This is a genomic window from Erwinia sp. AnSW2-5, from assembly GCF_045107195.1.
In the GTDB taxonomy this organism is placed as follows: Bacteria; Pseudomonadota; Gammaproteobacteria; order Enterobacterales; family Enterobacteriaceae; genus Erwinia.
This window is the reverse complement of the sequence record NZ_JBJGXA010000016.1, coordinates 1-114,174: the sequence shown is the minus strand read 5'-3', so window position 1 is coordinate 114,174 and position 114,174 is coordinate 1. Positions and strand designations below refer to the sequence as shown.

The window sequence follows — 114,174 nt, the reverse complement described above, 5'->3', positions numbered from 1 at the left end:
TTGGCGGAAGATCTCAGCGACTGTGCCGCTGACAAATTACCCTGCAACTTCAGCTGGAGATTACCGTTACCTTGTAATGGCACCTGTGACCAGCCCCAGTCATGCAGCACATCCACGGGTACCTGGCGGCCACTCAGTGTCAGCGACAGCGCACGTTGCGGTTGCTGGCTGACCGTCGCCAGGCCTTCCAGCATGCCTTCATGGCTGAAAGCACTCATCTCCGTCACGTTAATGTTGTTATCCCCGGCATTAAGGGCCAGCGAGGGATGACGCAGGTCGACACGGTTAAATGTGGCTTCGGCGGCATTAACGCTCAAATCGCCTGACCAGATGCCCCACTGATGTTGACGCGCCATCAGCAGATGGTTACCCGTACCGTCCAGTGACGTCATCTGGAACGGGAAGTCCGGATTAATATCGATAATCAGGTTGCGGTTAGCGCTGAATTTGGTCACCTCAACGCTCGCAAGCCAGGAGGGTAGAGGTTGCATCCAGTGATCACGCCAGTTAAGTGGCAGGGTATATTCCAGTCCGGCGATCACCAGTTCATCCAGCGTCAGTTTCTTGTCACTGCGTGTCCAGTTTCCCTGTGCCCGCACCAGTCCGTTGACCCAGCGCGAGCTGAACTGCGTCAGCGCCACGCCCTGTGCGGTGAAGTCCATATTGGCAATCGGATCGTTCAACTGCATGCTGCCATTTACAAAACTGCTGGCATTCATCGACAGTGAGCCGTTATCACTTTCCCAGTCGCCATTGCTGACATTCAGGTCTTTTAAGGTCAGATCGAGATCGGTGACAGCCCAGTCTTGTCCTTCAAGGCGAGCATCGGTCACGTCAACACGGTCAAAGTGCATCGCCGGAAGTGCGCGCAGCGGCTGCATGAAATCGCTGAGGTTTTTATCACTCTGAAGACGGATGCTGTTCAGGCGTAGATTGGATACCTGCCAGATGCCTTTCATATCGCGCTGTGCGCTAGCGGTGACGGATCCCAGCGCCACATCGGCGCCAAGATTACTGAATATCAGCTGCTGTCCTTTCAGACTGCCCTGAATCAACACGTTGGAGGCAGGAATACCTTGCAGCGTCAGCGAACCCGCGCTCATCTGGAAGCTGGCTTCTTTGCCAAGTAGCTTTCCGGCTTCCGGTTTCCACGGCATCACACCGCCGTCAACCCGTTGCGCCTGTAACGGCCATTCACCCTGATTGCGGTTTAACGCCATCTGGCTGAGTTGCAGACGGTCGGCTTGTAATGAAAGAGGCGCGCTCTTATCGCTGAGGTTGAGCGTTCCCTGCTCAAGACGAATGCTGGAGAAATGGAGTGGATTACTGAACTGGATCAGCCCAAGCCCGAGATTGACGCGTTTAGCCACCAGCGTGGCGGGCTGGCCTTTACGGCCGAAGGAGACAGTGTTTAACAGCAGATGGCTGGGATCGGAAAAGTCATGCTCCATCTTACTGAGCGACAGTTGATAGTCGCTGTCGGCACTGACCTGACGGCCAATCCAGCCTGCGCCCCATTGGGTTTGCAGCAACACATAAAGGGCAACTATCACCAGCAGCAGCAGGAGCAGCAGGGTGAGTAACACTTTGCCGAAGAACTTCATCACATCCATCCCTATGAATTCTGGTAATGGATTGTTATGCCTGATTTATCGCCGTATCTCAACCTGTCCCGGCTTCGGGCGGAATTAAACCGCCCGGACCCAGGACAGGGAATGGTTTATTTTTCCTGTGGGAAAACCAGATTCAGAATGATGGCCGTGATACCACCTGCGGCAATGCCGGAGGAGAGCAGCGTTTTCAGCCAGTCAGGGGCAAATTGTAAAATCAGCGGTTGCTGCGATACGCCCAGACCGACAGCTAACGACAGCGCGATAATCATAATCGCACGACGATTCAGCGGCTCGCGCGACACAATGCGCACGCCGGAAGCGGCGATAGTACCGAACATCACGATGGTGGCACCGCCGAGGACGGGCTCAGGAATATGCTGCACAAAGCCACTGACCGCCGGGAACAGGCCGAGCACGATCAGCATCAGTGACACGACAAAACCGACATAGCGGCTGGCCACGCCCGTTAACTGGATCACGCCGTTATTCTGCCCGAAGCACGAGTTGGGGAAGGTATTAAACAACGCCGAAACAAACGAGTTAAGGCCATTGGCTAACACACCGCCTTTCAGACGCTTCATATACAGCGGGCCGCTGACAGGCTGTTCGGACACATCAGAGGTGGCAGTGATATCACCAATGGTTTCCAGCGAGGTCACCATAAACACCAGCATCAATGGGATCAGCAGGTTCCAGTCGATCCCCAGCCCATAATAAAACGGGGTCGGAATGGTGATCAGCGCAGTATTTGCCGGGGTGGTATTCTCCGGCAGCATGCCCATCGCCCAGGCCAGCAGGTAACCTACCGCCATTGCAATCACCAGCGATGCAACGCGCAGATAGGCGTTACGCTGGCGATTCAGCAGAATAATCACTGCCAGCACAGCACCCGCCAGCAGCAGATTTTTCGGCGCACCAAAGGTGTGATCGTTCATCGCGGCAAAACCACCGCCGATGGAGGTCAGACCGACCTGGATAAGCGACAGGCCGATAATCATCACGACAATACCGGAAACCAGCGGGGTGATAACGCGGCGCGCCAGATGCAGTACGCGTGACAGTGCCATCTCCGTGCAGGAGGCCAGCATCAGCGTGCCGAAGAGGGCTGCCATCATCGTCGGAACGTCAGCACCGCCGTTTTTCAGCGCCAGGCCACCCATAATCAGTGGCGTAACAAAGTTGAAGCTGGTGCCCTGAATCGACAACAGACCTGAACCCACCGGTCCCCAGGTTTTGATCTGCAGAATGGATGCCACGCCGGAAGCAAAGAGGGACATGCTGATAATATGCTGCGTATCCTGCGCAGGCAGGCCAAGCGCCTGGCAAATCAGCAGTGCCGGGGTAATCACGGCAACAAACATCGCCAGCAGGTGCTGACAGGCCGCAAACAGGGTTTGTGGTAACGGCGGACGATCTTCAAGACGGTAAATCAGTTCGCTCTTGCCGGTAGCAACAGGGCTACGATCAGCGGCAGCATCTTGGGTTTCAACGGACATTTTCAGGCTTTCCGGGGGCAATAAAGGTGGCGATTTTAATCTTCTTTAGCGTAAAAGCAATCGTTTGCCAACGCAGCTAACAGGAATCTGGGGCATTTATGATCAAGCGTTGGTATAGCGTTCGGTTTCCGGCAGCCAGCGCTCAATCAGTGCGACCGCCTGCTCAGGATAGTGCTGGTGGATATGGCGTGCTACGCGCTGAACTTCGGGGATCATCGCCTGGTCGCGCAGAAGGTCGGCCACTTTAAATTCAGCGTTACCGGTCTGGCGCGTCCCAAGTAGCTCACCGGGGCCACGAATTTCGAGATCGCACTGGGCAATGACGAAGCCATCGTTGCTGTCGCGTAACACCTGTAAACGCTTCTGAGCGGTTTTGCTCAATGGCGCTTTGTACAGCAGCACACAATGAGAGGCGACGGCACCACGTCCCACGCGTCCGCGTAACTGGTGAAGCTGCGCGAGGCCCAGGCGTTCAGGATTTTCAATAATCATCAGGCTGGCATTCGGGACGTCAACCCCGACCTCAATCACGGTGGTGGCGATCAGCAGGTGGATCTCACCCTGTTTAAACGCCAGCATCACCGCTTGTTTGTCCTGTGACTTCATGCGGCCATGCACCAGTCCGATGTTCAGCTCAGGCAAAGCCAGTTTCAATTCTTCCCAGGTGGCCTCGGCCGCCTGGGCTTCCAGCAATTCGGACTCTTCAATCAGGGTACAGACCCAGTAAGCCTGGCGGCCTTCGCTGCCGCAGGCACCTTTCACGCGGGCAATAATATCGGCGCGGCGTGTGTCCGGAATGGCGACTGTCGTCACCGGCGTACGGCCTGGCGGCAGTTCGTCGATGGTGGACGTATCCAGATCGGCATAGGCGGTCATCGCCAGCGTTCGTGGGATGGGCGTGGCGGTCATGATCAACTGATGTGGATGGAAGCCCTGCTCCTCACCTTTTTCCCACAGAGCCAGACGCTGGTGAACGCCAAAGCGGTGTTGTTCATCGATAATCACCAGCGCAAGGCCGTTAAACTGCACCTGCTCCTGGAAAATAGCGTGGGTGCCGACAATCATCGAGACCTGACCGCTGGCAATCGCTTCCTGCTGCGCGATGCGCGCTTTGCCTTTCTGCTTACCCGCCAGCCAGCCCACTTCCAGCCCCAGCGGAGCGAACCACTGGCGGAAATTATTCGCATGCTGCTCTGCCAGCAGTTCGGTTGGCGCCATCAGCGCCACCTGCTTGCCGTAAGCAATGACATTCAGTGCAGCCAGCGCGGCAACCAGCGTTTTACCGGAACCCACGTCACCCTGTACCAGACGCATCATCGGATAGTCGTGGGCAAGATCGGTTTCAATTTCGCGTACCACCCGTGCCTGCGCATTGGTGGGTTTGAAGGGCAGCGCTGCCAGCAGTTTTTCACTCAGGCTGTGGCGGGCCTCCATCGGCAGCGCATGATAGCGCTGTGCCCCGGCACGTACCGCCAGCATGCTGAGGTTATGCGCCAGCAGTTCTTCCATAATCAGACGTCGCTGCGCCGGATGGGTACCGCTGTCGAGATCGGCCAGCGCCATATCTGGCGGCGGACGGTGCAGGGTACGTAGCGCGTTGGGCAGGCTGATCAATCCCTGGCTCAGTTCCGGCGGCAGCAGTTCAGCGATAGCGCAGGTATCCAGCAGGGTTAATGCCTGATCGGTCAGGTTGCGTAGCGTTGCCTGGCGTATCCCTTCGGTGGTGGAGTAAACCGGTGTCAGCGTTTCCTGAAGCTCAGTAACGCTGTGATCGCCCTGCACCTTATATTCGGGATGGATGATTTCTGCGCCGCGCTGACCACGCTTTATCTCACCGTAAGCGGTGACGCGGCGCCCGGTGGCGAGGCTGTTTTTCATGCCTGCATTGAAGTTAAAGAAGCGCAGGGTCAGCACACCGCTACCATCACTGATCTGACAGGTCAGCATTCGACGGCGGCCAAACGAGATATCGCTATGCAGCACTTCACCTTCAACCGTGGCATAAATCCCCGGCAGCAGGTCGTTAATCGCATACAGTTGGGTACGATCTTCATAGCGCATGGGCAGGTGCAACAGTAAATCCTGCACGGTCAGCAGGCCCAGCTTGGCCAGTTTCGCCGTCTGGCTGGCACCCACGCCCGATAGCGTGTTAAGCGGCACTGCATCCAGCAGGCGGCCCTGCATTATTTACGCGCCCGGGACTGCATTGTGGCCCACCATTCCGGGTCAGCAACCACTTCACCCCGATTGTTGATTTCCGGGTAGGGCAGTCCTTTATGCTTTGCCACGCGGGCCAGCACCGGGTAGCCACCTTCAAACAGCAGGCGCTGCTGCTCACTGTATTCCAGCGTGCTCTCTTCGCGCAGATACATTCCGGCATTTTGTCGCTGGCGCTGGGCTTCATAGAGGATCAAGGCAGAGGCGACGGATACATTCAGTGACTGCACCATACCAATCATCGGAATGATAATGTCCTGATCGGCGAGGTCGAGTGCTTCCTGAGTGATGCCTGTTTTTTCCTGTCCCATCAGAATGCAGGTGGGGCGGGTGTAGTCGATTTCGCGGAAATCGACGGCTTTATCGGAAAGGTTGGTCGCCAGAATCTGCATGTTCTGGTCTTTCAGGTGTGTAACGGCGTCGGCAATCGTGCGGTGGGTTTTAACCTGCACCCAGCTGTTGCTGCCCGCAGCGGAAGAGACCATGGTGCGCATACGGCTGCCCGGCCACACCGCGTGGACTTCGTGTACGCCGACGGCATCAGCGGTACGGATCACCGCCGAAACGTTATGAGGTTTATGCACCTGCTCCATACACACCGTCAGATCGTGCTGACGGGCGGCAAGCATTGCGCGGATGCGGGCATAACGTTGAGCATTCATGCGAAGCAGACTCCCTAAAAATAAGTCATTCCGTCAGACCGGCGATCGGGGAGCAGGAAAAGACGGAGACCCGCTCCGTCAATCCCTTAATTGCGGTTGCGGTGCACTTTGATTACATCCGGCATCACGCGGATTTTACGCATGATATTCGCCAGATGCACACGATCGCGCGCCGTCAGACGGATAAAGGCGCTGTACACACGACCATCTTTCTCTTCGGTGTTCAGGCTCTGAATGTTGGAACCCGCGGTATTGATCGCCGCAGTCAGGTTGGCCAGTGCGCCCTGGTGGTTAAACATATCCACCTTAATCTCGGCGACAAACTCCTGCTCGGTCACTTTATCCCACTCTACCGCCATGTATTTTTCTGGCTCTTTCTGGTAGCCACGGATATTACGGCAGGATTCGTGATGCACAACCAGACCTTTGCCGGGACTGACGTGTGCGACAATCGGGTCACCAGGGATCGGTCGGCAGCATTTGGCAAAGGTGATCAACACGCCATCAGCCCCTTTGATCGGCAGCTTGCTGCGCGAACCGCTGGTTGCTGGCGCATTCTGGTCGTTCTGTTGCAGGTTTTTCGCCACAACGACACTCATCGCGTTACCCAGGCCGATTTCAGCCAGCAGATCGTCAAGTGACGCCAGCTTCATGCGCTCCAGCTCATGCTGGACGTTGGCTTCAGGGATCTCTGCCAGTTTACGGCTGCCACCCAGGGCATGATTAAGCAGACGACGACCGAGGCTGACGGAGTCATCACGCTTAAGGTTTTTCAGCAACTGGCGGATTTTGGCGCGTGCTTTGGAGCTGACGACAAAGTTCAGCCAGGCGGCATTCGGGCGAGCACCCGGTGCAGTAATGATTTCCACGGTCTGGCCGCTGGTCAGCGACTGCGACAGGGGATAAGGCTGGCGGTCAACGCGAGCACCGACGCAGGCATGGCCGATGTCGGTGTGAACCGCGTAGGCAAAGTCCACCGGTGTGGCACCCGCGGGTAATTCGACAATACGCCCTTCCGGGGTGAAAACGTAAATTTCATCCGGGAACAGATCGGATTTCACGCTCTCAATAAATTCAAAGGAGCTACCGGCACTCTGTTGCAGTTCCAGCAGGCTCTGCAACCAACGCTGTGCGCGGATTTGTGCTGTGGTGCTGCTTTCGCCCTGTTCTTTATAAGCCCAGTGCGCCGCCACCCCCATCTCTGCCATCTGATCCATATCTTCAGTACGGATCTGCACTTCAACCGGGACGCCGTGAGGGCCAATCATGGAGGTGTGCAGGGATTGATAGCCGTTGGCTTTAGGAATGGCAATGTAGTCTTTAACCCGGCCAGGACGCGGTTTATATAAACTGTGCATCTGGCCCAGCACGCGATAGCAGGTATCCACATCACGTACGATCACCCGGAAAGCGTAGATATCCATAATCGAATGGAACCGTTGCTCTTTCAGGTGCATTTTGCAGTAGATGGAGTAGAGATGCTTCTCGCGACCGCTGACGCGGCGGGTAATTCCCGCTTCTTCAAGGCGACCGTCAATTTCAGAAAGGATTTTCTGAATCATCTCTTTACGGTTGCCACGTGCGGCTTTCACCACCTCTTTAATCACGCGATAGCGGTTAGGATACAGGGCTTCGAAGCCCAGTTCTTCCAGCTCGGTTTTCAGGTGGTGTATACCCAGGCGGTGTGCCAGTGGGCTATAAATCTCGAGAGTTTCTTGTGCAATACGGCGTTTTTTGTCCGGACGCAGCGCACCCAGGGTGCGCATATTATGCGTGCGGTCGGCCAGCTTGATCAAAATGACGCGGATATCTTGCACCATCGCCATGATCATCTTGCGAAAGTTTTCAGCCTGCGCTTCTTTTTTGTCGCGGAATTTCAGTTTATCGAGCTTAGAAACCCCTTCTACCAGTTCAGCAACCGTCCGACCGAACAGCTGTTCCATATCCTGGTAAGTGGCGGGGGTGTCTTCGATAACATCGTGCAGAAGCGCGGCCATCAGTGTTTCATGGTCGAGCTTCATTTCAGCGAGGATGCAGGTTACGGCGACCGGATGGGTGATATAAGGCTCACCGCTGGAGCGTGTCTGTCCCTCGTGAGCATCACGTGCGACAAGATAAGCTTGCTTGAGGCGCTTAATTTGCTCCTCAGGCAAGTATTTTTCAATCAGCTGATTGAGGCTTTCAAACAGATACAAGGCGGGCCTTCAAAGCGAATTAACGACGACCTTCAGCGATAGCGGTAACAGCCTGCAATTCAGCGGCTTCCTGCTCTTGCTGCTCCTGGCGATCGCGTACGTCGAGGATCTGATTCGTGATCAGGCCTTCCTCGATTTCGCGCAGCGCGATAACAGTAGATTTGTCGTTCTCTTCAGGAACCAGTGGGTCTTTACCACCGGTCTGCATCTGACGTGCGCGACGTGCTGCTACCAGAACCAGGTCAAAACGGTTACCAATTTTTTCTACTGCGTCCTGTACGGTTACGCGTGCCATAAGTGTGATACTCCACGGGTGGTGACGAAATGACTGGGCATCATACTGAGTTGTCCTCAGTCTGCCAATAGTTTGCTGATTAAAGCATCATGACGGGCTTTTTGACGAGCCATGCGCAGACGCTCTGCACGAATAATGTTTTTCAGATCGGACAATGCCAGATCGAAATCATCATTCACGATCAGGTAATCATACTCTGCGTAATGGCTCATTTCGGCAACAGCCTGCGCCATACGTTTGGTAATCACTTCTTCGCTGTCCTGGCCACGGCCACGAAGGCGGCGATCCAGCTCGTCTTTCGACGGTGGCAGCACAAAAATGCTGCGGGCTGCCGGCATTTTCTCGCGAATCTGTTTTGCACCCTGCCAGTCAATATCAAGAAACACATCAACGCCAGTCGACAACACTTGTTCAATCGCTTTACGCGATGTTCCATAGTAGTTGCCGAACACTTCAGCATGTTCGAGGAACGCATCTTCGCCGATCATGGTGCGGAATTCGTCGTGATTGACGAAGTAATAGTGTTCACCGTGATTTTCACCCGGCCGTACCCCACGAGTGGTGTGGGAAATAGATACCTGAGTATCATACAGCGGTTGCGTTTTTAACAGCGCCTGAATCAAACTGGATTTACCCGCGCCGCTGGGGGCGGAAACAATAAAAAGTGTGCCTTGAGCCATGATTATTCTTGATATGCCAATAAAGCGGAGTCTACTTCCTGCACAGTATACACAGGTGCAGCGCGTGATGCAGCGTTTAGGCCCTGTAATACGGCTTTTTCTGTATAAATGGACAATGTTTCGCAAGTTTTTGTTGGGTGATGTGCTCTGCCGCAGATACCCCTGAAGCCAGCGCTCATCATCCCGCTTTCCCCCTCGCCAGTTTCCCTGTGCTGCGTTCTACTAACGGATATTCATTGAATGCGCAGGAGAAGCAGGGATGCACTATCTCATTTTACTGGTCTGGCTTTTCAGCCACGGGGTTTCGGCAACGTGTCCGGTGTGGGCGCCCACACGCGCTGAGGAGGAAATCGTGGCTCTTGAAGCCCAACTTATGCAGTGGGATGACCTCTACCATCGTCAGGGGAAAAGCGTGGTGGCCGATGAGCACTATGATGCTCTGCACAACAAGTTACAGCAGTGGCAACGTTGTTTTCATCCCACCCTTGAACCCCACCAGCCAGTGCTGAAGACCGATGGTAAAGTGTCACATCCTGTCGCCCATGTCGGAGTTCGAAAGTTGTCCCGTAAAGATGATGTCTCGCACTGGATGATGAACAAGCGAGAGCTCTGGGTACAACCAAAGATAGATGGTGTGGCTGTTACGCTGATTTACCGTCAGGGAAAGCTGGTAAAAATGATCAGTCGTGGTAACGGCCTTACAGGCGAAGACTGGACGGAAAAAGCGGCCTTGATTAGCGATATTCCCCCGTCGATTCCGTTGTTGTCCAGGCAGCAGGTTTTTCAGGGCGAGTTGCACCTCAAGATGACCGATCATCGCCAGGCTACTGATGGTGGCAAAAATGCCCGCTCAATTGTGGCGGGAGCGTTAATGGCGAAAACACCAGCCGAGGTGCTGCAGCATATTGGTCTGTTTGTCTGGGCATGGCCAGACGGGCCGGAAAGTTTAACTCAGCGTCTGTTGGCTCTGCGTCAGGCGGGTTTTCCCGATGTCAGTAACTGGACGCATAGAGTTACCGACGTTGACGAGGTCGAAAGCTGGCGTGAACGCTGGTTCCATCAGCCGTTGCCCTTTGTTACCGATGGTGTTGTTGTACACAGCCTGCCATCGGAACAGGGATTGAACTGGATGCCAGGCCATGGGAACTGGGCGGTGGCCTGGAAATATCCCCCGCCGCAAGCGACCAGCGAAGTCCGTTCCGTGGAGTTTTCTGTTGGCCGTACGGGAAAAACGAATGTGGTGCTTATTTTGCAGCCAGTACCGTTGGACGATAAACGCATCAGTCGGGTGAATGTAGGTTCAGTGCCACGTTGGCGGCAATGGAATGTGATCGCGGGAGACCACGTCAGTATTGATCTGGCGGGCCAGGGCATCCCGCGTCTGAATGCGGTGCTGTGGCGGGTGGTGCAGCGAGATTACCCTCAGTCTCCCGATTCGACATATTTCAGTCACCTCAGTTGCTTTCACCTGACACCTGAGTGCCGGCAACAGTTTCTGGCAAGGCTGGAATGGTTGAGCAGTAAGTCTGTGCTTAACCTGACGGGTATTGGCCGTCAAAACTGGCAGCAGTTGCTTCAGTCGGGCCATCTGACACACCTGTTTTCATGGCTGGCACTGTCGCAAGAACAGTTAAAGGCTGTTCCTGGAATCGGGGAGGCGAGATCTCATCTTTTCTGGCAGCAATTTCGCTTAAGCCGGCAGCGGCCTTTTAAGCGCTGGGTCAGGGCATTAGGCGTTCCCATCCCTGAGAAGGCAATGAATGCGCTGGTGGATGATAGCTGGTCGCAGCTGTTGTCACGAACGGTAGAGGAGTGGCAGGCATTACCGGGAATTGGAAACAGGCTGGCGAAAAAAATTATTTATTTTCTGCAAAATCAGGAGGTGCGGCAGCTTATCCAGTTGCTGGATGAGCCTGCCACCCTGACGGTATCATCAGACTAATGGTCATCGTGCGGATAATTGAATACAGGCAAGCCCAGTTTGAAACGAAGTGCCAACAAACGTGCGATGAATCCGGCTAGCAGCGTAATGATAATGACCGTTTCCACGGGTAGCGCTGTTTTTAGCAACAGAATATAGACCCAGCCGGAAGCGAAGGCGATGCCAGCATAAAGCTCTTTCTGGAAAACCAGGGGTATCTGGTTGCAGAACATATCGCGGAGAACGCCCCCAAAGACACCCGTCACGACGGCGCTGATGGCCGCAATAATTCCGGCATGACCCATATCCAGCGCTACCTGTGCACCAATGATTGAAAAGACCACCAGGCCTAATGCATCAAGGACAAGAAAAACCTTACGAAGGTGGGGCATAAGGGGAGCTGCCAGCGTAGTGATGACAGCGGCAGCGGCAACAATCATGATGTATTCAGGATGTTTCACCCAACCGAGTGGGTAATGTCCTAGCAACATATCGCGAACAGAGCCTCCACCGATCGCGGTGACAGACGCGATAATGATTACACCGAACATATCCATCTTGCGACGGCCAGCCGCCAGTGCGCCTGTCATGGCTTCCGCTGTAATACCGATGATGTAAAGGACCGTGAGTAACATTGCCATCTCCTTAAAACCAGGCGGCAATCCTAAGGGGTTAGCACCAAAACGGCGACTGAAATTTTCTCAGGGAGAGTTCTGTCGGATGAGACGACACGAAGGGAAGTCACTAACGGTTAGTCTCGTAGCAAAAAAATAAATCAGAGGTGGGGAAATACGACCAGGTGTAAATGAGTGTTTTCAGGCTGTATTCTGCCATGCTTTATTGATTATTATTGTTTGATAAATAAGGATCTCTGAGTTTGTTCTTTCAGTTGGCTGTTATGTTTTTGTTCTAAAGTGTTCAGGTTTTATTTATAAATGTCCGATTATTTATAATTGATATCATTCGTGTTTGTTTTTTTTCATTACAGTTAAGTCAATGGTTTGATTTTATTTAACGCAAATTGCTTGCCATTCCGTACTGAGCGCACTTAAGATGTTTTGTGCAATTGTCAATGAATCGTATGTTTATTCAGGGCTGTGATGATAATCTACATGGAGGGAGTATGTCTAACAGACACACAATAGCAATCTCTGATGACCACCCACATATCATGTATTCGCTAAAGATGCTTTTTGAAAATAGTGATTCGTTCATTGTTTCAAACGAAACAATATGTGGAAAAAACTTATTGTCGGTTCTGGCTTCTAAACCAACGGACATTGTTATTACTGATTTTTCATTGAGTTCAGGCCGTTCGTCGATCGACGGATTTGCCAAGCTTCGTGCCCTAAAAGGGCGTTTTCCAGACGTGAAAGTTATCCTGCTTACCTCACAAAGTAATACAGCTATTCTGAGAAGTGCATGCGATTATGGCGTTAAGTCAATTGTTAGCAAATCTGACCCTGTAGATGAAACTGTACTGGCCTGTCAACATGTCATGACGCAGAAAGGATATTACTTCTCTTCTTCATGCGGCCATATCAGGAACTACCTAATAAAAGGGAAGGAAAAGGGAAGCCCGCTTACTCCTAAAGAGTTAGAGGTGGTTAGGCTCTTCTCTTCTGGGTATACGCTGTCAGAAATTGCAGTGCGTCAAAACAGAACTATTAGCACTATTTCCACCCAAAAGTATAACGCAATGCGTAGGCTGGGTGTTTCCTCTAACATTGAGCTGATACGCTATGCATATGCGAAAGGTTTAATCTAGTTTTGAGGTGTTACAGATGAACATACTATTTTATTGGAAAGAGGCGTTCATCTGAATCGTATGGTTTCAACGCAAATCCAGTTTATTAGGGTTTAATGAAACGTTTATTTTTATTCTTTTTTCTCCTAGCCTTCATGCCACCAGTGTGTGTGGCTGGGGGGGGCTCGTAGTTATGACGCCGAGTTCAGTGCGGTATATCAGGAAAAAAGCTGGAAATTAGGCGTTTGATCAATGGGTGGCTGGTCTGCTACCCATTATAAGTCTTGATGGAAGTGACACTAAACAGGATCAATTTCATACCAGTTATGCGGCGGCAGTAAAGCGTCATAACTACGGCATTAATCTGAGCCAGCCTCTGCTCGATATATCCAAAATCGCCGCGTTTCACCGTAGTAATGTCACCTCAGATCTGGCAGATATAGAGTTTATTGGTGCCCAACAAAAATTAATTCGTGATGTCATTGATGCTTTCTTGTGGTTATTTACCAATGAGACGTCACAGAAATGGCTATCTCCGCAACAAAAGTATTCAAAAAACAGTACTCTCAGGCTATTGCCGTCTTCAAACCTGGTCGACGGTAATCGTACTGAAGTTGATGAAGCGCAAGCGAATTATAATGAGGCAGCAGCCGGAGAGATTACTGCCCGCAACGATTTGGACGTCTCAAATGCAGCGTGGAACCGTCTGACGGGCTTGGATGCTGACGCGATTACGCCCATTTCGACGCAATGTTACCCGCCATCTCAATTGGGTGAACTCAAAAACGTTATCCTGCTAGCGCAAAGTCATATTACAAAAATGAAAAAAGCCACTCAGCAACGGGATTTAACAAAAGGTGGGGGCCGCTTTCAACTACGTGCAAAGCGATAGAACGCCGTATCCTGATCGAGTTTGGCTGTAAGTGCCAGGCCTGATCAGGCCTGGAATTGTCTAATCATCTCATGGATCTGAGAACAATATGAATGAACCCCTGTTTCGACCTGAAGTAGCCGATGCGAATAAGTCTACGATGATCGGTACAGTCGCGATTTACTCGCCCCCATGGCGTTGGCTGATGATGTCAGTTGTAGCGGTTACCGCGGTGTCTATTGCGGTTTTTTTATTTTTGGTAGCGACACCAAACGTGAGAATGCGCAAGGTGAGTTACTGTCATCGCGAGGGATCACCACGCTTATTCCGCAGGCAGCAGGAACGGTTTCCGATGTGAAAGTCATTGAAGGGGAAACCGTTAAAAAAGGGATGGTGTTGATGGATATATCTTCTGAATTATCAACCTCTCAAGGAGGAACCTGGGATGCTGTCATTGAGCAGATCCAGGTGCAGCGTTCCCGTTTGAAAAAGGAACTACAGGAAACGAAAGCACTAAACGAGGAAACAAAGCAGTAGCTGCTGCGCCCCAGCATGGCCGTTGAGGCTGACTTCCTCATTGAGAATCGACGTCTGATTGAATGGGTCCTTGAGCCGCTCTTTGCATTGTCCAAATGTTCTATTGATGGATAGAAAACAACCCAGGGATGCCGGTTGCAGGAATATTTAAGGATAAATAACGATGAGTTTTTCAGATTTACTAATTTTTGGCTGGAGACGCCGTTTACCCATGCTGCAGCAGGCGCAGGCGGCAGAGTGTGGGCTCGCCTGCATCGGGATGATTGCCAGTTACTATGGACACACTTTCGACCTTGTCACACTTCGCCATCGTTTTTCCACCTCGCTAAAAGGTGCCACGCTCGCTGATATCATGCTCATTGCTCATCGTTTAGGTTTGGCAGGACGGGCTTTACGTCTGGATATCGATGAGCTAACCCAGTTGCGTACACCCTGTATTCTCCACTGGGATCTGAACCACTTTGTGGTGTTGAAAAAAGTCCATCGTAACAAAATTACTATCCATGACCCGGCGCGCGGTATCCGCGATGTATCGATGGAAGAAGTGTCAACGTCATTCACGGGTGTGGCGCTGGAACTGTTACCTTCCGCTTCTTTTCAGAAGAAAGAGGAAAAGCAGTCAGTTTCCATGCGAAAACTGGTTGGTGGGGTTATAGGCTTGCGTCCGGTTTTAGCACAGATCCTGATCCTCTCGATGTCGCTTGAGTTGTTTGGCTTACTGACACCGTTCTTTATGCAGTGGGTGATGGATCTGGTGTTGGTCTCCTCTGACAGGGATTTACTTAGCCTGATGGGGACTGGATTTCTCATTATTGTGGTGATGCAAAATGTGATCTCAGCGCTGCGCTCTTGGGTGACAACCTGGTTTTCCAGCGTACTGAGTGTGCAGTGGACGACCAACGTTTTCTCATGGTTGATGGGCTTACCGATGTCGTTCTTTGAGCAACGTCATGTGGGGGATATTGTCTCGCGTTTCGGGTCTATTTCCACTATCCAGAGCACGCTGACCACCCGGTTTATCAGTACGCTACTGGATGGCGTAATGGCGTTTATCACGCTGGGTATGCTTTTTGCCTACAACGGGATGCTGGCTCTGTTGGTGATAGGGTTGTTTGTTGCCTACTCATCGATCCGTTTTCTCTCTTATCGCCCTTTTCGTCAGGCGAACGAGGATCAGATCATTGCCACCGCACGTGCGCAAACTACGCTACTGGAGACCATTCGCGGTATGCAGGCCGTTAAGCTGAATAATAAGCAGGTGGTTCGTCTTGCGACATACGCCAATGCGTTGGTGGAGGCCACCAACAAAGGGATAGCTATTCAGCGAATGAGTATCGGTTTCAATACATTGCAGGGAATGATCTCGGGTGTGGGCCGGATTGTGTTGATTTGGCTGGCGGCGTTGCAGGTGCTGGAAGGAAACTTCTCTGCGGGGATGCTGGTGGCCTTTGTGAGCTTCTCGGACCAGTTTATTGGCCGTGCTTCCGGGTTAATTGATGCCATTATCGATTTCCGTATGCTGCGTCTGCATGGTGAGCGTCTGGCTGATATCGTGCTGACGGATAAAGAAGACGATCTGGAGCCGAAGGTCGCGTTGCCTCCAAAAAATGCGGTGGTCACAGGGCCTGCTGTCAGTGTGGCTGAACTGAGTTTTCGTTATTCGGAAACGGAGCCTTGGATACTGGAAAATTGTTCCTTTGAGATTGCGCCTGGTGAAAGCGTGGCGATTGTCGGAGGTTCTGGTCAGGGGAAAACCACACTGGCCAAGCTGTTGCTGGGTTTGTTAAAACCAAACCTGGGAAAAATTGAAGTGGATGGGATTGAGATCCGTAAGCAGGGCATGCTGGCACACCGTGAAAGAATAGGCTGTGTGATGCAGGATGATATTCTGTTTGCTGGCTCAGTGGCCGAAAACATCAGCTTCTTTGATACCACGTCTGACCAGCAGCGTGTGGAGCTTGCCGCATCACAGGCTCAGATTCATCAGGATATTATCGGTATGCCAATGGGATATCAGACGTTAGTGGGCGATATGGGCTCATCACTCTCGGGTGGGCAGATACAGCGTGTGTTGCTGGCTCGCGCACTGTACCGCCAGCCCGACATCCTGGTGCTGGATGAAGCATCCAGTCATCTGGATATTGAACGAGAGAAATTGATTAACCATACCATCAAGCAAATGGATGTCACCCGCATCATCATTGCGCACCGGCCCGAAACGATCCGCAGTGCTGACCGGGTGATCGTGATAGAACAGGGTAAAGCCTGGTCTCTCGATGCGGAAAGCTTTATTTCCCGTCAGGGACCTGTAAGGCTCGAAGCCTGACGAGTTAAAGTTTTTCCCAGGCTTTTTTCAGGCCGGTCTCTTCATCGGGGTCTGCACCCTGCGCTGGTATTGTTTCTTCTTCTGCCAGTGATTCGCTGTCGAATGATGGCATTGTTTCCTCAATCATCTGTTCATCGAATGCCGGGTTCAGTGCCGGAGAAAGCGGAGAACTCATCAAGCTGTCCGGCATCGCAATATGCGGAACGGGAGCATCCTCAACAAATTGTGCTTCGTCTTCTTTCACTGTTCTGCTCAGGCCGACAATCATCAGGCCACACAGCGCAAAGAAGGCATAAAGCGTATTGCCTCCCAGAGGTTCCATTAGCAGGCCGACGGCCAGTGGACCAATACTGGCGCCGACACCAAAGGCCATCAGCAGGCACGCTGCCAGCGAGACGCGTCTTTCCGGTTCAACCAGGTCATTGGCCAGTGCGACGGCCAGCGGATACAGCGAAAACTGCAGCATACTGACAATAAAACCCAGTACCAGTAGGAATGAAAAGCTAATGTGGGGCAGTATCGCCAGTGGCAGAGCGGCAACAATCAGCACGATGGCATTCAAGCGCATTAGCAGCGTGCGGTTATAGCGATCGGACAACCAGCTGAGAGGAAACTGTGCGACCAGTCCGGCAAAAATAGCGATGGCCATAAACAGGCCGGTCTGGCCTGTCGTCAGGTCTTGCTGACTGGCGTAAACCGGTGCCAGACCGTAAAAAGAGCCGACCAGCATACCAATGGCCAGAGTGGTCGCCAGTACTTTAGGGATCGCACCGATAAAATACCGCAGCTCCATCGGGGCAGGGGAAAGCTGGCGGGCGTGGGTCCGCGTGGTTAACGCAATCGGCACCAGACAGAGTGAGAAACAGAGTGCGATTAACAGCAGCGTACTGAGGCCCAGATCGGTTTGCAGCATCAGCACCACCTGCCCGAGCGACATGCCGAGGTAGGTCGCCACCATATAGCAGCCAAAGACTTTGCCGCGCTGCTCCGATTCCGACTGATCGTTAAGCCAGCTTTCCAGCACCATATATTGGCACATCATGCACAGGCCGATGATCAACCGAAGCCCGACCCAGGCCGGGATAAATTCAGTCAGTCCGTGGCACAGCACGGCAGCGGTAATAATACCGGCGCAGGAAACATAGGTACGAATATGGCCGACGCGGGCGATGAGAAAATGCCCCACTTTGCCGCCGATCACCAGACCAATGTAGTTTGCCGCAATAATCGCCCCGATCAGACCGCCGGAGACATGTGTCGATGTCAGACGCAGGGAAACATAGGTCGTCAGCAACCCGGAACCGAGCAGCATTAAAAGCGTAGTGGTATAAAGCGGGAAAAACACGCCTAACGTTTTGTTCACTTTTCCTCCTGGTGAATTTTGAACGGGTCCGTTGAGCGCCGCACGCCCTTAACACCGAAATCGGGTGCCTTGTGATACTAGCAGTTTCAATCCTGAGGGCAAATCGGGGGGTGAGGAGAGGAAACCAGTAGCACTGAGGCTACTGGCTGGGATCAGTTCTTTTTCACAAACTCAGACTTCAATTTCATCGGGCCAAAGCCATCGATTTTGCAGTCAATGTTGTGGTCGCCTTCTACCAGACGAATGCTTTTCACTTTGGTGCCAATTTTCAGCGGTGTTGAACTGCCTTTGACCTTAAGGTCTTTAATCACCGTGACGCTGTCGCCATCTGCCAGCAGATTACCGTTGGCGTCTTTAACAATCAGTGTGTCATCAGCAGCGGCATCTGCGCCATCAGCCCATACGTGGCCACATTCCGGGCAGTTGAGCATCGCGCCATCTTGCCAGCTATATTCTGAGTGACATTTTGGGCAAGGAGGTAAAGTTTCCATGGTAATCCTCAAGTAAATCCATAATAAGGTAAGGGGATAGTTTACCTTGTCAGAGACGTTCTTCCTATTGCTGTTCTGGCTATCACGCTATACCCATCCCGTCTATTACGATAAATGTGCAGAATATTTCTCCCATCACGACGCGTGATAGTTGTTATTTCACGTCCTGCGCAGGTGACCCGGTGTCAGCAGCGGTTGCCTGGCGACGGCAAAAATAGAGAACGATCAGTAACAATGTGAATGGGATACCAAACAGCAGGGTCATTCTGAAAAAATCGGTAAACAGTGTGGTGATCATCAAGGCGGCCATTAATATTGCGCCCGCCAGGGTTAAATAGGGGTAGCCCCACATGCGGAACTTCAGCGCTGTTCCGGCATGGTGACGGCGGAAGAAAAAGTGCGTAATAAAAATCATCAGCCAGGTAAAGCAGGCGCCGTAAACTGAGATGGACATCATGACCGCAAAAGAGGTGTGCGGAGAGGTGATACTCAATACGATGGAAACAATGATGCCAAGGCAGGATATTGCCAGCGCGTTGGCCGGAATGCCGCGTTTGCTGATCTTCCCCAATCGTGCAGAAGCCTGCCCGGCACGGGACAGCGAAAACATAATGCGTGTTGTGATATACAGCTGACTGTTCATGGCCGACAGGGCGGCGATCAGCACGATAAAATTGAAGATGCCTGCAGCTGCGGGCAGGTGTATCAGGTTCATTGCCAGCAGGAATGGACTTTCTTCCGTGGAAGACAGCCTCCACGGAACCAGGGCCAGCATCAGGGAAATGGATAACATATAGAATATGAAAAGCCGCAGGATAGTACCTTTAAATGCCGTTCTCACGGCCTTCACCGGATCTTTAGCTTCCCCTGCCGCGACTGCAATCATCTCAATACTTAAATAGCTGAACATGGAGACGATGACTGCAAACCACATCCCCTTGATGCCGAACGGGAGAAAACCACCCTCTCCGGTAAAGTTATGCAGGCCAAAGTTCGGATTAGAAGAGAAGGTTAAAATACCGACAGCAATGACAATAAACGCCACGATGGCCACGACTTTGGTGACCGACAGGGCATACTCCACCTGACCAAATGACTTCACCCCAATCAGGTTGATGATGATCACGGCGGCAGAAAACAGCACGACCCAGGGCCATATTGGCGTAGCGGGAAACCAAAACTGCATGTACATCCCCATCGCCGTCACTTCTGTGCCCACCGCCAGCACCAGACAGGACCAGTAGGAATAACGCACCAGAAAACCACACAGGGGGCTGAGATAAAATTCGGCATAATCGCCAAACGATCCCGGTGTAGGATGCTCAGAGGTCATCTCTGCCAGGCAGCCCATTAATAACAGGGCGATCACACCGCCAATAAAATAACTCAGCAGTACGCCGGGTCCCGCCATCTGGATGGCATAAGAGCTGCCCAGAAACAGGCCTGTACCGATAGCGCCACCGATGGCCAGCATCGACATTTGTCCGGCGGTGAGTTGCTTTTTCAGCCCGCCCTGACGCTCAATAATCTCGTCAAAATGCTTTGCTTTTTTCATCGTCATTTACCTTTTTGACGTGGTACGCGTGACGTCTACAATGGCGGCAGTGACATAGTCAATGTTGTGCGCGTTGAGGCCCGGTAAACACATTCTGCCCGGTGCGACCAGATAAATGGCGTGCTGGTGGCGTAACTGGCCGATCTGGCTTTCATTCAAACCGGTGTAGCTGAACATGCCTTTTTGATTTCGGATGCGTGCGTAGTCTAACGAGGCTCCCTGCAGCTCCAGGGCTGCAGACAGGCTGATGCGCATCTGCCTGATGCGCTGACGCATAGCCGCCAGCTCACCCACCCAGTTCTGATACAGCGCCGGGTCAGCAAATACCGTTTCAACAATCTGGCTTCCGTGAATGGGTGGACAGGAATAGCTGCGGCGGATCAGCGTTTTCAACATGCCTTTCACATTGCTGGCGACAGACGGGCTGGCGCAGCAGATTGATAAGCTGCCTAATCTCTCACCGTAGAGCGCCAGATTTTTCGAGAAAGAGTGACTCACCAAAAAATCGAGATCGGTTTTCAGCGTTTCACGCAGCGCGAAGCTGTCTTCTTCTAAACCCTCACCAAAGCCCTGGTAGGCAATGTCAAAGAAAGGCAGCAGGCGGCGCTGATGCATAAGGTCGATCACCGACCGCCATTGTGAAGGGGTGAGGTCGCTTCCCGTTGGGTTGTGGCAACAGGGATGCAGTAGCACCACCGCCCCTGTTGGCAGGCAGGACAATGCTCCCATCATCGCGTCGAAACTCACCAGACCTGTATTATCATCAAAGTAGGGGTAGGTTTTTACCTGCAACCCTGCGCCCTCAAATATGGCCCAGTGATTAGACCAGGTGGGGTCGGAGACCCAGATTTCACGGCGTGATAAAGCATGATAAAGAAAATCGGCCGCCAGCTTTAGCGCGCCAGATCCACCCACAGACTGCACGGTAGCGACGCGCGCCATCGGTTGTCCCAGTAATAGCGTCTGGACCTGGTTGGCATACAGTGGCGCTCCCTCAATCGGGGGGTAAGTGTGCGGACGCTGTTGTTCCACCAGGCGTTGCTCTGCGATTTTCACGGCTTGCATCACAGGAATATTTCCCTGATGGTCGTAATACAGTCCTATCCCCAGATTGACTTTATCGGCGTGCGGATCCTGAGTATAGGCCTCCATTAATGACATAATCGGATCGGGTAAAGAGGGTTCAATTTTATTCAGCATAAAATGTCCTTAATTTATTACGCATGATTTTTTTTAAATTTTATGGATCTCATTACGTGACGATGCAATTGCACTCACAGTAATTTCAATTTTCATTCCGGGTACGACCAGTTTTTCAATAATAACCGTGGATCGATTGGGGTAAGGTGCATTGAAATAGCGTTTATAAATTACATCCAGTAATAAAATATCTCTTTCATCGGTAAGATACACAATCACCTGTAACACATTATCACTGTTAATTTTTGCCGCTTTTAGCGTCATGGCAAGATTATCAAACGTCAGTGTGATCTGTTTCTCGCTGGATCCAATCTCTACGGAACCATCCGGATTGACTGGCCCATGAGCGGTGAAGAGCATCCCTCCGCCCTGTGTCGCCCAGGAAAAAGGCTGGCCGATATCAGGCAATCCAGTATCAATAATGGTGCGCATCAGGCGATTCTCCCTTAGCCGGTAGATTTATATAAGAGTGTCATGGAATTAAAATGAGGATGCCTCCTTAAAGTTTCATATATTAAACATTGTTCTGCATGAAAAATGTATCATCACTAATAACGTTGCGTGAAATACTTGTCAAGAAAATGGCCGCATTAATGCGTGGCGGGTGGGTTAAAATGACTTTTTCCCCTAAGGGGTTTTACTGGTTAAACTCAACGGGGATTATTATGGGGTTCTAATCCATAAAAAAACCCGTCGTTAAACGGGTTTGGTGATGTCACTCATATTTTTACGAATATAATAATCCGGAAAATTACTCAATATTCTGGATCTGCTCTCGCATCTGCTCAATCAGCACTTTCAGCTCAATAGCAGAAGCAGTAATTTCAGCGTTGATGGATTTTGACCCCAGAGTGTTCGACTCGCGGTTGAACTCCTGCATCATAAAGTCGAGGCGACGACCGACCGCTTCCTTTTTCTTCAGGATGTTATAGGTTTCTTTCACGTGAGCTTCCAGACGGTCCAGCTCTTCCGCAACGTCCACACGCTGCGCCAGCATCACCAGTTCCTGCTCCAGGCGATTGTTTTCCAGCTGTACCTGCGCCTCTTCCAGACGGGTAACCAGTCGATCTCGCTGCCATTTCAGGACTTCTGGCATATGCGTACGGACTTTGATCACTTCCGCACTCACCCCTTCCAGACGCTGTTCAATCAGCGTTTTCAGAGCTGCGCCTTCGCTTTCACGGGCGATGATAAATTCGTCAATGGCAGCATCCAGTGCAACCAGCAACTGGGCAGAGATGGTATCCAGATCTTGCTCTTCCGCTGACATCACGCCAGGCCAGCGCAGAATATCGACCGGATTGATTTCACCCTCATCGCTCTGCATTTTGACCCAGTTGGCAGCCTGAACCAGTTGGATGGCCAGTTTTTCATTCAACACCAGCGAACTCTGGGCACGCAGGTCGGCGTCGAAACGCAGGTTAACTTCGATTTTCCCACGGGTCAGACGATTACGGATGCGTTCACGGATCACCGGTTCCAGGCCACGAAACTGCTCTGGCAGACGGATATAGGTTTCAAGATAGCGCTGGTTGACGGAACGCAGCTCCCAGGCTGCGCTGCCCCATTCGCCTTTAGTTTCGCGTCGGGCATAAGCTGTCATACTGCGGATCATTTTGCGTACCGTTATTAGGAAAAGATGCAGCGATTATAGCGATGCTGACGATGCCTTAACAGGTATTCGGTCAAATGGTGGTGTTTTGGCTGACGTTTTGTTGCCAGAAGCTTAAGATGCCGAAAGCAGAAACATCACTCACTTCAGGAGCCATTATGGTGTCGCGTGTATTCACTTTCTCTCTTCTGGTGCTGGCGCTGTCTGGCTGCACGGCACCACGTCCGGGCAATCAGGTTGCCGCCCCGGTCTGCGCAGTGGGCGATGCCATGACGCAAACCACGCTCTACTTCGGTCTAAATCGTCCGCAGGGTGCCGCTATCACCGAGGCAGAATGGCAGGCGTTTGTTGATGCCGATGTGACGCCTCGCTTCAAAGACGGGTTGACCGTTTTTGCGGCAAAAGGACAGTGGCTGGGGAATGACGGCAAACTGGCGCGGGAAAACAGCAGGGCGCTGCTCCTGATCCATGCGACGGATAAGGCGAGTGAACAGGGGATTGAGGCACTGCGAACCCTTTACAAACAGCGCTTTACACAGGATTCAGTGATGCGAGTGGATGCGCCGGCCTGCGTAGCATTCTGACCTCACTCAATGAAGAAAACCCGGCGCTGATGCGCCGGATTCAGGCGTTACAGCACCAGCCCGGCAAAGGCTGCGGAGAGCAGACTGACCAGCGTGGATCCGTAAATCAGTTTCAGGCCGTAGCGTGACACCACATTCCCCTGTTGTTCATTCAGTCCTTTGATCGCTCCGGCAACGATGCCAATGGAGGCAAAGTTCGCAAAAGAGACCAGGAACACCGACAGGATACCCAACCCACGCGGCGACAGTTCCGTGGCGATTTTCTTCAGCTCAATCATTGCCACAAACTCGTTCGTCACCAGTTTGGTCGCCATAATACTGGCAGCAGGCAGGGCATCCGCAGTCGGGATGCCAATCAGCCATGCAAATGGCCAGAACACATAGCCGAGGATTTGCTGGAAGCTGATGCCGAACACGGCCGAGAACACGGCATTCACCGCGGCAATCAGCGCGATAAAACCAATCAGCATCGCCAGAATAATCATCGCCACTTTAAAGCCCGCCAGGATGTATTCACCCAGCATTTCAAAGAAGCTCTGATCTTCGTGCAGCTTTTCCAGCCGGATCTCCGGTTCATCACCGACCGGTGTCGGATTGATAATCGACAGGATGATAAAGGTACTGAACATGTTGAGGATCAGCGCCGCGACGACGTAGCGCGGCTCAATCATCGACATATAGGCGCCAACAATTGACAGCGACACGGTGGACATTGCCGCCGCCGCCATCGAGTAGAGGCGACGTGGGGAAATCTCTGCCAGGATACCTTTATAGGCGATAAAGTTTTCCGACTGTCCGAGGATCAGCGTGCTGACGGCATTAAACGACTCCAGCTTGCCCATACCGTTGACCTTGGAGAGAACCGTACCGACGACTCTGATCAGCAGCGGCAGGATTTTAAGATGCTGCAAAATCCCGATCAGTGCGGAAATAAAGACAATAGGGCAGAGCACGCCGAGGAAGATAAACGCCAGCCCCTGTGAACTCATCCCGCCGAAGACGAAATCGGTTCCCTGGGCGGCGTATTTCAGCAGAACCTCAAAGAACCCCGAAAAGGCGGTAACAACGGTCAGACCGCCAGAAGCGTGCAGGAAGAACCAGGCGAGGGCTGCTTCAATCACCACCAGTTGCAACAGCACGCGTGGGCGGATTTTCTTGCGGTCATTGCTGAACAGTAATGCCAGGCAGCAGATAATGGTCAGGGCCAGAATAAAATGAAAAACAGAGGTCATACACAGGTCCGGCATGAGGAATGATTGATGAGAGGCATTTAGCCATATTTCAGTATGTTTTACATCCTGTCGGGCGCTATCTGGCTGTTTTAGCGTTTAAATAGTCTTTATTTTCATAACAGCCTGGGTTCAGTTTCACCTGCGTTAGGCAATCCATGGCGAAATCCGTATAATGCGCAGCCAATTATGTTTAGCTAGCCGGAGAGAAATTATGCGTCCATCAGGCCGTAGCGCACAACAGGTGCGCCCCGTCACCCTGACCCGTCATTACACCAAACATGCAGAAGGCTCTGTGCTGGTTGAATTCGGTGATACCAAAGTACTGTGTACCGCCACTATCGATGAAGGCGTGCCGCGTTTTCTGAAAGGTCAGGGCCAGGGTTGGGTCACTGCCGAATACGGCATGCTGCCACGTGCTACCCACAGCCGTAACGCGCGTGAAGCGGCTAAAGGCAAGCAGGGCGGCCGTACCCTGGAGATCCAGCGTTTGATCGCCCGATCACTGCGTGCGGCGATTGACCTGAAGGCATTAGGTGAATTCACCATTACCCTCGACTGCGACGTATTGCAGGCTGATGGTGGCACCCGTACAGCCTCTATCACCGGCGCCTGCGTGGCACTGACTGATGCGCTGAATCACCTGGTGTCTATCGGTAAGCTAAAGGCTAACCCAATGAAAGGCATGGTTGCGGCTATCTCAGTGGGCATCGTCAAGGGTGAAGCGCTGTGCGACCTCGAGTACGTTGAGGACTCTGCCGCCGAAACCGACATGAACGTGGTGATGACGGAAGATGGTCGTATGATTGAAGTGCAGGGCACCGCAGAAGGTGAGCCGTTCACTCATGACGAGCTGCTGAAGCTGTTGGAGCTTGCGCGAGGCGGTATTGATACTCTGGTTGCAGCGCAAAAAGCGGCGTTGGCCAACTAATTTTTTTCAGGCGACGATGAAGTCGCCTTTTTTATGCCCCCCATTTGAGGAACATGACATGAAAGCCTGGCAGCGCCAATTTATCGAATTCGCCATCAACAAGCAGGTGCTGAAGTTTGGTGAGTTCACGCTGAAATCAGGGCGCAAAAGCCCTTATTTCTTTAACGCCGGTCTGTTCAATACCGGGCGCGATCTTGCCCTGCTTGGCCGTTTCTATGCCCAGGCACTGGTCGATTCTGGTATTGAGTTCGATCTGGTTTTTGGCCCGGCCTACAAAGGCATCCCCATTGCGACCACCACAGTCGTCGCACTGGCCGATCATCACGATCGCGATGTCCCGTACTGTTTTAACCGCAAAGAAGCTAAAACGCATGGTGAGGGCGGCACGCTGGTGGGTAGCCCGTTGCAGGGTAAAATTATGCTGGTGGATGATGTGATCACCGCAGGCACGGCCATCCGTGAATCGATGGAAATCATTGCGGCACACCAGGCGACGCTGGCGGGTGTATTGATCTCCCTCGACCGCCAGGAGCGTGGACGTGGCGAAATCTCCGCGATTCAGGAAGTGGAGCGTGATTACGGATGTAAGGTCATTGCGATCATCACACTGAAAGAATTGATTGCTTACCTGGAAGAACAGCCAGAAATGGCCGATCACCTGATTGCTGTACGTGCTTACCGCAGCGAGTTTGGTATCTGACAAGATGTCGTTGTGCGGGTCGACTGTTTTGCTGGTCGACCCGCAACATCACACGAGTTGAGCGGCTAGCAGCGGCCAGCGCACGTCGAAGTCGACGGTAGGGCGATAGCGAAATTCGGAACGAACAAAACGTGACAGCAATCCTTCGCAAAATGCCAGTAGCTGACTGGCCAGCAGCGTTTCATCGGTAATAAACCCCTCACCTTCACGCATTTTCTTCTCACGCATCACCTGGCGTAGCTGCACCTCGATACGTTCAAAAAGCTGGTTGATACGCCCCTGTAAGCGATCCTGTTCGAACATCAGCGCGTGGCCGGTCAGAATGCGCGTTAAACCCGGATTACGCTCACCAAAGCCCAGAATGAGCTGAGTGATCATACGTAGGCGCGGCAGCGTCTCTTTTTCATCTTTCAGAATCAGATTGATGCGCGTAATCAGGCTGTCTTCAATAAATTCGATCAGGCTGTCAAACATCTTGGTTTTGCTGGGAAAATGCCGGTAAAGCGCCGCTTCAGAAACCCCTACATTTGCCGCCAGTTTGGCAGTGGTGATGCGCTGGCTGCCATCACCAGACTCCAGCATTTGCGCCAGCGCCTGTAGAATTTCTTCGCGGCGATTCCTTTTCGCAATCTTCTTTTCTACCATGTCTTAAAAGACCCCTGAAAACATCACCATAAAACGGGCAAAGGCCCACACAACGTCCGTGAACGCGTGTTCACGGCGGGTAAATTCAGATTATCGTTGTGTGGACCGTGGAGAATTACTGGCGACCAGAATGGCCGAAACCACCTTCACCACGCACGCTGGTGTCAAAGTCGTTGACCAGATTGAACTCGGCCTGGACGACAGGCACGAAAACCATCTGCGCAATACGTTCGCCGGGTTCGATAGTAAAGGAGTCTTGCCCACGGTTCCAGACGGAAACCATCAGTTGGCCCTGATAATCGGAATCGATCAGACCGACCAGATTACCCAGTACGACGCCATGCTTATGCCCCAGCCCGGAACGCGGCAGGATCACGGCAGCCAGCTGTGGGTCGGCAATATGAATCGCTAAACCTGTCGGTACCAGCGTTGTTACACCGGGCTCAAGCACAAAGGCTTCATCCAAACAGGCGCGTAAATCAAGCCCGGCAGAACCTGACGTGGCGTAGGTTGGCAGGGGGAAGTCGGTGCCGACTCGTGCATCAAGAATCTTAATGTCGATTTTTTTCATCATAAAGGCTGACAATCTCGTCTAATAGCTGTTGGCCAAGGAGTGACTTATCGCAGAGCGGTAAGGCTTTATCTCCCTCCTGCCAGAAAAGGTGAAGAGCATTGGTATCGCTGTTGAAACCCTGCCCGGTTTTGGCTACATCATTGGCGCAGATCAAGTCCAGATTCTTGCTCGCCCGTTTTTGTTGTGCGTATTCTTCCACATTCTGGGTTTCAGCGGCAAATCCTACAACATACGGCCTGTTTAGCTGCATCGCTGCAACGCCCGCCACAATATCTGGATTTTTTATCATTCGCAGGGTGATTTCTTCGCCCTGTTTCTTGATTTTTTCTTCCGCCACTGCCGCCGCCCGGTAGTCGGCTACTGCCGCGCACCCAATAAAGATCTGTTGATCGGCGGCCTGCGCCATCACCGTCTGCTGCATGTCCAGTGCCGAGGTGACATCAATACGGTTAACGCCTGCGGGTGTCTGCAAGGTGACCGGTCCCGCCACCAGCGTGACGCTGGCTCCGCGTTGTGCCGCCGCCGCCGCAATGGCAAACCCCATCTTTCCTGAGCTGTGATTGCTGATATAACGCACCGGGTCGAGTGCTTCCCGGGTTGGGCCGGCGGTGATCATAATATTGAGATGTTGCAGATCGTTGACGGGAGCCGCCCAGTTTACCGCCAGATCAACAATCGCCAGCGGGTCGAGCATACGTCCCGGACCGATATCGCCACAGGCCTGGCTGCCGCTGTCAGGGCCCCAGATATGTACTCCGCGTTGTGCCAGCAGGTGTAAATTATGCTGGGTGGGGAGTGCGCGGTACATCTGCTGGTTCATTGCCGGAACAATCGCCACTGGTGCCGCCGTTGCGAGGCAAAGGGTGGTCACCAGGTCATTCGCCATACCCGCGGCGACACGGGCGATCAGGTCCGCCGTCGCGGGTGCAAGGATCACCAGGTCGGCCCATTTGCCCAATTCAATATGACCCATAGCGGCCTCAGCAGCCGGGTCGAGTAAATCGTCGGAAACCGGATATCCTGATACAGCCTGCAAACTGAGCGGGGTGATAAAAGCTTTCGCGGCGTGAGTCATGACGACACGTACGTCTGCGCCACGGTCGCGTAATCGGCGCACCAGCTCAGGGGTTTTATAGGCGGCGATGCCACCACTGACGCCAAGAACAATACGTTTTCCGCTTAATCCCATCATGTTGCTGTTCGCCTTCTGTTAAGCCTGCCCGGTGCCGTCGCGCCGCAATCCGATTATTTTATCACACTCCGGCGGGCGGGTTAGCACCACACAATTTTTGCGAGCCAGCGCGTAAAGTCAGCGCATTACAATAGAAAACTACTGTATATAATGCCATGCTTTTATCTCTTCAGGAAGGAGAAATGGCAGATGAAAGAGAACTGGGTGGGGCTACCCCCACGTGAAAAATTGTTAGAATTTGGCTCACAAAAGCTGAGTGATGTTGAACTGCTGGCTATTTTCCTGCGTATCGGGTCACGTGGTGTTCACGTAATGACGCTGGCGCAACGGCTGCTCGACGCATTTGGCTCGCTACACCAATTGATGACGGCCCCCGCCGAAGATTTTCAGGCCATTCACGGTATCGGCGTGGCAAAATATGCGCAACTAAACGCGGTGGCTGAACTCGCACGGCGGTGCTTTACCTGCCAGCAGGCATTGGAAAACCGGGTCGTCAGCAGCGCTGAACAGATGTTGGATTTTCTTAACAGCTCGCTGGCGCACCGGGAAAGGGAAATTTTCCAGGTGATTTTTTTTGATAACCAGCATCGGGTCATTCATACCAGTGAAATGTTCAGTGGCACGATCAACAGCGTTGAAGTTCACCCTCGTGAGATTGTACGTGAAGCGCTAAAACGCAATGCAGCGGCGGTGATTCTGGCGCATAATCATCCATCAGGGCTGGCAGAACCCAGCCGCGCTGACCGCGATATTACGCAGCAAATCGTGCGTGCCTGTACCCTGATGAATATCCGGGTGCTTGACCATATGGTGATCGGAAGGGGTGAGTACGTCTCTTTTGCTGAACGAGGATGGTTATAATTAGTGGGCTGTTATTTGACCGTTTTTCGATTTAGTTGTGTAATTACAGTCGCTAAACCGGATGTTTCCTGAGCAAAAAAGACAAATGTACGCGATCCTTAGGGATCTTTATCTGTTCGGGACTTGAGCGGTCGCGCTTCAGGGCGTATACTACGCCACCTTTGAGAATCTCGGGTTTGGCGTTTGAGCCTACTCAGCGGGTTCACATTGAACTCGCCTGGATGGGCTATAAGCCTGACGAGGCGGCCAGAACCTTATTTTTAAAGCTCGAGCTGATTTGATTTTTGGAGAATAGACATGTCACGAGTCTGCCAAGTAACTGGCAAGCGTCCGGTAACGGGTAACAACCGTTCCCACGCAATGAACGCGACGAAACGCCGTTTCCTGCCGAACCTGCACTCTCATCGTTTTTGGATTGAGAGCGAAAAGCGCTTCGTTACACTGCGCGTATCTGCCAATGGCATGCGCGTAATTGATAAAAAGGGTATTGATACGGTCTTGGCCGATCTCCGTGCCCGCGGTGAGAAGTACTAAGGTAAGGAACTGAAACATGGCTAAAGGTATTCGTGAGAAGATCAAGCTGGTTTCTTCTGCTGGTACAGGTCACTTCTATACCACCACGAAGAACAAACGTACTAAGCCGGAAAAATTGGAACTGAAGAAATTCGATCCAGTTGTCCGCCAGCACGTGATCTATAAAGAAGCTAAGATTAAGTAATTAATCTCAGTGGATGAAAAACCCGGCCCCGGCCGGGTTTTTTTGTATCTGCATTTTTATATATAGTATGTGGCTGATGCGTGAAGCCTGCTATGGAGGCGAGGAAATGCCAGAGTTACCAGAGGTCGAAACCAGCCGACGCGGGATCGAGCCACATCTTGTTGGCGCAACGATTCTGCATGCGGTGGTGCGTAATTCCCGCCTTCGCTGGCCTGTTTCGCAGGAAATCCATGCGCTGAGTGACCAGCCCGTTCTGAGCGTCCAGCGGCGTGCTAAATATCTGCTGCTGGAACTGCCAACGGGCTGGATCATAGTGCATCTGGGGATGTCGGGCAGCCTGCGCGTCTTACCGGAAGATTTGCCTGCGGCGAAGCACGATCATGTTGATCTGGTCATGAGCAACGGTAAGGTGCTGCGTTATACCGATCCACGCCGCTTTGGGGCCTGGTTGTGGTGTCCTGATCTGGCTGCCAGCTCTGTGTTGTCACATCTGGGTCCGGAGCCGCTTAGCGAGGATTTCTCAGCCGCATATCTGTTTGAAAAATCCCGTGGAAAGCGTACGGCGGTCAAACCCTGGCTGATGGATAACAAAGTGGTAGTGGGCGTGGGGAATATCTATGCCAGCGAATCACTGTTTGTGGCCGGGATCTTACCCGATCGTCCGGCGATGGCCTTAAGTGAAGCCGATATCGGGCTGCTGGTCGCCACCATCAAAACAGTGCTGCTGCGTTCTATTGAGCAAGGCGGCACCACCCTGCGCGACTTTTTACAAAGTGACGGTAAACCAGGGTATTTTGCGCAGGAACTGCAGGTCTATGGCCGTGCAGGTGAGCCTTGCCGACAGTGCGGCATGCCGATTGAGAGCAGTAAACACGGGCAACGCAGCACCTTTTTCTGCCGTCACTGCCAGAAGTAAGCGGCCCTGTTCAGAGCTTCGCTTTCAGTGCCTCGTACACCGGAGTGGGCAGGAACGCCTGGACTTCCCCTCCGTGGCGCGCCACCTCTTTCATCAGGGATGATGAGATAAAGGAATACGCTTCGGAGGGCATCAAAAATACGCTTTCCAGCGTGGGCATCAGGTGACGGTTCATATGCGCCAGTTGCAGTTCATACTCAAAGTCAGACACCGCCCGTAAGCCGCGCACCAGCACATTGGCCTGCTGCGCTCTGGCAAAGTTGGCCATCAAGTCACTGAACCCCACCACTTCAACATTCGGCAGATGTGCCACCACTTCGCTTGCCAGCGCAACGCGCTCATCAAGGGAGAACAGGGGCTTCTTACTCGGGCTTGCCGCCACTGCCAGTACGATGTGGTCAAACATCAGTGCGGCGCGGGTGACGATATCGAGGTGCCCGTTGGTCATCGGATCAAAGGTACCGGGGTAGATGGCTTTGGTGCTCATAGTCTGCCGTTCCTGGATGCGTGATTAAGAGCCCAAAGGGCCGTGTATTTATTGAAAGTATACTGCGCGTTGACGACGGCCAGCAGCCAGCCCTGTTTACCATCGAGAAAACCTGCACGCAGCACCAGCGTTTTCAGAAATGCGCCGATGGTATGGCCAAAAATAGCTGCGATGCCGCAACGCTTACCCTGCTTATGGCGTTGTTTTGCCCACGCTTCCGCATAGGCGAATTGCTTCCACTGGAATGCAGAGAAGTCCCGACAGGTCAGATGCAGTAAGTCGCCGCGCAACGGTGTGGCTTTCGCTTGCGCCGTTTCCAGCGATTCATGGACCTGATTATCGTTGTATTGATAGTGACGGGGATACAGGCGGGTGACCCGGTCGGGATACCAGCCACTGTGGCGCATAAAACGCCCCAGAAACAGATTACGCCGTGCAATGCTATACACCGTTGGCGATGGCGGCTGTTCCAGCACCTTTTCAATTGCCTGCTTCAGCTCAGGAGTGACACGCTCATCGCTATCGATCATCAAAATCATCGGATGGCTGGCGTAGCTCTGCGCCAGCTGGCGCTGTTTACCGTATCCATGCCACTCCTCAGAGTGGAAGACCTTCGCGCCATGGCGGCTGGCAATGTCCGGGGTGCCATCGCTACTGCCTGAGTCGAGCAGGATGATCTCATCTGCCCAACTGACTGACTCAAGACATTCTGGCAGCAGGTCTGCCGCATCTTTGGCAATTATCACTACCGACAGTGTCTGGCGTGAACGCATTTAATGATTCCGCAGTGGCAGATGAGGTTCAAGTAAATGGAGCAGACGTTGAAGCGCACCCTGATTCTGGTGGAGCACGTCAACGGCATGACGGCCATAATAAAGGCGGTAATCTTCATCCGTCAGCAGAGTACCAATCTCTTTATCCAGCGAGTCGGCATCGGTCACGGTGATCAGACCATCGGCCTGCTGCAGGCGCGCACAAATATCTTTAAAGTTAAAGATATGTGGACCCATCAGTACCGGAATGGCATGTGCTGCCGGTTCCAGTGGGTTATGGCCGCCACGCTCGACCAGACTGCCGCCAACAAAGGCGAGGTCGGCAATACCGTACAGTAGCATCAGTTCGCCCATCGTATCGCCAATGACGACCTGAGTGCTGCCAGAAGGGATCTCACCGCTGCTGCGTAAGGTATAGCTGAACCCGGCTTTCTGCGTCAGTACGCGCGCGGTATCGAAACGCTCCGGGTGGCGTGGTACCAGAATCAGCAGCAGGTTAGGGAAACGTTCCAGTAGCTTACGGTGCGCTTCCAGAATGATGCTTTCTTCCCCTTCGTGGGTACTGGTTGCGATCCAAACCGGACGACGCGGCGCCCACTGACGACGCAGAGTGATGGCGCGCGCAGCCAGTTCTGGCGTAACAGAAATATCAAATTTTAAACTGCCGGTGACTGCCAGCTGTGAGCGTTTGACGCCCAGACCGATAAAGCGCTCACCATCTTCCTGGTTCTGCGCGGCAATCAGTGTGATGCGTTGCAGCAGGCGTTTCATGAATTTTCCGATCTTCGCATAGCCCTTTGCTGAACGTTCAGACAGACGTGCGTTGGCGATCACCAGAGGGATTTTACGCGCATGGAGCTGAGTGATCATATTGGGCCAAAGTTCGGTTTCCATAATGATCACCAGTCGCGGACGAACGGTATCGAAGAAGCGATTCATTGCACCGGGCAGGTCGTAGGGCAGATAAACGTGATGAACATCTTTGCCAAATGCCGAGCTGGCGCGCTCCGACCCCGTTGGGGTCATGGTGGTGACGACAATCGGCAGATCGGGATAGCGATGGCGCAACGCGCGCACCAGAGGGATCGCCGCCAGCGTCTCACCAACCGATACAGAGTGCAGCAAAATACCGTCTGGCTTCACTTTCCCAGTGCAAAATCCATAACGTTCAGCCCAGCGTTTGCGGTAGGCAGGGGCTTTTCGACCACGTAGCCAAAGGCGCAGCCAGATAAGGGGCTGAATGAGATATAGCAAGGCGGTATAAATGGTAATCATCACATTGTTTTCAGTTGAACAGAGACTTATGCCCAGGGATAGCCGAAAAAACAGAAATAGTGCGGCATGTTAGCAGATAAGTGATGCCTGCTCACACTACTTCATCTGCGGTGCTCCAACACTTGTTGATAGAGCGCATCCAGTTGTCCGGCTAAGTGCTGGGGAGTGCATGTCATAATACGCTCACGCGCCATTATGCCCATTTTTTCATCCGTATCTTTCTTTGGGATCTGATGGATTGCTGCTGCCAAAGCCGGGATATCCAGAGCATCACAAACAAATCCTTCCTGTCCCTCAGTGATAAACTCAGCGCCGCCACATGTGTGGCTGGTGATCACCGGTAATCCGCAGGACATCGCTTCCAGGATCACATTAGGGAACGCCAATCAATGTGGCGATTGTAGGGGAAAGTGATGGCAGGGGAAAGCGTTCGGCCTTTGCTTTCCTTCGTCAGAATCTCTCATTTCTCTGCGAGGTTTAAACCAGTATCATCGACGTAGGCAGAGGGTATCTTGCAAATGATCCTTCATAACAGGGTGAAGCAATCGCGCGGATGATTTCGCTAACAGGTTGGTAATGAAAAACATTTTAATAATTCGTCGTGATAATATTGGCGATTTGGTTTGCACAACACCTTTGATTGAAGGGCTAAAAATAGCCCACCCTGAGGCCAGCATTTATCTGTTGATCAATACTGTCAGCCAGGATGTGGTCAAAAACAACCCTCAGATTGCACATACTTTTATTTATCGTAAGGCGAAGCATGCCGCCGGTAAGCTCGCCAAGTTAGGTGTTTATTTTGATCGTTTTAAGATGTTCATGCAGCTACGCCGCATTCATTTTGACGCGACGATCCTTGCTAACCCTGCGCCCTGTAAATACAGTCTGCGTCTGGCGAAAATGGCTGGGGCGAAGCATATTATCGGTGCCAATACGGGCGACAAAAGGATCAGCATACCGTTTGAACGTTCTGATTTCTCGGGTGACCACCAGGTTGAACGGACCTTCAGCTATTTGTCCGCCATTACGCACCAAAAGTTGTCTATTCCGCCCGTACGTATCTGGTTGACTGAGCAGGAACGCCAGCAGGCCAGGCATCGTATCGAACAGTTACAGCCGGGGCAAAAGATTGGGCTGGCCGTACATATCAGTAGCCGCAGTGAAAAACGCCGCTGGCCGCTGGAGCGCTATGTGGAGACGATTCAGCTTTATCTTCAGGAGTACAACGAAAGCGTACTGATCTTCTGGTCCCCACAGGGCACGCTGGCACCGGATGACATTGGCGATCAGCACCGTGCCGAACAGGTGATTACAGCGTGTCAGAGCCCCCGGGCTTCCCTTTACCCCACTGCCTCTGTGCGCGAACTGGTTGCCGCTTACGAGCAGTGTGGGCAGGTATTATGCAGCGATGGCGGGCAAATGCATCTTGCTGCCGCGATGAATAAAAAACAGGTGGTGTTTTTTGGTGATACCTGCGCGGAGGAATGGCATCCCTGGACGGGCGAATATGATATTTTGCAAACCGAATCGGGTGATTGCATTGACATTTCGGTTGACGAAGTGTGGAAGAAAATTCAGGTGCAACATTAAAAAAATCGCACCTGATTTAAATTATTGTGAAGGCGGTATTTATTGTTTTTGCAATGATAAGTACCGTTCAATAATGATGTCATAACTGAATTTATGGTACATATCTTCATTGATTTTCGGTGGTTCATCCCAGGCGTTACGCATTTTTTCTGCCAAAGACGCACTGTTTAATTCAGCGAGAAACGGCTGAAGTTCACCCGTCATGATTTCAGATGCCCCGCCCGGACAGGCAGTGCTGACAACTGGCGTATGACAGATCAGTGCTTCAATCAGTACAGACGGTAACCCTTCACTGTCTGAACTGAGTGCGACCATTTTTGCCCCTTTGATGATAGGGAGTGGATTTTTAGTAAAACCAGCAAAAATCACTCTATCCTGCAATTTTAGTTGCGAGACTTTATCCTGAATCATCCGGGTAACGGTATCTTCACCTTGCCCGACAATGACCAGCTTGCAAGGTAAATTGGCGAGTGCAAATGCTTCTAATAAACGGTCATGCCTTTTCACATGATGAAAGCGTCCCACATGAGCCATATATGTTTCCTGGCTATAAGGATTGCTTTGCGACGCACGTGCATTGATATCGTCGAGGTGGAATGGATTATAGATGGTCATCATCGTGTGGGGTTTCAGGCCCACATTGCTGATCAAATCCTCACCAACAGCATCAGAGACAGAGATAATGTTACGATTTTTATAAACTTTTTTTATTTTTCTCTTTTTTAACCAGTGCTTGAATCCGGTTTTATTACCTAAATAAGAGCGTGAGAACATGCCATGAATACAGAACCACAGATTACAGTTGTTGAGTAATCTGGAACGAACCACAATACGATCGGTTTTATGCAGACTGCTGATCACCAGTGTGGGTTTGCCATATTGGCGGAAAATATCAGGCAATAAGCGATCTAAGGATGCCGCGCGTCTTTTCAGCTCGCAAAGCTTATGGAAGACCCCTTTCACAACCTTGTCGTGATCGACAACGTAATTAATTCCGTCAGGTATCTCATAATCAAGGCGATCGCTCAAGGACAGTAACGTCACGGTATGGCCACGTTGCACAATGCCTTTTGCCAGTGTGAGGGTTACATTTTCCGCTCCGCCACCAGGAAGACCATCGATGATGAATAAAATGTGATTTTTCATTTGGCTAACACTCGTTGATACAGGTCGATCAATTGTGACGAAAGCACCGACGGGTTATAGGGCATGATTTTTTCTCGTGCAGCGTGGCCCATTGCTGAATCCAGTGCTTCGCGCGGCAGTTGTTGCACAGCAGACGTCAATGCGGGTACGTCAAGTGCATCGGTAACAAAGCCATTCACACCATTGGTAATAAACTCCGCACCGCCGCAGGTGTCACTGGTAATAACAGGCAGTGCGCAAGACATGGCCTCAAGAATAACGTTAGGGAAAGGGTCATACAGGGTAGGTAATAGCAAAGCATCTGCTGCCTGATAGAAAGGTAGGGTGTTTTTTTGTACACCCATAAAGCGAATACGTGACAGGCAGCCTAATGAACTTGCCAGCGCCCGGTATGCTTTCTCATTTTTATCCCGACCAATCACAATCAAATAGCTTTCAGTGGGAGCAATCGCTCGTATCGCGGCTTCCAGTCCCTTCCTTTCAAAACCCGAACCGACAAAAATCAGACAGTGTGCCTGAGCGGGGAGTTGATATTTCTCACGTAACTGGCGTTTTAGTGCGATATCAGTCGGACAGAATGTATGGTGGTCGATGGCGTTATAGATGACGGTAATTTTTTCGGGGGCAACATGAAATTGCTCAATTATTTCTTGTTTTATCATCTCTGCATTGCAGATAACGGCCTTCAATTCGGGTGCTGAGTACATGTCTGACTCTGCCTGCATCACATAGCGGTGATAAGGGCTGAGGAACAGCAGAGGATGGCGCCATGAGGGAAGTAGCCGGGCACGTTGATATAGCCAGTTGCGATGTACGCCATCCCCGGCGCGATAGATATCACACCCGGCAATACGTTCGTGACTTTGCACCAGATCGAACTTTTCACTTAACCATACTGCTCTGGCCGCTTTCGCAAAGCCTCGTTCACGACTAATTCTCCCCAGTTTCAGGGGATTGCATAAATGGATATGCCAGTCTGGATTATCTTCACCCTGCCATTCACGGGTGATCACATTCAGTTCGAGATTCTGTTTTTCAAGTGCGAGTAGCGCACGCGAGATAAAGCGTTCAGCACCGCCATCCGGACGATATTTTTGGCGTACCAGGGCCAGACGGAACGGTTTCATATCAACAACTCCTTTGCTGCATTTATCACGATCTCGACGGGAATTAAATCAAGGTAACGTTCATCGGTTTTTGTATTGATGTCATCAGGATCTGGCAACGAGCCATAGTCACCTGCCCAGATGGTTTTTCCTTGCGCCTGCCAGGGGTGCCAGAGTGCCAGTTTACTGGGACCGAAGAGTGCGAGGCAGGGGGTATTGAGTGCGGCAGCCATGTGCATCGGAACTGAGTCTACGCCTATAAAGAGACGCGCATGATCAATCAGTGCTGCTAGCTGACGCAGTGTGAGTTGCCCGGCCAGGGAAATCACTCGCTCTTGAGGGCTGCTAGCCAGAATGGTCGCAACCATCTCAAGTTCCCGTTTGTCTGGGCCTGATGTGAGAATCAGCGTATGGCCATCGGCCTGCAATGCGGTAATTGTGGCGGCCATTTTAGCCTCCGTCCAGCATTTGAAAAACCATCGAGAAGTCGGCTGAACCACAATCAAATCACCCAGAACATTCTGTTGTTGTAGTAATTTCTCAACATACTGCCAGTCATGCGCGTCATAACTCATGGTGACCTGATCCGAGGTGTGCAGATCGCTCAGGGGATCCAGTATCGAAAGGTTTTGTTCAACAGTATGTAACGTTCCATGACCGTCTACAGAGACAAGCTGTGTATGGCAAAAGCGCCATAACGCCCCACGGCGCTTGGGAAAGTCAAAACCGAGCCTGATTTTTGCACCGGTCCAGCGTGCAGCAATAGCGCTGCGCCACTGGTCGGCCAGATTGATAACGACATCATACTGGCGCTCACGAAGCTGCTGGAGAAGTTGCCACTCATGCTTCATATGCTGAGTGGCACCCTGTTTTTTCCACTGCCGATCAATACTCATCAACTGAGCGATGCACGGGTTAGCTGATAGCATCTCGACGGTTTCCTGGTACAACAGCACATCAATTTCTGCCTGTGGCCAGTTTTGCTTCAGCGTATTAATAACCGGGGTTGTGAGCAGCATATCGCCATGATGGCGTAGTTTAATGACCAAAATGCGCTTTGGCAGGGGAACAAGGGCTGAGTTCATGATGCTTTGCTTTCCGGGAAACGGGAGATGAATTCTAAAGGAGCAATGTCAGTGTGGCTAGTATTGCTCTGTTTGCTGGGCATATCCGTGCTGAAGCCATATTGATTGCAAAGTCATTTGCGCTGTTGAAAAGGGCTGCGTAACATAGGCCGTAAAGCAAAATTCAGGTCAAATATCCATGGCTAAACCAGCGTTTATCATCACCATTGATACCGAGGGAGATAATCTGTGGGAAAACCACGATCGCATTTCTACTCAAAATACCCGTTATCTACCACGCTTTCAGGCGCTGTGTGAGAAGTATGCATTTAAGCCAGTTTATCTGACTAACTATGAAATGGCGGTCGATGATGACTATGTAGCCTTTGCCCGCGATGTCATTGCTCGTGGAGTCGGTGAAGTTGGAATGCATCTTCACGCATGGAACAGTCCGCCGATTGAACCTCTGACGGACGACGACTGGCGACATAAGCCGTATTTGATAGAGTACTCTGCTGCTCAGATCCGCAGCAAGATTGAATTTATGACCCGACTGTTGGAAGAGACATTTCAGACGAAAATGCTGAGTCATCGCGCCGGGCGCTGGGCTTTTAATGAATATTACGCGGCATTGCTGATTGAGTTTGGCTACGTCGTTGATTGCTCCGTAACGCCGAAGGTTAACTGGCAGTTTTCACGCGGTAACCCTGCGGGAAAAGGCGGCACCAACTACCGGGATTTCCCTTCCCAGGCTTACTTTATTGATGAAGCCAATATCGCCCAAGTGGGGACGTCATCACTGCTCGAAGTACCGATGACCATTCAGTATAAGCACTCAGGTTTAATGAACTCGCTGAAAAGTGCCTATGACCGCCTGCGCGGTAAACAACGCTCGCCTTCAGTACACTGGTTGCGTCCCTCTGGCGGTAATGTTGAGATGATGAAACGGGTTGCTCAGCAGTCACTGGATGAAGGGCACGACTATGTTGAATTCATGCTCCATTCGTCTGAATTCATGCCTGGAGGAAGTCCAACGTTTGTCACTGAGCAGCATATTGAACGTCTGTATGAGGATCTGGAGCAGCTATTTAGCTGGCTTGCTGAGCGCACCGTTGGAAAAACGCTGGCAGAGTATTATCAAGTCAAAGCAGGAAAAAATGAGAGAATCTAAAAAATTTAAGATTGGCCTAAGCAACTTCCTGCTTGGGCTGGTATGTCCCCAGGCAAAAAAGAATGTTGAAAAGCAAAAAAAACTCCGGGATATCGAGTTTTCCAGTATTTTTGTTTACTCCACAACGGCGCTTGGCGACTATATGTTTAACTCGCCTGCTATACGTGCAATTCGCCTTCGTTACCCGCATGCAGAAATCACCTTGGTCGCACACCCAAAATATCAAAAATTGCTTACACGGCGTGATGATTATGACGATGTGATTTTTTGGACCAACAAAGTCAGTGATATGGCACACTTGGTGAGGCTGGCGAAACGAAAAAAACCTCAGTTGGCCGTATTGCTTCATTCTCATATGCCCTACGATATTGTGAGTGCGGCACTAATGGGATGCCAATATATTGTTCGTGATAACTATGCAAAACCATTGGGGAGCATGGAACGTTGGGTGACATATGGGCTGGATTATTTCGATGAGCACGTTATTGCCAGAAAAATGAAGCTAGTCTCTGCTTTAGGATGTGCAATTGATCACGTTGATATGGTGCTCCCTTGCGAGCCTCAGCCAGTTGAGAAAATTGAGGGGCGGCAACGTGTCGGTTTTCAGCTTGGAGCATCGTCACGGATTCGCTGTTGGCCGCCAGAATATTATGCGCAGCTGGCAGAGTGTCTGATTGCTAATAATCCGAATGTTGAAATTATTTTGATTGGCTCAGCAGAGGAGGTTCATTTAGCGGAAAGCTTTATGGTTAATATCGACGCTTCTGCGACTGGAAACATTACCAGCTATGTCGGGAGAACAACGTTACCACAGCTTTTGGGCGTCATCGGTTCAATGGATTTGCTGGTTACAGGAGATACAGGACCTTTCCATCTGGCCATCGCATTAAAAATTCCCACGTTAAGCCTGTTCGTAACAGAGGATCCTCGTCGTAGCGGTCCTTATCAAGATAAACATATCCATCAACAAATCTATCTTCCGCTGACCGATGCAAAGGTAACCGATAAAAATGAACCTCTGCGAGCTATTTCAACGGATTATGTTTATCAGATGGTGAACAAGATGCTTAAGGCATAATTAATCAGCGCTAGCCGCTGATATGCTCGGCTAGCGCTGATTAAGTTATGGCTGAAATCCTGCTGGGTTTTTTTTCTGCCAGTTCCAGGTATCGCGCATCATATCGTCAAGGTCACGCTGGGCAGTCCAGCCAAGCTCTTCTTTCGCCAGTTGGGCATCTGCCCAGCATTCAGCAATGTCCCCGTCACGGCGAGGCATGATTTTATAGGGCACACTCCGGCCTGATGCTTTCTCGAATGCTTTAAGCATTTGTAGCACTGAGTAACCGACACCTGACCCTAAATTATACGTTTTGATCCCTTGCTGCTTGTGGATCTGTTCGAGTGCTTTTAAATGGCCTTCGGCTAAATCCATCACATGGATATAGTCGCGTACGCCGGTTCCATCAATAGTAGGGTAGTCATCCCCAAAAATAGCCAGTTGTTGTAATTTTCCACTAGCAACTTGTGATATATATGGCATCAGGTTATTGGGTATTCCCCCAGGATCTTCACCAACCAACCCTGATTCATGAGCGCCAACGGGATTGAAGTAACGCAGAATAGTAATTGCGAACTCCGGTTGGGCATGGGCGAAATCCTGTAATATCTGCTCGACCATCAACTTCGATGTTCCGTAAGGGTTAGTGGTACCACCAATGCGTGATGTTTCTCGTAAAGGAACAGACTCAGGTGTACCGTATACCGTTGCCGAAGAACTAAAAATAAATTTTTTGACCTGTGCTCTGCGCATTTCATCCAGTAAAACAAGAGTCCCGGAAACGTTATTTTTATAATATTCGATCGGTTTTTTTACTGATTCTCCGACTGATTTTAGGCCGGCAAAATGTATTACTGCTGAAATATTATTCTGAGAAAACAACTTTTGCAGATCACTACGTTCATTAATATCACCGTGATAAAAATTGATATTACGTCCTGTGATTTTTTCAACACGCTGCAACGCGATATCTGAAGCGTTGACAAGATTATCCAGCACTACGACATCATGATGCTGTTCCAGTAGAGCCAATATTGTATGGGAGCCGATATAGCCTGCTCCACCAGTGACTAGTATTGCCATATAAACAACCTCGCATGTTAGTTTTGATTATTAGAGTGTTCGGTTTTTTCCTGGTTTTTCAATTTTTCCGAACAAAGGTAAAATGGCAATAACAGTATCAAAATAGTCACAAAACGGTGATCAATCAACACTGAGTCAGTGCTGCCGTATATCCACGTTGGTGCTACAAGAAGGATTGCCATATTGTAGTTTCCGGTGAACTTTCGTGATGCTATTATAGTGACAATATAAAATGTCAGAAGAATGATAAATCCAAAAACCCCCCTTAATGTGCCTGCTTCGAGCAAATCATTATGATAATGATATTTTATTACACGTAAAGCTTCATTGTTGCCATTTTCGTATTGGTGGATATATTCACGAACTAAAACATCACGATGATCCGCGCTTTCCCCTAAAATACTAATGTTGTTAGTAAAAAATCCAGCCTTCCACATACTGAGTCGTGAGCCGAGTGAGGTGCTGTCATTATTATTTTGATATTCTTTATATTCGACGATTGACTGGCTAACTCTATCAAAAATTGCATGGAATTTTAGCGGGAAAACTAAAGCGCTAAATGACAGTATCATTAAAAATATAATTGAGGTGTGTTTGTTAAAGAACTTTTCTTTTATTAGAATTGCCAGTAATAGTATTGGATAAGTCAGAAATACAGAACGTGTCTGAGTTAATAGCAATACATAGCAGCTGGAAAAAACTATAATGATAACAGAGAGATGCCTAATCCAACCTCTAAGTTTTAGTGAAATATATATTGCACTTAGAGATAGCACAGCAAAAATATATGCCGTCATTGTGGCAACAGTATTTATTTCGAGACGTTGGTGGGGAGTGGCTAATTTAAGCGCGAGAATTACCGTGTAAACGAAGCCCAGAAGTATCCAAAAATATGAGCTTATCCAACCACGACTGGAAATACGATCTCGATGAGAAATTAAATAGAAGCCGATGATAACGCCAAGGAAAATTCTTTTGGAGGTTTCTCTGTAGTTCAAATCTATATCATGAAATTTTACTGAGCTATAAATTATTGTAGGCAAGTACATTGAGATGCTGAGCAATAGTGCAGTTATAATGATTATTATCGCTGGGTTTAATTTTATTTTTGTTTTTTTTACGAAGAGATCTACCAAGGAAATCAAAGCTGCAAGATATAGAGAATTTCGGCAAATAGTCGATGCCGCTAATGATGATGATAATGATATACAACTAAGCCATAAAACTAAAGTTGTTGTTACGGATGATTTCATGTAATGATTTTTCGGTATCATGGTTTGTTTTTTTTCACTATTACTTTTTTCTGTTTTCATCTTAGAGAAGAAAGCCCTGGTTTTATTTTACTATTTACAATAAGAATTGAGAACATTTTCAAACTCTACTTTGAAAAACTGATAGTCTAGATTTTCAACTGTGTACCTCTGTGCATTTTTACTCATCTCAGAGTAAACTTCCGGCAACATCATTCTTTCTACAGCATCTGCACATGTGATGTGTGAAATAACTTTTGGTGTTGTCAACATATCGCTTACTGGATCATAAATGTCGTGAGGGAAGTTAATGTTAATATTTGTAAGTTTTTGATGGTCTTTCACGCTCATATTTGGAATTATCCCAATGCCACAGTAACCATCCTTTACTGCTTCTGGCTGTCCATCAATAAGAGGAAATATGACCGGGATGCCAAAATATAATGCTTCCATAGATGAGAGACCAAATGGCTCTGTTATTGGTGTGCTTAAATATATATCAGTTCTGTTATAAAAATCCGTCATGCTATGTTGAAAACCACTGAAAACAACCTTGTTTTCTAGGTTGAGATATTTCGTTAGGTTTTCAAATAGATTTTGGTCGGGACCTTTACCAGCGATTTCTAAAATAACATTGTGTCCACGACGAGTAAGCTCCTGAATTGTTAACAGCATCACACTTATCCCTTTCAATGTGACAAGTCTTGATGCTGTACCTATCCGTAATGGAACCGAAGGTGCTTTTTGGGCAGAGGAAATTCCTTCTGGCCTTTTTATGCGATTTATCACCACATTACTGGGGCATTTGAGGTTGAATCGAAGTTCCATTACTCTTTTTGAGGCATGAGATACGCATATAACACCATCTAACATGGAAAAAAAATTCAACGTTTTTTTGTTTTTTGTATATCTCCATGAGCAACCATGATCATAATACAATAGCTTAGAACGTTTAGGTTTAATCGATATGCCCGGAATAAAATCCCAGATGATAATAACATCAGCATCGGCGCATTTTATTTTCCACTGCAATAGATTTTTTCGTAAAAATTGTGGGCAACGCAATGAGATTTTATTGAAAATCCTATTTGCAAAGGTTATTTTTTGCTGCGGCATCTGACGCTGGATTTCCTCGCCGACTTTGTTACCAATACATATTATTTTTTCGTTTGGATTTTCTTTAATATATTGAAGGAAAAGGGTTTCAACCCCTCCCATTTTTCCTAAGTTAATAATGTGCAGCTTTTTCATCAAATAACCTGCTGTATCGTACGCCATATGAGGTCAGCGCTCAGTGTAGACATGTTTTTTTCAGTAGAAATTATGGGATACTGATTTTTCCCATATCCGCCAATCAGCCCCGGATCGGTCGGGCCGTAAAGAGTAATGTTTGGACGGTCGAGCGCGGCGGTTAAGTGGCTTAACCCGGTATCCACCGATACCACGGCACGAGCACCGGCAAGCGTGCGTGCAACCTGCTCCAGCGTCAGCTTTGGCAGCACCTCCACAAAATCGAAGCCCTCTGCCAGCCGCAATGCGCGCTGATGCTCATGCTCTGCGCCCCAGGGTAATTTAATGGTTAAACCTGAGGGCTGCATTAACCCGATCAGTTCGCGCCAGTGCGCTTCCGGCCAGTGCTTATTGTCACGCGTGGTAGCGTGCAAAAACACCAGATACTGATTCGCATCGGCGGGTAGCGCCTGGGTAAAGTGCTGGGCGATAGCATAATCGCCGGTCGTTGTCGGGAGCACATACCCCAGGCTTTTTGCAAACAGCTCGCGGGTGCGCTGCACGGCGTGCTGCTGTTTGCTGATTTCATGGCGTTTGTCATACCACCAGCTGGCAAAGGGCTCACGCGCGCTGCGACTGTCCTGTCCATGTTTAACGCCTTTCGCCAGACGTGTCACCAGCGCGGCGCTCTTAATCAGCCCTTGTGCATCAATGATCGCATCATATTCGCGCGACTGGAGTGCGCGTTTAAACACCACGCGCTCTTCACGTGTCTGGCTACCAAACCAGTGTTTGCGCCAGCGGCGAATCGCCACCGGTAATACGCGGTCAACAGCCGGGTGCCAGGAGGGGATCTGGGCAAAACCCTCTTCCACTACCCAGTCAAAGCGAATCTCAGGGATCGCGAGCATGGCATCAGTCAGAGCAGGCAATGCGTGCAGCACGTCCCCCATTGATGATGTTTTAATAATCAAAACCCGCATTCAGACTCCCGGCCGTGGGCAAAGCGTTGCCAGCTCGGTCATGACCCGTTCTGGCGTAATATCAATCAGGCTTTGGTGATAGCCTTCGTCGGCATCACCTTTGCGAATTTTATGGTACCCCGTAATTAAACGGATCACGCGGGCCTTACTGGACAACGGTGGGGTAAAATCGGGACTGCTTGGCCCGTAAAGTGCGACCAGCGGGCGATCCAGAGCAGCGGCAATGTGCATCAGCCCGGAATCGTTACTGACCACGGCATCACAGGCTGCCAGCAGAATAACCGCCTGTTCCAGCTGGGTTTCCCCGGCCAGGTTGCGGCAGTGCTGGCGAGCGTCCTCTGCCAGGGCAGCCAGAATCTGCTGGCCGGTTTCATTGTCTTTGGCTGAACCAAACAGCACCACCTGGTAGCCCTGGTCGATCAGGCGCTGTGCAAGGGTGGCGTAATGGTAATGTGGCCAGCGTTTGGCTGGACCGAATTCAGCCCCGGGGCAGAACCCCACCATCGGGCGCCCGGAAGCCAGGCCAAAAGCGCTGGCGGTAGCCTGTTTTTCCGTTTCCTGTACTGCTAAGCGCGGCCATAACAGCGGCTGTGGCAGATCGTCGGCGCGATGGATACGTGTTTTATCGTACCCCAGCGCCACATAGCGCTGCACCATCAGAGGGAATGCGGTTTTATCCAGTCGACGCAGGTCGTTCAGCAGTCCGTAGCGCATTTCACCGCGCCAGCCGGTACGGCGTGGGATGGCGGCAAAAAAGGGAACGAGGGCGGATTTAAACGAATTAGGTAGCACAAAGGCGCGGTCATAGCCGTTTGCCTTCAGCATTTTTCCCAGACGACGGCGTTCAGCTATTTCCAGCGCACCGTGACCCAGCGGCATCGCCAGGGCCTCATTTACTTCCGGCATCCGTGACAATAACGGACGGCACCATGCTGGTGCCATCACATCAATGACCGCATCGGGATGTTCGGCTTTAAGGGTGCGATAGAGACTTTGTGACATCATCATATCGCCGACCCATGACGGGCCGATAACCAGAATTTTCATTCCCGAACAGTGCCTCTTAAGCTTTACGGTTTAGCCAGGCCATGTACTCCGCCACACCTTCAGCCACCGTTTTGAAAGGCTTGTCATAGCCTGCGGCACGCAATTTGGTCTGGTCTGCCAGGGTAAATGCCTGGTAGCGGCCTTTCAGTTTTTCCGGGAACGGAATGTACTCAACTTCACCGTCTTTATGATATTTCAGCGCCGCATCGGCGACTTCCTGGAATGATTCGGCACGGCCAGTGCCACAGTTAAAGATGCCGGAAACGGCATTTTCCCAGAACCACAGGTTAACCGAAGCAACGTCTTCCACATAAATGAAGTCACGTTTAAAGCTGTCGCTACCTTCGAACAGTTTCGGGTTTTCACCGTTGTTCAACTGCGTGTTCAGGTGGAAAGCCACGCTCGCCATGCTGCCTTTGTGCCCTTCGCGCGGGCCATAGACGTTGAAATAGCGGAATCCACAAACCTGAGACTGCGCTTCCGGCAGGATCTCGCGCACGTAGTGGTCGAACAGCATTTTGGAGTAACCGTAAACGTTCAGAGGCTCTTCAAACTGACGTTCTTCAATAAAATCGCTATTACGACCGCCGTAGGTGGCAGCAGAAGAGGCATAGAGGAACGGCACCTGATGTTCCAGGCACCAGTGCAGCAGCTCTTTGGAGTACTGATAGTTATTATCCATCATGTACTTGCCATCCCACTCGGTGGTGGAAGAGCACGCGCCTTCATGGAATACCGCTTCGACATCGCCGAAATCTTCATCCGCCAGGATGGAGATCAGAAAGTCTTCTTTATCCATGTAGTCGGCAATATTCAGATCGGCCAGGTTGGCGAATTTGGTGCCGTCTTTCAGATTGTCTACCACCAGAATGTCGGTGTGACCCTTATCATTCAGTGCCTTGATGATGTTGCTGCCAATCATTCCAGCGCCGCCAGTGACGATAATCATGAGCTTTAACCCTAAACAGTGGGGTGGAACAGGAGGTTCCACTCGCTAATGGTGCATATCATAACATCTCATTGCGAAGTCGACAGCCAGAGGCGGGAGTCGAGAGGCCGTATTGAGGGTGTTTTCCGTGAGTTATGCGTCAAAAAGCAGATTATTCCGCGTATACGTGCAGCCATATGCTTCACTTTTAGTTATCTGTAGCGCAAGAAATCTAACTGGGAGGATAAAGGTGAATCAGAAATTCTATCAGCAGATTAATGAGCAACTTATCAGCGCTGAAAGTGAGGGGTTGTTTAAGCGGGAGCGGCAAATCGTCAGTGCGCAGCAGTCTGCTATTGTGCTGGCTGATGGCAGCGAAGTGCTGAATTTTTGCTCCAATAATTATCTTGGGTTGGCGAATCACCCAGCTCTGATTGCTGCCGCAAAAGCAGGTATGGACAGTCACGGGTTTGGTATGGCCTCCGTACGCTTCATTTGTGGCACCCAGGACAGCCATCGACAGCTGGAGCGGGCGCTGGCAGAGTTTCTCGGGATGGAAGATGCCATTCTCTACTCTTCCTGTTTTGATGCCAACGGCGGCCTGTTTGAGACGCTGCTGGGACCAGAAGATGCGGTGATTTCCGATGCGTTGAATCATGCTTCGATCATTGATGGCATTCGTCTGTGTAAAGCCCGGCGTTATCGCTATGCCAATAACAATATGACTGAACTGGAAACCTGTTTACAGCAGGCTCAGGCCGACGGTGCTCGTCATATCCTGATCGCCACCGATGGTGTGTTTTCTATGGATGGGGTGATCGCCAACTTGGCAGGTATTTGCGATCTGGCAGACCGTTATCAGGCGCTGGTGATGGTGGATGATTCTCATGCCGTCGGGTTTGTTGGACATCTGGGGCGAGGAAGCCATGAACACTGTGGCGTGATGGGGCGGGTTGATATTATCACCGGCACGCTGGGCAAAGCGCTGGGCGGGGCTTCCGGTGGGTATACCGCAGCGAAAAAAGGCGTGGTTGAGTGGCTGCGACAGCGTTCACGACCTTATCTGTTTTCCAACTCACTGGCGCCCGCCATTGTGGCGGCTTCCCGACAGGTACTGACGATGCTGGCGGATGGGCACGGGTTGCGTCAGCGGTTGTGGGAAAACGTCAGCTATTTTCGTACGGCAATGAGTGCCGCAGGCTTCACGCTGGCCGGGGCTGACCACGCGATTATTCCTGTGATGCTGGGCGATGCACGGCTGGCACAGACGTTTGCCGCCCGGCTACAGCAGGAAGGCATTTATGTCACGGGCTTTTGTTATCCGGTGGTGCCTAAAGATCAGGCGCGCATTCGCACGCAAATCTCGGCGGCTCATACACCGGATCAGTTAGATCGGGCGGCCACCGCTTTCTGCCGGGTGGGCCGGGAACTGGGTGTGATCCCTCAGAGGGAAACACGATGAAAGCCTTAGCAAAACTCCATCCCCGGCCCGGCATCTGGATGCTCGAGGATGCGCCAGTCCCGGAGCCTGGACATAACGATGTGCTGATCAAGATCCGCAAAACGGCAATCTGTGGCACCGATGTGCATATTTACAACTGGGATGCGTGGTCGCAAAAAACCATCCCGGTACCGATGATCACCGGCCATGAGTATGTCGGTGAAGTGGTGGCCATCGGCCAGGAAGTGGTGGGTTTCAGTATCGGCGATCGCGTTTCAGGCGAGGGGCACATTACCTGCGGACATTGCCGTAACTGCCGGGGCGGGCGTACGCATCTGTGTCGCAATGCCGTTGGCGTTGGGGTGAATCGCCAGGGATGTTTTGCCGAGTATCTGGTGATCCCGGCGGTTAATGCGTTCAAAATCCCTGATAATATCTCAGACGATATGGCCGCTATTTTTGACCCCTTCGGCAATGCGGTGCATACCGCACTTTCTTTTGATCTGGTCGGGGAGGATGTGCTGATTACCGGCGCTGGTCCGATTGGTATCATGGCTGCGGCTATCTGTCGTCACGTCGGAGCACGCTATGTGGTGATCACCGATGTGAATGAGTACCGTCTGGCACTGGCGCGTAAGATGGGCGTGACGCGGGCGGTGAATGTCAGTGAGGAAAACCTGCCGCAGGTGATGAATGATCTGGGGATGACGGAAGGATTTGATGTCGGTCTGGAAATGTCCGGCGTGCCTTTGGCGTTCAGTTCCATGCTGGAGGTAATGAATCACGGTGGGCGTATTGCCATGCTGGGTATTCCGCCGTCGTCCATGTCCATTGACTGGAATCAGGTCATTTTCAAGGGGCTGTTTATCAAAGGGATCTATGGTCGCGAGATGTTTGAAACCTGGTACAAAATGGTCGCCTTGCTACAGTCTGGCCTGGATCTGACGCCTGTGATCACCCACCACTATTCGGTGGATGACTTTCAGCAGGGATTTGATGAGATGCGTAGCGGGCACTCCGGGAAGGTGATCCTGAGCTGGTCGTGACTCTTTTAGTGCGGGCAGACCTTAACAAAAGGTCTGCCCCTGCATGAGATTCCAGGCTTACTCGCTGAACTTCACCGACAGTTTTTTCTTCAAATCCTGCCATAGCGGGCTGTTACTGATGCTTTCGCTCACGACATCCAGGGCACGCGTTGCTGGCACTGGCGCCACTTTCACACGACAAATACCCTCAGGGTGGAATGGATTAAGCGGCTTGACCGGCTGAGGCTTATTCTCGGATGGCAGCGGCGTATTGTTTACACGCTGCGGTTCGTTGAGTAGCTGGCTCGGGCGCACCAGGGTGATATCGGCGGGCAGAGTGGGCAGCATCTGCTGTAATACCCTGACGGTTGCCGGATGAGGATGGCCAATAGCAATCGCTGAGCCATCGCGCTGTGCCAGACGTACCGCGCGGGTAAACTGTTTACGGATATCGGCTTCATTCTGGGTATCGTCCAGGAACACCCGGCGTTTGATCACTTTAACGCTGGTGCCGGCGGCAGCACGGGTTGACTGACTGTTGCCGATGGTCATGCTGTCGAGGAAGTAGAAATTATAGTGATCGAGCACCTGCATCACTTTTTGCATACCCGGCAGGCTTGAGGTCATCGCACTGCCCATATGGTTGTTAAGCCCGACGGCAAACGGGACATCCGCAGCAGCGTCACGAATAATGCGTGCGATCTCTTCAGCCGACATATCCGGGCGGAGAGTATCTTTTTCCAGCGGCTGTTTACTGAGCGGTGCCATCGGCAGGTGGATCAGTACCTCGTGGCCACGCTGGTGGGCTTTAGTGGCCATTTCGCGTGCATGTGGGGCATTGGGCAACACGGCTACCGAAATAGCCGCAGGCATCTGCAATACCTGGTTTTCCTGAGCGGGCCGATAGCCAAAGTCATCAATGACAATCGAAAGCTTACCGGCGTAGACCGGACTGGATAACAGCAGTGCGACCAGCAGGCCGCTGAGTTTTCGAGGTTGAAACAAAACTATTTTCCTAACCACGGTTGTGGATTGACTGCTCGTCCCTGACGGCGGATTTCAAAATAGAGCGAAGGTGTACCGCGGCCACCACTGGTGCCGACCAGCGCAATAGGCTGGCCTGCACGCACCTGAGTCCCGACGGTGACCAGCGCACTCTGATTGTAGCCATATAAACTCATGTCGCCTTTACCGTGTTCAACCACGACCACAAGGCCGTAGCCCTGAAGCCAGTCAGCCATTAATACACGGCCATCGGCAATCGCTTTGACTTCGGTGCCTTCAGGCGCATTAATCACCAGTCCTTTCCAACGCAGCTCACCCTGTAGCTGTTCGCCAAACCGGTGTTCAATATTGCCCCGTACCGGCCAAACGGCCCGCCCTGCAGGCTGACCAAGACCGCCAGTGCGCGACATCAGTGAGCGTTCACTGTCGGTCGGTTTGTAGGTGCTGCCTTTACTTTTCGCCTGTGCTTCGCGCTGACGGACTTTCTCTGCCTCGCGGGCTTCACGCTCTGCCCGGGCTTTGGCTTCCTGCTCGGCTTTGGCGATTTTGTCGCGCAGGCGGCTTTCGTTCTGACGTAACTCAACGAGCTGTGCCTGATCTTTCTCCAACGAAGATTCCAGCGTTGTCAGGGTTTTCTTGCGCGCCTGGCGAGCACCTTCCAGCTTTTGCTGCTGGCCTTGCTGCTGACCTAACAGTGATTTTTGCTGAGCTTGTTTATCGACCAGACTGCTTTTTTGCGCTGACAAGTCGTTGCGAGTCAGTTTCAGTGCTTCAATCGATTTTTGCCGGGCGTCGTTAAGATAACCAAAATAGGCCAGCATACGTTCACTGCGTTGGCTCTCTTCACCGCTCAGAACAAGCTGGAGTCCGTTATGCTGTCCCTGACGAAATGCTGCATCAAGCTGTTGCGCAAGTATTGATTCCTGCTGCTTCTGCTGTTGCTGAAGTTGACTAATGGAGGCGGTGAGGCGGGTGATATCTTTATTGAGCGTGGTCAGGCTGCCCTGCGTTTCTCGCAGCTGACGGCTGGCTTGCGCAATGATTTTTTCCTGGCTCTGTAGCTGGTCAAGCAACTGGCTGCGCTGCTGTTTCTGCAACTGCACGCTTTTCTCTTTAGCGGCAATATCCTGTTGAATCGTTTGCAGTTGTGATTTGTTATCCTCGGCGGCCAGCGCGGAAAAAGAGAACAATAATGCGCCGGTGCAAAGCGCACTGACTGTCAGGGCGGACAAGCTTGCGCGTAACGGCGCAACAACGGCCGATGAATGACGCGGGGTCCTTGGATGTAACACTGTCGCTTTTTCCCTCATATCCGTAGATTATTCCACGATGAACAGCAGCTTACCAGCCATCTCTGAGTGGTTTTCTATTTCTGTCAGTAACAATCCCGGCCTTTCCCCGAGGGCAGCAATTGCCCAAAAGTGGCAGAACCGACCGGAGAACGCAGCGCACCGGAAATCGCCATTGCGCAACATTTCACCGCTTAACTTCGCCGCAATGTCATCACAGGATAGCCGTTTTCACTTAAGGCAACTTTTTTTGTAAACTGGCGCAGAAATCATAACTCTGAAGGCCTTCTCGACTGTACATGACACTCCTGGCAGGTATACTCAGAAGCCTTATTTTTAGCTTATTAACCCTTTCGGGAGTTGTTACCCCTCATGCAAGATATTATGCAGTTTGCAGGCAATCACACAATTTTAGGTCTGGCGTGGGTTGTTTTGCTGGTTCTGGTGATCGTGACCACCGTTAAGGGCATGTTCTCCAAAGTAAAAGTGATTAGTCGTGGTGAAGCAACCCGCTTAATGAACAAAGAAGATGCTGTGGTAGTGGACGTGCGTGGACGCGATGATTACCGCAAGGGCCATATTTCTAACGCGATGAATGTGCTGGCTGCAGATATTAAAAAAGGCAGCTTCGGCGAGCTTGAAAAACATAAAGCACAGCCAGTGATCGTCGTGTGTGCAACAGGGACTTCTGCATCTGAATCAGCAAACAAGCTGAATGCAGCAGGCTTCGAGCGGGTCTACGTGCTGAAAGAGGGCGTGTCCGGCTGGAGTGGCGATAACCTGCCGCTGGTTCGCGGCAAATAAAACACAGGAGTTCTGGCATGGCAAACGTTGAGATCTACACCAAAGCGACCTGTCCTTTCTGCCATCGTGCGAAAGCACTGCTGAACCAGAAAGGGGTGACTTTTAAGGAAATCCCAATTGATGGGGATGCTTCCCTGCGTGAAGAAATGATAAAACGTAGCGGCCGGACCACTGTTCCACAGATTTTTATTGGTGCACAGCACATCGGCGGCTGCGACGACCTCTTTGCACTTGAGAGTCGTGACGGCCTTAGCCCGTTGTTAAAATAAGGAAAGGCTGCGCATTATGGCGCATATTGCCTGACTATTGCTGCAGCACAGTAACGGATTATTAACCTATAGGATTACGTACCATGTCAGAACAGAACAACACCGAGATGTCTTTCCAGATCCAACGTATCTACACCAAAGATATCTCTTTCGAAGCGCCAAACGCACCACAGGTTTTCCAGAAAGAATGGGAACCGGAAGTTAAACTGGATCTGGACACTGCATCCAGCCAACTGGCTGACGATGTGTATGAAGTCGTGCTGCGCGTGACTGTCACTGCAACCGTTGGTGAAGACTCTGCGTTCCTGTGCGAAGTACAGCAGGCCGGTATCTTCTCTATCGGTGGTATCGAAGGGAACCAGATGGCTCATTGCCTGGGTGCCTACTGCCCGAACATTCTGTTCCCGTATGCGCGTGAGTGCATCACCAGCCTGGTATCACGTGGCACCTTCCCGCAGCTGAATCTGGCTCCGGTTAACTTTGACGCGCTGTTTATGAACTACCTGCAGCAGTCAGAAGGTGCAGCGCCTCAGCAGGATGCTTAATGGATAGCCCTCATGCATCCATGAGCGTCATCGGTGCCGGCTCGTACGGCACCGCTTTGGCGATTACGATGGCCCGTAACGGCCATGACGTGGTGTTGTGGGGCCATAATCCCCAACATCAGGCGCAGCTGCAGGCTGACCGTTGTAATACCGCTTTCCTTCCCGATGTTCCCTTCCCGGATACCCTTCGCCTCGAAACTGATCTTGCAGCCGCGATAGCTGCCAGCCGCGATCTTTTGGTGGTGGTGCCGAGCCATGTGTTTGGCGATGTGCTCAAACAGATCAAACCACACCTGCGCGCGGATTCTCGTCTGGTCTGGGCGACGAAAGGTCTGGAGAAAGAAACCGGGCGGTTACTGCAGGATGTGGCCCGTGAGATTCTGGGCGATACCATCCCGCTAGCCGTGATTTCCGGCCCGACTTTCGCGAAAGAGCTGGCAGCGGGTTTGCCGACGGCGATTGCTCTGGCGGCAACGGACGTTGTGTTTGCTGATGACCTGCAGCAGTTATTACACTGTGGCAAAAGCTTCCGCGTATACAATAATCCTGATTTTATCGGCGTGCAGCTGGGCGGAGCCGTGAAAAACGTCATCGCTATCGGTGCTGGCATGTCGGATGGCATTGGCTTTGGTGCCAATGCGCGTACCGCGTTGATCACCCGAGGCCTTGCTGAAATGAGCCGCCTGGGTGCTGCGCTGGGTGCCGATCCCACCACCTTTATGGGCATGGCCGGGTTGGGTGATCTGGTGCTGACCTGTACCGATAACCAGTCGCGTAACCGTCGTTTTGGCATGATGCTGGGGCAGGGTGCTGATGTTGAAGGTGCCCAGCAAACCATCGGCCAGGTCGTGGAAGGTTTCCGCAATACCAAAGAAGTGAAGGCACTGGCCGCGCGCTATGGCGTGGAGATGCCGATTACCGAGCAGATTTATCAGGTGCTCTATTGCGGCAAAGATGCGCGCGAAGCCGCATTAAATCTGCTCGGACGCACAAGGAAGGACGAAAACAGCGGGAGCTGAACTGAGCGTGTTGTAGCCTGTGGCGTCTGACCGGACGCCATTTTTAATGGGGAGAGAGCCATGCCGTGTGTAGAGCCTGAACTGATCTGGGATAACATTAAAACGGAAGCGCGCGCGCTAGCTGACTGTGAACCAATGCTGGCCAGTTTTTACCACGCCACTCTGCTCAAACATGACGATCTGGGCAGTGCTCTGAGTTACATGCTGGCCAATAAGCTGGCAAATCCGATTATGCCGGCGATCGCCATCCGTGAAGTTATTCAGGATGCCTATCGTCAGGATCCCTCGATGATCATCTCTGCTGCCTGTGACATTCAGGCGGTACGTCAGCGCGACCCGGCGATCGATAAGTATTCGACGCCACTGTTGTACCTGAAAGGGTTCCATGCGCTGCAGGCTTATCGTATTGGTCACTGGTTATGGAACCAGGGTCGTCGTGCACTGGCGGTTTATCTGCAAAACGAAGTTTCAGTTTCTTTTGCTGTGGATATTCATCCGGCAGCGAAAATTGGTCGTGGCATCATGCTCGACCACGCCACCGGGATCGTCGTCGGTGAGACGGCGGTCATTGAAGATGATGTCTCGATCCTGCAGTCAGTCACCCTGGGCGGTACGGGCAAAACCAGTGGTGATCGCCATCCTAAGATCCGCGAAGGGGTGATGATCGGTGCCGGAGCCAAGATCCTCGGCAATATTGAAGTCGGGCGTGGTGCAAAAATTGGGGCGGGTTCTGTGGTATTACAGCCCGTACCACCGCATACCACTGCCGCCGGCGTGCCGGCACGCATTGTCGGTAAACCGAACAGTGATAAACCCTCGATGGATATGGATCAGCATTTTAATGGCATGGTGCCAGGCTTCGAATTCGGCGACGGGATTTGATAGCGGGTCGGGCATGCCCGACCCCTACGTACAATCATCACATTCTGCATTAACGTAGGGGCGAGGCACGCCTCGCCTGGCTTATTCCTTCAGCAGCGCCCCGGCGTAATCCATTTGTCGCCACGCTTCGTACACCACCACTGATACTGCGTTTGAGAGATTCATGCTGCGACTGTCCGGCATCATCGGGATGCGGATTTTTTGCTGTGCTGGCAGAGCATCGAGAATGGTCGCGGGCAAGCCACGTGTTTCTGGGCCAAACAGCAGATAATCCCCCGCCTGATAGCTGACAGCGCTGTGGGCAGGTGTTCCCTTAGTCGTCAGGGCAAAGATGCGCTGTGGCGCTTCTGAGGCCGCAAATGCCGCATAGCTCTCGTGATGGGTAACGGCGGTGAATTCATGATAATCCAGCCCGGCGCGGCGCAGCCGTTTATCATCCCAGGCGAAACCGAGCGGACCGATTAAGTGCAGTTTAAAGCCAGTATTGGCGCACAGACGAATGATATTGCCGGTGTTCGGCGGAATTTCGGGTTCAAATAAAACGATATTTAGCATGTTACGGCCCTCAGGAACGAGGGCCGAAGGATAGCAAATTATTCACTCTGAGTGGTATACAGCGGCAGCCAGAGTGTCAGACGTAATCCACCCAGCGGGCTGTCGTCAGCCTTGACCCAGCCGCGATGCTGCTGAATGGCATTATCGACAATGGCCAGGCCCAAACCTGTGCCGCCGGATTCACGATCGCGTGCTTCATCAGTACGATAGAACGGACGGAAAATCTGTTCGCGATCTTCCTGGCTGACACCCGGACCATCATCATCCACATGCACGGTGATGCCCTGTTTATCCACCGAAAAACTGACGGAAATTTTGCTGTGTGAATAGCGAAGCGCATTGCGAACGATATTTTCTAACGCACTTTCGAGCGCGCTGGGATTCCCGTACAGCGGCCACGGACCCGGTGGATACGGCACTTCCAGTGTTTTCCCCATCTGTTCCGCTTCGAAGCGTGCATCTTCCAGAACATCTGACCACAAGTGGTTAGCCTTGATGGCTTCACTGACCAGCGCATTGGTGTGCTGAGTACGTGATAACACCAGTAGATCGTTGATCATGCCATCCAGGCGCTGCGCCTCCATCTCAATACGTCCCAGCTCTTTGCCTTCACCGTGACGACGGCGCATCAATGCGGTCGCCAGCTGCAGACGTGTCAGCGGGGTGCGTAATTCGTGAGAGATATCGGAAAGTAGCCGCTGCTGAGAGTTCATCATGCGTTCCAGCGCACTGACCATCTGATTAAAACTGGCACCAGCGGCCAGAAACTCCTGCGGCCCGGATTCCAGTTCAGGTCGCTGCCGCAGATTACCTGCTGCAACATCATCAGCAGCATGTTTAAGCTTACGCGCGGGTTTTGCCAGGCTCCATGCCAGCCACAACAGCAGTGGTGAACTGATCAGCATAGTGACAATCAGCAGTAATAGCGGGCGGTCAAACAACAGGTTAATAAAATCGAGCTGCGAACTGCCTGCCGGACGGATCAGATACAGCTGATAGTTATCTTCCCCGTCGCGTATGGAAAATGGCCCAACCATCTCCAGTCGGCCATATTTTTTCTTCTGCGGATGATCGGAGTTATCGGACTGGCCGATAAAGTTACGGATCACCTGCATTTCGTTATGCTGTGCACCAATCACACGCCCTTCGCTGGTGACCAGCAGCAGGCGTTGACCGGGCGGCGCCCATTTATCGATGGCGCGGAACAGTCTGCGCCACCACATTAAGTCATTGGGCGGATCCTGACTCAGCTCCGCTTCAACGTGCTGCTCAATCATGATCCCCTGCCGCTGCTCATTATCCAGCAGCGGCGTCATCTGACGGGAATCGAGCTTGGGCAGCATTAACACCAGCATCAATACCAGTGCCAGAGTCAGCCAAAAAATGGCAAAGATGCGGGTGGTCAGGCTGGATATCATGTAGCAGACACCATCAGATATCCCCGGCCGCGCAGCGTTTTAAACCACGGATGACCATCTCTGCGCTCCGGCAGCTTGCGCCGCAGGTTAGAGATATGCATATCAATCGCCCGGTCAAACGGTGTCAGTCGCTTGCCGAGTACTTCCTGGCTGAGGTGCTCACGTGATACGACCTGGCCCAAATGCTGCGCCAGCAGGTAGAGCAACGTGAATTCGGTTCCCGTTAAATCCAGCGTAACCTCATCGAAACTGGCTTCCTGACGACCTGGGTTAAGGCGCAGTAAATCCACTTCCAGCGTGGGTGAGCTGTTGTCGTGCTGCTGCTGCTGTTCACTCCAGTTAGAACGGCGCAGAATGGCACGAATACGTGCTACCAGTTCGCGGTCGTTAAACGGTTTCGGCAGATAGTCATCTGCACCCAGTTCCAGACCCAGTACACGGTCCAGTTCACTACCACGTGCGGTTAACATAATGACCGGCGTCTGGTGCTGCTGACGCAGTTCTTTCAGGGTATCGATACCGTTTTTCTTCGGCATCATCACATCGAGTAATAAGAGATCGACAGTGCTGTCCAATAGCGCCAGTGCCTGTTCGCCGTCACCGGCAACCAGGACATTGAATCCTTCCATTTCAAGCAATTCTTTCAGTAGCGAAGTCAATTCGCGGTCATCGTCAACCAACAGGATCTTATTCATTTTTTATTGCCCTCCGCAGGCAAAATACCGTGAACGAATGCGCTCAATCCATGACTTTACGTAGTTTTACACCCCCTGACGCATGTTTGCAGCAGGCACCGTAGACTCATTCTCGTTGATTCGAAATACGGAAACAAACCTGGGAGTAAACGATGCGCAAAGTGACCGCCGTCGTTGTGGTTCCGGCGCTGATGCTCACTCTCTCCGCCGCATGGGCCGACAACGTCGCGACGATTGACGAGATGCATCAGGATGACGGAGCAAACCGTACACTGAGGCAGTTTCCGCAGAGTCATATGTTTGATGGCATCAACCTCACGGAACAGCAGCGTCAGCAGCTACGGGATCTAATGCAGCAGGCACGGCACGATCGTTCTCCTATAAGTATTAACGATTTAGAGCGACTGCACGAACTGATTATTGCAGATAAATTTGATGAAGCGGCCTACAAGGCTCAGGCGGAGAAAATTTCACAGGCAGAGGTCGCGCGCCAAATCGAGATGGCTCGGGTTCGCAACCAGATGTATCACCTGTTAACGCCTCAGCAGCAGGACGTTTTAGAACAGAAACACCAGCAGCGCTTTGATGAAATGCGCAGGCTAACGAATATGCAGCAGGCTTCACCGCTGCAGGCAGCAAGCAGTACCGGCAGTACCCAGTAACATAGTATCCCTGTTTTTCCTTGCCATAGACGTATCCCTGTCTTCCCCCGCCATGATGGCGGGGTTTTTTTTGCCCAAAACTCAGTATACTTAGCACTCTGATGTCACGGGGCACTCCATGAATGCAAACTACGCCCGGCTGGTGAATGCCGCTGCCCTCGCAGCGACGGCGCTGGCCTCGATGCTGCTAGTGATCAAAATTTTTGCATGGTGGTATACGGGGTCAGTGAGCATACTGGCGGCGTTGGTGGATTCGCTGGTGGATATTGCCGCTTCGCTGACCAACCTGCTGGTGGTGCGCTACTCTCTGCAACCGGCTGATGCTGAACATACCTTCGGTCACGGCAAAGCGGAGTCCCTCGCGGCACTGGCGCAGAGTATGTTTATTTCCGGTTCTGCCCTATTTTTATTCCTCACGGGTTTACAACACCTGGCGTCCCCTGCACCGATGAAAGCCCCGCTGGTGGGCATTGTCGTCACCTTGATTGCCCTGGCATCAACGCTGGTGCTGGTGACATTCCAGCGTTGGGTGGTTCGCCGTACACGCAGTCAGGCCATCCGTGCTGATATGCTGCACTATGAATCTGATGTTGTGATGAACGGTGCTATCTTGCTGGCCCTGGCGCTGAGCTGGTACGGTTTTCATCGTGCCGATGCGCTGTTTGCGTTAGGGATTGGCGTATGGATTTTGTACAGCGCCCTGCGTATGGGTTATGAGGCTGTTCAGGCGCTGCTCGACCGTGCCCTTCCTGCTGAGGAGCATCAGGCGATTATCAATATCATTGCGGCCTGGCCCGGCGTTCAGGGGGCGCATGATATCCGTACGCGCCAGTCCGGGCCGACGCGCTTCATTCAACTGCATCTGGAAATGGACGATCATCTTCCGTTGTACCAGGCACATCAGATAGCTGAGCAGGTTGAACAGGCGCTGCTGCATCAGTTTCCTGGCTCCGATGTGATTATTCATCAGGACCCCTGTTCTGTGATGCCCGACAGGCCGCAGGGCAAATTTGAGCTGTAAAGCGTTTTTAAATGAAATGGTTAGCGTTTACACTACTTGAAACGTGATACACCGCAAAAAAAATAGCCGAAAGTTGCCTGACCTGAATCAATTCAGCTCGCAGGGTTTGATATACTATTGCCAATAATTGAGCCGGTTATCACGTAAGTCTGTTTTTAATCCCGCTCCGGCGTCCAGAATTCATCATTTGCATCATCAAGTTCAGAGGTTGTCATGATCAAAAAAATCGGTGTACTGACAAGCGGCGGCGACGCCCCAGGTATGAATGCTGCGATCCGGGGTGTTGTTCGCGCCGCACTCAGTGAAGGATTGGAAGTTTGTGGCATTTATGACGGCTACCTCGGCCTGTATGAAGATCGCATGGTCAATCTCGACCGCTACAGCGTGTCAGATATGATTAATCGCGGCGGTACCTTCCTCGGGTCTGCGCGTTTCCCTGAATTCCGTAATGACGATGTGCGCACTGTTGCCATCGAAAACATGAAAAAGCGCGGTATTGATGCGCTGGTCGTGATCGGCGGTGACGGTTCTTACATGGGGGCCAAGCGTCTGACTGAGATGGGCTTCCCGTGTATTGGCCTGCCGGGCACCATTGATAACGACGTGGCGGGAACGGACTACACGATTGGCTATTTCACTGCGCTGGAAACCGTCGTTGAAGCGATTGACCGCCTGCGTGACACCTCATCGTCACATCAACGTATCTCTATCGTGGAAGTGATGGGCCGTTACTGCGGTGACCTGACGCTGGCGGCAGCAATTGCTGGTGGCTGTGAGTTCATCGTACTGCCAGAAATTCCTTACACTCGCGAAGAGTTGGTGAGCGAAATCAAAGCAGGCATCGCCAAAGGTAAAAAACACGCCATCGTGGCTATCACTGAGCACATCTGCGATATCGACGATCTGGCAAAATACATCGAAGAAGAAACCAAACGCGAAACCCGTGCTACGGTGCTGGGCCACATTCAGCGCGGTGGTGCGCCGGTAGCCTATGACCGTATTCTGGCCTCACGTATGGGCGCCTATTCCATAGAGCTGCTGTTACAGGGCTACGGCGGTCGCTGCGTGGGTATTCAAAACGAGAAGATGGTGCATCATGACATCATCGACGCGATTGAGAACATGAAGCGTCCGTTTAAAGGCGACTGGCTGGATACGGCCAAAAAACTTTACTGATAAAAAACAAGGCGCTGCTGGTCAGCGCCTTTATTATGCAAAGTGTTATTCCATATGGTTATTACAGCTAATTTTTAATTCTTTAATTCACTCAACACTTTGTGTCACGCTCATTATCAGATAAACCTTTGGGAGTGCGTAGAATGAAGAAGTGGAGTGTAGGAATTACCCTGTTACTGGCCTCAACCAGCGTGCTGGCGAAGGATATCCAGCTGTTGAACGTGTCTTATGACCCAACGCGTGAGCTGTACGAACAGTACAACAAAGCGTTCAGCGCGCATTACAAACAGGAAACCGGTGATAATGTCGTGATCCGCCAGTCACACGGTGGTTCAGGCAAGCAGGCGACGTCGGTTATCAACGGCATTAAAGCCGATGTGGTGACGCTGGCGCTGGCCTCTGACGTTGATGCGATTGCCGAGCGCGGCCGTATTGATAAAAACTGGATCAAACGCCTGCCAGATAATTCCGCTCCTTATACGTCCACCATCGTGTTCCTCGTACGCAAAGGCAACCCGAAACAAATTCATGACTGGCAGGATTTAACCAAACCTGGCGTGTCGGTTATCACCCCGAACCCGAAAACCTCTGGCGGTGCGCGCTGGAACTATCTGGCGGCCTGGGGCTGGGCACTGGATCAGAATAAAGGCGACCAGGCTAAAGCACAGGAATACGTGAAAGCCCTGTTCAAAAACGTTGAAGTGCAGGATTCCGGCGCACGCGGTGCCACCAATACTTTCGTTGAGCGTGGCATTGGCGATGTGCTGATTGCATGGGAAAACGAAGCCTATCTGGCGGTGAACAAGCTGGGCAAAGACCAGTTCGATATCATCACCCCAAGCGAATCTATCCTTGCAGAACCGACCGTTTCTGTCGTCGACAAAGTGGTGGACGAGCGTGATACCCGCAAAGTCGCCGATGAATATCTGAAGTACCTGTATTCGACCGAAGGGCAGGAAATTGCCGCGCAGAATTTCTACCGCCCGCGTGATGCTGCGGTAGCGAAGAAATATGCCAGCACCTTCCAGCCAGTGAAACTGTTTACTATCGACAATAAGTTCGGTGGCTGGGCACAGGCGCAGAAAACCCACTTCGCTGAAGGGGGGACTTACGATCAGGTCATGAAGCGATAATTCGTTTTATCCTCAATTGTTTCGAAGGGCCGACATTTTTCGGCCCTTTTTTTGTTATTTGATTTAAGTATTTATCAGGTAACCTGGTTTCCAAAAAAGTACCACAAAGTGATAATTTCGCATGATATTTCACGCGGCTTAGACTACATTGTGAACAACTATTTGGTAGAGGTTTGGAAAAGATGCTGGAACGAAGGCGGGTTGTTATCACACTGGTCACTATGGTGGTGTTGGTAACCGTCGGTTTTGCTTATATTGTATTGAATTATCTAAATAATTCTGACCAGTTATGGAAAATAGTTAGTCAGCAATGTGTACCAGGTCAGGAGCAAAAAAACGATCCGTCCCCCTGCCGTCTGGTCAATATTCAGGACGGGTATGTGGTATTAAAAGACAGAAACGGTGCGCTGCAATTTTTGCTGATGCCGGTTGCGAAAATAACGGGAGTGGAGAGCCAGAACTTGCTTAATCCTTCCACGCCTAATTATCTGGCGGAAGCCTGGCGTGCACGTCATTTTATGGAAGAGAAACGCGGTGCGGTTATTGATGACCGGATCTTTTCGCTGGCGGTTAATTCGCGCTGGGGGCGTACCCAAAATCAGTTACACGTTCATATTTCTTGCCTGCGCCCGGATATTCGTCAGCAGTTGGATGCGCTCAGTACCCGGCTGAATGATAAATGGCAAAGCCAGCGCCTGGGCAGCCATGAGTATCAGGTCAGAGTGATCAGTCGTGATGAGTTTAAACGCACCAGCCCGTTTATTCGGATAGCAAATGAGTTGCCAGGTGCACGTGACAGTATGGGCAGTTACGGTATTGCCATTGCCGCATTGAGCGACGGCAGGCGGGTGTTAATGGTGGTGAAGCGCAATCTATTGCTGCTCAATCGCGCCTCTGCTGAAGAATTACAGGACCATCGCTGCGCATTATTGAATTCAACCGCGGGAAGTGCATTTTGAAGGGGGCCGGGAAACCGGCCCCTTTTGGTATTATGCGGTTTCGTTTTTTTGTATCGGTTCCGGGTCATTTTTATAACGGGCAGTGGCAATCCATGCGGCGCAGAACAGCGTCAGGCGGGCAAAGAAGTAGAAGAATGCCATCAGCCCCAACACCGATCCGAAGGCTGCACCGGATGGCGAAGATGCCAGCTTTGGTAGCGTCAGGGTCATAATAAATTTAATCACTTCAAACCCCATCGCTGCCAGCAATGTGCCACGAAACAGGGCTTTCTTGCGCGGCTTATGGCGCGGCAGGATCCAAAAAATCCACAGAAACAGCAAATAGTTAGCGAAAATTGAAATCGACAGGGCGATCAACGTCATTGCCGGTCGCAGCCATTCAATTCCCTCCAGTCCCAGGGCACGTACGATCGCCGCCTGTGCCGCACCGGCAATGGATGTCAGTGACAGGGTGATAATCAGTGCCAGCACCAGACCGGTCAGTGAGACAAAGTCGCGCGAATATTTAAACCATATTTTTTCTTGATCATGCGGTGTGCGTTCCCAGACATCGCGTGACTGGGCGCGTATCGCTTCGCGCAGATTTCCCATCCAGCTAATCCCGGAATAAAGTGCCACCAGCAGGCCCGTCAGGCCGACGGTGGTACGTTGTTGAATGGCGGTATTCACTGTACTTTTTAACGTGGCTGCCAGCGAGGGATCGCTGATATTGCTGACAATCGTATTGATCAACCTGGCGAGCAGATCAGGATTGGAGGCCAGCACAAAACCGACGCCAGCGAAAGAGACCATCAGGATCGGGATCAGAGAGAGAAACGAGAAGTAGGTGATGGCTGCGCCAAACTGGCTGCCGAGACGATCGTTAAAGCGCTCACCGGCGCGGATAAAATGCGCCACCGCCGGGATAGCACGGAACCATTCAATCAGTCGCGATACCCGCGTCAGGGATTTATCTATCCTGTGATTGCCGGTTTTCAGGCTGATAAGCGGTTTCTCTGCGGGCTGCTCTTCAGGTTGGGTCGTACGTTGTGGGTTTTCTGCCATGAATCCTTCTTTATCCTGATTTAACGGTAAGACTGCTGCTCATTATAGCCTGCTGGTCAGGTGACGTAGTGGGTGAGGGCCTGACTAAGCCATTCAATAAACACCCGTACTCTGCGCGCCAGATTACGGCGGTGGGGATAGAGCAGGGAAACGGGCATGGCGCGTGCCGGGAACTGTGGCAGGATTTCGACCAGTTTTTTCTCTTTCAATGCCTGTAATACCCCCGCCCGTGGGACCTGGATAATCCCCAGCCCGGCAATACATGCGGCGCGGTAAGTCTCGGTACTGTTCACGGTCATCACGCCGCCGGTCTTAATCAGTCGGGTCGTTTTCCCGTCGTGATATTCAAACCCATCGGGCTGGCTCCCCAGATGCTGGCTGTAATGTACCATCGCATGCTGGGAGAGGGCTTCCAGCGTATTCGGCGTGCCAAAGCGCGCCAGATAGCCCGGGCTGGCACAGTTGATCAACGGCAGATGGCCGAGCTGACGCGCAATCAGCCCGGAATCCTCCAGCACGCCAACGCGTACCACGCAGTCGAAACCCTCGCGGATCACATCCACTCGCCGGTCGCTGCTGCTCAGTTCCAGCTCAATCCCCGGATAATGTTGTAAAAAGTCCGGCAGCAGCGGGATCAGGTAGTTACTGGCAAGGCTCACCGGCATATCGACGCGCAGCCGTCCGCTCAGGGTCGCCGGGTCGTGCTGAAACAGCGAATCCATCTCATCCAGCGTGGCCAGCACATCACGGCAGCGCTCGAAGTAAACCTGCCCGTCCTGAGTCAGTTGTACCCGGCGTGTGGTGCGATGTAGCAAACGGGAGCCGAGACTGTTTTCCAGCGCCAGGATCTGACGCGACAGGCTGCCCTTTGGCAGGCCCAGGCTCTCCGCTGCTTTGGTAAAACTCTGCATTTCCGCCACTCTGACAAACACCTGCATTGCGTGAATTTTATCCATTGCTGAACTCATTGTTGTTTTTAATGGAACAGTGAAGCGTATATGACGACATTTATAGATCAGCTGGCAGGTAATATCATCTTTTTTGTCCACAGCCCACTCCCTGGAGAAAAAATGAGTCAGAAAATAGCACTGATTACCGGCGGAAGCCGTGGTTTAGGCCAGAATGCAGCCCTGAAACTCGCCGCAAAGGGCGTTGATGTGATTTTGACGTACCGCAGCCAGCAGCAGGAAGCGGAAGCCGTTGTGGCGCGCATTCAGGCGCTCGGGGCCCGTGCGGTGGCACTTCCGCTGGATGTGGCGGACAGCCAGAGCTTTAGCGCCTTTGCCGCAGAAGTGGCTCAACAGCTCAAAACGGTTTGGCAGCGTGAAACCTTTGATTATTTATTAAACAATGCGGGAACGGGTTTATATGTCCCTTTTACCGACACCACGGAAGCGCAATTTGATCATCTGGTGAATGTCCATTTTAAGGGGCCGTTCTTCCTGACGCAGATTCTGCTGCCGCTAATGGCTGACGGTGGACGCATTCTGAATGTCTCCAGCGGTCTGGCGCGTTTCAGCCTGCCGGGTTCCAGCGCTTATGCGGCGGTGAAAGGAGCGATGGAGGTGCTGACGCGTTATCAGGCCAGGGAGCTGGGTGCGCGCGGTATTGCGGTGAATATTCTGGCACCCGGAGCGATTGAAACTGACTTCGGTGGCGGAAAGGTCCGTGATGATGCGGCAATGAATGCGTTTGTGGCATCACAGACCGCGCTGGGACGTGTTGGGCTGCCTGATGATATCGGTCATGCGGTTGCCGCGTTGTTCAGCGAAGAGTGCCGCTGGGTGAACGGCCAGCGCATCGAGGCATCGGGCGGAATGTTCCTGTAATGCCGGGGCAGGCGGACCGAAAAAGAGGGTCCGCCTCTACGCGATATCTACTCTACCGCGATGGTGCCATCAATCACCGTAACGGCCTGGCCGCCAATCCAGATGCCGTCAGCCGCATAGCGCACGCTGAGGCGTCCGGCCCGCTGCATCGCGGTTCCCTGGCGTACACGATAGTCCAGCTCCACACCGCGAGCCTGGAAGTAACGTGCCAGGCAGGCGTTCGCGCTGCCGGTGACCGGGTCTTCAGTTAGCAAGCCCTGCTCAATCAGCAGGCCGCGCACTTCGTATTGCTCTTGTCCGCCGGGCAAGGGACCAAATGGCATCACGCCATCGACCTCGGCTTTCTGCTGCAGACGGGAAAACTCCACGACATCCGGTTTTAGCGCCAGCACCGCTTCGGCTGATGTCATTGGCACCAGCAGCCAGCGGATCCCCATATCGGCAACCATCACGGGCAGCTGTGTTTCCAGCTGGTCGCTGTTGAGCGCCCTGCTGATCGACGCATCGTTGAAAGGGGTGAGGATCGCTTCGGGGGCCGCAAAGGCCAGCGCGCCGTCGCTGCTGATGTTTACCCGCACCAGACCCAGCCCACACTCCTGCACAATCTGACCTGGATGTTGCAGTGTTATACCCGCCTCCAGCAGTGCGTGTGCGGTGCCAAGCGTCGGATGGCCTGCAAACGGGAACTCGGTATCCGGGGTAAAAATACGCACCCGATAATCGGCAGCGGGATCAACAGGCGGGAGGACGAACGTGGTTTCTGACAGGTTGGTCCAGCGGGCGATTGACTGCATTTGCTCATCGCTCAGCCCGCTGGCATCCATAATCACCGCGAGCGGATTACCGTTGTACGGAGTGGAAGTAAATACATCGACCTGTTTAAAAGGACGTAATTGCGTCATAGCTCTTCCTGTTAGTGTGAAGGTTCCATCGGGTGATGATCCGCCTGGCGGTTGTCAGTACCGGCTATTATGGGTATTAATAAGCCACAGTGGTTAAAAAAGTGATGATTTTATGCTGAAAATTCTGGGACGTGCCTCATCAATCAATGTCAGAAAAGTGCTTTGGCTGTGCGATGAGCTGGAGATCGATTTTCACCGTGAAGAGTGGGGCGATGGCTTTAAATCACCGCAGGAGGCGGAATTTAAGGCGATGAATCCGAATGGACTGATCCCGGTGATTCAGGACGGTGAGTTTATTCTGTGGGAGTCGAACACCATCATTCGCTATCTGGCTAACGCTTACAGTGGCGAAGCGCTGTATCCCACCGCACCACAGGATCGTGCCCGCGTCGATCAATGGATTGACTGGCAGGCGACGGAACTGAATACCTCCTGGCGCTATGCGTTTATGTCACTGGTACGTCACTCTCCGGCACATCAGGACCCGCGTCTGCTGGCCGCCGCATCAAAGGGCTGGGCTTACACGATGGGTATTCTCAACCAGCAGCTGGAGCGCACGGGGGCGTATGTTGCCGGGCAGTCATTTTCGCTGGCGGATATTCCGATTGGCCTGTCGGTGAACCGTTGGTATGAAACACCGCTGGACCACATCGAACTGCCTGCTGTGCGTGCCTATTATGAGCGCCTGACTGCGCGTAAGGGTTACGCCACCTGGGGCCGCAACGGCACGCCATAACCCGTATGTGCTCGCTGAGCGTGTTAAAGCCGCGTAGGGGTCGATCATCTTTTCCGATCGACCCGCCGTTGCGCCATAACCTGCCGTCACATCCCCGCCGCAATCCCACTCATTTCACAGGCCAGCGCGCCTGTGCGTTTCAGCGCCCAGGTATAGCGCTCGTCAAAGGGATAACAGCAGGAGAGGCGCAGGGCATTGTTGCAGCGTTCGGAAAGCGTATAGAGCGCACCGGGTGTCAGGCAAATCTTCTCCTGCAACAAACGATGGAACAGTTCCACACTGTCAACGTTACCCGGCAGCTCCACCCAGAAGACAAAGCCGCCGCTGGGGCGCGTGGCACGCGTTCCCTGCGGGAAATGGCGGGCAATAATACCGCGGGCTTCTTCCAGCTGTGCGGCGTAACGACGGCGCAGTGAGCGCAGATGATGGTCGTAGCCGCCTGACTCGAGAAAATGCCCCAGCGCTTCCGACAGCAGGCGAGACTCTGCCAGCGAAGAGACGGCTTTCAACCTGGCCAGCTGCTGGCTGAAACGCCCGGCGGCTATCCAGCCAAGATGGAAGTCGGGGGCGACCGTTTTGGTAAAACTGGCACAGTACATCACCCAGCCGCCGTCATCGAAGGCTTTTACCGCGGGCGTCAGCGGCCAGCAGAATTGCAGTTCAGCGTACAGCCCGTCTTCCATCAGCGGCACCTGATAGTGATTGACCAGCCGCGCCAGCCGCTTTTTACCTTCCAGCGTCATGCTGCTCCCCAGCGGGTTCTGCGCATTCGGCATGGCGATCAGTGCCTGGATACGTTTCTCCTGTAGCAGCAGCTCCAGCGCATCCAGCGACAATCCGTACTGTGGGTCCGTTGGGATCTCCACCACTTTCAGACCGAGGCTGGCCAGCAGCGGGAACAGATAGAAATAGGTGGGGGTTTCCACGCCCACGCAGTCGCCAGGCTGGGTGACGGCGCGCAGCCCGAGCTGTAACGCTTCCATACAGCCATGCGTCAGGGTGATGTCTTCGGCGCTCAGGGTGATGCCTAACTCCATTGAGCGGCGGGCGATTTCACGGCGCAGGCGCAGGCTACCGGGGGGCAACGCATAGCGGCCAATCAGCTCGGGTTCCCTGCGCAGGAGCGAGGCAATAATGCGGCTGATTTTCCCGGTTGGGAAAAAATCCCCGCTCTGGGGGCAGGCCAGCGAGATGTTGGTGTAGTCGCTGTGGTTCTGGGCGGCGAACACGGCATCAATCAGATCGAGCTTTTCGCTGCTGGGGGAACGCACGCTGGTGCGCTGAAAAGACGGACGGGTCAGCGAAGGCAGCGTATCGCGTACGTAGTACCCCGATTGGGGTCGGGCTTCGATCAGCCCGCGATCTTCCAGGATGCCATAAGCGGTGAGCACGGTGTTGACGCTGACCTGATGGTTGCTGGCACAGCGGCGAATGGCGGGCAGGCGGCTACCGGGCATAAAAGTGCCCTGATGGATTGCCTCCGCCAGCGTTTCAGCCAGCTGATGGTACAACGTGATCGGCGGTTCAACGATGGACACAATGTGCTCCTCAACCTGTGGGTACAGTGATAACTTTTGGGATATTGTACGCATAACAATAGCGGGTTTCTGCATCTGTTACCATTGCTGGCGGCTGATTACACTGATGCTCTCACTTGGAATGCAGGACAGAAATCATGCTTGATCCCTCTTTTATCAGCTACGTGACCGTGATGTCGATCACCCCAGGCCCGAACAATCTGATGCTGGCCACATCTGGCGTGAACTTTGGCATACGCCGTACACTGCCGATGGTCAGCGGCATTCTGATCGGCTGTGGATTACAGACGGCGCTGGCGGGGGCGATGCTTGAGGTGTTACTGCAATGGATGGGCGCGATACGTCTGCCGTTGACCCTGCTCGGTTGCACCTATCTTCTGTGGCTGTCGTGGAAGATTTTCCGTTCTGGTGCGCCAGAGCTGCGTGAGAAAGCGCGACCCATGACGTTTGTCGGCGGGGCGTTGTTCCAGGCCGTGAATCCTAAAGCCTGGCTGATGGCGATTAACGTGGCGCTGATGTACACCGTGAACAGTACGATTCTGACGGTGATGCTGAGCTTTATGGCGCTGAACCTGCCGTGCATTCTGGTCTGGGCGATGATGGGCGATCGACTGGGAAAACATTTGCAGGTGGCGTGGAAACTCCAGCTGTTTAACAGCCTGATGGCGCTGTCATTGCTGGTGACCACGGTGTGGATGCTGGTGGAGGCTTTTCAACTGGCGTAAGCGCAGGGGCGTTGGGTCAGGCATGCCTGACCCCTACAAAAGAACGTGCAGGGGCGCTGGGTCTACCCCTACAACGAACCGTAAAACGATGTAGGGGCGTGGCATGCCGCGCCCGTTACACCGGCTACTTGCCCACCACTGAATCCACCACAACGACGGGTTCGTCATTCGCTGCCGGGTTCATTGGTGCGTAATCCAGTTGCAGAATACGGCTGGTTTCGGCCAGTTCGCGTTCAGTGGCCGCCACGTTGCCGTTCAGTTTCTGGCCGTAGAACGGAATAATGGCTTTCAGCTTATTCTGCCAGTCCGGCGTCACCATCTGCTCTCTGAACACTTTGCTCATCAGATCCAGCATGATCGGTGCTGCCGTAGACGCGCCCGGAGACGCACCAAGCAGTGCCGAAATGGTGCCATCCTGCGAGGTCACCACTTCGGTGCCCAGCTTCAGTACACCGCCTTTCGCGGCATCCTTCTGAATAATCTGCACGCGCTGACCCGCTTTCACCAGGCGCCAGTCGGCTTTTTGGGCGTCCGGGAAGTATTCGCGCACGGCGTTGATGCGGTCATCTTCGTTCAGCATCACCTGGCCCACCAGATACTTCACCAGGTCAAAATTATCCAGGCCAACGCGTACCATCGGCATCAGGTTAGATGGCGTAATGGAACCGAACATATCCCACAGTGAACCCTGCTTCAGGAACTTGGTGGAGAAGGTGGCGAACGGCCCGAACAACAGGACCTGCTTGCCATCCAGCGTGCGCGAGTCAAGATGCGGTACGGACATCGGCGGTGCGCCCACCGAGGCTTTGCCATACACCTTAGACTGATGACGCTTCACCACGTCCGGGTTATCGGTCACGAGGAACTCACCACCGACCGGGAAGCCGGCATAGTTTTTCGCTTCCGGAATACCGGATTCCTGCAGCAGCGTCAGCGCTGCGCCACCGGCACCGATAAACACGTATTTCGCCCTGATGATTGTTTTCTCATCGTTGTTTTTCAGGTCGGATACGGTGATGCTCCAGGTGCCATCGTCATTGCGTTTAATCGCACGCACTTCGTGGCTGGTCTGGCGTTCAAAGTTTTTGCTCTGCTGTAACGATGCCACCAGCTGGCGGGTTATTTCACCGAAATTCACATCGGTTCCGGTAGGAATACGGGTCGCCGCGACTTTCTGCGCGCTGTCACGACCTTCCATCACCAGTGGCACCCACTCTTTGATCTGTTCCGGGTCTTCAGAGAACTCCATTCCGCGGAACAGGGTGCTCTGTTGCAGGGCGGTAAAACGCTTCTTCAGAAAATCGACGTTTTCTTTGCCCCAAACGAAACTCATATGCGAGACGCTGGTGACAAAGCTGCGCGGATCGCGCAGAACATTACGCTGCACCTGATGTGCCCAGAAGCGGCGGGAAACCTGGAAGGCTTCGTTAATTTCCACCGCTTTTTTGATATCGACAGAACCGTCTGCGTTCTCTGGGGTGTAGTTCAGCTCCATCAGGGCGGAATGGCCGGTCCCGGCATTATTCCAGCCGTTTGAGCTCTCTTCCGCTACACCATCCAGACGCTCTACCATGCCGATGCGCCATTCTGGCTCCAGCTCTTGCAGGTAGGTACCGAGTGTGGCGCTCATTACGCCACCCCCGATCAGTAATACATCGACGTGCTTCTCTACTGCCATTTTGCGCATGAGACGACATCTCCGTGTTGAGGGAAATCAACATGTTAAGTAGAGAAGCAGTGGCAGGTCTTCTGGAGCCCGTCTGACTGCTTCGCCCTTTTGGATTTCTGACAGCGAAAGCCCACACGAACTGAATGTGTTTAATCACTGTTCAAAAGCGTCAAAAATATAGCATTGTTACGGGGTAATTAAAAAAGTGTTTAAAGATTAAAAATGAGAATGATGAACGTTAAAAAATAAGCAATATTGATACGGGCCGTTGAACGGCCCGCGATGATGAAGGAGATCCTACAGGATAATAATGGGTAACTAATTGAACAGAATAGAGTTAGAGTCGGGGAGCGCTGTCCGGTAATTTGCGCAGGGCGATAGCCAGTCGGTTGTAGGCATTCATTAAACCAATGGTGATCGTGAGGTCAGCGATCTCTTTGTCACTAAATTCTGCTTGCACCTGAGCAAAAACCTCGTCCGGCGCATGAGTCTGTGCAATCAGCGTCAGTGATTCTGCCCAGGCCAGTGCCGCCTGCTCCCGGCTGGAGAACCAGCTACCTGCTTCACGCCAGACTTTGGTGAGCACAATTTTGTCCCACGGCAGGCCTGCTTTATGTAACGCTTTGGTGTGCATGTCGATACAGTAAGCACAGCCGTTGATCTCAGAGACGCGCAGGAAGGCCAGCTCAATAATATCGTGTGGCAAACCACTCTTTGCGACATAGGCAGAGACACCTGCCAGCGCTTTCATACCTGCGGGTGAAGCCGTGTAGAAGTCGATACGTTCGCTCATTGCCTTGTCCTTTTATCAGGGGTAGGGCGCTATTCTCATCTGTTTTATGGGCGTCTAAAAGTGCCAGGAATTCACAAAAACAATGGTCCATCCGTTCCCGATATTCTGCTGCGGCGTGACACGGGCCACTCGCTGAGTGAGCAGATCCGCGAGGGGATGACGCAGGCGATTGATGAAGGGCGTCTGAAGCCCGGATCGCGCGTGCCTTCCTGTCGCGATCTGGCCGCACAGCTTGGCGTGGCAAGAGGGACGGTCCGCTCCGCGTATGACATGCTGGTCGACAGTCAGCGGCTGGTGGCAAAAGGGTCGGCAGGCACCTGGGTGAGCGAGGTTCAGCGCTCCCCCGCTGACAACCTACCGCCGGATACGGCGGTGATGGCACCACTGGCGACCGTTATCCATGCTTTTGACCGACCACCGCTGACGTTTCAGTTAGGTGTGCCTGCCAACGATGCCTTTCCGGCCAAGGTCTGGTCGCGCATTCTCACGCGTCACGCCAGGGAAATGGTCAGTAAACCCATCGGCTATTCCGATCCGCGTGGCAGCCAGGCACTGCGGGAACAGCTGGTCAGCTACCTGTCAATGGCACGTGGCATTCGTTGCCAGGCTTCCCAGGTGATCATCACTCATGGTTATGCCGGGGCGCTGGGGCTGATCTGCCTGGCGCTGGGGTTGCGTGGCAAGTCGGTATGGACAGAAGATCCCGGTTACCTGCTGGCCCGTAAGGCGCTAACGCTGGCAGGCGTCGACGCCATTCCCGTTGCGGTGGATGAGCAAGGGTTGTGCGTGGCGGAGGGCGTTCGGCTGGCGGCAGAGGCCGCTGCGGTGCTGGTCACTCCCGGTCAGCAGGCTCCGTTAGGTATGACTCTGTCGCTGGAACGGCGCGCGGCGCTGCTGGCGTGGGCGGAACGCCAGGCAAGCTGGATTATAGAGGATGACTATCTCGGTGAGTTGCAGCTGGAGGGGCGGGCGGCCCCGGCGCTGGATGGTGGGCGCGTACTGCATATTGGCACCTTCAGTAAAAACCTCAGCCCGTCGCTGCGCCTGGGCTATCTGGTGGTCCCGGCCTCACAGGCGGCGCATTTTGCTGAGACGGCCGCGCTGCTGGCACCCGCCTCATCTTTTGTTCTGCACAACGCCGTGGCGGAATTTTTGCACGAAGGCCACTTTATGCGTCACTTACGCCGGATGAAGCGGCTGTACAACGAACGGCTGGTGGCTCTGCTGGCGGCACTGCAACCGTTGTTCCCGCAGGCAGCGCGTGCGGCACTGGCGGTGATCATTGCGTTGCCTGAGGGATGCAAGGATGCGCGTATCGCCCATGAAGCACTGGCGTTTGGCATGGCGCCAACACCGCTGTCGGTGTGGTATCAGGATGATGGTCGTCGTCGTTATGGGCTGGTGCTGAGTGTGACCAATATGCCACGTGAAGGGTTTGATGCGTGTGCACAGCGGCTGAAAGCGCTGGTCGAAACGTTCGGTTAAATCCTGCCCCGGGGAGGGGCAGGAGGCATCATCAGGCTTTTTTCGCTGCAGCAGCAGCTTTAACGATCACTGCGAAAGCGTCTGCTTTCAGTGATGCGCCGCCCACGAGGGCACCGTCGATGTCTGGCTGAGCAAACAGCTCTGCCGCATTCTTATCGTTAACAGAACCGCCGTACTGAATGATGACCTGAGCGGCTACCGCAGCATCTTTCTTCGCGATATGGTCACGAATGAATTTGTGAACGGCCTGAGCCTGAGCTGGGGTGGCAGATTTGCCGGTACCGATAGCCCATACAGGTTCGTAAGCGACAACAACGCCGTTGAACGCGTCAGCGCCCAGGGTGTTCAGCACGGCATCGATCTGACGTGCGCACACTTCTTCGGTTTTGCCTGCTTCGTTTTCTGCATCGGTTTCACCGATGCACAGCACTGGGATCAGACCCGCTGCTTTCAGCACAGCGAATTTCTTCGCGATCAGTTCATCGCTCTCAGCGTGGTAAGTACGACGCTCAGAGTGACCGATGATGATGTATTGTGCGCCCAGATCTTTCAGCATATCGGCAGAGACTTCACCGGTGAATGCACCAGACAGGTTAACGTCAACGTTCTGCGCACCCAGTGCGATATGGCTACCGGAAATGGCATGTTTCGCCTGATCCAGATACATCACAGGCGGAGCAATCGCCACACCACAACCATCAACACCGCTCAACTCGGTACGCAGACCGGCGATCAGTTCGTTGACCATGTGTTTGTTGCCGTTCAGTTTCCAGTTACCCATAACTAATGGATGTCGCATTGTATCCTCCACGCTTAGAGAGTATTAAAGCTGCCAGCAGGCAGCATTGTCTGCCAGACAGTATAGAGATCAAACATTGGAAAGGCTTTGCTTTTCGTCATCCTTTGCTCCTGTCGTCTCAGGGGGTACTCAAGGCCAGTTTCAACGGTTCCACCGCAAAGGTTAATCCTTTATCGCCGTTATCGGCCACGATAAAGCGCAGTGCCCCTTCGCTCTGTTGGTAAAAACGAGAGCCTTTTCCTTTGGTCATCAGCGCCTCGGCACGTTTCTGGCTTTGGGCTTCACTCAGCATCGGTTCGAAGTAATGAATCAGCGCCGCGATGTACGCCAGTGCTTTATCGCGTGAGGCTTTCTGTTCCGGGCCGGGAATGGGTAGCCAGGTGATCTGCAACGTTTTGATTTTTCCTGTGCCCTGCTCCAGCGCGGTCGACGAATAAAGATTTTCGTTGATCTTGCTGGCAGCACGCGTCAGATTGCTTTTATCATTCCGGCTGTCAATGGCGCGATATTCACCTAACGGTAATGTGTTATTGGCAGCATTATACTTTTCGCGAAACTGGCCGATAGTCATATCAAAGGTGGGGGCGCCGGCCTGTAAGTAGGGCGCGCCAGGCAGATGCTCATTCCGATCCTGTGGATCAGGATCGGCGTGGGCCGCAGCGATCGTCATTGCGGATAGCAGTGCAACTGCTGCCAAAATCGCGTTCTTCATTTCAATGACCCTAACCAGTAAACTTAGCCCAAGATTAAAACGGACAATGACCGGCAAAGTCAAAGGGCACCCGGACTCTGAGATAAAAATAATGACGTTACAGCAATGGTGTTTCTCTTTTCGTGGTCGTCTTGGACGGCGCGACTTCTGGATCTGGCAGGTGGCCTGGCTGTTGATGCTGGTGCTGTTATTTACGCTGGCGGGCAATGGTCTGTTAGATACGCAGACGGCGGCATTCTGCGTCGTGGCCCTGCTGTGGCCTACCAGTGCGGTCATGGTGAAACGACTGCATGACCGCAACAAAGGTGGCCAGTGGGCGCTGTTGTTTATTGTTGCCTGGATGCTGATGGCGGGCCACTGGGCGATATTGCCAGGGGATGCACAGTGGCTGGTGGGGCGTTTTATTCCCACACTGATCATGGTCGGTATGTTGGTTGAACTGGGGGGATTTGCGGGCAAGGCGGGTGATAACCGGTTTGGTAAAGCGACGCAGTCAGTGGTGTATCTGCGCCGCCGTGCAGCGGATTACCAGTAATGCTCGCTGGTCATATGCCCGGGTTTGCGTTTGAGATGTTTACGCATGCCGCGGGTCTCCTTTAACAGCTGCTGGGTGTCGCGCACCATTTGCGGGTTGCCGCACAGCATGACGTGACTGTGTTCGGCATCAATAATCAGTCCGGTGGCGGCTTCCAGCTGGCCACTCTCAATCAGTGCGGGTACTCTGCCCGTCAGTGAGCCGGGGATCTCTTCGCGACTGACCACGGTTTGAATCTGGAGCTTTCCACTGTAACGCTGCTGGAGTTCCTGCATCCGTGGCAGATAACTCAGATCCTGCGCATAGCGCGCGGCATGGACCAGCACGATATTTTGGAAGCGATCCAGCCCTTTTCCTTCCTGTAAAATCGACAGATATGGCCCGATAGCGGTGCCGGTTGCCAGCATCCACAGCGTTTCACACTCAGGGACCTCATCAAGCACAAAGAAGCCCTGAGCATCCTGAGTCATCATCACCTCATCACCGGGTTTCAGCGCATGCAGTCGTGGGCTGATCTTCCCTTTTGGCACGGTGATCAGGTAGAACTCCAGATTGTCATTGCTGGGCGCATTCACAAAGGAATAGGCGCGCACCACGCGTTCGCCGTCAATTTCCAGTGCCAGCTTGGCATATTGCCCGGCGGTAAACGGGTCGATGGGGGCGGTCACCGTCAGGCTGAACAGGCTGTCGGTCCAGTCGGTGACATGTTTAACGCGGGCATTAACCCATACGGCCATAACAAACTCCTTCATTCGCTTGCGACATAAGTGACGACTCTGCGGCTATCTTCGCCAGCCATCGGTTTTTTTTCCAGCCGATGGCTGGGTGAAAGCTCATATGAACAAAGTATGAGCACTATTTAAACGTAGCGTAAAAAATGTTTTACAGACACGCCTGCTTTTACTGACAGCGACGGCAGCGCTATTTACCGCGTCCCCCTCGCTTTGCCACATATTCCTGATATTTTCAGCGCCATTATGCCGGTATGACTGGCCGCCCCTGCTGATCGGGCGAGTTTTCCGCTTTTTAGAAGAGTCGTAAGTTGATGAATAAAATTGAAAATGGTCATCTGCTGGTGATGCTGATGGCTTTGCTGGCGGTGGGGCAGATGGCGCAAACCATCTATGTTCCGGCAATGTCGACTATTGCTGATGTTTTCCATGTACGCGATGGCGCGGTACAACGAGTGATGGCTGCCTATCTGATGGCTTACGGCGCCTCGCAACTGTTTTATGGCCCGCTGTCTGACAGCATCGGGCGTCGCCCGGTGATCCTGATGGGAATGGCGGTGTTTATTGCCGGATCGCTCACTGCGCTGCTGGCAGACAGTCTGAATGGCCTGGTACTGGGTGCGGCTATTCAGGGAATGGGCACGGGTGTTGCCGGAGTGATGGCACGGACGATGCCGCGCGATCTCTACGCTGGTAGTGCGCTGCGTCAGGCCAACAGCCTGCTGAATATGGGGATTCTGGTCAGCCCACTGATTGCGCCAGTGATTGGCGCCGGGCTGACACACCTGTTTGGCTGGCGAGCTTGTTTCGCATTTTTACTGTTGTTGTGCATGGCTGTTACTGCGGCGATGCTGCGCTGGCTGCCGGAAACGCGCCCCGAAGGGCAGCAGACGCGTCCGCTGTTCTCCCGTTACCGTCCGCTGCTGGCCGACGGTAGTTTTGTACGTTATCTGGTGATTCTGATCGGTGCGCTGGCCGGGATTGCGGTGTTTGAAGCCAGCTGTGGCGTGCTGATGGGCGGTGTACTGGGTTACAGCAGCCTGGCGGTCAGCATACTGTTTATTTTGCCCCTGCCTGCGGCCTTCTTTGGTGCGTGGTTTGCCGGACGCAGTGAAAAGCCCTTTACCACGGTGATGTGGTACGCGGTGAACAGTTGCCTGCTGGCGGGTGTAATGATGTGGATCCCCGGCTGGCTGGGCGTGATGAATCTGTGGACGCTGACTGTGCCTGCGTCGCTGTTCTTTTTTGGCGCCGGGATGCTGTTCCCGCTGGCAACGACGGGTGCAATGGAACCCTGGCCGTATATGGCAGGCACCGCCGGGGCGCTGGTGGGGGGATTACAAAATCTCGGTTCCGGGCTGGTCGCCTGGCTGTCTGCGCTGTTGCCGCAAACCGGACAGTTCAGCCTTGGAATGCTGATGTTTGCCACTGCGCTGCTGATCCTGCTGTGCTGGCTGCCGCTGTCGAAGCGACCGCAGGCGCATGCAGTGTAAAGGGTGCATTCGTCTGGCAAGGGAGGACCGAAACAAAAGGCCCGCCCTTGCAGGGAGATCACAAAATATACTGGTGCAGGCTTTCGTCTTTGAGGTCGAGATAATGGATCGACTGAATACGGCGGATGGTGCGGGACTTGCCGCGGATCAGCAGCGTTTCAGTGGTCGCCATATTGCCCTGACGGGTGATACCTTTTAACAGGTCGCCGCTGGTGATGCCGGTTGCGGAGAAAATCACGTTGTCGTTGCGCGCCATCTCTTCCAGCTTCAGCACCTGTCCGGCAGCAATCCCCATTTCCGCACAGCGTGACAGCTCCTGTTCACCTAACTGACGGTTGTCCGGGGTATCGCCTTTCACGTCATGACGTGCCAGCAGGCGTGCCTGCATATCGCCATCCAGCGCACGGATAACCGCAGCTGATACCACGCCTTCCGGTGCCCCGCCGATGCCGTACATCACGTCGACTTCGCTGTCCGGCATACAGGTGAGGATCGACGCGGCGACATCACCGTCCGGGAAGGTAAACACGCGCACACCAAGCTGTTGCAGGCTGGCAATCATCGCATCGTGGCGGGGTTTCGCCAGCAGGGTCACGGTCAGCTCTGTCAGAGGTTTATTCAGGGCGCGGGCAACGCGTTGCAGGTTCTCTTCCAGCGGCAGGTTGAGGTCAATAGCGCCTTTCGCCCCAGGGCCGACGACCAGCTTTTCCATATACATATCGGGTGCATGCAGGAAGGTGCCTTTGTCCCCGACGGCCATCACGGCCAGCGCGTTGGCCTGGCCCAGTGCGGTCATGCGCGTGCCTTCGATGGGGTCGACAGCAATATCCACTGCATCACCGTTGCCTGTTCCGACTTTCTCGCCGATATACAGCATCGGCGCTTCATCAATTTCCCCTTCGCCAATCACGATCTGACCGTCGATATCCACTTTGTTGAGCATAATGCGCATCGCGTGTACGGCCGCGCCGTCCGCCGCGTTTTTATCGCCACGCCCCAGCCATTTATAGCCAGCCAGTGCCGCGGCTTCTGTTACGCGGGAAAATTCAATCGCCAGTTCTCGTTTCATGACATGCCTTAAGGAAACTAATGAGGCAGGAAGTTTATCACAGGGAGCGGAGCGGGGAAGGAAGATACCCGTGGTCAGGCGACCACGGGCAGGAGGTGATTACTTGTCGTCAGCGTCTTCCCATGCCTGCGCACGGGCGACGGCTTTCTTCCATCCGGCGTAAAGCACGTTACGCTGGGTGGTTTCGATGCTTGGGCGGAATTCACGCTCAATAACGGACTTGGCGCGCACTTCATCCAGATCTTTCCAGAAGCCTACCGCCAGACCCGCAAGGTAAGCAGAACCCAGCGCAGTGACTTCACGCACTTCAGGGCGTTCAACGCGCGCACCGAGAATATCGGCCTGGAACTGCATCAGGAAGTTGTTCGCCACAGCACCACCGTCAACGCGCAGCGATTGCAGGCGGGTGTTGGCATCGTTCTGCATCGCTTCCAGCACGTCACGCGTCTGATAAGCAATGGATTCCAGCGTAGCGCGAATGATGTGGTTAGCATTGGCACCACGCGTCAGGCCGAAGATCGCGCCTCGGGCATACGGGTCCCAGTAGGGGGCACCCAAACCGGTGAACGCTGGCACCATATACACGCCGTTGGTGTCTTTGACTTTGGTGGCGAAATATTCGGAGTCAGTCGAGTCACTGATCAGTTTCATTTCGTCACGCAGCCACTGAATGGATGCACCGCCAATAAACACCGCACCTTCCAGTGCATAGTTCACTTCGCCACGCGGGCCACAGGCGATGGTGGTCAGCAGGCCGTGAGTGGAGGTCACCGCTTCGGTACCGGTGTTCATCAACATAAAGCAGCCGGTGCCGTAGGTGTTTTTCGCCATGCCCGGTTGGACGCACAGCTGGCCATACAGCGCCGCCTGCTGGTCACCCGCAATACCGGCGATCGGAATACGCGTTCCGCCTTTACCACCGATGTTGGTCTGGCCGTAAACCTCTGACGAGGATTTCACTTCCGGCAACATTTCACGCGGGATATCGAGGATTTCCAGCATGCGCTGATCCCACTCCAGCTTGTGAATGTTGAACATCATGGTACGGGAGGCGTTGGTGTAGTCGGTGATATGAACCCGTCCCTGCGTCATTTTCCACACCAGCCAGGAGTCGACGGTGCCGAACAGCAGCTCGCCACGGCGCGCGCGTTCACGGGAACCTTCAACGTGGTCGAGGATCCACTTCACTTTGGTGCCGGAGAAGTACGGGTTAATCACCAGGCCGGTGGTATGACGGATGTACTCTTCCAGACCTTCTTTTTTCAGCTTCGAGCAGTAGTCGGCAGTACGCGGATCCTGCCAGACGATGGCGTTGTAGATCGGCTTGCCCGTTTCTTTGTCCCAGATAATGGTGGTTTCACGCTGATTGGTGATACCAATGGCGGCAATCTCGTCAGAGTTAATGTCCGCATGTGCCAGCACTTCGACCAGGGTGGAGCTTTGCGACGCCCAGATATCCATCGGGTCATGCTCAACCCAACCCGCTTTCGGGTAGATTTGCTGGAATTCGCGCTGTGACACCGCGACGATATTGGAGTCATGATCCAGAATCACGGCGCGGGAACTGGTGGTTCCCTGGTCGAGTGCGACGATGTATTTTTTTTCTACGGTCATAATAGATTCCTGATGATGTAAGCAATGAGCAGGATTAGGCTTTACGCTGTGCAGCGCGCGGTGCTGATTTTTCCTGTTTCTCCACAACCTTACCTGGAAGGTTGTTGGCAATCAGGGCGCGGTAGCCAAAGGCACCGAGGCTTGCACCGATCAGTGGGCCAAAGATCGGAACAAGGAAATACGGAATATCACGGGCGCCGGTGAAGGCAACATTACCCCAGCCAGCGACCCAGGCGAACAGCTTAGGTCCGAAATCACGTGCCGGGTTCAGTGCAAAGCCGGTCAGTGGACCCATCGCTGCGCCGATAATGGCGATCAGGAAACCAATCAGCAGCGGTGCCATTGCGCCACGCGGCAGGCCGTTACCGTCATCAGTCAGCGCCATAATCAGTGCCATCATGATAGCGGTAATGACCATTTCAACCAGGAATGCCTGACCTACGCTGATGTGCGGGTTAGGGTAGGTGGAGAAGATGCCCGCGAGGTCGAGGCTCTCGACGCTGCCACGTACCATGTGATGTGTCTGTTCGTAATCGAGGAACAGATTGTGATACAGGCCGTACACCAGCGCTGCAGAGCAAAATGCACCCGCTACCTGTGCCACGGCATAAGGCAGCACTTTACGCCCTTCAAAATTGGCGAACAGCCACAGCGCGACGCTGACGGCGGGGTTCAGGTGAGCGCCTGAAATGCCGGCGGTCAGATAAACGGCCATCGCAACGGCCAGGCCCCAGACAATACTGATTTCCCAGAGGCCGAAGCTGGCTCCGGCAAGTTTCATTGCGGCAACGCAGCCAGCACCGAAAAAGATGATCGTGGCAGTGCCGAGAAATTCGGCGATGCACTGCCCCTTAAGTGTACTTGTTGTCTGACTCATGATGAATTCCTGAAGGCGAGGTTAATGGTTTAGCTTCTTAGTTTTGCTTCATCCGTGAATCACCCAAATCTTATGTAGGGCTGTTGTGAATTTATCGTTAACGAGCATAAACGAGAAATAGCGAAGTCAAAAACTGTGTTCTGCGTCATATAAATGAGCGTTTTCGCGTATTTTTGCCTTCCAAAAACCACCCTGTGAGCGTTTGATCGCGCGTGAAATGTGCAATTATTTAACCCTGAACTTACATCCGGGCGGGGAAGATGTTAATGAGACCAGGTATAGACTGAAAATTGTTACAGACTACGCCCTGTAAGGGTTCGCTACTGGACTTGAGCTGTCGCTCTACTTACAATCGGGGAATCGTTGTTATCCGCGGAATGCCGGTTCATTCCTCACCCCTGCGGCTAGCATCATCAACGCCCTGCGATTAGGAGAGGTTATAGACATGTCATTTGAAGTATTCGAGAAACTGGAAGCGAAAGTGCAGCAGGCGATTGATACCATCACGCTGTTGCAGATGGAAATCGAAGAGCTTAAAGAACAAAACGGTAATTTGAACCAGCAGGTTCAGCAGGCAGCAGGCAGCAGTGATGCACTGGTGCGTGAAAATCAGCAGTTAAAAGAAGAGCAGCATGTCTGGCAGGATCGTCTGCGGGCTTTGCTGGGAAAAATGGAAGAGGTGTAATGCTGCACCTGGCGTAAAAGCAGGAAGCAAGCAGAAAACGGGTGCCCTGGGGGCACCCATTTTATATGTTCGTATTTATTCGATGTCGAGCGCGTCTTCGGACAGGATCATACCGGTGTTGTCTGCGTACAGATGATCGCCGGAGAAGAATGTTACCCCGCCAAAATTCACACGCACGTCGCTTTCACCTATGCCTTCACCGGCGGCCCCGGCAGGAATAGCCGCGATGGCCTGAATACCGATATCCAGTTCTTCCAGATCATCGACCTGGCGCACGGAGCCATACACCACAATGCCTTCCCACTCATTTTGCTGAGCCAGCGTTGCAAGCGCGGCATCCACCAGCGCTCGGCGTACTGAACCGCCACCATCAACCAGCAGAACGCGGCCACGGCCGTTTTCCTCCAGCAAATCATAGAGCAGCCCGTTATCTTCGAAACATTTTACCGTGGTGATTTGCCCGCCAAACGAGGTGCGACCACCAAAGTTTGAGAAAAGCGGTTCAACGACATTCACATCTTCATGGTAGATGTCGCACAGTTCTGAAGTATCGTATTTCATAGGGGTTTCGTCTGTTTGCCGCAGGAGGGCTAAGTATATCGCTTAAAGGCCGCTGTTGGCAAAATCATCAATTGTTAAAAATTGCGATGGGTCAAGCACATCGCGTTTAGCTGAACATCAAGCCGACGGCAAACAGGACATTAATCAGCAGGGCCGTTTTAACGGTTTTTTCCAGCATGGGCCGCATCGCCAGTGCGCTGGTTTCTTTCAGGATGAAACGCCCGTGCTGCCATAACAGGGGCGCCGCGAGCAGGAATAACCAGCCTGCCGGACGCAGGCCGACCAGCATACTGTAGAGGGCAAAGCAGGCCAGTGCTGTGGTTAACAGCACGGCATGATAGCGGCGCGCGCCATGAGCACCCAGGCGTACCGCCAGCGTAAATTTGCCATTCTGCCGGTCACTGTCGATATCGCGCAGGTTGTTGACGTTCAGCACGGCGGTGGCCAGCAGGCCGCAGCCACTGGCGGGAAGCAGCAGCAGCGGATCAATCTGGTGTGTTTGCAGATAGCTACTGCCGATGACTCCCAGCCAGCCAAAAAAGATCATCACGGACAGATCCCCAAGACCAAGATAGCCATAGGGTTTTTTCCCGACCGTATAGGCGATGGCCGCGACCATCGCCAGCGCACCCATTGCCACAAATCCGAGAATATCGGCGGGCGACTGGCAGGCCCGCAGGATCAGCAGCAGGCCGCAACCGGTGGTGATCGCCACGGTCAGCATCAGTGCGATGCGCATCTGTTCTTTGGTGATCGCCCCTTTCTGCATACCACGCAACGGCCCGATACGCTGTGGTGTATCACTGCCTTTCAGCGCATCGCCATAGTCATTCGCCAGGTTAGAGAGGATCTGCAAGAGGGTGGTGGTCAGCAGCGCCAGCAGGGCGATGGAGGGGTCAAAATGCCCCTGGTGCCACGCCAGTGCGCTACCGGTAATGATCGAGGCACAGGCCAGTGGCAGTGTGCGCAGACGCAGGCTTTCCAGCCAGGCCTGGGGCATTGAGAGTGGGGGAGCCAGTTGACTATTATCCATGACAGGTTGCGCCTCCGATCCGCTTCAGGTCCAGTGTGGCGAGTGCCAACACGATATCGGTATCATGGTAAGGGGGATTTGCTTAGCAGGAATTAATCCTGGTCAAGTTGGCAGAGGATATAAAAAAAGGAGGCCGAAGCCTCCTGATGTGTCGAGCCGTTTGATTACAGGATAAAGCGGCTGAGATCTTCGTCAGCCACCAGCTCATCCAGATGTTTGCCCACATACTCGGCATCAATGGTAATCGACTGGCCATTCAGGTCGCTGGCATCAAAGGAGATATCTTCTATCAGACGCTCCATCACGGTATGCAGACGACGTGCGCCGATGTTCTCAGCGGTCTCATTCACCTGCCATGCGGCAGAGGCAATCTTACTGATACCGTCAGGGGTAAAGTTAATCTCCACACCTTCGGTGTTCATCAGCGCCTTATACTGCACGGTGATGGAAGCACTTGGCTCGGTGAGGATGCGCTCGAAGTCGTGAGTGGTGAGCGCCTGCAGTTCAACGCGGATAGGCAGACGACCCTGCAACTCAGGGATCAGGTCTGACGGGCTGGCCACCTGGAAAGCACCGGAAGCGATAAACAGGATGTGGTCAGTTTTTACCATGCCGTGTTTTGTCGATACCGTACAACCTTCGACCAGTGGCAGCAGGTCACGCTGTACACCTTCGCGAGACACGTCAGGACCGGATGATTCACCACGTTTACAGACTTTATCGATCTCATCGATAAACACGATACCGTGCTGTTCAACCGCGTCGATCGCTTCCTGCTTCAGTTCTTCTGGATTCACCAGCTTGGCGGCTTCTTCTTCCACCAGCAGTTTCATCGCCTCTTTGATCTTCAGCTTGCGCGGTTTCTGCTTCTGCCCGCCGAGGTTCTGGAACATCGACTGGAGCTGGCTGGTCATCTCCTCCATGCCCGGAGGCGCCATGATTTCTACGCCACCGGACACCGCAGCCAGATCGATTTCAATCTCTTTGTCATCCAGCTGGCCTTCACGCAGTTTCTTGCGGAATGACTGGCGCGCAGTCGAAGGCTCGGGTGCCACTTCATTCTGGCCCCAGTTATTTTTTGCCGGTGGGATCAGCACATCGAGAATGCGTTCTTCGGCCAATTCTTCAGCACGGTAGCGATATTTCTCAATCGCCTGCGAGCGCACCATTTTAATCGCAGAATCGGTCAGATCGCGGATAATCGAATCCACTTCTTTACCCACATAGCCCACTTCGGTGAACTTGGTCGCTTCCACTTTGATAAACGGGGCGTTAGCCAGTTTTGCCAGGCGGCGGGCAATTTCCGTTTTACCGACCCCGGTTGGGCCGATCATCAGAATGTTTTTTGGCGTCACTTCATGACGCAACTCTTCGTCCAGCTGCATGCGGCGCCAGCGGTTACGCAGCGCGATGGCGACGGCACGTTTGGCGCCATCCTGGCCGATGATAAATCTGTTCAGTTCGCTGACAATCTCGCGCGGAGTCATAGCAGACATAAATTAGGATCCTTACGCTTTAGACGGTAATGCTTCGATGGTGAGGTTATGGTTGGTATAGATGCAGATATCACCTGCAATACCTAGCGCTTTTTCCACGATGTCGCGTGCGCCGATGTCGGTGTTTTCCAGCAGAGCGCGTGCCGCTGCCTGAGCGTATGGACCGCCTGAACCGATAGCAATGAGGTCGTTTTCTGGCTGGATGACATCCCCGTTACCGGTAATGATCAGCGAGGCATTTTCATCGGCCACGGCCAGCAGCGCTTCAAGCTTGCGCAGCATGCGGTCGGTGCGCCAGTCTTTCGCCAGTTCAACGGCCGCTTTCACCAGATGACCCTGGTGCATTTCCAGTTTGCGTTCAAAAAGTTCAAACAGAGTGAAGGCATCGGCGGTACCGCCTGCAAAGCCCGCAATGACTTTGTCATTGTAGAGACGACGCACTTTTTTGACGTTGCCTTTCATCACCGTGTTGCCGAGGGTAGCCTGGCCATCACCGCCAATCACTACCTGGCCGTTGCGTCGTACACTTACTATTGTTGTCACGGGCAGACCCCTTATTGCAGTCGGAAGATGACCCCGTACGTTTTGTACGGGGTACTGATGCAATCAGATATGGGGCGGGTTTGAGGGGTTTCAACCCCCGACAGAGAGAGGAATACAATTTGAGTGGCCGGAACCACGCAGGCGTTTCAGCGTGCTGTCGGCCGCACCACGGTTGTTATATGGGCCGATCACGACACGATTCCAGCCCCCGCCGGTAGTGATTCTGCTTTCAAACCCTTCAAAGGCTAACTGAGCACGAATGGACTCGGCCTGGTCGGTGCCTTTGAAGGAACCACACTGCACCATCCAGCGCTGCGCGCTCTCTTTTTCAGCTTCTTTTGGTTTGGTTTCCACTTTCGGCTGCGCGGTAATTTCCGGTTTCGGCTGGCGAACAGGTTCGCGGGTGACCGGGGTTATTGCTGCCGGACGCGGTGTCTGAGTTTGGGTCTGAGTTTGAGTTTGAGTCTGCTGCGTGCGCGGCGGTTGCGTTTGCTGCTGCGGCATACGCGACTGCTGCTGGAGTTGGCTCTGCTGCTGCTGACGTTGAATAGTCTGCTGACGCTGTGCGGGCGTTTGTTCATTCCACGGCACTTCGTTGAGCTGGGTAGGCTGCTGGCGCATATCGGCCTGCATCTGATCCAGTAGCTGACGCTGTTCATCGGTTAACTGGGTCTGGGAATGCGCTTCGCCCCCCGACGTCGGTTCTGTTGGCGTAGGAACCCCAAGCTGACGGTTTTCCAGCTCTTTGATATAACGCCAGCGTTCTTCCGGTTTGGGTGGCAGACCATTACCGGTCGCTTTGTGGTCGGGGATCACCGGCGTATCTTCTTTCTTATGATGTGCGATAAACCACAAGCCACCGATAAAGGTGACCAGAACGGCAACTGCCAGCACTATCATGATTTTTGATACACCCGATCCACTGCTGCGCTTCTTGCTGCGACTGTTGGTACTTTTGCGACGCGTCCCTGTCGAACGCCCGCGGCCTACATAATCTTTTTGTGCCACTATCGTTCCGCTAATAATCTATGAAGGTAAGTCCGGGCTAAATAGAGTGAAAATGTGTACCCGATGATAGCCCGCCATGTTACTGAAGGGCCGGAAGTTTGACCAGCAGCGATCTTACTAAGAATCCGCTGAATTTGCCCACAAGCAGGCATGGCGTGCTACCGGCTATCTGGGGAAAGTCAGTCTTCGTCGCGAAGTGAGGGGGCGGTGCTACCGCGAATTTTCAGCTCAAAGTCCAACAGGCGTGAACCGTTACTGACCATTCTGCCCTGTAACTGCTCTAGCAAGAGTAGCATTGCTTCGCGACCTATGTTGAAACGCGGTTGAGCAACGGTGGTTAATTGTGGATCGCTGTAGCGTGACAGCTCGATATCATCGAAGCCGATGATCGACAGATCTTTCGGTACACGCAGGCCCATATTCTTCGCCTGCGACATGGCACCCAGTGCGATGATATCGCTGTGGCAGAACAAGGCATCGGGTGGTTTCGGCAGTGTCATCAGATGTTTCATCGCCTGTGAACCGGCATCGAAGGTGAAGTCACCCCGCACGATATAGGTCGGGTCGACCGTCATGCCGTGACGGCGCAGAGCCTGTATATAGCCCTGCAGGCGATACTGGCACAGCGGCATCTCTTCCGGGCCGGAGATGCAGGCAATACGGCGATGTCCGAGCTTTTGCAGATGGTTAACGGCTTCAAAGGCAGCCGTCAGGTTATCAATATGCACCGTCGGCAGCCCCAGTTCCGGTGCGAACTCATTCGCCATGACCATCGGAGGCAGATTACGTTGCTCTTCTACCCCGGTGTCAAAGGGCACGTTGGAACCAAGCAGTACCATGCCGTCGATCTGACGGGTCAGCATCAGATTAAGAAAGGATTTTTCCTGTTGGTTCTGGTGAGCGCAGTCACCAATCAAGACCAGATACCCTTCGGCCGCCGCCACGACTTCAATGCCGCGAATAATTTCACTGAAAAACGGGTCGCAAATATCGGGCACAATGACCAGTACGGTCCGGGATTCGCTGCGTCGGGCGCTGCGCGTCATCGAATGCGGGGAGTAGCCGACGGCGATCACCGCCTGTTCAACCTTATAGCGTGTTGCAGCAGAGACCTTTTCCGGATTCATCAGGGCGCGGGAAACCGTTGCCGTTGATACGCCTGCTTTGTCAGCCACGTTTTTCATGGTCACCACGGATGTGTCTTGATTCTGCTCCAACGCTTTTCTCCTCACGCCAGCCCCTGAGCCGACCTGACCAACTGATGACGATGTTATTGTCCGGCGACTAAAAATATCGCTTGCGGTGAACGACCCCGCATTCTTAACAGATCTGCGAGGTGGCTGTTACTTAATTTGCATAAAAATTGTGACTTGTGCGACTTTTTTCGATCCAGTGCGCAACTTTGCAGGCAATCGATTACGTTGTCAGCTTTCTGTCGGGTCGATATCTAACGTCCATTTCACTTTACGGGACTGAGGCAGGGTGGAGATCAGGGGGAGGCTGGATTTAATCAGGCGCTGCAGGACGGCGCGCGAAGGGTGTTGCAGCAGGAGCTGCCAGCGATAACGGCCACTGCGTTTTGCCTGTAAGGCCGGAACCGGGCCCATGACCCAGAATGATTCACTGTTAAGGGGGCTGGCTTCCAGCAAATTGCGCAGCTGCTGCAGGAAGAGACTGGCCTGCTGATTGTCATGGTCTTCTGCACGAAACAGCGCGTGGCTGGTGAATGGCGGCAGGAATACGCTATTGCGCTCGCTGAGCGCCTGGCGTGCGAAGGCATCGTAACCCTGATGCATCAGAGTTTGCAGCAGCGGATGTTCCGGGTGATGGGTTTGTAACAGCACTTCTCCTTGTTTACCGGCTCGTCCGGCACGTCCGGCGACCTGGGTATACAGCTGGGCAAAGCGCTCCGCCGAACGGAAGTCCGCAGAGAACAGCGCGCCATCGACGTCCAGCAGTGATACCAGCGTAACGTCGGGGAAGTGGTGGCCTTTTGCCAGCATTTGCGTTCCCACCAGAATGCGTGCCCCGCCGCGATGAACTTCAGCCAGTTGCTGCTCCAGCGCCCCCTTGCGGCTGGTGGTATCGCGGTCGATACGCGTCAGCGGGACGCCCGGAAACAGTTCGCCAATATTGTGTTCGAGCTGTTCTGTCCCCAGCCCGACCGGCACCAGATGCGTAGAACCACACTGCGGGCACTGATGAGGGACCGGACGCTGGCTGTCACAGTGGTGGCAGCGCAGCTGGCGCTGATGCTGGTGCAGGGTGTAGTAGCGGTCACAGCGCTGGCATTCGGCAATCCAGCCGCACTCGTGGCACAGCAGCGTTGGCGAGAAACCACGACGGTTGAGGAATAACAGGACCTGGTTATCGGCCTTGAGATGCTGGCCAATTTTCTTAATCAGCATCGGAGACAAGCCGCCCTGGAGCTTGACGCCTTTCAGGTCAACCAGTAGCTGTGTGGCTTTGGTCGCATTTCCGGCACGTTTGCTGAGATTCAGCTGGCGATATTTGCCGGACTGCACATTTTGCAGGGTTTCCAGCGCCGGGGTCGCCGACCCCATCACGATCGGAATATCTTCCTGACGGGCGCGAAATACCGCCAGGTCGCGTGCGTGATAGCGCCAGCCCTCCTGCTGTTTATAAGAGCTGTCATGCTCTTCATCGATAATGATGGCGCCCAGGCGGGCAAACGGCGTGAAGAGGGAAGAGCGGGTGCCAATCACAATCGCGGTTTCGCCACTGCGCGCACGCAGCCACACGGCAAGGCGCTCGCTGTCGTTCAGCCCGGAGTGCAGCACATCAACCGGGGCGCTAAAGCGCTCACGAAAGCGGGCGATGGTTTGCGGTGTCAGGCCAATTTCCGGCACCAGCACTAAGACCTGGCGGCCGTTGGCCAGAATGTTTTCCAGAACGCTGAGGTAAACCTCGGTTTTGCCCGACCCGGTGATCCCCGCCAGTAACCAGGCAGAAAACTGATCGTCGGCGCTGCGGATGGCACCAACGGCCGTTGCCTGTTCAGTGTTGAGCCGCAGACGTTCGCCATTCACCGCATAGTTCTCCCGCCAGTCCTGGTGGGCACGTGGTTGCGCACGCAGCTCACACAGGCCTTTGGCGCGCAGTGCTTGCAGCGTGGCCTCGGTGATGTCGTGCTGGCTGACTTCATGGCGATACAGCCCGCTGTGGCGCAGCGCGGCCAGTGCCTGCTGTTGTTTCGGTGCGCGCTTGAGGCTTTCCGGGGCGGTGGCTTTACCTTCTTCGGTCATCAGCCATTGCCAAAGTGGGGCTTCTTCTGCGGCTTTCCCCTGGCGCAGTAGCACCGGCATAGCGTGGAACAGCACTTCACCCAACGGATAATGGTAATAGTCGGCAGCCCAGAGCAGGATGCGCCACAAGGAAGCGGGATAAAGCGAGTCGCTATCTAACACCTCGTGAACGCTTTTTAGCTGGTCGAGGGGGAAGTCGCTGTGTTCAACAATCCCAACTACCACGCCGATCGCTTTACGCTTACCAAAAGGCACGCTCACGCGCACACCCGGCACGGCATGGCTGAGGTGAGGTGGCAACAGATAATCAAAGTTGCGGGCAAGCGGAACGGGTAGCGCGACCTGAACAACGGGCATGGGTTCATCCGGGTGAAAAACAGGGCCAGTTAGTGTACACTGTGTCGTCCTGAATGTGCGGATCCGATTGCGGCGGCTGATGAGTTTCTGTATAGTTCGCCGCCGTTGGTACGACATTTTTGTACCAATATCCTGAAGTATTACTTTTAATCTTCGTGTGGTGCCGGTGCAGGAGTAATCCTGGCGCGGGAGAGCGACACGGCCTTAACTGAGGTTTTCCCATGAAAAAAGGCATTCACCCTAATTACGCTGAAGTTACTGCTAAATGTTCTTGCGGTAATGAAATCAAAACCCGCTCTACCGTGGGTCACGACCTGAACCTGGACGTGTGTGGCAACTGCCACCCGTTCTACACCGGTAAGCAGCGTGATGTTGCTAGCGGCGGCCGTGTGGATCGCTTCAACAAGCGTTTCAGCATCCCAGGCGCTAAATAAGCACCCTGAAAGAAACGGTTACCGTTTCGGATGTAAAAAAAACCCAGCCTCTGGCTGGGTTTTTTTATGTCTGCTATTCGGGAAGCGGCGGTGTGTGACATGGGGGGCTATCGGGTAATCCGGCCTGGCCCCGATGTGATATCAGGTGCCCGACCGGATTACCGAACTGTTTAATATTCCCAGGTCTCAGGATCTACACCCATTGCGCGCATGATCGCTTTTGCTTCCTCGGGAATTTCGTCACTGCGCTCTTTACGCAGGTCAACATCATCCGGCAGAGGCTGGCCGGTAAATGCATGCAGAAATGCTTCGCACAGCAGCTCGCTGTTGGTGGCATGACGCAAGTTATTAACCTGGCGGCGAGTGCGCTCATCGGTCAAAATCTTTAATACTTTCAACGGAATGGATACCGTGATTTTTTTAACCTGCTCGCTTTTTTTACCGTGTTCAGCGTAAGGGCTGATATATTCGCCGTTCCATTCAGCCATGAGTTACCTTAATCATATTAAATGTAGAATTGCCGAAATTTGGCTAATTATGCCCGAAGTCGATGGTCATCACACCGGGATGGCACAACTTTCTCTGGGGTATATCGACATAATTCTAACGGTTATTCACGCATTGCTCAATCTATACGCAAAGACATTTAGATGTCCAGATGTATTGACGTCTATCTCCCTGCTGTTTACTCTATCAGTCTTATCTGATTAACCAGCAGGAAGTTATGCACCATGACGCGTAAACAGGCAACCATCGCAGTACGTAGCGGTTTGAATGATGACGAGCAATATGGCTGCGTCGTCCCACCGATTCATCTCTCCAGCACCTATAACTTTACCGACTTCAATGAGCCGCGTGCTCATGACTATTCACGTCGCGGCAACCCGACGCGTGATGTGGTGCAGCGTGCGCTGGCTGAGCTGGAGGGGGGCGCGGGTGCAGTGATGACCAATACGGGCATGTCTGCCATCCATCTGGTGTGTACTGTCTTCCTGAAGCCAGGTGACCTGCTGGTGGCACCGCATGACTGTTACGGTGGCAGTTACCGTCTGTTCGACAGCCTGAGCAAACGCGGCGCATATCGCGTGAAATTTGTCGACCAGGGCGACGAAGCCGCGTTAAAGGCGGCACTGGCTGAAAAACCCAAGCTGGTGTTGATTGAAAGCCCAAGCAACCCGCTGCTGCGCGTGGTGGATATTACGTCAATCACCCAGGCCGCGGCAGAAGTGGGGGCAATTAGCGTGGTGGACAATACTTTCCTCAGCCCGGCTTTACAGAACCCGCTGGCGTTGGGCGCTGACCTGGTGATTCACTCTTGTACCAAATACCTTAACGGTCACTCCGATGTCGTGGCCGGTGCCGTTGTCGCCAAAGACCCGCAGCACGTGACCGAGCTGGCCTGGTGGGCGAACAATATTGGTGTGACCGGTGGCGCGTTTGACAGCTATTTGCTGCTGCGCGGCATGCGTACACTGGCCCCGCGTATGGCGGCGGCACAGCGTAATGCACTGGCGATTGTCGATTATCTGAAACAACAACCGCTGGTGAAAAAGCTGTATCATCCTTCCCTGCCGGAAAATGCCGGTCATCAGTTTGCGGTACGTCAGCAAAAAGGCTTTGGCGCCATGTTAAGTTTTGAGCTGAACGGTGATGAGGCGACGTTGCGTCGTTTCCTGAAAGCGCTGGAATTATTCACTCTGGCGGAATCGCTGGGCGGCGTTGAAAGCCTGATTTCTCACACTGCAACCATGACACATGCGGGCATGTCTGCTGAAGCGCGTGCGGCAGCGGGGATTTCGGAGACGCTGCTGCGTATTTCGGTGGGAATTGAAGATCACGAAGACTTAATCGCCGATCTGGATAATGCATTCCGGATCGCGGCCAAGAGGTAAGCATGAGTTATTCAGCAGTGGCAGTGGCAGACAGTTCACGGCAGTTACATAAATTTGGTGGCAGTAGTCTGGCCGATGCCAAATGCTATCTGCGTGTTGCCGGGATCATGGCAGAGTACAGCCAGCCGGGTGACCTGATGGTGGTCTCGGCGGCCGGTAGTACCACTAACCAGCTGATTAGCTGGCTTAAGTTGAGCCAGAGTGACCGGTTGTCTGCGCACCAGGTGCAGCAGGCATTACGGCGTTACCAGAGTGAGCTGATTAGCAGCCTGTTACCGCCGGATGTCGCTGACCCGCTGATTGCTGAATTTATTCATGATCTCGAAAAACTGGCCGCCCTGCTGGATAGCAAAATCACGGATGCGGTTTATGCACAGGTCGTCGGGCACGGTGAAATCTGGTCGGCGCGTCTGATGTCTGCGGTGCTGAACCTGCGGGATATTCATGCTGACTGGCTGGATGCCCGCGACTTCTTACGCGCCGAGCGTGCAGCACAGCCGCAGGTGGATGAAGCGAAGTCACAGCCGCTGTTACAGCAGTTGATGGCGCAGCGTCCTGCACAGCGTCTGGTGGTTACCGGGTTTATCTGTGCAAATGATGCGGGTGAAACGGTGCTGTTAGGGCGTAACGGCAGTGACTATTCGGCAACGCAGATCGGTGCGCTGGCCGGGGTGTCACGCGTGACCATCTGGAGTGATGTGGCCGGTGTGTACAGTGCTGACCCGCGTAAAGTGAAAGATGCCTGTCTGCTGCCGCTGCTGCGTCTGGATGAGGCCAGTGAGCTGGCACGTCTGGCGGCTCCCGTGCTGCATACGCGTACGCTTCAGCCGGTTTCCGGCAGCGACATCGATCTGCAGCTGCGTTGCAGCTATCAGCCGGAACAGGGATCAACGCGTATTGAACGCGTGCTGGCTTCCGGCACCGGGGCACGTATCGTCACCAGCCATGATGATGTTTGTCTGATCGAATTCCATGTGCCCGCACAGCATGATTTTGCCACGCGGCATAAAGAGATCGACCAGCTACTGAAGCGTGCGCAGGTACGCCCGCTGGCAATCGGTGTTCATCCTGACCGTAATCTGTTGCAGTTGTGCTACACCTCGGAAGTGGTGAACAGCGCGCTGGCTCTGCTGGAAGATGCGGGATTACCGGGTCGTTTGCAGCTGCGTGAAGGGATGGCAATGGTGGCGATGGTGGGAGCAGGTGTTTGCCGTAACCCGCTGCACAGCCACCGTTTCTGGCAGCAGATGAAAGATCAGCCGGTGGAGTTTATCTGCCAGTCGCAGGAAGGTATCAGCCTGGTAGCGGTGCTGCGCGTTGGGCCGACGGAACATCTGATCCGGGGTCTGCATCAGACGCTGTTCCGTGCGGAGAAGCAGGTGGGCCTGGTGCTGTTTGGCAAAGGCAATATCGGTTCCCGCTGGCTGGAGCTGTTTGCCCGTGAGCAGGAAACCATTTCTGCGCGCACCGGGTTTGAATTTATTCTCGCTGGCGTGGTGGACAGCCGTCGCAGTCTGTTGAGTTACGACGGTCTGGATGCCAGCCGTGCGCTGGCCTTCTTCGAAGAGGAAGCCGTAGAGCAGGATCAGGAGTCGCTGTTCCTGTGGATGCGTGCCCACCCGTTTGACGATCTGGTGGTGCTGGATGTGACCGCCAGTGAAACGCTGGCCGCACAGTATCTGGATTTCGCCAGCTACGGTTTTCACGTGATTGGTGCCAATAAAGTGGCGGGCGCGGCCAGCAGCAATAGCTATCGCCAGATCCGCGATGCCTTCGCGAAAACCGGACGTCACTGGTTGTATAACGCCACGGTGGGTGCCGGATTGCCGGTGAACCACACGGTGCGCGATCTGCGTGAAAGCGGAGACAGCATTTTGTCGATCAGCGGTATCTTCTCCGGCACGCTCTCATGGCTGTTCCTGCAATTTGACGGCACGGTGCCCTTTACCGAGCTGGTGGATCAGGCGTGGCAGCAGGGGCTGACTGAACCCGATCCGCGTGTCGATCTCTGCGGTCAGGATGTGATGCGCAAGCTGGTGATTCTGGCGCGTGAGGCGGGCTACGATATTGAGCCTGACCAGGTACGCGTCGAGTCGCTGGTTCCCGCCAGCTACCAGTCGGGGTCGGTGGATGATTTCTTTGAGAATGCCGATGAGTTGAATGACCAGATGGTTCAGCGCTTTGAAGCCGCTCAGGAACTGGGGCTGGTGCTACGCTACGTCGCGCGTTTCGATGCGAACGGTAAAGCGCGTGTGGGTGTGGAAGCGGTGCGTGACGATCATCCGCTGGCGGCGCTGCTGCCGTGCGATAACGTGTTTGCTATCGAAAGCCGCTGGTATCGCGATAACCCACTGGTGATCCGTGGGCCTGGCGCAGGGCGTGATGTTACCGCCGGAGCCATTCAGTCGGATCTCAACCGCCTGGCACAACTGCTCTGATCACCCAGGATGGGCCGGTTGCGGCCCATCCTTCGAAACGGGTCGATCGGAAAAGATGATCGACCCCTACGCCCTCATTTTCGTATGCTTATCTTCCCATCATGAAATTCCCTCATCTTCGTTGAGGATTTGTCACGCCAGGCCATCATTTATCTGTTGACTGAATAACCAATTTCCGTCATTTTGAGTGTCTGGACGTCTAAACGGATAGACGTACAAGGCAGCGAGCCATCCTAAGCAGCGATCGATGAGGTAACGGGTATGAGTTTTTTCCACGCAAATCAGCGCGAAGCATTGAACCAAAGTCTTGCCGAAATCAGCGGGCAAATTAACGTTTCCTTTGAGTTCTTTCCGCCGCGTACCAGTGAAATGGAAGACACTCTGTGGAGCTCAATCGATCGCCTAAGCAGCCTGAAGCCAAAATTTGTTTCGGTTACCTACGGTGCCAACTCGGGTGAACGTGACCGTACCCATAGCATTATCAAGGGGATTAAAGATCGTACCGGTCTGGAAGCGGCACCGCACCTGACCTGTGTTGATGCTACCCGCGACGAGCTGCGCGCCATTGCCCAGGATTACTGGGACAATGGCATCCGCCATATCGTGGCGCTGCGCGGTGACCTGCCGCCGGGCGGTGGCAAGCCGGAAATGTACGGCGCCGATCTGGTCGCCTTGCTGAAAGAAGTGGGGGACTTCGATATTTCGGTTGCGGCCTACCCGGAAGTGCATCCGGAAGCGAAAAGCGCACAGGCTGACCTGATCAACCTGAAACGAAAAATTGATGCCGGAGCGAACCGCGCGATCACCCAGTTCTTCTTTGATGTGGAAAGCTACCTGCGCTTCCGTGACCGCTGCGTGTCTACCGGTATTGATGTTGAAATTGTCCCGGGGATTCTGCCGGTGTCGAACTTCAAGCAGTTGCAGCGCTTTGCCACTATGACCAACGTGCGCGTGCCGGGCTGGATGACCAGCATGTTTGAAGGGCTGGATAACGACCCGGAAACCCGCAAAATGGTCGGTGCCAACATCGCGATGGATATGGTGAAGATCCTCAGCCGCGAAGGGGTGAAAGATTTCCACTTCTACACGCTGAACCGTGCCGAAATGAGTTACGCTATTTGCCATACGCTGGGCGTGCGCCCGGGTGCGCAGATCATTGCCTGATCTGGCAGCAGAAATAAAAAAGGACGCGTCAGCGTCCTTTCTTGTTTAAGGGCGGACCAAAAAAGAAGGTCCGCCCCTACAAACCCCGTACGGGTAGATTAACCGGTATTACGCATCCCCGCCGCAACACCCGCAATCGTCACCATCAGCGCCTGCTCAACACGCGCATCCGGCTCTGCGCCTTCTGCTTCCTGCTGGCGTGAACGGTGTAACAGCTCGGCCTGCAAGACGTTCAGCGGGTCAGTGTAGACGTTACGCAGTGCAATCGATTCGGCAATCCATGGCTGGTCGGCCATCAGATGGGAATCGTTGGCGATGGTCAGCACCGCTTTAATATCCGAGTCCAGCTGGTCACGTAGCTGTTTGCCCAACGCCCACAGCGACTTATCGACCAGACGCTGATCGTAGTATTCCGCCAGCCACAGGTCGGCTTTCGAGAACACCATTTCCAGCATTCCCAGGCGCGTAGAGAAGAACGGCCAGTCACGACACATGGTCTCCAGCGTTTCCTGATGGCCATCTTCCATCGCTTTCTGCAATGCAGCACCGGCACCCAGCCAGGCTGGCAGCATCAGGCGGTTTTGCGTCCAGGCGAAGATCCACGGAATGGCGCGCAGTGACTCAACGCCACCCGTCGGACGGCGTTTTGCCGGACGTGAACCCAGCGGCAATTTGGCCAGCTCCAGCTCCGGTGTGGCAGAGCGGAAGTACGGCACGAAATCGGCGTGTTCACGCACATAGCCACGGTACATTTTGCAGGACACATCAGAGAGCTGATCCATGATGCTGTTCCACTCTGCCTTCGGCTCCGGTGGTGGCAGCAGGTTGGCTTCGAGGATCGCACCGGTATACAGCGACAGGCTGCTGATGGTGACTTCCGGCAGGCCGTATTTGAAGCGGATCATCTCGCCCTGCTCGGTGACGCGCAGGCCACCTTTCAGGCTGCCCGGAGGCTGAGACAGCAAGGCAGCATGCGCTGGCGCACCGCCACGGCCGATTGAACCGCCACGTCCGTGGAACAGCGTCAGGGTGATACCGGCTTTCTCGCAGGTTTTGATCAGCGCGTCCTGGGCCTGGTACTGTGCCCAGCTTGCCGCCATCACGCCCGCATCTTTCGCGGAGTCGGAATAGCCAATCATCACCATCTGTTTGCCCTGAATCAGGCCGCGATACCAGTCAATGTTGAGCAACTGGCTCATCACATCATTGGCATTATTCAGGTCATCGAGGGTTTCAAACAGGGGGGCAACCGGCATGGCGTAAGTAATGCCTGCTTCTTTCAGCAGCAGGTGAACCGCCAGCACGTCTGACGGCGTTTTCGCCATCGAGATAACATAGGCAGCAATTGAACCCTGCGGCACTTCTGCGGCGACGCGGCAGGTATCCAGCACCTCTTTGGTGTCGGCACTCGGTTCCCACTGACGTGGCATCAGCGGACGCTTGGAATTCAGTTCGCGGATCAGGAAGGCCTGTTTGTCAGCTTCTGACCAGCTTTCATAATCGCCAAGACCCAGGTAACGGGTGATCTCTGCAATGGCTTCAGTGTGGCGGGTGCTCTCCTGGCGCAGGTCAATACGCACCAGCGGTACGCCGAAGCACTTCACGCGGCGCATCGTATCGAGAAGCTGGCCGTTCGCAATGATACCCATCCCGCAAGCCTGCAGTGACTGGTAGCAGGTGTACAGCGGTTCCCACAGCTGATCGTTGGAGATCAGTAAATTGGCCGGGCGCGGTAAGCGCTCACCTTTCAGGCGGCGTTCGAGATAAGCCTGGGTGCTCATCAGCTGGCCACGCAGGTTTTTCATGATCTCGCGGTAAGGTTCCAGCGCTTCCGGGTTACCACACAGCTCACGCACTTCTGGCGTGCATTCGGACATCGACAGCTCAGAAACCAGCACGGCGATATCACGCAGGAACAGGTCGGTCGCTTTCCAGCGGCTCAGCTGTAAAACATGGCGGGTGATGTCGGCCGTGACGTTCGGGTTGCCGTCGCGGTCACCGCCCATCCAGGAGGTAAATTTCACCGGTACAAAATCAACCGGCAGGGTGTAGCCAAAAGCGGCTTCAACCTGTTCGTTTAGCTCGCGCAGGAACTGAGGAACACCTTCCCACAGGCTGTTTTCTACGACCGCAAAGCCCCATTTGGCTTCATCGACCGGTGTCGGGCGGTATTTGCGAATTTCATCGGTATGCCAGGCCTGTGCCACCAGCTGACGCAGGCGGCGCATAATCTTGCCCTGGTCATAGTCGGACAGATCGTTGTGATCCAGCTGTTGCAGGCAGGTATTCACTTCTACCAGCTTATGGATCAGGGTACGGCGGGTGATTTCAGTCGGGTGCGCGGTCAGAACAAGTTCAAGCGACAGGGATTCAATGGCTTCACGTACGGCGGCTTCTGTCAGATCCGGCTGCTGTTTCAGGCGTTCAAAGGTTTTCGCCAGCAGCTCCGGGTGATTCGCGCCTTCGCCTTTTGGCGAAATGGTGTGGTACTGCTCGGCCACGTTGGTCAGGTTAAGGAACTGGCTGAAAGCACGGGCAACCGGCAACAGTTCGTCATTGGACAGATTTTGCAGCGTGGACAGCAGTTCCTGACGGTGGGCATCATTTCCCGCACGTGATGACTTCGAGAGCTTACGGATGGTTTCTACCTGGTCCAGGATGTTCTCTCCCAGTGCATCCTTAATCGTATCCCCGAGCAGTTTGCCGAGCATACTGACATTACTTCGCATTGCGGAATATTGTTCGTTCATATGACCCCTGACACCCTTCTTGTATTTGTAGCTTTATTTCACCCTTGTGGGCATAACTTAGCCTTTTATCTAGCCACGTTAGCAACCATTCGTCAATTGACTTAAATTTGCCGCATCGTGACGCTAAATAGCGGGAATTTATGAAATTTAATTACAGCGGAGTGAGATAAGTTATTCTTATCATCCAGAATAATTGAAATTGCGGGCAACAAGCTGTTTTCACAGCCGTTTGCATTCTTTTTCACTTAATGGTGGCAAAAATGATGCACCACCTGGGCTATCAACTCGCGGGTAGGTTTGATAAATGCCGTGTCGATAAATTCATCCGGCTGGTGCGCCTGATCGATCGATCCCGGGCCTAAAACCAGTGTCGGGCAGATTTCCTGGATGAATGGCGCCTCGGTACAGTAGTTCACCACTTCCGTTTCTGTTCCCAGCAATTTCTCCACGACCTGCACCAGCTGATGCTCGCGCGGGCATTCATAACCCGGGATCGGTGGATGCAGTTCGCCCACGGTCAGGCGGCCTGGCCAGCGTGCACTGACGGGCGCCAGCGATTCATTCAGCAGCCCATCAAGATCGCTTAACGTCAGGCCCGGCAGCGGACGAATATCCATATGCAGTTCACAACAGGCGCAGATACGGTTGGCAGCGTCGCCACCGTTGATATGACCAAAATTCATGGTCGGGTAGGGGATCGCGAAGCCATCATGGTGGTAGCGCGTTTTCAGCGTATTACGCAGTTCCATCAGATGGGTAATCGACTCGTGCATCAGCTCAATGGCGTTGACGCCGCGCCCCGGATCGCTTGAGTGGCCGGACTGACCCTGAATGCGGATCACATTGGAGATATGGCCTTTGTGGGCGCGAACGGGTTTCAGTGAGGTGGGTTCACCGATAATCGCGCAGTCCGGCCGCAGGCTGGTGGTTTCAGAGAAAAACTTCGCGCCCGCCATCGTGGTTTCTTCGTCGGCGGTAGCAAGGATATACAGCGGTTTTTTCAGCGCTGACACGTCAATATCACGCAGAGTATCTAAAATGAAGGCGAAGAAGCCTTTCATATCCGCTGTGCCCAGACCGTACAGTTTGTTGTCGTGCTCGGTCAGGGTAAAGGGATCGCGCGTCCAGCGGCCATCGTCGAAGGGAACGGTATCGGTATGACCCGCCAGCAGCAGGCCTCCGGCGCCGTTGCCGCTCTTCGCCAGCATATTGAATTTGTTGCGCGTACCGGGGACGGGTTGGACTTCCACGCTGAAGCCAATATCGCGGAACCAGCCGGCCAGCAAATTGATTAAAGTCTGATTACTCTGATCGAGCGCACTGTCGGTTGCACTGATTGATGGCGTAGCAATCAACTGGCGGTAAATCTCGATAAAAGGGGGTAATTTTGTCTTCACTGTTGACAGTCCTTGAGTTAGGATAGTATCAATATTCATGCATTAATAGTGAATAAAAATACATTAATGACGACCGGATGGAAACCGATAAATTTGTCTTCCACGGTAGCAGTTCAACAGGCGTTTTGGCAGCCCTGAAGCGCAATGACTCACAGTGAGCGAGTGACTTTCATGACAAATCCGTTAATTATCAAGTTGGGTGGTGTGTTGCTGGACAGCGAAGAAGCGCTGGAGCGGCTGTTTGACGCCCTGGTGACTTACCGTGCTGCCCACCAACGCCCACTGCTGATTGTTCACGGTGGTGGCTGCCTGGTGGATGAGCTGATGACTAAGCTTGCGCTGCCAGTGAAGAAGAAAAACGGCCTGCGTGTGACACCCGCCGATCAGATTGACATTATTACCGGTGCGCTGGCCGGGACGGCGAACAAAACCCTGCTGGCCTGGTCGAAAAAACATGGCATTGAGGCTGTTGGCCTGTGCCTCGGTGACGGTGGTAGCGTCAATGTTGCGCCGTTTGATGATGAACTCGGACACGTGGGCCTGGCAACACCCGGTTCGCCGCGTCTGATCGCTACCCTGCTGGAAGCCGGTTATCTGCCGGTGGTGAGTTCGATTGGTATTACCCAGGATGGCCTGCTGATGAACGTCAACGCCGATCAGGCCGCGACGGCGCTGGCCGCCACCCTGGGCGCAGACCTGATTCTGCTCTCTGACGTGAGCGGTATTCTCGACGCCAATAAACAACGCATCGAAGAGATGACGGCAGAGAAAGCGGAACAGTTGATTGCTGACGGCGTGATCACTGACGGCATGATTGTTAAGGTGAATGCCGCACTGGACGCTGCCCGTACCCTGGGCCGTCCGGTGGATATTGCCAGCTGGCGCCATGCGGAACAGCTGCCAGCCCTGTTTAACGGCGTGTCTATTGGCACCCGTATCCTCGCTTAATTATCAACCTTTCCCGCAAGATGATGGGAAATTGAAGGAAGAGACAATGCAAGATAAAAGCATCAAAAAAATCGTACTGGCTTACTCCGGCGGTCTGGATACTTCGGCCATCATTCCCTGGCTGAAAGAGAACTACGGCGGCTGTGAAGTGGTGGCATTCGTGGCGGATATCGGCCAGGAACGTGGCGATCTGGAAGGCGTGGAGCAGAAAGCGCTGCAATCCGGTGCTTCAGAGTGTCACGTGGTGGACCTGCGCGAAGAGTTCATCAGCGAGTACGTTTATCCGGTGCTGCAAACGGGTGCGCTGTACGAAGGCACCTACCTGCTGGGGACGTCAATGGCGCGCCCAATTATCGCTAAAGCTCAGGTTGAACTGGCATTGAAAGTGGGTGCAGATGCGCTGTGCCACGGTGCGACCGGTAAAGGTAACGACCAGGTGCGTTTCGAAACCACCTACACCGCACTGGCACCGCATCTGAAGGTTGTTGCGCCGTGGCGTGAGTGGAACCTGCGTTCCCGTGAAGCCCTGCTGGACTACCTGAAAGAACGTAATATCCCGACCACCGCGTCGCTGGAAAAAATCTACAGCCGTGATGAAAACGCATGGCACATCTCCACCGAAGGCGGCGTGCTGGAAAGCCCGTGGAATGCACCGAACAAAGATTGCTGGGTGTGGACCGTTGACCCGTTGGAAGCACCGGACCAGCCTGAGCAGGTGACTGTTGCTGTTGAGAAAGGCCGCGTTGTTGCCGTAAACGGTGAAGCGTTAAGCCCGTTCGGCTGCCTGGACAAACTGAATGCTATCGGTGCCCGTCACGGTGTTGGCCGTATCGATATCGTGGAAAACCGTCTGGTGGGCATCAAGTCCCGTGGCTGTTACGAAACCCCGGGCGGCACCATTATGGTGAATGCGCTGCGTGCGGTTGAGCAGCTGGTTCTGGACCGTGACAGCTTCAAATGGCGTGAGCAGCTGGGCCTGGAAATGTCCTATGTGGTTTACGATGGCCGCTGGTTCGCGCCGCTGCGTAAATCCATTCAGGCGTCCGCCGCTGCCCTGGCAGAAGAAGTGAACGGTGAAGTGGTTCTGCAACTGTACAAAGGCCAGGTCACAGCGATTCAGAAGAAATCCGCTAACAGCCTGTACTCTGAAGAGTTTGCGACCTTCGGTGAAGATGAAGTGTACGATCACCGTCATGCTGGCGGCTTTATCCGTCTGTTCTCACTCTCTTCACGCATCCGTGCGCTGAACGAGAAGAAGTAATCTTTTTTGGGCGAGGCGTGCCTCGCCCTTTCAACATTTCTGAATGGAGTACTGAGCATGGCACTTTGGGGTGGACGGTTTACGCAGGCAGCAGATCAACGTTTCAAGCTTTTCAATGACTCACTGCGCTTCGACTATCGTCTGGCAGAGCAGGACATCACTGGTTCCATTGCCTGGTCCAAAGCGCTGGTGACGGTCAATGTATTAACCGCAGAAGAACAGCAGCAGCTGGAAGTGGCGCTGAATGTTCTGCTGGAAGACGTGCGCGCGAATCCACAGCAAATTCTGGAAAGCGATGCCGAAGATATTCACAGCTGGGTGGAAGGCAAACTGATCGACAAGGTCGGTGCGCTGGGTAAAAAACTCCACACTGGCCGTAGCCGTAATGACCAGGTCGCAACCGACCTGAAACTGTGGTGTAAAGCGCAGGTCAGCGAACTGATGATCGCCACACGCCAGTTCCAGCAGGCGCTGGTGGCGACGGCGGAAGCCAATCAGGACGCCGTTATGCCGGGCTATACCCACCTGCAACGCGCCCAGCCGGTGACGTTTGCACATTGGTGCCTGGCCTACGTTGAGATGCTGGCGCGCGATGAAAGCCGTCTGCAGGATACCCTGAAACGCCTTGACGTTAGCCCGCTGGGCTGCGGTGCGCTGGCAGGAACAGCCTATGAAATCGACCGCGAGCAGCTGGCTGGCTGGTTAGGTTTCGCCTCGGCGACCCGTAACAGTCTGGACACTGTCTCTGACCGTGACCACGTGCTGGAACTGCTGTCCGATGCCTCCATCGGCATGATTCATCTGTCGCGCTTTGCCGAAGATCTGATCTTCTTCAACACCGGCGAATCCGGTTTTGTTGAGCTGTCAGATAAAGTCACTTCAGGTTCATCCCTGATGCCGCAGAAGAAAAACCCGGATGCGCTGGAACTGATCCGTGGCAAAGTCGGCCGCGTACAGGGCGCGTTGACCGCGATGAGCATGACCCTGAAAGGTCTGCCGCTGGCGTATAACAAAGATATGCAGGAAGACAAAGAAGGGCTGTTTGACGCGCTCGATACCTGGTCTGATTGCCTGCACATGGCGGCACTGGTGCTGGATGGCATTCAGGTGAAACGCCCACGTTGCCAGGAAGCGGCTGAGCAGGGTTATGCGAATTCGACGGAGCTGGCGGACTATCTGGTCGCGAAAGGCGTGCCATTCCGTGAAGCTCACCACATTGTGGGTGAAACGGTGGTCGAAGCGATTAAACAGGGTGTGGCGCTGGAAGCGCTGACGCTGGCTGACTTGCAGAAGTTCAGCAGTGTGATCGGGGAGGATGTATACCCGTTCCTGTCGCTGCAATCCTGCCTGGATAAACGCAACGCGAAAGGCGGTGTTTCCCCGCATCAGGTATCCAAAGCGATTACTGAAGCGAAACAGCGTCTGGCGTAATGAGGCGTAAGGGATGGGTACGCCCATCCCTTTTACAGTTTATGCCGTAAAGAACTTCTCTAAATCATCGCTACCGCCAATATGGCGACCACCGATAAATACCTGAGGTACGGTGGCACGGCCGGTAACGGCGCGCAGGCTGACAGTGGTGGCATCCTGACCCAGCACGATCTCTTCAAACTGAATCCCACGATCTAACAGCATCTGTTTGGCTTTGGCGCAGAACGAGCAACCTGGCTTGGTAAACAGGGAGACCGATTCCTGTACCTTAAATTCTGGTGCGACGTAGCGCAGCATAGTATCGGCATCAGACACTTCAAACGGGTCGCCTGGCTTGTTGGGTTCTACAAACATCTTTTCGACCACGCCGTTACGCACCAGCATCGAGTAGCGCCATGAACGCGGACCGAATCCGAGATCGGCTTTCTCAACCAGCATCTCCATGCCGCGAGTGAACTCACCGTTACCATCAGGGATAAACGTGATGTGCTCGGCGTGCTGATCGGCTTTCCAGGCATTCATCACAAACGTGTCGTTAACCGATACGCAGAGGATGTTGTCCACGCCGTGTTTTTTGAACACATCAGAGAGTTCGTTGTAGCGCGGCAGATGGCTGGATGAGCAGGTGGGAGTAAACGCGCCCGGCAGTGAGAAAACAACCACGGTTTTGTCTTTAAACAGCTCATCAGTGGTGACATCGACCCAACTGTCGCCCTGACGTGTGTGAAAAGTGACCTGCGGGATGGATTTACCTTCCTGACTTGCAAACATAAACGACCTCAAGATTGTGGAATGTGGTGTGTCCTTTTTTGGCACCGGCACATTATTATCATTCAGGCTTGATAGGGATAATCGTTGGTTGCTATGCTATCTATCGTCACGGTCTATCGTGAAAAAGAGGATAAGATGAATATTCGTGATCTGGAGTATCTGGTTTCGCTAGCTGAACACCGCCATTTTCGTCGCGCAGCCGATGCCTGCCATGTGAGTCAGCCAACGTTAAGTGGGCAGATTCGTAAGCTGGAAGATGAGCTGGGAGTGATGCTGCTGGAACGTACCAGTCGTAAGGTGCTATTCACTCAGGCAGGTCTGTTGCTGGTGGATCAGGCTCGTACCGTGCTGCGTGAAGTCAAAGTGCTCAAAGAGATGGCCAGCCAGCAGGGTGAGGCGATGTCCGGCCCGTTGCACATTGGTCTGATCCCGACCGTTGGCCCGTATCTGCTACCGCAGATTATCCCTACGCTCCATCAGACTTTCCCTAAGCTGGAGATGTATCTGCACGAAGCGCAAACACAGCAACTGCTGGCGCAACTCGACAGCGGCAAGCTGGACTGTGCGATCCTCGCGCTGGTGAAAGAGTCAGAAGCGTTTATTGAAGTCCCGCTGTTTGATGAGCCGATGAAGCTGGCAATCTATGCGGATCACCCGTGGCATGACCGCGATCTGGTACCGATGTCGGATCTGGCCGGGGAGAAACTGCTGATGCTGGAAGATGGTCACTGTCTGCGCGATCAGGCGATGGGTTTCTGCTTCCAGGCGGGAGCGGATGAAGATACGCATTTCCGTGCGACCAGTCTGGAAACACTGCGTAATATGGTGGCGGCGGGCAGCGGTATCACACTGTTACCTTCACTGGCCGTACCGAAAGAAAGGGTGCGCGATGGCGTGTGTTATCTGTCCTGCTACAAGCCAGTGCCACAGCGCACTATCGTTCTGGTGTATCGCCCGGGTTCACCTCTGCGTGGCCGTTATGAACAGCTGGCAGAGGCGATCCGTGAGCATATGCGGGATGTGATGGCGCGTTTAGAACAATCGGTTTAGGCCGTTCAGCGCCGCTACCCGGTAGGCTTCCGCCATGGTTGGGTAGTTAAAGGTGGTATTCACGAAGTACTCAATCGTGTTACCACCGTTCTTCTGTTCCATAATCGCCTGACCGATATGGATAATCTCCGCAGCACGTTCACCGAAGCAGTGAATACCGAGGATTTCTTTGGTTTCGCGGTGGAACAGAATTTTCAGGCTACCGACGTGCATGCCAACAATCTGCGCACGTGCCAGGTGTTTAAACTGTGCACGGCCCACCTCATACGGCACTTTCATCGCCGTCAGCTGCTGCTCGGTTTTGCCGACGGAGCTGATTTCCGGAATGGTATAGATACCCGTAGGAATATCTTCGATCAGATGCCCGGTAGCCTCACCCTTGATCATCGCCTGGGCAGCAATACGGCCTTGATCGTAGGCAGCTGATGCCAGGCTTGGATACCCGATGACATCGCCCACCGCATAGATATGCGGCTGCGCCGTCTGATACATGCTGTTGACCTTCAGCAGACCACGTCCATCGGCTTCCAGCCCGACGCTTTCCAGCCCCAATGCATCAGTGTTACCTGTGCGGCCGTTAGCGTACAGCAGACAGTCGGCTTTCAGTTTTTTACCGGATTTCAGATGCATGATCACGCCATCTGCCACACCTTCAATTTTCTCAAACTCTTCGTTGTGGCGAATAACCACACCGTTATTCCAGAAATGATAGGAAAGCGAGTCTGACATTTCCTGATCGAGGAAGGCCAGCAACCGGTCACGGGTATTGATCAGGTCAACTTTGACGGACAGACCACGGAAAATCGACGCATATTCACAACCAATCACCCCTGCGCCATAGATAATCACATGGCCAGGTTCATGGTGCAGATTCAGGATGGAGTCGCTGTCATAAATGCGTGGGTGGGTAAAATCGACATCCGGCGGATGGTAAGGGCGTGATCCGCAGGCGATGACAAATTTTCCTGCGGTCAGGCGCTCAATGCTGCCATCGTGGCTCTCGATTTCAATGGTGTTGGCATCGACAAAGCGTGCATCCCCCTGGAACAGTTCACAGTGGTTGCGCTCATAGAAGCCCTGGCGCATATGGGTTTGCTGGCTGATAACGTTTTCTGTGTGATTCAGAATATCGGCAAAAGAAGAACGCAGAAGACGTGTGTGGTCGCTATACAGTGGGTTCTGGTTGAACTCGATAATGCGGCTAACGGCGTGACGCAACGCTTTCGATGGGATGGTTCCCCAGTGTGTACATCCGCCACCAATATTGTGGTAGCGCTCGATGACGGCAATGCGTGCCCCTTGCTTCACCAGTCCCATTGCGGCGCCTTCACCGCCAGGACCGGAACCAATTACAATGGCGTCGTAATCATAAGACTGTTGCATACCAATACGTCCTATTTTCTTATACAATTTTACAACGAGATTCTAACATCTCGCGCCTCAGTTCCCAATTCTAACCGTGCTTTTCGCCATTAAATGCCAAATTGCGGAGTTAACAGCCGCTCACAAAGTTTGCCCCACTGTACGCTGAAATTTTTGCTATAGTGCCCACTTGCAGGCTAAACAGGCACAAAAATGGGCGTTAGAGCGCAGCAAAAAGAACGTACACGACGTTCACTTATCGAAGCGGCATTTAGTCAACTCAGTGCCGAACGTAGTTTTGCCAGCCTCAGTTTGCGGGAAGTTGCCAGGGAGGCGGGGATTGCCCCAACGTCATTCTATCGTCACTTTCGTGATGTAGATGAATTGGGATTAACCATGGTAGACGAAAGTGGTCTGATGCTGCGGCAGTTGATGCGTCAGGCGCGTCAGCGTATTGCCAAAGGTGGCAGTGTTATCCGTACATCGGTTTCTACCTTTATGGAGTTTATTGGTAACAACCCAAATGCCTTTCGGTTACTGCTGCGTGAACGCTCCGGCACGTCATCCGCATTTCGTGCCGCTGTTGCCCGTGAAATTCAGCACTTTATTGCTGAACTGGCCGATTATCTTGAAATTGAAAACCGTATGCCGCGCAGCTTCACTGAAGCGCAGGCAGAAGCGATGGTTATTATCGTGTTTAACGCTGGCGCTGAAGCGCTGGATATTGATGCCGATCAACGGCGTCAACTGGAAGAACGGCTGGTGCTGCAACTGCGGATGATCTCCAAAGGGGCATATTACTGGTATCGTCGTGAGCAGGAGAAGCTGGCGGTGACGCTGGAATCCAAAGACTAAGCGGTCTGGCCCTGGGCCAAAATGGCAACTAACTTAGCCGACCGTAACAAATTCAAGGGGATGGCATGAATTTAGCGACTGGCCGCGATAAAGGCACTCTGCTGTTAACGTTTCTCACCGGATTGTCGATTAATGGCTCATTTTCGGTGCTGTTCAGCGCGGTAGTGCCCTTTTCTATTTTTCCCCTGATTGCTCTGGGTCTGTCGGCCTGGTGCCTGCATCAACGCTATCTTAACCGTGCCATGCCAGACGGTATGCCCTCGCTGGCTGCGGGATTCTTCCTGCTGGGCATCCTGGTCTACAGCGCGCTGGTGCGTGCTGAATACCCGGAGATTGGATCAAACTTTGTGCCGGCAATCCTGATGGTTGTGATGGTATTCTGGCTTGGTCTGCGAATCAGACGAGGTTCATCCTCCGGCGAGTAACTAAATTCCCCGGTGCAGCGATAAAGCCTGCGTCGGTTTTTTTCCCTCTTGTGCCCTATGCCCCTTTTTCTGCGCCTGTTCCCTTCATCAGGGGGGCTTGGTGCTGCCAACTTCCCGTTGAAAAACCGTGTTTTCATGTTATTGACAGTAAAAAATTAATGTAATACGATAATTTTTTATCGCAATATAATCAGGGAAGTGACTATGCAGTACAATGCGAAGGATGGAAAGCCAACGGTTCTGCCGCTTTACGTGCGCGCGCTCTGTGTTATTACACTACTTTTGCTGGCACTGAGTGCGCTGTTTGAACTGTGGATGATGATTTCCCCATGGTTTCAGGGCGTTGCCTTCCGATCTATTGTGGCGGGTTATCAGGAAGCTATGCCATGTTTACGGGAATATGTTATTCCACTGACGCCCCTGGTTTATATTGGCACTCTTATTCTTGATTTTCTTAGTTTTATTCCTTACTACGCGGCACTTTTTTCGGCGGCATTTCTGTTTTATTCTTTCTTCTGCGGCTTTGTCTGGACGAAAAAGAACATTAACCTACTCAAGGCTATCAGTGCGTTGATTATCTTTGATGCGATTTTTCCGGTAATCAAAGATTTCCTGCAAGTACTGTTGTTTACACTGGATGGAGAACATATTTTCCAGATATCTCTGGGATTCAGCGCCGGGCCGATACGCTCCGTTATCGTTGGATTTTCAGTGTATGTATTTGGTGTGGTGATCGATAAAGCAAAGAAAATAGATGATGAAATTCAACTAATTGTATGAGGTTCTCTTGGCGATTATTATTAATCTCGATGTGATGCTGGCGAAGCGTAAAATGCGCTCAAAAGAACTTGCCGGATTGATTGGGATTACCGAACAAAACTTGTCCTTATTAAAAACGGGAAAAGTGAAAGGCATCCGTCTGGAAACACTGGATAAGATTTGCCAGGAGCTGGATTGCCAGCCCGGCGATATTCTTCTTTTTCAATAAGGTAAGTTATCACTCCGCTGTGGATTGGATGCGTCATGACTCTTCTTCTCACAGCCCCTGGCAGGCAGAGGCATCATGATTTAAACGCGTTGGGTCAGCAACACACCGCACTCCATATGGTGCGTGTAGGGGAACTGGTCGAACAATGCCAGACGCGTAATCTCATGAGTGGTCGACAAGGTGGCGAGGTTCTCGCAAAGCGTTGTCGGGTTGCAGGAGATATAAAGGATACGCGGATACGTCTGTACCATCTTCACCGTTTCGTCATCCAGGCCGCTGCGCGGAGGATCGACGAAAATGGTTTCGCACTCATAGCTGGTCAGATCGATGCCTTCCAGACGTCTGAAACTTCTCTCCCCGTTCATTGCCTGAGTAAACTCTTCTGCCGCCATACGGATAATCTGTACGTTATCAATCTGGTTTACCGCGATATTGTACTGAGCGGAGGCGACCGAGGGTTTGGCGATTTCCGTTGCCAGTACGCGGCGGAAGTTACGTGCCAGCGCCAGCGAGAAATTGCCATTGCCGCAGTAAAGCTCCAGCAGGTCGCCCCGAGAATCGCGCGTGGCATCCAGCGCCCATTCCAGCATCTTCACATTCATTACCGCGTTTGGCTGCGTAAAGCTGTTTTCCACCTGGCGATAGATCATCTCACGGCCATCCACCATCAGACGTTCATCAACAAAATCCTGATCCAGACAGATTTTGGTTTTAGTGGCGCGGCCAATCAGATGCAGATCGAAACCTTCAGCGCGCAGCGCATCGCGCAATAGCGTGGCAGCCTGCTGCCATTCATCGTCCAGCTTACGGTGATAGAGCATAGAGACGACGATCTGGCCGCTGACCGTCGACAGGTAGTCGATCTGGAAAAGTTTAAAACGCAGAGCGCGCTGGTCGCGCACGGCATCGATCAGCCGGGGCATCAGGCGGTTAATCAGCTCACTGGCGGCCGGGAAACTGTCTACCCGGATGCGGTCATGTGTCTTTTGATCGAAGATAATATGGTACAGGTCATCACCGTCATGCCAGATACGGAACTCTGCACGCATCCGGTAATGGCTGACCGGTGAACGAAAGACCTCGACGTCGGGAGCATTATACGCCGACATCATGGATGTCAGTCGTGTCACTTTCTCTGTGAGTTGGTCATCATAGTGTTCAACAGGCAGTTGTTCGGGTGTCATGGGCGTTCCTGAGTATGTGGCAGTGATAGCCGGGCGATTGTAGGGATTCTTTACCTCATGTCCAGTATTGTCCACGATCCACCTATTATGGATGTCTAGATGCCTGGACTTCTAACACATTTGTTCATAAAATGCGTTCCCCGGCCTCCCACGAGTTAAAAGGGAATCCAGTGTAAATCTGGAGCTGACGCGCAGCGGTATAGAATGTCGTGACAATAGCGTAACGCAGACACTGTCTTTTGATGGGAAGTCATTGCCACCCAACGATTCTGAGCCCGAAGACCTGCCGGATTAACGTCGCATTTTTTACGGTCATCGCGTGCTATCGATCGTATGCCTGCGGCATCCTGCACATTTTTTGGATGCTTGGTCATGATTACAACAAAAAATACGCTGTTGGCGTTTAGCGCTACGGCAATTTCACTCTGGGCGCAAAACGGCTTCGCACAGGACAGCAATGAAGAAACGCAGGTTGTGACTGCGAATCGTTTTGAACAGCCAGTATCTTCAGTATTAGCCCCTACCACCGTGGTCACCAAAGAGCAGATCGACCGCTGGCAGTCAAAAACGCTGACGGATGTGATGCGTCGCCTTCCGGGTGTCGATATTGCCCAAAATGGTGGAATGGGTCAGCAAAGCTCACTGTTTATTCGCGGTACTAACTCCAACCATGTTCTGGTCTTGATTGATGGCGTTCGCCTTAATCAGGCGGGAATCAGTGGTGCCTCCGATCTCAGCCAGATCCCTATCTCACTGGTTCAGCGTATTGAATATGTCCGTGGTGCGCGTTCAGCGGTTTATGGTTCTGATGCCATTGGTGGCGTGGTTAACATTATTACCGGGCGTGACAAGCCAGGCACAACATTAACTGCCGGTGTCGGTTCGAAAGGCTATCAGTCTTATGATGGTTCCACGCAGCAGCAATTAGGCGAAGATACGTTGCTGACGCTGGCAGGCAGCTACACCTATACCAAAGGGTATGATGTGGTAGCAGGATACCCGGATGCTTTTGGTGACCCGGCGCAGCCTGACCGCGATGGCTACATGAGTAAATCGCTCTATGGCGCAGTTGAACATCAGTTCAACGATGAATTCAGCGGCTTCTTCCGTGGTTACGGTTTTGATAATCGTACTGACTATGACGGTTCGCTAACGTACGACAATTCAACATTCGCGTTATTGGGGATGCCTGATACCCGTCAGCTCTATAGCCAGAGCTGGGATACGGGCCTGCGTTTTAACCGCGGCATCTATTCTTCGCAACTGATTGGCAGCTATAGCCATACTAAAGACCTCAACTTTGACCCTACAAAAGGGCGCTATGGCCCGGCTTCTTCGCTGGATGATGTGCAACAGTATAATGTGCAGTGGGGTAACACCCTGGCCGTTGGTTATGGCACGGTTAGCGGTGGCGTTGACTGGCAGAAACAAACTTCCCAACCCGGCACTAACTATGTGACGGCGGGACAGGAGCAACGCAATACCGGTATTTACGCGACGACTCAGCAGAAGCTGGGTAGCGTGACGCTGGAAGGGGCAGTACGTGGCGACGACAACAATGCGTTTGGCTGGCATAACACCTGGCAGAGCAGTGCAGCCTGGGAGTTTGTTGATGGTTACAGCGTGTTTGCTTCCTATGGTACTGCGTTTAAAGCGCCAAACCTCAATCAGGTTTATAGCGAAAGTTATGGTAATCGTGATCTGAAACCAGAGGAAAGCAAGCAGTGGGAAGGCGGTTTCGAAGGCTTAACGGGGCCGGTTAACTGGCGCCTGTCCGGCTATCGTAACGACATCGATAATCTCATTAACTTCGATTCCACGTCGCATTACAGCAATATCAATAAAGCCCGTATTAAGGGTGTTGAAGCGACAGCCTCATTTGAAACGGGCCCGCTGGCACATACGCTCTCTTACGACTATCTCGATCCGCGTAATTCAGTAACCAATGAAGTGCTGGCGCGTCGTGCAAAACAGCAGGTGAAGTATCAGCTGGACTGGACAGTGGCATCATTTGACTGGTCGCTGAACTATCAGTACCTCGGTGAGCGCTATGATACCGACTACAGTGTTTCTCCAAGCCCAAGAGTGAAAATGGGTGGCGTAAGCTTGTGGGATCTCGCGGTTTCGTATCCAGTCACATCCCATCTCACTGTTCGTGGTAGAATTGCCAACCTGTTCGATAAAGATTACGAGACAGCGTATGGCTATGAAACCCCTGGACGGGAATACTACCTCAGCGGCAGCTACACCTTCTAAACCGCGCCCCACCGTGCTGGTCTTTGACTCCGGCGTCGGTGGGCTTTCTGTCTATGATGAGATCCGCAAATTATTGCCGGATCTCCATTATCTCTATGCTTTCGACAACGTTGCTTTCCCCTATGGCGAAAAGTCGGAAGAGTTCATCGTTGAGCGTGTGGTGGCCATCGTGGAAGCGGTCACTCGCCTCTATCCTCTTGCGCTGGTGGTTATCGCCTGTAACTCGGCGAGTACCGTGACGCTCCCTGCTCTGCGTGAACGTTTTGAATTCCCAGTAGTGGGTGTTGTGCCCGCGATTAAACCTGCCGCACGTCTGACTCGCAATGGTGTTGTTGGCCTGCTGGCAACGCGTGGTACGGTAAAGCGTCCTTATACTAAAGAGCTGGTGGCGCGTTTTGGTGGCGAGTGTAAAACCGAGATGCTGGGTTCTGCGGAGCTGGTGGAGCTGGCTGAAGCCAAACTGCATGGTCAGCCTGTCCCTATAGAAGAAGTAAAACGTATCCTGCAGCCCTGGCTACGTATGCAGGAGCCACCGGATACCGTGGTGCTGGGCTGTACTCACTTCCCTCTTATAAGTGAAGAGTTACAGCAGGTATTGCCAGAAGGGACGCGTTTAATCGATTCTGGTGCCGCCATTGCCCGTCGTACGGTGTGGTTGCTGGAAAATGAATCCCCTGAAGCATTTTCTCAAGACGAGAACATGGCTTTATGTATGGAGATTACCGCACAGGCAGTACAATTAATGCCCGTTTTACAACGGTATGGCTTTGCTAAGCTCGAAAAACTCGCGCTTTAGGGGGCTTTAGGGTAAAAAAACGCCACTCGGAAAGTTTTTTGCAATTAGCCCTT

Annotated in this window: 108 protein-coding genes, 1 pseudogene and 1 riboswitch (1 of these 110 only partly in view); of the genes and pseudogenes, 48 read left to right on the top strand and 61 right to left on the bottom strand. The window is 53.1% G+C overall.

Annotated elements, in window-relative coordinates; genetic code table 11:
* From ACFL9S_RS13765 to gmk, 7 genes are all read right to left on the bottom strand, one after another.
* Window positions 1–1,604: the 5' portion of an AsmA family protein gene (locus ACFL9S_RS13765; RefSeq protein WP_405262482.1), read on the bottom strand. The gene continues 79 nt to the left of window position 1, outside the view; only the first 1,604 of its 1,683 coding nucleotides appear in the window; the start codon lies at window positions 1,602–1,604; the stop codon falls past the left edge of the window.
* 116 nt (window positions 1,605–1,720) lie between these two features.
* The gene (locus ACFL9S_RS13760; protein WP_405262461.1) at window positions 1,721–3,109 is read right to left on the bottom strand and encodes an NCS2 family protein; all 1,389 of its coding nucleotides are present in this window, start codon (window positions 3,107–3,109) and stop codon (window positions 1,721–1,723) included.
* Window positions 3,110–3,211: 102 nt separating this feature from the next.
* A complete protein-coding gene (gene recG, locus ACFL9S_RS13755) occupies window positions 3,212–5,293 on the bottom strand; it encodes an ATP-dependent DNA helicase RecG (protein WP_405262460.1) in 2,082 nt (693 codons plus the stop codon).
* Window positions 5,293–5,988 carry a tRNA (guanosine(18)-2'-O)-methyltransferase TrmH gene (gene trmH / locus ACFL9S_RS13750; protein ID WP_405262459.1) on the bottom strand — a complete coding sequence of 232 codons (696 nt, stop codon included), beginning with the start codon at window positions 5,986–5,988 and terminating at the stop codon, window positions 5,293–5,295. Before trmH ends, recG begins: the two co-directional genes overlap by 1 nt.
* An 86-nt stretch (window positions 5,989–6,074) precedes the next feature.
* Complete coding sequence (gene spoT, locus ACFL9S_RS13745) at window positions 6,075–8,183, bottom strand: bifunctional GTP diphosphokinase/guanosine-3',5'-bis pyrophosphate 3'-pyrophosphohydrolase (RefSeq protein ID WP_405262458.1); 2,109 nt, start codon at window positions 8,181–8,183, stop codon at window positions 6,075–6,077.
* Window positions 8,184–8,202: 19 nt separating this feature from the next.
* Window positions 8,203–8,478 (bottom strand): DNA-directed RNA polymerase subunit omega, encoded by a 276-nt coding sequence (gene rpoZ / locus ACFL9S_RS13740; RefSeq protein WP_405262457.1) that lies wholly within the window; start codon window positions 8,476–8,478, stop codon window positions 8,203–8,205.
* Between the two features lie 56 nt (window positions 8,479–8,534).
* A complete protein-coding gene (gene gmk / locus ACFL9S_RS13735) occupies window positions 8,535–9,158 on the bottom strand; it encodes a guanylate kinase (RefSeq protein ID WP_405262456.1) in 624 nt (207 codons plus the stop codon).
* A gap of 259 nt (window positions 9,159–9,417) precedes the next feature.
* On the opposite strand from gmk, the gene ligB reads away from it, so the two are divergent.
* The gene (ligB, locus tag ACFL9S_RS13730) at window positions 9,418–11,100 is read left to right on the top strand and encodes an NAD-dependent DNA ligase LigB (protein ID WP_405262455.1); all 1,683 of its coding nucleotides are present in this window, start codon (window positions 9,418–9,420) and stop codon (window positions 11,098–11,100) included.
* Here the strand turns inward: ligB and ACFL9S_RS13725 are convergent.
* The gene (locus ACFL9S_RS13725) at window positions 11,097–11,714 is read right to left on the bottom strand and encodes a trimeric intracellular cation channel family protein (protein WP_405262454.1); all 618 of its coding nucleotides are present in this window, start codon (window positions 11,712–11,714) and stop codon (window positions 11,097–11,099) included. The genes ligB and ACFL9S_RS13725 overlap by 4 nt on opposite strands.
* 488 nt (window positions 11,715–12,202) lie before the next feature.
* On the opposite strand from ACFL9S_RS13725, the gene ACFL9S_RS13720 reads away from it, so the two are divergent.
* The 4 genes from ACFL9S_RS13720 to ACFL9S_RS13705 all read left to right on the top strand — a co-directional run bounded on the left by ACFL9S_RS13720 (window position 12,203) and on the right by ACFL9S_RS13705 (window position 16,560).
* Window positions 12,203–12,847, top strand: coding sequence for a response regulator (locus ACFL9S_RS13720; RefSeq protein WP_405262453.1), 645 nt, complete (start codon window positions 12,203–12,205; stop codon window positions 12,845–12,847).
* A 235-nt stretch (window positions 12,848–13,082) separates the two neighbouring features.
* The gene (locus tag ACFL9S_RS13715) at window positions 13,083–13,718 is read left to right on the top strand and encodes a TolC family protein (RefSeq protein WP_405262452.1); all 636 of its coding nucleotides are present in this window, start codon (window positions 13,083–13,085) and stop codon (window positions 13,716–13,718) included.
* A 171-nt stretch (window positions 13,719–13,889) separates the two neighbouring features.
* Entirely contained in the window at window positions 13,890–14,234 is a 345-nt protein-coding gene (locus ACFL9S_RS13710; RefSeq protein WP_405262451.1) for a hypothetical protein, read from the top strand.
* Window positions 14,235–14,397: 163 nt separating this feature from the next.
* On the top strand, window positions 14,398–16,560 hold the full coding sequence (locus ACFL9S_RS13705) for a peptidase domain-containing ABC transporter (RefSeq protein ID WP_405262450.1): 2,163 nt from the start codon (window positions 14,398–14,400) through the stop codon (window positions 16,558–16,560).
* A 4-nt stretch (window positions 16,561–16,564) separates the two neighbouring features.
* Here the strand turns inward: ACFL9S_RS13705 and ACFL9S_RS13700 are convergent, their stop codons facing one another.
* From ACFL9S_RS13700 to ACFL9S_RS13675, 6 genes are all read right to left on the bottom strand, one after another.
* Entirely contained in the window at window positions 16,565–17,923 is a 1,359-nt protein-coding gene (locus ACFL9S_RS13700) for an MFS transporter (protein WP_405262449.1), read from the bottom strand.
* Window positions 17,924–18,075: 152 nt separating this feature from the next.
* Window positions 18,076–18,414 carry a zinc ribbon domain-containing protein YjdM gene (locus ACFL9S_RS13695; protein ID WP_405262448.1) on the bottom strand — a complete coding sequence of 113 codons (339 nt, stop codon included), beginning with the start codon at window positions 18,412–18,414 and terminating at the stop codon, window positions 18,076–18,078.
* A gap of 154 nt (window positions 18,415–18,568) precedes the next feature.
* Complete coding sequence (locus ACFL9S_RS13690) at window positions 18,569–19,969, bottom strand: amino acid permease (protein WP_405262447.1); 1,401 nt, start codon at window positions 19,967–19,969, stop codon at window positions 18,569–18,571.
* A 6-nt stretch (window positions 19,970–19,975) separates the two neighbouring features.
* Window positions 19,976–21,169, bottom strand: coding sequence for an aromatic amino acid transaminase (locus ACFL9S_RS13685; protein ID WP_405262446.1), 1,194 nt, complete (start codon window positions 21,167–21,169; stop codon window positions 19,976–19,978).
* Window positions 21,170–21,202: 33 nt separating this feature from the next.
* Window positions 21,203–21,601, bottom strand: a complete 399-nt coding sequence (locus ACFL9S_RS13680; protein WP_405262445.1) for a RidA family protein — start codon at window positions 21,599–21,601, stop codon at window positions 21,203–21,205.
* Window positions 21,602–21,920: 319 nt separating this feature from the next.
* On the bottom strand, window positions 21,921–22,784 hold the full coding sequence (locus ACFL9S_RS13675; RefSeq protein WP_405262444.1) for a YicC/YloC family endoribonuclease: 864 nt from the start codon (window positions 22,782–22,784) through the stop codon (window positions 21,921–21,923).
* A 155-nt stretch (window positions 22,785–22,939) separates the two neighbouring features.
* Here ACFL9S_RS13675 and ACFL9S_RS13670 point away from each other — a divergent pair, with 155 nt between their 5' ends.
* Window positions 22,940–23,365: a DUF3574 domain-containing protein gene (locus ACFL9S_RS13670; protein ID WP_405262443.1), complete on the top strand. Its 426-nt coding sequence runs from the start codon at window positions 22,940–22,942 to the stop codon at window positions 23,363–23,365.
* Window positions 23,366–23,412: 47 nt separating this feature from the next.
* On the opposite strand, the gene ACFL9S_RS13665 is transcribed toward ACFL9S_RS13670, so the two are convergent.
* A complete protein-coding gene (locus ACFL9S_RS13665; protein WP_405262442.1) occupies window positions 23,413–24,597 on the bottom strand; it encodes a NupC/NupG family nucleoside CNT transporter in 1,185 nt (394 codons plus the stop codon).
* 211 nt (window positions 24,598–24,808) lie between these two features.
* Between ACFL9S_RS13665 and rph the strand changes: the two genes are divergently transcribed.
* Together rph and pyrE are read left to right on the top strand one after the other, a co-directional pair.
* Window positions 24,809–25,525, top strand: coding sequence for a ribonuclease PH (gene rph / locus ACFL9S_RS13660; RefSeq protein ID WP_405262441.1), 717 nt, complete (start codon window positions 24,809–24,811; stop codon window positions 25,523–25,525).
* 58 nt (window positions 25,526–25,583) lie between these two features.
* Complete coding sequence (gene pyrE / locus ACFL9S_RS13655; RefSeq protein ID WP_405262440.1) at window positions 25,584–26,225, top strand: orotate phosphoribosyltransferase; 642 nt, start codon at window positions 25,584–25,586, stop codon at window positions 26,223–26,225.
* Between the two features lie 48 nt (window positions 26,226–26,273).
* Here the strand turns inward: pyrE and slmA are convergent, their stop codons facing one another.
* From slmA to coaBC, 3 genes are all read right to left on the bottom strand, one after another.
* Window positions 26,274–26,870, bottom strand: coding sequence for a nucleoid occlusion factor SlmA (slmA, locus tag ACFL9S_RS13650; RefSeq protein ID WP_405262439.1), 597 nt, complete (start codon window positions 26,868–26,870; stop codon window positions 26,274–26,276).
* Between the two features lie 115 nt (window positions 26,871–26,985).
* Window positions 26,986–27,444, bottom strand: coding sequence for a dUTP diphosphatase (gene dut / locus ACFL9S_RS13645; RefSeq protein ID WP_405262438.1), 459 nt, complete (start codon window positions 27,442–27,444; stop codon window positions 26,986–26,988).
* Window positions 27,422–28,636, bottom strand: coding sequence for a bifunctional phosphopantothenoylcysteine decarboxylase/phosphopantothenate--cysteine ligase CoaBC (gene coaBC, locus ACFL9S_RS13640; RefSeq protein WP_405262437.1), 1,215 nt, complete (start codon window positions 28,634–28,636; stop codon window positions 27,422–27,424). Before coaBC ends, dut begins: the two co-directional genes overlap by 23 nt.
* A 189-nt stretch (window positions 28,637–28,825) precedes the next feature.
* Here coaBC and radC point away from each other — a divergent pair, with 189 nt between their 5' ends.
* The 4 genes from radC to mutM all read left to right on the top strand — a co-directional run bounded on the left by radC (window position 28,826) and on the right by mutM (window position 31,131).
* A complete protein-coding gene (gene radC / locus ACFL9S_RS13635; RefSeq protein WP_405262436.1) occupies window positions 28,826–29,497 on the top strand; it encodes a DNA repair protein RadC in 672 nt (223 codons plus the stop codon).
* 297 nt (window positions 29,498–29,794) lie between these two features.
* Window positions 29,795–30,031, top strand: coding sequence for a 50S ribosomal protein L28 (rpmB, locus tag ACFL9S_RS13630; RefSeq protein ID WP_062746922.1), 237 nt, complete (start codon window positions 29,795–29,797; stop codon window positions 30,029–30,031).
* A gap of 16 nt (window positions 30,032–30,047) precedes the next feature.
* Window positions 30,048–30,215 (top strand): 50S ribosomal protein L33, encoded by a 168-nt coding sequence (gene rpmG / locus ACFL9S_RS13625; RefSeq protein WP_001051798.1) that lies wholly within the window; start codon window positions 30,048–30,050, stop codon window positions 30,213–30,215.
* Between the two features lie 106 nt (window positions 30,216–30,321).
* Window positions 30,322–31,131: a bifunctional DNA-formamidopyrimidine glycosylase/DNA-(apurinic or apyrimidinic site) lyase gene (mutM, locus tag ACFL9S_RS13620; protein ID WP_405262435.1), complete on the top strand. Its 810-nt coding sequence runs from the start codon at window positions 30,322–30,324 to the stop codon at window positions 31,129–31,131.
* 10 nt (window positions 31,132–31,141) lie between these two features.
* Here the strand turns inward: mutM and coaD are convergent, their stop codons facing one another.
* The 4 genes and pseudogenes from coaD to ACFL9S_RS13600 all read right to left on the bottom strand — a co-directional run.
* Window positions 31,142–31,618 (bottom strand): pantetheine-phosphate adenylyltransferase, encoded by a 477-nt coding sequence (gene coaD, locus ACFL9S_RS13615; RefSeq protein WP_405262434.1) that lies wholly within the window; start codon window positions 31,616–31,618, stop codon window positions 31,142–31,144.
* Window positions 31,615–32,391 (bottom strand): glycosyltransferase family 2 protein, encoded by a 777-nt coding sequence (locus ACFL9S_RS13610; RefSeq protein WP_405262433.1) that lies wholly within the window; start codon window positions 32,389–32,391, stop codon window positions 31,615–31,617. Before ACFL9S_RS13610 ends, coaD begins: the two co-directional genes overlap by 4 nt.
* On the bottom strand, window positions 32,392–33,666 hold the full coding sequence (gene waaA / locus ACFL9S_RS13605; RefSeq protein WP_405262481.1) for a lipid IV(A) 3-deoxy-D-manno-octulosonic acid transferase: 1,275 nt from the start codon (window positions 33,664–33,666) through the stop codon (window positions 32,392–32,394). It abuts the gene before it with no gap.
* Between the two features lie 101 nt (window positions 33,667–33,767).
* Window positions 33,768–34,046, bottom strand: a pseudogene (locus ACFL9S_RS13600) (glycosyltransferase); the annotation flags it as partial.
* A 196-nt stretch (window positions 34,047–34,242) separates the two neighbouring features.
* Between ACFL9S_RS13600 and ACFL9S_RS13595 the strand changes: the two are divergent.
* Window positions 34,243–35,256 (top strand): glycosyltransferase family 9 protein, encoded by a 1,014-nt coding sequence (locus tag ACFL9S_RS13595; protein ID WP_405262432.1) that lies wholly within the window; start codon window positions 34,243–34,245, stop codon window positions 35,254–35,256.
* 39 nt (window positions 35,257–35,295) lie between these two features.
* Here the strand turns inward: ACFL9S_RS13595 and ACFL9S_RS13590 are convergent, their stop codons facing one another.
* The 3 genes from ACFL9S_RS13590 to rfaQ are packed head-to-tail and all read right to left on the bottom strand — an operon-like array spanning window position 35,296 to window position 38,596.
* Entirely contained in the window at window positions 35,296–36,402 is a 1,107-nt protein-coding gene (locus ACFL9S_RS13590; protein WP_405262431.1) for a glycosyltransferase, read from the bottom strand.
* A complete protein-coding gene (locus tag ACFL9S_RS13585) occupies window positions 36,399–37,529 on the bottom strand; it encodes a glycosyltransferase family 4 protein (RefSeq protein ID WP_405262430.1) in 1,131 nt (376 codons plus the stop codon). The genes ACFL9S_RS13590 and ACFL9S_RS13585 overlap by 4 nt, the downstream gene beginning before the upstream one ends.
* Window positions 37,526–38,596: a putative lipopolysaccharide heptosyltransferase III gene (rfaQ, locus tag ACFL9S_RS13580; protein WP_405262480.1), complete on the bottom strand. Its 1,071-nt coding sequence runs from the start codon at window positions 38,594–38,596 to the stop codon at window positions 37,526–37,528. Before rfaQ ends, ACFL9S_RS13585 begins: the two co-directional genes overlap by 4 nt.
* 175 nt (window positions 38,597–38,771) lie before the next feature.
* Here rfaQ and ACFL9S_RS13575 point away from each other — a divergent pair, with 175 nt between their 5' ends.
* The gene (locus tag ACFL9S_RS13575; protein ID WP_405262428.1) at window positions 38,772–39,743 is read left to right on the top strand and encodes a polysaccharide deacetylase family protein; all 972 of its coding nucleotides are present in this window, start codon (window positions 38,772–38,774) and stop codon (window positions 39,741–39,743) included.
* Window positions 39,730–40,821 carry a glycosyltransferase family 9 protein gene (locus ACFL9S_RS13570; protein ID WP_405262427.1) on the top strand — a complete coding sequence of 364 codons (1,092 nt, stop codon included), beginning with the start codon at window positions 39,730–39,732 and terminating at the stop codon, window positions 40,819–40,821. The genes ACFL9S_RS13575 and ACFL9S_RS13570 overlap by 14 nt, the downstream gene beginning before the upstream one ends.
* 45 nt (window positions 40,822–40,866) lie before the next feature.
* On the opposite strand, the gene galE is transcribed toward ACFL9S_RS13570, so the two are convergent.
* From galE to rfaD, 6 genes are read right to left on the bottom strand one after another with little or no spacing between them, the layout of a single operon-like run.
* Window positions 40,867–41,883 carry a UDP-glucose 4-epimerase GalE gene (galE, locus tag ACFL9S_RS13565; protein ID WP_405262426.1) on the bottom strand — a complete coding sequence of 339 codons (1,017 nt, stop codon included), beginning with the start codon at window positions 41,881–41,883 and terminating at the stop codon, window positions 40,867–40,869.
* Window positions 41,884–41,900: 17 nt separating this feature from the next.
* Entirely contained in the window at window positions 41,901–43,196 is a 1,296-nt protein-coding gene (locus ACFL9S_RS13560; RefSeq protein WP_405262425.1) for an O-antigen ligase family protein, read from the bottom strand.
* 30 nt (window positions 43,197–43,226) lie between these two features.
* Window positions 43,227–44,384, bottom strand: a complete 1,158-nt coding sequence (locus tag ACFL9S_RS13555) for a glycosyltransferase family 4 protein (RefSeq protein WP_405262424.1) — start codon at window positions 44,382–44,384, stop codon at window positions 43,227–43,229.
* The gene (gene rfaC, locus ACFL9S_RS13550) at window positions 44,384–45,346 is read right to left on the bottom strand and encodes a lipopolysaccharide heptosyltransferase RfaC (protein WP_405262423.1); all 963 of its coding nucleotides are present in this window, start codon (window positions 45,344–45,346) and stop codon (window positions 44,384–44,386) included. The genes ACFL9S_RS13555 and rfaC overlap by 1 nt, the downstream gene beginning before the upstream one ends.
* On the bottom strand, window positions 45,347–46,393 hold the full coding sequence (gene rfaF, locus ACFL9S_RS13545) for an ADP-heptose--LPS heptosyltransferase RfaF (protein WP_405262422.1): 1,047 nt from the start codon (window positions 46,391–46,393) through the stop codon (window positions 45,347–45,349). It abuts the gene before it with no gap.
* A 16-nt stretch (window positions 46,394–46,409) separates the two neighbouring features.
* Complete coding sequence (gene rfaD / locus ACFL9S_RS13540; protein ID WP_167864806.1) at window positions 46,410–47,342, bottom strand: ADP-glyceromanno-heptose 6-epimerase; 933 nt, start codon at window positions 47,340–47,342, stop codon at window positions 46,410–46,412.
* 229 nt (window positions 47,343–47,571) lie between these two features.
* Here rfaD and kbl point away from each other — a divergent pair, with 229 nt between their 5' ends.
* Window positions 47,572–48,783 (top strand): glycine C-acetyltransferase, encoded by a 1,212-nt coding sequence (gene kbl, locus ACFL9S_RS13535; RefSeq protein ID WP_405262421.1) that lies wholly within the window; start codon window positions 47,572–47,574, stop codon window positions 48,781–48,783.
* Window positions 48,780–49,808, top strand: a complete 1,029-nt coding sequence (gene tdh / locus ACFL9S_RS13530; protein ID WP_405262420.1) for an L-threonine 3-dehydrogenase — start codon at window positions 48,780–48,782, stop codon at window positions 49,806–49,808. Before kbl ends, tdh begins: the two co-directional genes overlap by 4 nt.
* Window positions 49,809–49,865: 57 nt before the next feature.
* Here tdh and ACFL9S_RS13525 read toward each other — a convergent pair whose 3' ends face one another.
* The gene (locus tag ACFL9S_RS13525; RefSeq protein WP_405262419.1) at window positions 49,866–50,792 is read right to left on the bottom strand and encodes a divergent polysaccharide deacetylase family protein; all 927 of its coding nucleotides are present in this window, start codon (window positions 50,790–50,792) and stop codon (window positions 49,866–49,868) included.
* 2 nt (window positions 50,793–50,794) lie between these two features.
* Entirely contained in the window at window positions 50,795–52,102 is a 1,308-nt protein-coding gene (envC, locus tag ACFL9S_RS13520) for a murein hydrolase activator EnvC (RefSeq protein WP_405262418.1), read from the bottom strand.
* A gap of 351 nt (window positions 52,103–52,453) precedes the next feature.
* Here envC and ACFL9S_RS13515 point away from each other — a divergent pair, with 351 nt between their 5' ends.
* From ACFL9S_RS13515 to cysE, 5 genes are all read left to right on the top strand, one after another.
* Window positions 52,454–52,885: a rhodanese-like domain-containing protein gene (locus tag ACFL9S_RS13515; RefSeq protein ID WP_405262417.1), complete on the top strand. Its 432-nt coding sequence runs from the start codon at window positions 52,454–52,456 to the stop codon at window positions 52,883–52,885.
* A 17-nt stretch (window positions 52,886–52,902) separates the two neighbouring features.
* On the top strand, window positions 52,903–53,154 hold the full coding sequence (gene grxC, locus ACFL9S_RS13510) for a glutaredoxin 3 (protein WP_405262416.1): 252 nt from the start codon (window positions 52,903–52,905) through the stop codon (window positions 53,152–53,154).
* An 83-nt stretch (window positions 53,155–53,237) separates the two neighbouring features.
* Window positions 53,238–53,699 carry a protein-export chaperone SecB gene (secB, locus tag ACFL9S_RS13505; protein ID WP_133846425.1) on the top strand — a complete coding sequence of 154 codons (462 nt, stop codon included), beginning with the start codon at window positions 53,238–53,240 and terminating at the stop codon, window positions 53,697–53,699.
* A complete protein-coding gene (gpsA, locus tag ACFL9S_RS13500) occupies window positions 53,699–54,718 on the top strand; it encodes an NAD(P)H-dependent glycerol-3-phosphate dehydrogenase (RefSeq protein WP_405262415.1) in 1,020 nt (339 codons plus the stop codon). The genes secB and gpsA overlap by 1 nt, the downstream gene beginning before the upstream one ends.
* 60 nt (window positions 54,719–54,778) lie before the next feature.
* On the top strand, window positions 54,779–55,600 hold the full coding sequence (gene cysE, locus ACFL9S_RS13495; protein WP_405262414.1) for a serine O-acetyltransferase: 822 nt from the start codon (window positions 54,779–54,781) through the stop codon (window positions 55,598–55,600).
* A gap of 81 nt (window positions 55,601–55,681) precedes the next feature.
* Here cysE and trmL read toward each other — a convergent pair whose 3' ends face one another.
* The 3 genes from trmL to cpxR are packed head-to-tail and all read right to left on the bottom strand — an operon-like array spanning window position 55,682 to window position 58,268.
* Window positions 55,682–56,155: a tRNA (uridine(34)/cytosine(34)/5-carboxymethylaminomethyluridine(34)-2'-O)-methyltransferase TrmL gene (trmL, locus tag ACFL9S_RS13490; RefSeq protein ID WP_405262413.1), complete on the bottom strand. Its 474-nt coding sequence runs from the start codon at window positions 56,153–56,155 to the stop codon at window positions 55,682–55,684.
* Window positions 56,156–56,193: 38 nt separating this feature from the next.
* Window positions 56,194–57,573 (bottom strand): envelope stress sensor histidine kinase CpxA, encoded by a 1,380-nt coding sequence (gene cpxA, locus ACFL9S_RS13485; RefSeq protein ID WP_405262412.1) that lies wholly within the window; start codon window positions 57,571–57,573, stop codon window positions 56,194–56,196.
* On the bottom strand, window positions 57,570–58,268 hold the full coding sequence (gene cpxR, locus ACFL9S_RS13480; protein WP_133846420.1) for an envelope stress response regulator transcription factor CpxR: 699 nt from the start codon (window positions 58,266–58,268) through the stop codon (window positions 57,570–57,572). The genes cpxA and cpxR overlap by 4 nt, the downstream gene beginning before the upstream one ends.
* A gap of 152 nt (window positions 58,269–58,420) precedes the next feature.
* On the opposite strand from cpxR, the gene cpxP reads away from it, so the two are divergent.
* The 5 genes from cpxP (at window position 58,421) to ACFL9S_RS13455 (ending at window position 63,219) form a co-directional block, all read left to right on the top strand.
* On the top strand, window positions 58,421–58,930 hold the full coding sequence (gene cpxP / locus ACFL9S_RS13475; RefSeq protein WP_405262411.1) for a cell-envelope stress modulator CpxP: 510 nt from the start codon (window positions 58,421–58,423) through the stop codon (window positions 58,928–58,930).
* A gap of 118 nt (window positions 58,931–59,048) precedes the next feature.
* Window positions 59,049–59,951, top strand: coding sequence for a CDF family cation-efflux transporter FieF (gene fieF / locus ACFL9S_RS13470; protein WP_405262410.1), 903 nt, complete (start codon window positions 59,049–59,051; stop codon window positions 59,949–59,951).
* A gap of 213 nt (window positions 59,952–60,164) precedes the next feature.
* Window positions 60,165–61,127, top strand: a complete 963-nt coding sequence (pfkA, locus tag ACFL9S_RS13465; RefSeq protein WP_062746860.1) for a 6-phosphofructokinase — start codon at window positions 60,165–60,167, stop codon at window positions 61,125–61,127.
* Window positions 61,128–61,270: 143 nt separating this feature from the next.
* Entirely contained in the window at window positions 61,271–62,260 is a 990-nt protein-coding gene (locus tag ACFL9S_RS13460) for a sulfate ABC transporter substrate-binding protein (RefSeq protein ID WP_405262409.1), read from the top strand.
* Window positions 62,261–62,442: 182 nt separating this feature from the next.
* Window positions 62,443–63,219, top strand: coding sequence for a CDP-diacylglycerol diphosphatase (locus ACFL9S_RS13455; RefSeq protein ID WP_405262479.1), 777 nt, complete (start codon window positions 62,443–62,445; stop codon window positions 63,217–63,219).
* Between the two features lie 30 nt (window positions 63,220–63,249).
* On the opposite strand, the gene yhjD is transcribed toward ACFL9S_RS13455, so the two are convergent.
* Both yhjD and ACFL9S_RS13445 read right to left on the bottom strand, forming a co-directional pair.
* On the bottom strand, window positions 63,250–64,263 hold the full coding sequence (yhjD, locus tag ACFL9S_RS13450) for an inner membrane protein YhjD (RefSeq protein WP_405262408.1): 1,014 nt from the start codon (window positions 64,261–64,263) through the stop codon (window positions 63,250–63,252).
* Between the two features lie 56 nt (window positions 64,264–64,319).
* Complete coding sequence (locus ACFL9S_RS13445) at window positions 64,320–65,219, bottom strand: LysR substrate-binding domain-containing protein (RefSeq protein ID WP_405262407.1); 900 nt, start codon at window positions 65,217–65,219, stop codon at window positions 64,320–64,322.
* 114 nt (window positions 65,220–65,333) lie between these two features.
* Here ACFL9S_RS13445 and ACFL9S_RS13440 point away from each other — a divergent pair, with 114 nt between their 5' ends.
* Entirely contained in the window at window positions 65,334–66,092 is a 759-nt protein-coding gene (locus ACFL9S_RS13440) for an SDR family NAD(P)-dependent oxidoreductase (RefSeq protein WP_405262406.1), read from the top strand.
* Window positions 66,093–66,139: 47 nt separating this feature from the next.
* On the opposite strand, the gene ACFL9S_RS13435 is transcribed toward ACFL9S_RS13440, so the two are convergent.
* Window positions 66,140–66,994 carry a PhzF family phenazine biosynthesis protein gene (locus tag ACFL9S_RS13435; RefSeq protein ID WP_405262405.1) on the bottom strand — a complete coding sequence of 285 codons (855 nt, stop codon included), beginning with the start codon at window positions 66,992–66,994 and terminating at the stop codon, window positions 66,140–66,142.
* A gap of 112 nt (window positions 66,995–67,106) precedes the next feature.
* Between ACFL9S_RS13435 and ACFL9S_RS13430 the strand changes: the two genes are divergently transcribed.
* On the top strand, window positions 67,107–67,730 hold the full coding sequence (locus ACFL9S_RS13430) for a glutathione S-transferase family protein (RefSeq protein ID WP_405262404.1): 624 nt from the start codon (window positions 67,107–67,109) through the stop codon (window positions 67,728–67,730).
* Between the two features lie 86 nt (window positions 67,731–67,816).
* Here ACFL9S_RS13430 and ACFL9S_RS13425 read toward each other — a convergent pair whose 3' ends face one another.
* On the bottom strand, window positions 67,817–69,268 hold the full coding sequence (locus ACFL9S_RS13425) for a PLP-dependent aminotransferase family protein (RefSeq protein WP_405262403.1): 1,452 nt from the start codon (window positions 69,266–69,268) through the stop codon (window positions 67,817–67,819).
* 137 nt (window positions 69,269–69,405) lie between these two features.
* On the opposite strand from ACFL9S_RS13425, the gene ACFL9S_RS13420 reads away from it, so the two are divergent.
* Entirely contained in the window at window positions 69,406–69,993 is a 588-nt protein-coding gene (locus ACFL9S_RS13420; protein WP_405262402.1) for a LysE family translocator, read from the top strand.
* 124 nt (window positions 69,994–70,117) lie between these two features.
* Here ACFL9S_RS13420 and mqo read toward each other — a convergent pair whose 3' ends face one another.
* Together mqo and ACFL9S_RS13410 are read right to left on the bottom strand one after the other, a co-directional pair.
* Window positions 70,118–71,680, bottom strand: coding sequence for a malate dehydrogenase (quinone) (mqo, locus tag ACFL9S_RS13415; RefSeq protein ID WP_405262401.1), 1,563 nt, complete (start codon window positions 71,678–71,680; stop codon window positions 70,118–70,120).
* Window positions 71,681–71,999: 319 nt separating this feature from the next.
* Window positions 72,000–72,455 carry a carboxymuconolactone decarboxylase family protein gene (locus tag ACFL9S_RS13410; RefSeq protein ID WP_405262400.1) on the bottom strand — a complete coding sequence of 152 codons (456 nt, stop codon included), beginning with the start codon at window positions 72,453–72,455 and terminating at the stop codon, window positions 72,000–72,002.
* 60 nt (window positions 72,456–72,515) lie between these two features.
* Between ACFL9S_RS13410 and ACFL9S_RS13405 the strand changes: the two genes are divergently transcribed.
* On the top strand, window positions 72,516–73,940 hold the full coding sequence (locus ACFL9S_RS13405; RefSeq protein ID WP_405262399.1) for a PLP-dependent aminotransferase family protein: 1,425 nt from the start codon (window positions 72,516–72,518) through the stop codon (window positions 73,938–73,940).
* Window positions 73,941–73,971: 31 nt separating this feature from the next.
* Here ACFL9S_RS13405 and tpiA read toward each other — a convergent pair whose 3' ends face one another.
* Window positions 73,972–74,739, bottom strand: a complete 768-nt coding sequence (tpiA, locus tag ACFL9S_RS13400; RefSeq protein ID WP_133846367.1) for a triose-phosphate isomerase — start codon at window positions 74,737–74,739, stop codon at window positions 73,972–73,974.
* 118 nt (window positions 74,740–74,857) lie between these two features.
* The gene (locus tag ACFL9S_RS13395) at window positions 74,858–75,451 is read right to left on the bottom strand and encodes a YiiQ family protein (protein ID WP_405262398.1); all 594 of its coding nucleotides are present in this window, start codon (window positions 75,449–75,451) and stop codon (window positions 74,858–74,860) included.
* A gap of 91 nt (window positions 75,452–75,542) precedes the next feature.
* Between ACFL9S_RS13395 and ACFL9S_RS13390 the strand changes: the two genes are divergently transcribed.
* Window positions 75,543–75,986, top strand: coding sequence for a DUF805 domain-containing protein (locus ACFL9S_RS13390; protein WP_405262397.1), 444 nt, complete (start codon window positions 75,543–75,545; stop codon window positions 75,984–75,986).
* Here the strand turns inward: ACFL9S_RS13390 and fpr are convergent.
* Window positions 75,977–76,723, bottom strand: a complete 747-nt coding sequence (gene fpr, locus ACFL9S_RS13385; RefSeq protein WP_405262396.1) for a ferredoxin--NADP(+) reductase — start codon at window positions 76,721–76,723, stop codon at window positions 75,977–75,979. The genes ACFL9S_RS13390 and fpr overlap by 10 nt on opposite strands.
* Before the next feature lie 308 nt (window positions 76,724–77,031).
* Here fpr and emrD point away from each other — a divergent pair, with 308 nt between their 5' ends.
* Window positions 77,032–78,210, top strand: a complete 1,179-nt coding sequence (gene emrD / locus ACFL9S_RS13380; RefSeq protein WP_405262395.1) for a multidrug efflux MFS transporter EmrD — start codon at window positions 77,032–77,034, stop codon at window positions 78,208–78,210.
* A gap of 58 nt (window positions 78,211–78,268) precedes the next feature.
* Here emrD and glpX read toward each other — a convergent pair whose 3' ends face one another.
* From glpX to ACFL9S_RS13365, 3 genes are all read right to left on the bottom strand, one after another.
* A complete protein-coding gene (gene glpX, locus ACFL9S_RS13375; RefSeq protein ID WP_405262394.1) occupies window positions 78,269–79,279 on the bottom strand; it encodes a class II fructose-bisphosphatase in 1,011 nt (336 codons plus the stop codon).
* A 99-nt stretch (window positions 79,280–79,378) separates the two neighbouring features.
* Entirely contained in the window at window positions 79,379–80,893 is a 1,515-nt protein-coding gene (glpK, locus tag ACFL9S_RS13370) for a glycerol kinase GlpK (RefSeq protein ID WP_405262393.1), read from the bottom strand.
* 34 nt (window positions 80,894–80,927) lie between these two features.
* A complete protein-coding gene (locus ACFL9S_RS13365) occupies window positions 80,928–81,770 on the bottom strand; it encodes an MIP/aquaporin family protein (RefSeq protein ID WP_405262392.1) in 843 nt (280 codons plus the stop codon).
* Window positions 81,771–82,215: 445 nt separating this feature from the next.
* Between ACFL9S_RS13365 and zapB the strand changes: the two genes are divergently transcribed.
* Window positions 82,216–82,455, top strand: a complete 240-nt coding sequence (zapB, locus tag ACFL9S_RS13360; RefSeq protein ID WP_133846359.1) for a cell division protein ZapB — start codon at window positions 82,216–82,218, stop codon at window positions 82,453–82,455.
* Window positions 82,456–82,530: 75 nt separating this feature from the next.
* Here zapB and rraA read toward each other — a convergent pair whose 3' ends face one another.
* The 7 genes from rraA to priA form a co-directional block, all read right to left on the bottom strand.
* Complete coding sequence (gene rraA / locus ACFL9S_RS13355) at window positions 82,531–83,016, bottom strand: ribonuclease E activity regulator RraA (protein WP_133846358.1); 486 nt, start codon at window positions 83,014–83,016, stop codon at window positions 82,531–82,533.
* 106 nt (window positions 83,017–83,122) lie between these two features.
* The gene (locus ACFL9S_RS13350; protein ID WP_405262391.1) at window positions 83,123–84,049 is read right to left on the bottom strand and encodes a 1,4-dihydroxy-2-naphthoate polyprenyltransferase; all 927 of its coding nucleotides are present in this window, start codon (window positions 84,047–84,049) and stop codon (window positions 83,123–83,125) included.
* A gap of 164 nt (window positions 84,050–84,213) precedes the next feature.
* Window positions 84,214–85,545 carry an HslU--HslV peptidase ATPase subunit gene (gene hslU, locus ACFL9S_RS13345; RefSeq protein ID WP_405262390.1) on the bottom strand — a complete coding sequence of 444 codons (1,332 nt, stop codon included), beginning with the start codon at window positions 85,543–85,545 and terminating at the stop codon, window positions 84,214–84,216.
* Between the two features lie 12 nt (window positions 85,546–85,557).
* Window positions 85,558–86,088 (bottom strand): ATP-dependent protease subunit HslV, encoded by a 531-nt coding sequence (gene hslV, locus ACFL9S_RS13340; protein ID WP_133846355.1) that lies wholly within the window; start codon window positions 86,086–86,088, stop codon window positions 85,558–85,560.
* Between the two features lie 90 nt (window positions 86,089–86,178).
* Entirely contained in the window at window positions 86,179–87,096 is a 918-nt protein-coding gene (gene ftsN / locus ACFL9S_RS13335; protein ID WP_405262389.1) for a cell division protein FtsN, read from the bottom strand.
* A 179-nt stretch (window positions 87,097–87,275) separates the two neighbouring features.
* Window positions 87,276–88,313: a DNA-binding transcriptional regulator CytR gene (gene cytR / locus ACFL9S_RS13330; RefSeq protein WP_405262388.1), complete on the bottom strand. Its 1,038-nt coding sequence runs from the start codon at window positions 88,311–88,313 to the stop codon at window positions 87,276–87,278.
* A gap of 207 nt (window positions 88,314–88,520) precedes the next feature.
* Window positions 88,521–90,719, bottom strand: a complete 2,199-nt coding sequence (priA, locus tag ACFL9S_RS13325) for a primosomal protein N' (protein WP_405262387.1) — start codon at window positions 90,717–90,719, stop codon at window positions 88,521–88,523.
* Between the two features lie 221 nt (window positions 90,720–90,940).
* On the opposite strand from priA, the gene rpmE reads away from it, so the two are divergent.
* Window positions 90,941–91,153 carry a 50S ribosomal protein L31 gene (gene rpmE / locus ACFL9S_RS13320; RefSeq protein ID WP_133846351.1) on the top strand — a complete coding sequence of 71 codons (213 nt, stop codon included), beginning with the start codon at window positions 90,941–90,943 and terminating at the stop codon, window positions 91,151–91,153.
* 170 nt (window positions 91,154–91,323) lie between these two features.
* On the opposite strand, the gene metJ is transcribed toward rpmE, so the two are convergent.
* Window positions 91,324–91,641, bottom strand: coding sequence for a met regulon transcriptional regulator MetJ (gene metJ, locus ACFL9S_RS13315; RefSeq protein ID WP_133846350.1), 318 nt, complete (start codon window positions 91,639–91,641; stop codon window positions 91,324–91,326).
* Window positions 91,642–91,884: 243 nt separating this feature from the next.
* Between metJ and metB the strand changes: the two genes are divergently transcribed.
* The 3 genes from metB to metF all read left to right on the top strand — a co-directional run bounded on the left by metB (window position 91,885) and on the right by metF (window position 96,647).
* Window positions 91,885–93,045, top strand: a complete 1,161-nt coding sequence (gene metB, locus ACFL9S_RS13310) for a cystathionine gamma-synthase (protein ID WP_405262386.1) — start codon at window positions 91,885–91,887, stop codon at window positions 93,043–93,045.
* Window positions 93,046–93,047: 2 nt separating this feature from the next.
* A complete protein-coding gene (locus ACFL9S_RS13305; RefSeq protein ID WP_405262385.1) occupies window positions 93,048–95,483 on the top strand; it encodes a bifunctional aspartate kinase/homoserine dehydrogenase II in 2,436 nt (811 codons plus the stop codon).
* Between the two features lie 261 nt (window positions 95,484–95,744).
* On the top strand, window positions 95,745–96,647 hold the full coding sequence (gene metF / locus ACFL9S_RS13300; RefSeq protein ID WP_405262384.1) for a methylenetetrahydrofolate reductase: 903 nt from the start codon (window positions 95,745–95,747) through the stop codon (window positions 96,645–96,647).
* Between the two features lie 98 nt (window positions 96,648–96,745).
* Here the strand turns inward: metF and ppc are convergent, their stop codons facing one another.
* Entirely contained in the window at window positions 96,746–99,397 is a 2,652-nt protein-coding gene (ppc, locus tag ACFL9S_RS13295) for a phosphoenolpyruvate carboxylase (protein WP_405262383.1), read from the bottom strand.
* 245 nt (window positions 99,398–99,642) lie between these two features.
* Complete coding sequence (gene argE, locus ACFL9S_RS13290) at window positions 99,643–100,794, bottom strand: acetylornithine deacetylase (protein WP_405262382.1); 1,152 nt, start codon at window positions 100,792–100,794, stop codon at window positions 99,643–99,645.
* Window positions 100,795–100,965: 171 nt separating this feature from the next.
* Between argE and argB the strand changes: the two genes are divergently transcribed.
* The 3 genes from argB to argH are packed head-to-tail and all read left to right on the top strand — an operon-like array spanning window position 100,966 to window position 104,434.
* Entirely contained in the window at window positions 100,966–101,742 is a 777-nt protein-coding gene (gene argB, locus ACFL9S_RS13285) for an acetylglutamate kinase (RefSeq protein ID WP_405262381.1), read from the top strand.
* A 46-nt stretch (window positions 101,743–101,788) separates the two neighbouring features.
* Window positions 101,789–103,003, top strand: a complete 1,215-nt coding sequence (locus ACFL9S_RS13280; RefSeq protein ID WP_405262380.1) for an argininosuccinate synthase — start codon at window positions 101,789–101,791, stop codon at window positions 103,001–103,003.
* Between the two features lie 57 nt (window positions 103,004–103,060).
* Window positions 103,061–104,434 carry an argininosuccinate lyase gene (gene argH / locus ACFL9S_RS13275; protein WP_405262379.1) on the top strand — a complete coding sequence of 458 codons (1,374 nt, stop codon included), beginning with the start codon at window positions 103,061–103,063 and terminating at the stop codon, window positions 104,432–104,434.
* 39 nt (window positions 104,435–104,473) lie between these two features.
* Here argH and ACFL9S_RS13270 read toward each other — a convergent pair whose 3' ends face one another.
* Window positions 104,474–105,205, bottom strand: coding sequence for a glutathione peroxidase (locus ACFL9S_RS13270; protein WP_405262378.1), 732 nt, complete (start codon window positions 105,203–105,205; stop codon window positions 104,474–104,476).
* Between the two features lie 135 nt (window positions 105,206–105,340).
* Between ACFL9S_RS13270 and oxyR the strand changes: the two genes are divergently transcribed.
* Entirely contained in the window at window positions 105,341–106,255 is a 915-nt protein-coding gene (oxyR, locus tag ACFL9S_RS13265) for a DNA-binding transcriptional regulator OxyR (protein ID WP_405262377.1), read from the top strand.
* Here the strand turns inward: oxyR and sthA are convergent.
* Entirely contained in the window at window positions 106,238–107,638 is a 1,401-nt protein-coding gene (gene sthA, locus ACFL9S_RS13260; protein ID WP_405262376.1) for a Si-specific NAD(P)(+) transhydrogenase, read from the bottom strand. The two genes, oxyR and sthA, sit on opposite strands and share 18 nt — an antisense overlap.
* Window positions 107,639–107,830: 192 nt before the next feature.
* Here sthA and fabR point away from each other — a divergent pair, with 192 nt between their 5' ends.
* The 4 genes from fabR (at window position 107,831) to ACFL9S_RS13240 (ending at window position 109,885) form a co-directional block, all read left to right on the top strand.
* Window positions 107,831–108,472, top strand: a complete 642-nt coding sequence (gene fabR, locus ACFL9S_RS13255; protein ID WP_405262375.1) for an HTH-type transcriptional repressor FabR — start codon at window positions 107,831–107,833, stop codon at window positions 108,470–108,472.
* 65 nt (window positions 108,473–108,537) lie between these two features.
* Window positions 108,538–108,897: a YijD family membrane protein gene (locus ACFL9S_RS13250; RefSeq protein ID WP_405262374.1), complete on the top strand. Its 360-nt coding sequence runs from the start codon at window positions 108,538–108,540 to the stop codon at window positions 108,895–108,897.
* Between the two features lie 204 nt (window positions 108,898–109,101).
* A complete protein-coding gene (locus tag ACFL9S_RS13245) occupies window positions 109,102–109,677 on the top strand; it encodes a hypothetical protein (protein WP_405262373.1) in 576 nt (191 codons plus the stop codon).
* Between the two features lie 7 nt (window positions 109,678–109,684).
* Complete coding sequence (locus ACFL9S_RS13240) at window positions 109,685–109,885, top strand: helix-turn-helix domain-containing protein (RefSeq protein ID WP_405262372.1); 201 nt, start codon at window positions 109,685–109,687, stop codon at window positions 109,883–109,885.
* Between the two features lie 80 nt (window positions 109,886–109,965).
* Here ACFL9S_RS13240 and trmA read toward each other — a convergent pair whose 3' ends face one another.
* The gene (gene trmA / locus ACFL9S_RS13235; protein WP_405262371.1) at window positions 109,966–111,069 is read right to left on the bottom strand and encodes a tRNA (uridine(54)-C5)-methyltransferase TrmA; all 1,104 of its coding nucleotides are present in this window, start codon (window positions 111,067–111,069) and stop codon (window positions 109,966–109,968) included.
* A gap of 124 nt (window positions 111,070–111,193) precedes the next feature.
* Window positions 111,194–111,375, top strand: a riboswitch (cobalamin riboswitch).
* Between the two features lie 66 nt (window positions 111,376–111,441).
* Between trmA and btuB the strand changes: the two genes are divergently transcribed.
* The gene (btuB, locus tag ACFL9S_RS13230) at window positions 111,442–113,325 is read left to right on the top strand and encodes a TonB-dependent vitamin B12 receptor BtuB (RefSeq protein ID WP_405262370.1); all 1,884 of its coding nucleotides are present in this window, start codon (window positions 111,442–111,444) and stop codon (window positions 113,323–113,325) included.
* Window positions 113,270–114,121 carry a glutamate racemase gene (murI, locus tag ACFL9S_RS13225; protein WP_405262369.1) on the top strand — a complete coding sequence of 284 codons (852 nt, stop codon included), beginning with the start codon at window positions 113,270–113,272 and terminating at the stop codon, window positions 114,119–114,121. The genes btuB and murI overlap by 56 nt, the downstream gene beginning before the upstream one ends.
* The last annotated feature ends 53 nt before the right edge of the window (window positions 114,122–114,174 follow it).

What these genes read in the sequence shown, in the direction of transcription:
- ACFL9S_RS13760 (WP_405262461.1), bottom strand. Translation starts at nt 3,109, where the DNA reads ATGTCCGTTGAAACCCAAGATGCTGCCGCTGATCGTAGCCCTGTTGCT.
- recG (WP_405262460.1), bottom strand. Translation starts at nt 5,293, where the DNA reads ATGCAGGGCCGCCTGCTGGATGCAGTGCCGCTTAACACGCTATCGGGC.
- trmH (WP_405262459.1), bottom strand. Translation starts at nt 5,988, where the DNA reads ATGAATGCTCAACGTTATGCCCGCATCCGCGCAATGCTTGCCGCCCGT.
- rpoZ (WP_405262457.1), bottom strand. Translation starts at nt 8,478, where the DNA reads ATGGCACGCGTAACCGTACAGGACGCAGTAGAAAAAATTGGTAACCGT.
- gmk (WP_405262456.1), bottom strand. Translation starts at nt 9,158, where the DNA reads ATGGCTCAAGGCACACTTTTTATTGTTTCCGCCCCCAGCGGCGCGGGT.
- ligB (WP_405262455.1), top strand. Translation starts at nt 9,418, where the DNA reads ATGCACTATCTCATTTTACTGGTCTGGCTTTTCAGCCACGGGGTTTCG.
- ACFL9S_RS13725 (WP_405262454.1), bottom strand. Translation starts at nt 11,714, where the DNA reads ATGTTACTCACGGTCCTTTACATCATCGGTATTACAGCGGAAGCCATG.
- ACFL9S_RS13720 (WP_405262453.1), top strand. Translation starts at nt 12,203, where the DNA reads ATGTCTAACAGACACACAATAGCAATCTCTGATGACCACCCACATATC.
- ACFL9S_RS13710 (WP_405262451.1), top strand. Translation starts at nt 13,890, where the DNA reads ATGGCGTTGGCTGATGATGTCAGTTGTAGCGGTTACCGCGGTGTCTAT.
- ACFL9S_RS13705 (WP_405262450.1), top strand. Translation starts at nt 14,398, where the DNA reads ATGAGTTTTTCAGATTTACTAATTTTTGGCTGGAGACGCCGTTTACCC.
- ACFL9S_RS13695 (WP_405262448.1), bottom strand. Translation starts at nt 18,414, where the DNA reads ATGGAAACTTTACCTCCTTGCCCAAAATGTCACTCAGAATATAGCTGG.
- ACFL9S_RS13690 (WP_405262447.1), bottom strand. Translation starts at nt 19,969, where the DNA reads ATGAAAAAAGCAAAGCATTTTGACGAGATTATTGAGCGTCAGGGCGGG.
- ACFL9S_RS13685 (WP_405262446.1), bottom strand. Translation starts at nt 21,169, where the DNA reads ATGCTGAATAAAATTGAACCCTCTTTACCCGATCCGATTATGTCATTA.
- ACFL9S_RS13680 (WP_405262445.1), bottom strand. Translation starts at nt 21,601, where the DNA reads ATGCGCACCATTATTGATACTGGATTGCCTGATATCGGCCAGCCTTTT.
- ACFL9S_RS13675 (WP_405262444.1), bottom strand. Translation starts at nt 22,784, where the DNA reads ATGATCCGCAGTATGACAGCTTATGCCCGACGCGAAACTAAAGGCGAA.
- ACFL9S_RS13670 (WP_405262443.1), top strand. Translation starts at nt 22,940, where the DNA reads ATGGTGTCGCGTGTATTCACTTTCTCTCTTCTGGTGCTGGCGCTGTCT.
- ACFL9S_RS13665 (WP_405262442.1), bottom strand. Translation starts at nt 24,597, where the DNA reads ATGACCTCTGTTTTTCATTTTATTCTGGCCCTGACCATTATCTGCTGC.
- rph (WP_405262441.1), top strand. Translation starts at nt 24,809, where the DNA reads ATGCGTCCATCAGGCCGTAGCGCACAACAGGTGCGCCCCGTCACCCTG.
- pyrE (WP_405262440.1), top strand. Translation starts at nt 25,584, where the DNA reads ATGAAAGCCTGGCAGCGCCAATTTATCGAATTCGCCATCAACAAGCAG.
- slmA (WP_405262439.1), bottom strand. Translation starts at nt 26,870, where the DNA reads ATGGTAGAAAAGAAGATTGCGAAAAGGAATCGCCGCGAAGAAATTCTA.
- dut (WP_405262438.1), bottom strand. Translation starts at nt 27,444, where the DNA reads ATGATGAAAAAAATCGACATTAAGATTCTTGATGCACGAGTCGGCACC.
- coaBC (WP_405262437.1), bottom strand. Translation starts at nt 28,636, where the DNA reads ATGATGGGATTAAGCGGAAAACGTATTGTTCTTGGCGTCAGTGGTGGC.
- radC (WP_405262436.1), top strand. Translation starts at nt 28,826, where the DNA reads ATGAAAGAGAACTGGGTGGGGCTACCCCCACGTGAAAAATTGTTAGAA.
- rpmB (WP_062746922.1), top strand. Translation starts at nt 29,795, where the DNA reads ATGTCACGAGTCTGCCAAGTAACTGGCAAGCGTCCGGTAACGGGTAAC.
- rpmG (WP_001051798.1), top strand. Translation starts at nt 30,048, where the DNA reads ATGGCTAAAGGTATTCGTGAGAAGATCAAGCTGGTTTCTTCTGCTGGT.
- mutM (WP_405262435.1), top strand. Translation starts at nt 30,322, where the DNA reads ATGCCAGAGTTACCAGAGGTCGAAACCAGCCGACGCGGGATCGAGCCA.
- coaD (WP_405262434.1), bottom strand. Translation starts at nt 31,618, where the DNA reads ATGAGCACCAAAGCCATCTACCCCGGTACCTTTGATCCGATGACCAAC.
- ACFL9S_RS13610 (WP_405262433.1), bottom strand. Translation starts at nt 32,391, where the DNA reads ATGCGTTCACGCCAGACACTGTCGGTAGTGATAATTGCCAAAGATGCG.
- waaA (WP_405262481.1), bottom strand. Translation starts at nt 33,666, where the DNA reads ATGATTACCATTTATACCGCCTTGCTATATCTCATTCAGCCCCTTATC.
- ACFL9S_RS13595 (WP_405262432.1), top strand. Translation starts at nt 34,243, where the DNA reads ATGAAAAACATTTTAATAATTCGTCGTGATAATATTGGCGATTTGGTT.
- ACFL9S_RS13590 (WP_405262431.1), bottom strand. Translation starts at nt 36,402, where the DNA reads ATGAAAAATCACATTTTATTCATCATCGATGGTCTTCCTGGTGGCGGA.
- ACFL9S_RS13585 (WP_405262430.1), bottom strand. Translation starts at nt 37,529, where the DNA reads ATGAAACCGTTCCGTCTGGCCCTGGTACGCCAAAAATATCGTCCGGAT.
- ACFL9S_RS13575 (WP_405262428.1), top strand. Translation starts at nt 38,772, where the DNA reads ATGGCTAAACCAGCGTTTATCATCACCATTGATACCGAGGGAGATAAT.
- ACFL9S_RS13570 (WP_405262427.1), top strand. Translation starts at nt 39,730, where the DNA reads ATGAGAGAATCTAAAAAATTTAAGATTGGCCTAAGCAACTTCCTGCTT.
- galE (WP_405262426.1), bottom strand. Translation starts at nt 41,883, where the DNA reads ATGGCAATACTAGTCACTGGTGGAGCAGGCTATATCGGCTCCCATACA.
- ACFL9S_RS13560 (WP_405262425.1), bottom strand. Translation starts at nt 43,196, where the DNA reads ATGAAAACAGAAAAAAGTAATAGTGAAAAAAAACAAACCATGATACCG.
- ACFL9S_RS13555 (WP_405262424.1), bottom strand. Translation starts at nt 44,384, where the DNA reads ATGAAAAAGCTGCACATTATTAACTTAGGAAAAATGGGAGGGGTTGAA.
- rfaC (WP_405262423.1), bottom strand. Translation starts at nt 45,346, where the DNA reads ATGCGGGTTTTGATTATTAAAACATCATCAATGGGGGACGTGCTGCAC.
- rfaF (WP_405262422.1), bottom strand. Translation starts at nt 46,393, where the DNA reads ATGAAAATTCTGGTTATCGGCCCGTCATGGGTCGGCGATATGATGATG.
- rfaD (WP_167864806.1), bottom strand. Translation starts at nt 47,342, where the DNA reads ATGATTATCGTCACTGGCGGCGCTGGAATGATTGGCAGCAACATCATC.
- tdh (WP_405262420.1), top strand. Translation starts at nt 48,780, where the DNA reads ATGAAAGCCTTAGCAAAACTCCATCCCCGGCCCGGCATCTGGATGCTC.
- envC (WP_405262418.1), bottom strand. Translation starts at nt 52,102, where the DNA reads ATGAGGGAAAAAGCGACAGTGTTACATCCAAGGACCCCGCGTCATTCA.
- ACFL9S_RS13515 (WP_405262417.1), top strand. Translation starts at nt 52,454, where the DNA reads ATGCAAGATATTATGCAGTTTGCAGGCAATCACACAATTTTAGGTCTG.
- grxC (WP_405262416.1), top strand. Translation starts at nt 52,903, where the DNA reads ATGGCAAACGTTGAGATCTACACCAAAGCGACCTGTCCTTTCTGCCAT.
- secB (WP_133846425.1), top strand. Translation starts at nt 53,238, where the DNA reads ATGTCAGAACAGAACAACACCGAGATGTCTTTCCAGATCCAACGTATC.
- gpsA (WP_405262415.1), top strand. Translation starts at nt 53,699, where the DNA reads ATGGATAGCCCTCATGCATCCATGAGCGTCATCGGTGCCGGCTCGTAC.
- cysE (WP_405262414.1), top strand. Translation starts at nt 54,779, where the DNA reads ATGCCGTGTGTAGAGCCTGAACTGATCTGGGATAACATTAAAACGGAA.
- trmL (WP_405262413.1), bottom strand. Translation starts at nt 56,155, where the DNA reads ATGCTAAATATCGTTTTATTTGAACCCGAAATTCCGCCGAACACCGGC.
- cpxA (WP_405262412.1), bottom strand. Translation starts at nt 57,573, where the DNA reads ATGATATCCAGCCTGACCACCCGCATCTTTGCCATTTTTTGGCTGACT.
- cpxR (WP_133846420.1), bottom strand. Translation starts at nt 58,268, where the DNA reads ATGAATAAGATCCTGTTGGTTGACGATGACCGCGAATTGACTTCGCTA.
- cpxP (WP_405262411.1), top strand. Translation starts at nt 58,421, where the DNA reads ATGCGCAAAGTGACCGCCGTCGTTGTGGTTCCGGCGCTGATGCTCACT.
- fieF (WP_405262410.1), top strand. Translation starts at nt 59,049, where the DNA reads ATGAATGCAAACTACGCCCGGCTGGTGAATGCCGCTGCCCTCGCAGCG.
- pfkA (WP_062746860.1), top strand. Translation starts at nt 60,165, where the DNA reads ATGATCAAAAAAATCGGTGTACTGACAAGCGGCGGCGACGCCCCAGGT.
- ACFL9S_RS13460 (WP_405262409.1), top strand. Translation starts at nt 61,271, where the DNA reads ATGAAGAAGTGGAGTGTAGGAATTACCCTGTTACTGGCCTCAACCAGC.
- ACFL9S_RS13455 (WP_405262479.1), top strand. Translation starts at nt 62,443, where the DNA reads ATGCTGGAACGAAGGCGGGTTGTTATCACACTGGTCACTATGGTGGTG.
- yhjD (WP_405262408.1), bottom strand. Translation starts at nt 64,263, where the DNA reads ATGGCAGAAAACCCACAACGTACGACCCAACCTGAAGAGCAGCCCGCA.
- ACFL9S_RS13445 (WP_405262407.1), bottom strand. Translation starts at nt 65,219, where the DNA reads ATGGATAAAATTCACGCAATGCAGGTGTTTGTCAGAGTGGCGGAAATG.
- ACFL9S_RS13440 (WP_405262406.1), top strand. Translation starts at nt 65,334, where the DNA reads ATGAGTCAGAAAATAGCACTGATTACCGGCGGAAGCCGTGGTTTAGGC.
- ACFL9S_RS13435 (WP_405262405.1), bottom strand. Translation starts at nt 66,994, where the DNA reads ATGACGCAATTACGTCCTTTTAAACAGGTCGATGTATTTACTTCCACT.
- ACFL9S_RS13430 (WP_405262404.1), top strand. Translation starts at nt 67,107, where the DNA reads ATGCTGAAAATTCTGGGACGTGCCTCATCAATCAATGTCAGAAAAGTG.
- ACFL9S_RS13420 (WP_405262402.1), top strand. Translation starts at nt 69,406, where the DNA reads ATGCTTGATCCCTCTTTTATCAGCTACGTGACCGTGATGTCGATCACC.
- mqo (WP_405262401.1), bottom strand. Translation starts at nt 71,680, where the DNA reads ATGCGCAAAATGGCAGTAGAGAAGCACGTCGATGTATTACTGATCGGG.
- ACFL9S_RS13410 (WP_405262400.1), bottom strand. Translation starts at nt 72,455, where the DNA reads ATGAGCGAACGTATCGACTTCTACACGGCTTCACCCGCAGGTATGAAA.
- tpiA (WP_133846367.1), bottom strand. Translation starts at nt 74,739, where the DNA reads ATGCGACATCCATTAGTTATGGGTAACTGGAAACTGAACGGCAACAAA.
- ACFL9S_RS13395 (WP_405262398.1), bottom strand. Translation starts at nt 75,451, where the DNA reads ATGAAGAACGCGATTTTGGCAGCAGTTGCACTGCTATCCGCAATGACG.
- ACFL9S_RS13390 (WP_405262397.1), top strand. Translation starts at nt 75,543, where the DNA reads ATGACGTTACAGCAATGGTGTTTCTCTTTTCGTGGTCGTCTTGGACGG.
- fpr (WP_405262396.1), bottom strand. Translation starts at nt 76,723, where the DNA reads ATGGCCGTATGGGTTAATGCCCGCGTTAAACATGTCACCGACTGGACC.
- emrD (WP_405262395.1), top strand. Translation starts at nt 77,032, where the DNA reads ATGAATAAAATTGAAAATGGTCATCTGCTGGTGATGCTGATGGCTTTG.
- glpX (WP_405262394.1), bottom strand. Translation starts at nt 79,279, where the DNA reads ATGAAACGAGAACTGGCGATTGAATTTTCCCGCGTAACAGAAGCCGCG.
- glpK (WP_405262393.1), bottom strand. Translation starts at nt 80,893, where the DNA reads ATGACCGTAGAAAAAAAATACATCGTCGCACTCGACCAGGGAACCACC.
- ACFL9S_RS13365 (WP_405262392.1), bottom strand. Translation starts at nt 81,770, where the DNA reads ATGAGTCAGACAACAAGTACACTTAAGGGGCAGTGCATCGCCGAATTT.
- zapB (WP_133846359.1), top strand. Translation starts at nt 82,216, where the DNA reads ATGTCATTTGAAGTATTCGAGAAACTGGAAGCGAAAGTGCAGCAGGCG.
- rraA (WP_133846358.1), bottom strand. Translation starts at nt 83,016, where the DNA reads ATGAAATACGATACTTCAGAACTGTGCGACATCTACCATGAAGATGTG.
- ACFL9S_RS13350 (WP_405262391.1), bottom strand. Translation starts at nt 84,049, where the DNA reads ATGGATAATAGTCAACTGGCTCCCCCACTCTCAATGCCCCAGGCCTGG.
- hslU (WP_405262390.1), bottom strand. Translation starts at nt 85,545, where the DNA reads ATGTCTGCTATGACTCCGCGCGAGATTGTCAGCGAACTGAACAGATTT.
- priA (WP_405262387.1), bottom strand. Translation starts at nt 90,719, where the DNA reads ATGCCCGTTGTTCAGGTCGCGCTACCCGTTCCGCTTGCCCGCAACTTT.
- rpmE (WP_133846351.1), top strand. Translation starts at nt 90,941, where the DNA reads ATGAAAAAAGGCATTCACCCTAATTACGCTGAAGTTACTGCTAAATGT.
- metJ (WP_133846350.1), bottom strand. Translation starts at nt 91,641, where the DNA reads ATGGCTGAATGGAACGGCGAATATATCAGCCCTTACGCTGAACACGGT.
- metB (WP_405262386.1), top strand. Translation starts at nt 91,885, where the DNA reads ATGACGCGTAAACAGGCAACCATCGCAGTACGTAGCGGTTTGAATGAT.
- ACFL9S_RS13305 (WP_405262385.1), top strand. Translation starts at nt 93,048, where the DNA reads ATGAGTTATTCAGCAGTGGCAGTGGCAGACAGTTCACGGCAGTTACAT.
- metF (WP_405262384.1), top strand. Translation starts at nt 95,745, where the DNA reads ATGAGTTTTTTCCACGCAAATCAGCGCGAAGCATTGAACCAAAGTCTT.
- ppc (WP_405262383.1), bottom strand. Translation starts at nt 99,397, where the DNA reads ATGAACGAACAATATTCCGCAATGCGAAGTAATGTCAGTATGCTCGGC.
- argB (WP_405262381.1), top strand. Translation starts at nt 100,966, where the DNA reads ATGACAAATCCGTTAATTATCAAGTTGGGTGGTGTGTTGCTGGACAGC.
- ACFL9S_RS13280 (WP_405262380.1), top strand. Translation starts at nt 101,789, where the DNA reads ATGCAAGATAAAAGCATCAAAAAAATCGTACTGGCTTACTCCGGCGGT.
- argH (WP_405262379.1), top strand. Translation starts at nt 103,061, where the DNA reads ATGGCACTTTGGGGTGGACGGTTTACGCAGGCAGCAGATCAACGTTTC.
- ACFL9S_RS13270 (WP_405262378.1), bottom strand. Translation starts at nt 105,205, where the DNA reads ATGTTTGCAAGTCAGGAAGGTAAATCCATCCCGCAGGTCACTTTTCAC.
- oxyR (WP_405262377.1), top strand. Translation starts at nt 105,341, where the DNA reads ATGAATATTCGTGATCTGGAGTATCTGGTTTCGCTAGCTGAACACCGC.
- sthA (WP_405262376.1), bottom strand. Translation starts at nt 107,638, where the DNA reads ATGCAACAGTCTTATGATTACGACGCCATTGTAATTGGTTCCGGTCCT.
- fabR (WP_405262375.1), top strand. Translation starts at nt 107,831, where the DNA reads ATGGGCGTTAGAGCGCAGCAAAAAGAACGTACACGACGTTCACTTATC.
- ACFL9S_RS13250 (WP_405262374.1), top strand. Translation starts at nt 108,538, where the DNA reads ATGAATTTAGCGACTGGCCGCGATAAAGGCACTCTGCTGTTAACGTTT.
- ACFL9S_RS13245 (WP_405262373.1), top strand. Translation starts at nt 109,102, where the DNA reads ATGCAGTACAATGCGAAGGATGGAAAGCCAACGGTTCTGCCGCTTTAC.
- trmA (WP_405262371.1), bottom strand. Translation starts at nt 111,069, where the DNA reads ATGACACCCGAACAACTGCCTGTTGAACACTATGATGACCAACTCACA.
- btuB (WP_405262370.1), top strand. Translation starts at nt 111,442, where the DNA reads ATGATTACAACAAAAAATACGCTGTTGGCGTTTAGCGCTACGGCAATT.
- murI (WP_405262369.1), top strand. Translation starts at nt 113,270, where the DNA reads ATGGCTATGAAACCCCTGGACGGGAATACTACCTCAGCGGCAGCTACA.